Origin of the sequence: Pelagicoccus sp. SDUM812003 (assembly GCF_031127815.1) — a bacterium.
Classification (GTDB): Bacteria; Verrucomicrobiota; Verrucomicrobiia; order Opitutales; family Opitutaceae; genus Pelagicoccus.
In genome coordinates, this window is record NZ_JARXHY010000017.1 from 1 (window position 1) to 115343 (window position 115343).

A 115343-nucleotide genomic window follows, 5' to 3' on the forward strand; every position below is an offset into this window, starting at 1 on the left:
GAGCGAAGCGGCGATGCGTGAAACGCATCGGGACGGAGTCCTGAGCGCAGCGAATCAATCCCTGCCGGGCTGCCAAAGGCGAAGTCCTTTGGCGAACGCAGGTAATCGCAGCGAATCACCCTAATCCGGGGCAGCTGCTTCTGTATCGATTCCAAAAGAGAGCAGGAACAGTGCGGCGTGTCTCGGTTACTCTTGAGGCAGGAGAGAGTTTCCTTTGAAGAGGATTGATTTGGCGCGGTCTATGATCTGAGGCTTACGAGAAAGTCGTAGAAGCTGGCGTTGCAGGACTTGGGGAGAATCTTCCCTGGGAGGGCTGGTCATCGCTGAGCGGAAGTTAAAAACGAAAAACCGCCGATCCATCGGATGCGGCGGTTTTGAAACTCTAAGTGACTTCGAAACGCTAGAAGCGAACAGTCAGCGCTTCGAGACTTCTGTCTCTGCGTGAGGCTTGAGTGCTGATCGCTTCATCGAGCTGCGAAAAGCTCACGTGGTCCACTGTCCCGTTGATGCGGGGAAAGGAATTGGATTGGGTGCCTAGCGTTCCGCTTAGCGGATCGGCGTATTTGCCGAGCAGGTAGGCCTGTTCGAAACTCCAAATGTCCTGATTGCTCGAGTCGTCTTGCAAGGTGTATTCGTTGTCGAAAAAGGATTGCACGCTCGCGAGGTCGAATGCGCTGGGCTCGCTGCTGACCCGGTTTCCGCGAATCGTTTCCTCAAGCTGGGCTATGGTTTCGATGGCGGTCGCGACCTGCTGAGGGGTCGACTTGCTTTGAGCGACAGTGGAAACAGGGGCTACCACCACCTTGGGCGCGGCGGATTGGGCCAAGGTCGAAAACTCCTGCAAGCCGATGGGCGCCTTTTTCACCGATTCTCGAGCGGTGGCGACGGTGAAGGTGGGAGTGGCTGTCTTAGCCACCAGCTGCTGCTCGCTTTCCACGTCCTTCTGCGCGGTGTCCAAATTGAGATAAACCGCGAATGCCGCGGCGCCGCAAGTCGCAGCGAACGCTCCAAACCGAAAGAGATAGGCTGCGGATGGTCCTTTGCGGCGGGTTTCGTGCACGAGCTGCTTCTGGATCAGCAAGCGTTGCTTGCTTTTTAGCTCGCGGTCGAAGCTCGCCCAGAATTCAGGCGAGGGGCGCTCTTGGCGCTTTGCTCTTAAGAGCTCATCTAAGCTGTATTTGCCTTGGTTGTCTGGCATCGGTGAATTTAGACGCGTTTAATCCTAAAGCATTCAAAAGTTTTTATACTTTTGTTAACCTTCGAGCGTACATGTTCGAAAGCTTGCTGGCTTGAATCAAGACTTGCTTTGAAATTTGTCGGGGAGCTTCCTCTCCTCCAAGGCTTTGAGAGTGCTTAGCAAATCGAAAAGTTCCGTCGCTCGCGGCGGTTTTTGCAGGAGCAAGTCCACCCAGCCTCTGCGCAGCTTCCGTCGCAGGTGAGGGTCTTTCGCCGAGCGGGTTGCGGCGATGATGAGCGGTTTCGGAGATCGTTTCGCCCAGGTTTCCACCAATTCCTGCTTAGGCGTTCGCGAGGCGTCCCAATCGAAGATTAAGATGTCTATCGACTCGATGTCTTGCGATCCTTCCACCGTGGGGCAAACCTGGCGATCGTCCTCCCTAAGAACTTGGTATCCTTTGCTGGAGAGGAGTTTGGCGAGAAAATCCGCTTCTTCGTCGTCGAACCAGAGCACTAGGGCGGCCACATCGCGATCGTCCCCTCTGGACGAAAAGGTGTAGTGGGTCTCTTCCTTGCCCTGGGGCCTGACTGCGTCGGCTGAAGGCGGATCCACCAGCTTGAGCAGAGCCACTGAGAACGAAAACACGGCGAGCAGGGCGACGGCGAGACTGAGCCAGAGGAAATCCAAACGCCCGTCCTGCAGGGAAATGATCTGGGCGATGGAGCAGATCAGGAGCACGGCGGCGGCAAGTCCATGGACGGCGGAGCAGCGTTTCAGCCCCGCTAAACCTGCCAGCAGAGCGTTGTGGCCAAGCCAGGCGAAAGCGATGAGAGCCGACGCTGCGATGCCGACGGCCGCTCCGGTAAGGGGAAAGCCCGCCTCCCCGATCGGTAGATTCTCTTGAGGGAGGGGAAGTTGGGAGAGCAGCAAGCTCTTGTCCTGCAATAGGCTCCAGGCGATGAATCCGCAAGCCGACGCTGCGGAAATAAAAGCGAGGGGACGTTGCCTGAGGGATTCTCCGCGATAGCTCAGCCAGGGAGTCAGGCCGAAGACGAGCAGGCTGAACGTAATGCTGGAGGTCGCGAAGCTCAGGCTTTGCTCCGCGTCCTCGGGGGCGCTGTTCAAGCCGATCAAACTCAGGAAGAAGCCGGCGCAGGCGAGCCCCATGATGCCTGCGATGCTGGCTTGGACGGGTTGTGGAAAACGCTTCGAGTTGAGCAGGAACCAACCGCCGCCGAACAGGCTGACGACAGAGGCGAGGGATAAGGCGAAAAACTCCTGATTGCTCATGACAGGTTGGTTCCAGAGTGAACGTAAGCGATTGCGGGCAGCCGCCGCAAGCGGCACGGCGTTATTTTACACAGTTTGGACCAGTTGGAATGAGACCGGTGTCCGCTTCGCGTGGCCTTGGCGAAGTCGGTTTCGGTCTACGCCCTGCTCGGCTGGGCCGCTAGGCGACGCCTTTTTTCGAAAAAGGCAGTTCAGCTCGCCGCAAGTAGACGATTGCGAGGCAGCTCAGCAGCACGATGACCGCTAGAGAAGCGAGCTGACCGCGCTCTCCCTCGAATCCCAACTGGGCGAGGTGCCCGAGGATGGCGCCTGCCATCACCCCGGCTCCGAGTATAGCTCCCCAGATCGCCGTTCGCGGCGCTAGAAGCAGCAGGCAAGCCAGGACTTCGATAATACCCGTCGTGTAGCGCCCCCAAGGTTCGACGCCGAGCTCGCTAAAAATGGCGATGGAATCCGGGTGCCCGCTAAATTTGAAGAATAAGGTCTGGCCCATGATGGCCGCGGCAAGGATCTGAGCGATCCAGGCGATGAGTTTGGGTTTTGTGGAGGGCATGCTGGACTGTGGGTGAAGGGCTTGCTTGGCAGTGTCGGCTAGTGTCCGCTTTTGTGGATACGACTTGCGAACGAAGATTGCCGGAGCGGGCCAAGGAGCCGCTACGGCCTGGCGCTCACCACGCTTGCAATAAGAACGAGCAACGCCAGGCAAAGACTGACCACGAAGGAGCCATATGCGATACGGAGCCAGCGAAACTTTGGGATCAGCACGTCGTGGCTGAGGTGGTAGAGGTCTTTCGCCACCTCGCGCGCCAGCAGGCTGGTGTCGCTGATGGCGTCCGCCATGTCGCGTAGATAGCTGTCACGCTCCTGTCGGCTGATGTACGAGAAGTGGAAGAGGAACCGATCGTCCTCCTTGATGCGACGGTATCGCTTGGGGTTCAGGCAAAGCGAGGCGCTGATGATGGTGACGACGGCGCCGAGGAGGAAGACGACCACCGCGGGGAAATAGGTCGGTGAACCGATTCGCGAAATGGCGATGGGAGAAAGCACGGCTGAAATGGTAAGCAGCCCTTGGGCCCGCCGGTCCGCCATGGAGACGTATTGGGTGTGCTTGTTTTCGATGCCGGAGAGGATGGAAGCCCGGGCGATGGCCTGGAACTTGGGATCGCTGCTGTCGCTGTCTTGCATGAATGCTGATTGTTCTGAACGTCTGCTGATCCTGTACCTTTTCCACCAAATAGTTGCGAGAACGAAATCGACGTCTAATAACTAGGATGTCGCGCGTCGCGTCTAAAACTATGAGTCGCTACAATTTGGATTGGAAAGTCGGATACAGCTCGGATCCGAGCGTAAGACCCGAGCGTTTTGTGCCTGCGTCGGTTCCAGGCGCGGTCCAGCTGGACTGGGCCCGCGCCGAAGGTTGGCCTCACTATTGGCAGGACAGCAGCATCGAGCGCTACCGATGGATGGAGGACATGTATTGGATCTACGAAGCAGAGCTGTCTTTCGAGGATCTAGGAGAAAACAAGAGGCTGTTTTTCGTTTCGCGAGGCATCGACTATCGCTTCCTGGTTCGGGTCGACGGGAAGACCGTTTATGGCCAGGAGGGCATGTTCACACCGGTGGAAATCGATCTAACCGAAGACGCGGACGACGGAAGCCTGCTTCAGGTAATCGTTTTTCCAATACCGGTTTTCGGTGATGGGAAAGGGAGGTCCGAAGCTCGAGCGTCGGTGAAGCCCGCAGTGAGCTACGGGTGGGATTTTCATCCACGGCTCGTCCCTTCGGGCATCTGGCGCGAAACGTATCTGGAGATTCGAAGCGACCGGCACATCCGCGAGCTCTCCTTCAACTACACTATCGACGAAGACCTGTCGCGCGTCTTGCTGGATTTGTGTGTAGAGCTTAATCAGGCGTGCTCCGGGCTGCTGGAGTGGAACTTGCTGCATCCGTCCGGCGAGGTGGTGGACGGTCAATCGATTTCGCTTGGCAGCGATGCGATCGTGGATGGGACTTGCGAAGTGCATGATCCGGACCTGTGGTGGCCCCGTGAATACGGAGATCAGCCGCTGTATCTGCTCCACGTTTCTCTGCATGACGAGGCGGGGCGCCTGATTGACGAACGAAAGCAGAATATCGGATTTCGTCGAAGTCGCCTAGTTATGAACGAAGGGGCGTGGGACGAACCGCAAAGCATGCCGCTCACGCGAAACGCCCCGCCGATGACGCTGGAACTAAATGGCCGTCGAATTTTCGTGAAGGGGTCGAACTGGGTCGCTCCGGATGTCTTTCCAGGCGTATCAGGCGAAGATGCTTATCGTCCTCTGATCGAGAAAGCGGTGGGGGCCCACTTGAATCTGCTGCGGTGCTGGGGCGGCTCGGCGGTGAACAAGCCTTCGTTCTACGATCTTTGCGATCAGATGGGCATCATGGTCTGGCAGGACTTTCCGCTGGCCTGCAACGATTACGTAGAGAGTCCTGAGTATTTGGATACGCTGGATCAGGAGTCGCTATCGATCATCAAGCAGCTCAAGCCGCACCCTTCGGTGGTGATCTGGTGCGGAGGCAATGAATTGTTTAACAAATGGTCAGGGATGACCGATCAGTCCAAGGCGATTCGCATGCTCAATCGAAATTGCTTCACCCATGATCCGGACACTCCGTTTCTGCCCACTACGCCGATCATGGGCGTGGGGCATGGCGGTTACTTGTTTCGCGACGTGGACGGTGTGGAGTGTTTCGAACTCTTTCGCCGCGCTCGCAGGAGCGCTTATGTGGAGTTCGGCGTCCCCGGGCCTGCGTCCGTGGATCGACTCAGCAGCCTGATGGAGGAGTCGGAACTTTTTCCGCCGCGCGAGTCGGGAGTCTGGAAGCTGCGTCATGGCTTCGGAGCTTGGGAAGGAGATCCGGAAAGCTGGCTTTGCGTATCCACAATCGAATACTACTTCGGACGATCCGAATCGATCGAGGAGTTGGTGGAATGGGCGCAGCTGCTTCAGTCGGAAGGGTATAAGGCTCTTTTTGAGGAGGCCCGCCGCCAAAAGCCGTATTGCTCGATGGCGATCAATTGGTGCTTCAACGAACCATGGCCCGCGGTGGCCAACAATAGCATCATCGCCTGGCCATGCGATCCGAAACCATCCTATCGCGCCGTGAAGCAGAGCTGTCGCCCGACGCTTGCTTCGGCTCGAGTGAAGAAGTTCTCCTGGAGCCAAGGCGAGATGTTCGAAGCGGAGCTTTGGATGCTGAACGACGCCCTGCACTCGATAAAGGGGGATCGTATCGAGGCGTATTTGCAGTTGGACGACGAAGAGACTTTCGTGCTTGGCTGGTATTTCGACTCGCTCGAGGCGGATGAAAACCGCATGGGGCCGGTGCTGAGGTTTAAAATACCGGAAATGCTTTCTCAGTCCTTCCGGCTTGTTCTCAGAGTTGAGGCTCGTCCGGATTGGAATTCTGAATACACGTTTTGCTATCGCTAAGCCAGAAAGCCGAAAGCGCGGTCCTTGGCTAGGCCTCGCTTTTTTTCCAAGGCTCGACCACGCAGAATGCTTTTGCGTCCATGAGCAGAGAATACACCTGGTTGAGCTGCTCGGGGATTTGGATGACGTCATCGGTGAAGCTGTACTTCTGCATGAGGAAAGTGCGCTGCTGCATCGGTAGATCGAACAGGTCGACAAGCCGCATCGACCAGTCCTCGAAATAGCGATTGGCGATCTGCTCGTAGCTCACGAGCGTCACGTCGTGATGCCGATCGTCGGCTACGATCTTCCCGTAGAGTTGGTTCACCTTGTCGCTGGGACCCTCGAGGACTTGCAAAAACTGATCTCCAGAAAGGACCAGCATGCCTGTGATGCCGTCGCGGTTGTTGTTGTCTACGCAGGTGTCGAGCAGCGAGGCTAGTCCCTCGTTGTCCAAGGCGTCTTCGTTTGCGATGCTGCGGTAGATGAGTCGGCAAGTTGTCATGGCGTCAGGTGCGGGGTTGGTGAGGATGTTCAGGTCAGTTTGGCGATGCGGATAGGATTGGCAAGAAAACTGGTTTTTCGCTGCCGAGATTCAACGCAAGGCGTCGCGCAGGACCTCCACTGGATGGCGCGCGGCGCGCTTCAGTCCGTCGGAAATCTGGTGCCGGCAGCTGGTCCCGTTGGCGGACACGATCGTGGTGGCGGTGGTTTGGCGAAGCTCGGGGAAAAGGGCCAGCTCCGCGATCTGCTGGGAGACGGAATAGGTGTCTCGATCGTATCCGAAGGATCCCGCCATGCCGCAGCAGCCAGTGGGAAGGATGCGGGCGGAGTAGTTGCGGGGGAGCTCGAGCAGTCGCTTGCTGCTCTCCTGCGAGGAGAGCGCTTTCTGGTGACAATGGCCGTGGAAGACGATCTGGCGCTTCTCTTCGGTGAATGACTCCGGTCTAATCCTCTCGGCTAAAATTTCGTCGGAAAGAAACTCGTCGATCAGCACGGCGTGGTTCGCTAGCTCGCGGGCCTTCGTCCGCAGCTCGCTGGAAACCAGATCGGGATACTCGTCCCGGAAACCCAGGATCGCGGATGGTTCGATGCCGATCAGCGGCAGGTCATTATTGATAAATGGATACAGCGACTCCACGTTTTTGTCCGCCACCTTGCGGGCGCGCTCGAGCATGCCTTTGGACAGGAAGGCTCTCCCGCTCTCCGCATGGTCCGGGCATTCCACGCGATAGCCGAGCGAGGTGAGCAGCTCGATGGCGGCGATGCCGATGTGGGCATCGGTGGCGTTGGTGTATTCGTCGATGAAAAGGGCGACGCGTCGTACCGCTGATCCGACGGGCGGATTGATGGAAGGCAAATTCCGTTTGATCCATCGGCGTAGAGAGAGAGGCGAGAACGTGGGGATCGATCGCTTTCTGGCGATGCCAAGGGCTCGTTTTCCGCACTCGAGCAGGAAGGGCACCCGCATCATAGCGTTCGCTAGACGAGGCGTGTAGGACGCAGCTGAATACAGGCTGGCCACGTTCCCGATCGCCCGATCTGCGAAAGGAATGCCGTTGAGCCGATGGTATTGATAGGTCGCTTCCGCCTTCAAACGAGCCACGTCGACATTGGACGGACACTCGCTTTTGCATCCTTTGCAGGAGAGGCAAAGTTTCATGACCTCCATGATTTCCTCGTGGTCGAAAGGATTCGCGCGTTGCGAACGAGTCAGGTATTCGCGCAAGGCGTTGGCTCGCGATCGGGTGGTATCCTTTTCGTTGCGCGTCGCCATGTAGCTGGGGCACATGACGCCTCCGATGCGCTCGGTCTTGCGGCAGGCCGCGGTTCCGTTGCACTTTTCCGCCATGCGAAGGATCCCTTGCGTTGCGGAAAAGTCGAAAATCGTATCGAAATCCCGAGTACGCTGGTCAGCTTCGTAGCGCAGTTCCGTATCGATCGGTGGAGCGTCCACTATCTTGCCCGGATTGAAGATGCCATTCGGGTCGAAAGCGGCTTTGACGTCCCGGCAGAGCTGGTAGCAGCGCTCGCCAATCATTTTCCGTATGAACTCGGCGCGAGCTCTCCCGTCTCCATGTTCTCCGCTCAGCGAACCTTGAAATCGCTTCACCAGGTCGGCCACGTCCTCCGCGATCTCCCGATAGAGCTTGCGGTCTGTTCCGAGTTTCAAGTCGAGCATCGGGCGGAAGTGGATTTCGCCGTCCCCGATGTGCGCATACGCCACGCTGTCCACCCCGCGCTTGCTCATGATCTCGAGAAAGGCGTCCACGTACTCCGGCAGATCCTCCGGGAGAACTGCGGTGTCCTCGATCCCTGCAATGGGCTTGCGGTCACTGGGGACATTGGTGAGCACGCCTAGGCCCGCGTTGCGCAGGGACCAGACGGCGTCGATTTCCTTGTTTCGGATGATGGGAGCATGGCTGCCGAGTCCAGCTGACCTCAGCGCCGCTAGCAGATTTTGAATACGAAGATCGACCTGCTCGCGCGTCGCTTCTGCGAACTCTACCACGAGCAGGGCGCCTGGCGTTCCCTGGATAAAGGCGCTGTTGGCGGTTTGCTCGGGATTGGTGCGGGCGCATTCGATGATGACCCGATCGATCAGCTCGATGGCTCTCGGCTGAAATCTTCTAGCGACGAGGGTGGCACGAGCGGCTTGAGGGATGGAGTCTAGGTGCGCCGCCACTACCGCTTGCTCCGCGGGCGGCGTCGGTACCAGCTTGAGTTTCAATTCCGTGAAATGGGCGAGGGTGCCTTCGGAACCGCAAAGCAGCGGCACCAGAGAGAATGGGCGCTCAAGGGTTGCGCATGGAGCGACAAGGTCCAAGGCGTAGCCGGTATTTCGCCGATGGATGCGCGGATGGGGAAAGTTGTCTAAAAAGGCCGATCGATTGTCGGCATCGCTCACCATGTGGTGGATTTTCCGATACACCTGACCCTCCAGGTTGGCGAGGGCGCGTTTCTCTTCCAGTTGTTCCGCGTTCAGGGGCCCAAAGCGAGCGAGGCTGCCATCGCTGAGCACCGCTTCGATCTCCAGCACGTGGTCGCGAGTGGAGCCGTAGACCAGCGAATGGGTGCCGCAGGAGTTGTTTCCCGCCATGCCACCGATCATGCAGCGAGTGGAGGTGGAGGTTTCCGGAGCGAACATCAATCCGTGCGGTTTGAGAAACTGATTCAGCTCGTCGCGCACCACGCCAGGCTGCACCCGCGCCCAGCGCTCGTTGACGTTGAGCTCCAGAATGCGATTCCAGCGTTTCGAGATGTCGACGACCATGCCTTCGCCCACGACCTGTCCAGCGAGCGAAGTGCCTGCGGCGCGAGGAATCAAAGGGCAGGATCGCTCGCGGGCGAACGCCACCAGATTTTGGATGTCCTGCACCGTTTCCGGCAGGCAGACCGCAAGGGGCAGCTTGCGGTACACCGAAGCGTCGGTGGCATAGATCACCCTCATGGCTTCGTCCCAATGGAGCTCGCCGGTCAGTTTCTGGGCGAGCTTGATGAAATCAGTGGAGGAGATCGAGGGACTGACGGACATTCGGAGGGCTATTAGAAGGCTGGCTGGCCTAGGGTTCGAGCCCATTTTCCATCGCTCAATGCCCCAGGCCGTTGAGATCCCTCAGGAATGCGCTAAAAACTGAGCTTCGTTTCCACGAATCTCTCGACACTCCATTACGATTTTGGTTGAAGCACTGCCTCTACTTCGTAGAGTGATCAGGAAATCTACTTGAACGTAGAAGAAAAATTAGAACATCTAATCAAAAATAGACATGCCAGTCGCAACACCTAAGCAGTACGCAGCGATGTTGGATGCCGCCCAAAAGGGAGGCTACGCTTACCCAGCAGTGAATGTTACTTCGATCACCACGATCAACGCAGCCCTGAAGGCTTTCGCTGATTCCAAGTCCGATGGTATCATTCAGGTATCTACTGGAGGCGGTCAGTTCGCTTCCGGGCTAAACGTATCGGATGCGGCGTTCGGAGCGATCGTCCTCGCGGAAGCCACGCACATCCTCGCTGAGAAGTACGACGTGCTCGTTGCTCTTCACACCGACCACTGCCACCCAGAGAAGGTGGACAGCTTCCTCAAGCCGCTGCTCGAGGCCTCCCGCAAGCGCGTTGCAGAAGGCAAGGGACCGCTTTTCCAGTCGCACATGTTCGACGGTTCCGTGGTACCGCTAGAGGAGAACCTCAAGATTTCCAAGGAGCTCCTCAAGGAGTGCGCCGAGCTCGACATCATTCTCGAAGTGGAGGCAGGCTGCGTTGGCGGTGAAGAAGACGGTCACGACACCTCTGGCCTGCCCATCGACAAGCTCTACACCACCCCGGGCGACATGGTCGACGTCTACGAAGCGTTGCAGCCGATCGGACGTTTCCTCTTCGCAGCCACTTTCGGCAACGTGCACGGCGCGTACAAGCCAGGCGCGGTCAAGCTCAAGCCAACCATCTTGCGCGACGGCCAGAAGGCGGTCACCGACAAGTACGGCGCGGAAGCTGAAATGGACCTCGTTTTCCACGGCGGTTCCGGTTCCGAGCTGAGCGAAATCCGCGAAACGCTCGACTATGGCGTGGTCAAGATGAACATCGATACCGACACCCAGTACGCGTTCACTCGTCCGGTGGTGACTCACATCTGCGAAAACATCGAAGGCGTGCTTAAGATCGACGGCGAAGTCGGCAACAAGAAGACTTACGACCCACGCGCCTACCTCAAGAAGGCTGAAGCCAGCATGGCCAAGCGCCTGCAGGTCGCCGCTTCCGACCTTCTTTCCGAAGGCAAGACCATCTTCGGCACCGTCTAAGACACGGTTCCAAACGGACTTTTCGAAAGCCGATCCTTCTGCGAGGGTCGGCTTTTTTGCGCATACCCAAGCAGAAAGGACCGTCCCACGACCGGGCCGGGGCCGTGAGGGGAGGGAACTGGGCAACTCGTTTTTGCAACGTTGCAAAAACGAGTTGCCCAACCGCGGGAGCAGGCGGCGTGTCGCGCGTCGCTGCTTGATTCCGGCTGAGGTGGCGGTGGCGATGGGGATTTTTGAGGTGGGATTTCGCTCGAAGGGCTTGGCCTTGGGAATAGGCTTTGCGGCATGAGACGAGAATCGATCGCGTTCATCGGAGCTGGAGTGATGGGACGAAGCATGGCCGAACACCTGCTTTCAGCCGGATATCCTCTTTTTCTATACAGTCGCACTCGATCCAAGGCAGAGCCGCTGCTGGCGAAAGGCGCTGTTTGGCGTGACTCGCCTGCGGAGGCGGCGTCCGAGGCGGATGTGGCGATTTCGATGGTCGGCTACCCGCAAGATGTGGAAACGGTTTACCTGGGAGAGAGCGGGATCTTAAAATCGCTGCGCAAAGGCGCTTTGGCGATCGATATGACGACTTCCAGTCCGCTGCTAGCCAAGCGCATCGCTGAAGCGGGAGCGGCGAACGGTATCGGGATTCTGGATGCGCCGGTGTCGGGAGGCGACTCGGGGGCTCGCGAGGCGCGTTTGTCTATCATGGTGGGCGGCGAGCGCGAACATTTCGATCGGGCCCTTCCGATTTTAGAGATCATGGGCAAAAACATCGTTTACCAAGGAGCCGCCGGAGCCGGGCAGCATACTAAGATGTGCAACCAGATCGCCATCGCGGGCGGAATGGTGGCGATCGCGGAGTCTCTGGCCTACGCCAAGTCGGCTGGCTTGGATCCGGAAACCGTCTTGAAAAGCATCTCCGCGGGCGCAGCGGGCAGCTGGTCTATGAGCAACCTAGTGCCGCGGGCCTTGCAGGGGGATTTCGAACCCGGGTTTTATGTGAAGCATTTCATCAAGGACATGGGCATTGCCATCGAGTCTGCGTCGGAAATGGGACTGGAGTTGCCCGGACTGGCGATGGCGAAGCGACTGTATGACGAGCTGGCGGAGAAGGGTAATGGAAATTTGGGTACACAGGCCTTGTTTCAAAGGTGTCTAAGCGATGGGTAGGCTGGTTCGGAGATGTGAAACTTCGATGATGGCGCAGCGAGCACCGTTGAATTTGGCGCGACGAAAGAGGGGAGCGATGAAACAAAAAGGAAATCGATCGCTCTTAACGTCGGCGCAAACTCCCCGAAGCAAGCGATCGCCCCGAAGGTCCTCTCTATGAAAACGCTGACACTTACCCTAATTAGCCTGATGGCTCTCGCCTATCCCGTGAAGGCGAAGGAAACGATGATGCCCGAGTGGATGACGGAGGGGCCTGTCTTGAGCGATGGCGCGGCCTCCATCGAGGCGCCGCTGGAAGTCGTGGCTTCCAAGCTTTACGTCGAGGTCGAAGTGGGCGGGAAACCGAGGCGCTTCGTCGTCGACACTGGATCTCCCTCTATGATCGATGCCGCGCTGGTCAGAGAGTTAGGGCTAGAGGTCGTCGGGAGCAGCCAGGGCAGGGATGCCCATGGAGCCCTTATCACCAGCGATATCGTACAAACCACCGTGAGCCTCGGAGGAGTGGCATTTCACAAGGTGCCAATGTTTGTCGCGGATTTTTCGGCTTCCGAAGCCACCCGGACCTTCATCGGTGACGGAGTGCTCGGTTCGGAGTTGCTCCCGCTCGGGGCCTGGCAGTTTGACCTGAAGAGCGCTAGGCTGCGCTTCGACACGGACGCCACCAATCTGCCGCGCACGGCGAGGGCTGTGAGGACACGCTTGTACGGATTCGGCTATCCTCATGCCCCGATATTGGATGTTCGCTTCGCCAAAAAGGCTCGGAGCAAAGCGATGTTCGACACCGGATCGCCTACTTTCTTCGCCCTTTCGCCAGCCGATCTCGCGGGGGCCAGCGAGGCCGGCGGGATCGGAAAACGCCAGTCCGGCTACGGATCGCCCGGGGGGTCGCTGGGAGGTCAAGCGCCCGATAGCGAACAGCTCCAGGTGGAGCTGAAATCGTTGTCGATCGGCAAGATTGAGCTCGGGCGAGTGGCTTCCGCGACAAGGGAATCGTCGCCCAGTCTGATCGGAGCCCGCATCCTAGAACGCTTTGTCGTGACCTTCGACTCGCAGTCCGAAACCGCCTACTTCGATCGGTATTCAGAAGATTCCTACGATCGACCGTCATTCGGGTTCACTCTCGCTTTCTTTGACGGTATATCCGTCGCAGTCGTCTGGGACGACTCGCCGGCCCAAGCGGCCGGTCTTCGCCCCGGCATGCCGCTTACCTCGATCAACGGGGAGGCGACCGAGCTGACGAGCGAAGGAATTCTGCGAGCCCTCGCTGCCATGGAGGGGCAAGAGATCAGCCTCTCTTGGGAAGGCGGTTCGGCCAAACTCACCAGCAAGTCTCGCTTTCTTCACGAGTAGGGCGACGACGTTTCCAACCGTGTCCTGCGAACGGCCACCAGAGCGTCTTGTTTTTGTCCGCTTGATTAGATGAATCTGACACCCGCTCAAAGTCGTATGGGTTCGACGCAGCTGTTTTTGGAAAACGAATGACTGTACTTGTAGTAGGAGCCAGTGGAGAGACCGGCAAGTTGCTGGTAGGAGAATTGCTAGACCGCGGTTTATCGGTGAAGGCGATCGTCCGTCCGGAGCGGAGCTTGCCCGATGGCTTTCCGACTAGCGAGTCCCTGACGATCATACGAGGCACGCTTCTCGAGCTCAGCGATGCGGAGATGCGCCAGCACGTGAAAGGGTGTCGCGCGGTGGCTTCCTGCCTCGGGCACAATCTGAGTTTTAAGGGGATCTATGGAAAGCCCCGCAGGCTTGTTGTCGACGCTACGCGGCGCCTCTGCCAAGCCATCAAAGCGAACGCGTCGGACGACCCGACCAGGTTTGTCCTTATGAACACGGCGGGAAACAGCAATCGGGACCTCCAAGAGCCTCTTTCGTTTGGGCATAGATGCATGATCGGTCTTGTCCGTTTCCTGCTGCCTCCCCATGCGGACAACGAGCAAGCGGCCGACTTTCTTCGACGGGAGATCGGTCAGCTCGATCGGCAGGTCGAATGGGTGGTCGTTCGTCCGGACTCGTTGATCGATTCCGATCGCGTGACAGAGCACGAGCAGTATCCCTCGCCCACTCGGAGCGCCCTTTTCAACGCCGGCAAGACCAGCCGTATCAACGTGGCCCACTTCATGGCGGACCTGATTTCGAGCGACGAAAGCTGGAAGCGATGGAAGGGACAGATGCCCGTGATCTACAACAAGGGCTTCTCTTAGCGAGCGTTCCCGGTAGTGAGCCGGCCGCGAGCGGGGCGGCTTGCGACGGCACGCAGGCCCTGTTTCGAGCGGCTTTGCAGAAAAAGTGAAAAAGCCTGTCACCCGCTTCTGAGATCTGGGCACTTGAGAGGTACAAAGCTAAACCCAATACCGTTATGTCTGAAAAAACCAATACTCTCAAAGCCCTCGTCGGAATCTCTGCTATCATCGGAGGCGTAAGCATCGTCGTAGTGACCTTTTTTGCCATCTTCGCACCGCAGCAGATCGCTGCGTCGGCTTGGATCGTGGGAGCGCTTTGCGCTATGGGAAGCGCTCTTGGCTACCTGTCGGCTCGTCGTGAGGGCTAGAGGGCTTGCTTGGAATGGTGGGCGGCGCGCCCGGCGGTCACGCCCTACCGATGGCCCTTAGCGAGGGATGACCCGGCTCAGGCTTTGGGCGATGGCTTGGAAGCGCTCTGGGCTCATGCCGATCGAGGCCAGGTAGCCGAGTCGTTTCTCCTCGTCCATTTTCATGCCGATGGCGCAGGCGAGCAGCGGATGCTGCCCGGTGGCCAAGGCTTGATGCAAGGACTGGCTCATGGGGATGGGGTCGCTTTCGGGGTCGGCCAGTAGGAGGGCGGCCAAGCACGAGGAGGCTTCGATGCCGCTCGACTGAAACTGCTCGTTCCACAAGGCGACCGCGTCCGCCTTGCGCCCGATGTTCCAAAATGCGATCCCGCGGATGAAGTCCAGGCGAGCGTCGTTCATGGGCACGGACTCGGCCTCGAGCGCTAGCGATTTCCAGAAATCCTCGTCGATGGGAAGCTCGCCCGTTGCGGCCAAGTTGTATTGAGAAATGACCTTCAGGCGCCTGGCGTCGTTTCGTTGAGGATCGATGTCCAGTGCGTAGTTCGCCCATCGGACGGCTGTATCATCCTGGCCCACGCGAGCGGCCGCGTCGGCCAGCAGCATGGCGTCCTGGATGTAGGTGGCTCGAGAGTTGATGGGTCCGAAGGGTGAAAAGGCCGCCAGCGCGGCCAGACCTGAGGCCAGCAGGGTGCGCCGTTTCAGGGCGATCGAGGAGTTTCGGAAGGCTCCCCAGGCGAAGGGAGCTCCGCCGGCCAGTACTGCGAGAAAGGGAGCGAGTGGCAGTCGAAAACGGGCGCTCGCCATGTAGAGAAGCAGTCCTGCGGAGAAGAAGAGGAAAACCAGAATCGCCGCCCAGGCTTCCGAGCGTTTCTGTCGCCAAAGAGTGGTTACGCTGAAAACCGCCAGCACGAGCAGGACGCCCCAGCTGATCGGATTGTATCGAAGCCATGGAGACAGATCCTTGTGAAAGGCGAAGGTCTTGTTGTTGTACTGCTCGAAATTGTTGACGATCGCGTAGAGCTTGAAGAGCTCGAGTTTGATCCAGTCGATCGGTTCGCTGACGATGCGGTCGAGCGTCTTGCTGCGCCAGTAGGCTGACTGATCGGCGATGCTTCCCTCGGAGCCGGTTTCCTGGCGGTAGAGGGTTTCCGATTCCAAGCGGGCCGGGTTTCGGTGCTCGTCGAGATAGTGGAAGGAAAGGGTTTGGGTGAAGTAGAGACCGTTGGCCTTGGCGTTGTTGCTGACCCAGAGGTTGTAGGCTCCTTGCCAGGGGAGGATTTGAAACTGGCCGCTGCGCAGCTTCTGAAAGCCGCCGAAGGCCAGCAGGGGAATCAAGGCCGCTAGGGCGAAAGCGAGGCAGCGCTTCCACTCGAGACGCTGCAGGGCGGCCGCTCCCAGGGCGAGCGAGGCGACGGGTAGCAGGACCGCCATGAAATGAGGCCGAGCTAGGGTGGCGAGGGCCAGCAGCAGTCCCGACAGCGCGGTGTAGCCGACTGCGGCGCCATCGCGCTGCGGAAGCTTCAGCCCGTGATGGAGGGAAAGAAGGCAGCCGAGAAACAGGGTGATGGCCAAGGTGATGTCCAAGGGATCGAAGGCGAAGTGCAGCAGCACCGGGTTCAGGCCGACCAGAGCTCCGGAGAGCAGGGCTCCGGTTTCGCTTTGCCAGATTCGGTAGGAGAGTCGCAGGCTCAGCCAGGTGTTTGCCAGGTGGCAAAGCAGCCCCAGAATCCCGTGGCCGAATGGAAGAACCGCCAGCAGGGCGGGATAGAGCATGGCTCGGTAGAAGGGCTCGTCCGGCAAGGTCCCCGCTGCGATCTGGCGGGCGAGCATTAGATTTTCCTGTCCGTCCAGCACCGGGCTCTGGCCCAGCGGAGTGCCAAGGTACCAGGTGAAATGGGCTACGGAGTAGAGGGCGACGATGGCGAGCAGCCAGAAGGAGGATTTGGATTGGGGCATAGGTGGCGAAAGGATGGTTGCTGAGGAGGGAATTGTGAAGAGGATTGAGCCCCGGCGGTCGGTTTCCCCTTGATCGGCCTGCGGACGCGTTTCTGTAGGGAGCTGGCGGAGGAAGAGGACTTTGGCGGGCGGGGGAAAAAGTTGATTTGCTTTGAGTTACAGGGTTTTGCCAGCATACCGATTCTTGGGTAGCAGCGCGCACAATTCGCCCCCATGGCAGCCGATTTCTCACAAACGCCTCATCTGATCCCCACTTGGATCTTCGAACAGGATTACCTGGTTTTTCTTTCCTTTTTCGGATGGATGCTGATGGGGCTGCTGGCATGGACCAAGCCGCTGTCGCAAAACGAAGGCCGGCAGCTGCCTTGGCTTTGGATCGGCTTCTACGCCTTTTCGCAAGCCCTGTCAGATTTTCTGCGCACCTTGTCCTTCTCGGATCCCTTCTTTCGCGACTTCAATCTGGAGATCGGCTTCGAGATGCTGGGGTACGGTCTTTTGGTGGAGATGGCCATGCGTTCCGCCCGGCTAAAGGGAGGGAAGCAGACGGTGCCCTACGCGGCCATAGGAGGCTTGTTTCTGGGGCTTTCCATCGAAATCGGAGACCTGCTCTACACTTTGGTCGTTTCGTTCCTGGTCTCTGTGGTGGCGGTGGTTTGGGCGGCTCGGCAATTCGTGCTGACTGCTCGGAAGGAGAAGCGGCTGGAGCTTTACGTGCTGGTCGCGGGCTTGATTCTGGTGCTGCCGACCTGGTTTCTGGTGCCGGATCGACTGTCGTTTGTGGGCGAAGCTCAGCCGGTCAGCTACGAGGACTTTCCCTACTACGGCTTCGATCTGCTCTTCTTGCGCATCGCCTCCGGCTGGCTGATGCTGATCGGGCTTTGGGTTTATCGTCTGCAGTGGCGAATCGAGGACGTGGCGCCGAAGATAGCCGAGCGGCTGCGCTTCTGGGGCTATCGGGTTCTGCCCGGGGCCTTGAGCGCCATCATCTTGGCCAGCTACCTGATCACCTCCTGGAACGGGCAACGCACCAAGGATCGCATGGGGCAGGACTACCTCTCGCGTTCGCAGACCGCCGCCCTCGCCATGAGCTCGGTGGACCTTTCGGATTTCGATTGGGATTCCGCGGAGAGCCAGCGCCTGGAAGGGAGCCTTGCGGGCCAACTGATGGCGATCAAGCGGGTCGGTCTGGACGTGCGCTCGGTCTATCTCTGGAGAGCCATCCCCGGGGAGGGCCTGAAAACGGTGAGCTTCGAGAGCGAGCAAAACCGCGAGCCGCTCATCGGCAGCATCCATTCCTTGCCATCAGGCGTGGAAAAGCGCTCCCTTGGGGCATCTTTTTTGGAAGGCCCGTTCCTGTTGAGAGGCGAGTCGTTCATTCACGTCAGCTCGCCGCTCATCGATCGAACGGACACCGGTTTCCACCACTGGCTTGGAATCGACCTAGCTGGCGAGACCTGGTTTCAGAACGTCTCGTTGACGCGCTTGCAAAGCATCATCATCGCCGGGCTGATTCTCGCGCTGGTCATCTTCTTTCTCTACTATCAGATCGATCACGAGAGCGAGGCGGATCTGGTGCTGGCCAAGGAGAGGGCGGAGGCGGCGGACCGGGCCAAGAGCGAATTTCTGGCGGTGATCAGCCACGAGATCAGAACCCCGTTGCAAAGCGTGCTCGGGTACAGCGATCTGCTGCGCGGCACGCGTCTCGACGAAAAGCAGTTGAGCTGCTTGGACACCATCCAGTCGGAAGGAAAGATTCTGCTGCGCATCGTGCAGGACATTTTGGATTTCAGCAACCTGCGCAAGGCGAGCTTCGAGCTTCAGAATGGAGCGGTGCAGCTTCACCGCCTGATCGAAGAGACCTATCGCACCATCCAGCCCATGGCCAGACGGCGCGGCTTGCAGGCGCACCTCGAGATCGAGAGCGATGTCCCGACGTCCGTCTTGGCGGATGGCGTGCGCCTGCGCCAGGTGTTGCTCAACCTCTTTGGCAATTCGGTCAAGTACACGGAGGAAGGAGACGTGTGGCTGCGGGCATTCGTGGATCGGGAGCGTGAGTCGCGCGACGGGTTTTCGGCGGTACGTTTCGAGATTCTGGATACAGGAGTCGGTATCAAGAAGGAGGATCTAGGCCGCCTCTTCGAGCCGTTCATCCAATTGGAGCACAGCACGCGCTTCCCTCGCGAAGGGGCCGGACTGGGCCTGGCTATCGTGAGTCGCATCATCGAGCTCATGGGCGGATCGATCGCGGTGGAGAGCGAGTTCGGGGTTGGCTCGACCTTTACGGTTTCCTTCGAATTCAAGGTGTTGGAAGATGAATACGCTGCTCGGGAAGCGGCCCGCGAGCGCGAGAGCTCGGTGGGCGAAGACGATACCGAGCTCGGCAAGCGCTTCCCGTTGAAGCTGCTGGTGGTCGACGACAACCATATGGTGCGCCGGTTGATGCTGCAGTATCTGGATTCGCTCGGCTACGAAGCGGAGGAGTTCGATGGCGGGCGAGAAGCGGCTGAGAAAGGGCACGGCTACGACGTAGTGATTATGGACCTACGCATGCCGGGAGTTGACGGCCCGCAGGCTGCCTCGGCCATCCGTGAGCGTAGCGGAAACCAGGAGCGTCCTTGGATCGTAGCGGTGTCGGCATCCTTGCAGGAAGAGGAAGTGCGGCGAGCTCGCGACGCGGGGGTGAACGATTTTCTGGGCAAGCCGTTTTACGCGGGGCAGCTCGCGGAGCGCTTTCGGGCCATCCCTTGGTTCTGGGAGAAGGAAGTCGATGTGTCAGAGATCGTGGATACGTCCTTGACGGAGGAACCGCCGCGCTCTCAGGAGCATGTGCCGTTGTTCATCGGCCCGGCTTCGCAGGACGACCCGGACTCTTCGGCGCTCGCCAAGCCGAAGGAACAAGAGGAGGAGAAGGCGGCGGGGGCGGCTCCGTCGAGCGTGTTCGCGGGAATCGACTCCTACCCGGAGGAAGCCGTGAAGGCGGCCATCGCCGAAGTGTACTCAAAGCATCAGGAGATGGTGGACGCTGCTCAGGCGGACGATTGGGAGTTGGTGCGAGAAGTGGCCCATTATCTCGCCAATACGGCCATGGCGCTGGGGATCGATCAGCTTTACTTGGATTCGAAGGCGGTGGAGTCGGCCGCTTTGCGCGAGGAGCCCGATAAGGTGGCCAAGAATCTTGAGGAGCTGAGGCTCAACTTCGAAGCTTGGGAAAGCGACGAGTGATTTCCAGGCGATAGCGCCCGCGGAGCGGTTTACCCTCCCTTGGGTCGGAAGGCTTGCATTACCGCTTCATTGGTCTCGAGGCGCGCTCCTCCGATGAGGTCGATGCAGTAGGGAATGGCGGGGAAAACCGCTTCCAGGTTCTCGCGGATGGCTTTGGGTTTGCCGGGCAGATTCACAATGAGGCACGATTCCCGGGTGCCGGCGGTCTGGCGTGAAAGGATGGCGGTCGGCACGTACTTCAAGGACGCGGCCCGCATCAATTCCCCGAAGCCCGGCAGCATGCGATCGCACACCGCTTCAGTCGCTTCCGGGGTGACATCGCGGGGATCAGGCCCCGTGCCGCCTGTAGTGACGATGAGACTACAGCCATCCTCGTCGGCGAACTGCTTGAGCTTCGCTTTGATCTTGGCTTGGTCGTCGGGGACGATGGCGTAGGATACTTCGAAAGGCGTGGCGAGCCACTCCTTTAGCAATTCGACGCAGGATTTTCCGGGAGTGTCCTCGTATACGCCTTGGGAAGCGCGGTCGCTGACGTTGATGACGCCGATACGGGCGGTGTTTTTAGACATTTTCTGAGCTTCGTTTTCTGGCAGGATGGTATAGGGCGCGTGTCGCGGCCTAACCTTTGCGCTTTATGAAGCCCTTGATCTTGTCTTCGCAAGCCAGAAGCGACGGAGTGAGCACTAAGGTCAGCACCGTGGCGAACGCCAATCCGAAGGCGACGGAGGTCGCCAGCTGCGACCACCATTGAGTGGAGGGCGCCCCGATGGAGACGTGCGGGGTGAAAAAGTCTAGATTGATGCCGAAGACCATGGGAATGAGTCCGAGAATGGTGGTCACGGTGGTGAGCAGCACTGGCCGCAAGCGCTGGGCGGCTGTGAGCAAGGCGGCTTGATAGGGGTCCGCGATGTTCTTTCGGTGGTGATTGAAGGTATCGATGAGCACGATGTTGTTGTTCACCACGATGCCCGCTAGCGAAATGACGCCGATGCCGTTCATCACGATGCCGAAGGGCTGGTTCATCACCAGCAGTCCGATGAAGACCCCGAAGGTGGAAAAGACCACCGCGGTGAGGATCAGTCCTGCTTGGTAGACGCTGTTGAACTGGGTGATGAGGATGATGGCGATGGCGAAGACCGCGATGACGAAGGCCTTGCCAAGGAAGGCTTCCGCTTCCTTCTGCTCCTCGTCCTCGCCACGGTAGGCCACCTTGATATGGTTGAAGTTGAGTCCCGAGTTGGGCAACCACTCGCGCAGCTCCTCGAAGACCTCCGCCGGTTGAACGCCTTCCTCCACTTCCGCCGCCACGGTGTACACGCGGCGCTGCTCCACGCGGTCGATCTTCTGCACGCGGGGAGCTGGGGTTTGTGTGATGAAGTTGGATACGGGAGCTAGCCCGGCCTCGGTCACGATCTTCAGTCCGTTGAGCTCGTCGAGGTTTCGTTCGTTGAACGGATAGCGAGCTCGGATCTCCACTTCGTCATCCGCGTCGAGGGGACGATACTCGCCGATCTCCACTCCATTGGTGAGCATCTGTATCTCGTTTCCAATGACAGTGATATCCGCGCCGTAGCGGGCGGCCTCGGTGCGGTCTACCTGAACCTCCCACTCGAAGCCTTCCACGCCGCGGGTGTCGGTGATGTCTATCAAGCCGTCGATGCTCTCGAATTTTTCGACCACCACCTGGGTGGCCGCCTTCAGCTCTTCCGGGTAGGCCGAGCTGAGCTGGAGCTGCACCGGTTTGCCTACCGGTGGGCCGGCGTCCGGCTTGGCGAATTCGATGTGGATGCCGGCGAGATCAGCCGTGCGCTCGCGAATGATGTCGAAAATCTCGCTGGCCTTCGGGCGCGATTCCCAATGGGTGAACTCGAACTGGATCACGCCCACGGTGTCCTCCGGCACGTTCTGAGCTCGAAGGTTGGGGTCGGCTCGGGTGTAGAGGTATTTCAGCCCCTCCACGTCTTGGATACGGCTTTCCACCTGACGCACGAGAGCGTCGGCCTCGTCGACCGAGAGGTTTCCTCGAGCTCGGATGTTCATGCTGGCGAACTCGGGTTCCACGTCAGGAAAGAATTCGATGCCATGTCCCCAAACGCTATAGGCGACCTGCACGACGATGAAAATGGCCACCAGGGAAACCAGCTGCAGAAACGGATGGCGAATCAGGCGATCGAGCAAGCGAGCGTAGGAGCCGGTGAAGCCTTCGATGGTTGTGAGGTCCACGTGCTTGGAGCCGTCGAGCGCTTCGAGGCTGTCCTTCCCCAGATCGTTGGGCTTGCCGAAGCTCGCTCCCAAGGTGGGAACGAAAATCAGGGCCATGGCCAAGGAGGCGCTCAAGGTGGCGATCAAGGTGATCGGCAGGTACTTCATGAACTCTCCTACGATGCCCGGCCAGAAGAGCAGGGGAGCGAAGGCGGCCAGGGTGGTCAAGGTCGACGCGATGATGGGCAAGGCCATGCGTTTGGACGCTTCGGCGTAGGCTTTGGAGCGATCCAGCCCCTCGGCCATTTTGCGGTCGGCGAACTCCGTCACCACGATGGCTCCGTCCACTAGCATGCCCACTGCCATGATGAGGGAGAAAAGCACCACGATGTTCACGGTGAGTCCGATGGCGAAGAGGAAAAGCACTCCTGCGAGAAAGGAGCCCGGGATGGCGATGCCGACCAGCAGGGAGCTGCGCACGCCTAGGGCGATGATCACCACGATCATCACCAGGATGATGGCGGAAAGCACGTTGTTCTGCAGGTCCAGCAGCATGTCGCGGATGTTGGTGGACTTGTCCTGCGAGTAGGTGACGGAGAGGTTCTCCGGCCATATCGGGCGCAGTTCCTCCACCTTGGCCTTCACGCCTGCGATGGTATCGAGCACGTTCTCGCCGGCGCGTTTGGAGACTTCGATGCCGATGGCGTATTCGCCGTTGAGCCGAGCGTAGGCGGAACGGTCCTTGAAGGTGCGGCGAACGGTAGCCACGTCTGCGAGGCGGATGACCTTGTCGCCGTCGCGCTTCACGGGAATGTCCATGACCTCCTGAGCGGTCTTGAAGAGACCAGGCACCTTGACCGCGAAGCGGCCGTTGCCCTTGTCCATGTTTCCCGCGGCCACGATCTTGTTGTTGCGGGAAACGAAGCCGATGATTTCGCCCTGCGAGAGGTTGTAGGACCGCAGAACCGTCGGATCGATGATGACCTCCACCACTTCCTCGCGGTCGCCGATGACGCGGGCCTCCAGCACCTGGCTTATTCCCTCCAGCTCGTCGCCCAGGTCCTTCGCGATCTTGGTGAGGGCCCGTTCCGGCACGTCGCCCGACAAGGTGATGACGATGACGGGAAACTGGGAGAGGTTCACCTCGTGCACGGTCGGTTCCTCCGCGGCCTGAGGCAGCTCCGCCCCGGCGAGGTCCACTTTTTCCCGCACGTCGGCCAAGGCCGCGTCGGGGTCGAAGCCCGCTTCGAACTCCAGGGTGACCGAAGCGGAGTTTTGCGAAGCGGTGGCGGTCATTTCCTTGACTCCCTCCACGTTGGCCAGCTCCTGTTCCATGGGGCGGACCAGCAGCCGCTCAGCGTCCTCCGGCGAAACGCCCTCCATGTACATGGAGACGTAGATGGTGGGGATGGTGATATCCGGGTCGGACTCCTTCGGGATCTGGATGTAGGCGAAAAGGCCGGCTGCCAGAATGAAGATGAGGGCCAGGTTTACGGTGCGCTTGCGGCTGAGAATGAGTTCGATCATCGGGTGCGTCTTCTCGAATGGAAGGTTTTGACGGGCGGACTTGGAGGGAAGTCGGCTAGTTGATGGTCGATTCCTCTACGGCCTTCACTTTGGCGCCTGGCAGCACGAAACCTTGACCGACGGTGATCAGTTTGACCGCCTCCGGCAGACCGTTCACCCAGACTCCATCCGAGGCGCTGCCGATGATCTCGGTCTTGTAGAAATGCACGCGTTGATCCCCGTCCACCGTCTTCAAGCCGAGCTCGCCATCGGTATCGGCGCTCAAGAAGAGGATCGCCGGGGTGACCTTGTGGGCCATCTGGGTGGCGGTGGTGGCCACGATGTCGGCGGTGAGACCGGCCTGGTGCTTGTAGTCGGGATTGGCAAACTCCAGCTCCACGGTGTAGGTGCGCACCGCGGAGTCCGCCGCCATGGACAGGTAGCGGATCCTGCCTTCGATTTGGTGTCCGTTGAAACGAGCCACCGCCGGTGAGTCCTCGTCGATCTTCTGGATTTCGAGTTCGGTCGCCTCCGCCGTCACGATCATGGGGTCGAGGGCCAGGAAGCTTGCCACCGGGTCTCCCACGCCGACGAACTCCCCCACCTGCACGAGTCGTTCGTTGAAGACGCCGTCGTAGGGGGCGCGGATGATGGTGTTTTCCAAGGCGATTCGTGTGGAGGCGAGCTGGTTTTTTGCCTGGGCCAGCAAGGCGGCGGATTCGGCCAGGCGCGTCTCTGACTGGTAGCCGCTGGATTGCAGCTTCTGGGCGGCTTCGTGCTCCAGGGCCCGCTGGGAGACCAGCTTTTCGGCCGCTTCAAGCTGTTCGGGAAGATTCTGGGCGTCGAGCCTGACTAGCGGGGTGCCGGCCTTCACCGCGGTGCCGCGCTTGGCGGAGATTTCCATGATCTGAGCTCCGATCTCCGCTCGCAGGATGCTGGCCTTGGAGGGAGCCGTCTTTCCCCGCAGCACGATTTCCGCCGCGTAAGGCTCGGCTACTGAGTCCCTCACCCGGACCGTTGGCAAGGGTTTGGACTGCGCTCCCGAGGAGGCTGATTGGGAGGCGCTTTCGCCTTGCAGGCTGGAGCCCACGACCATCCAGGCCGTGAGCAAAATCACGATTGTAGCGGCGATAGTGACGTTTTTTTTCATCAGGATTCAGGAAAGGAGGCAGACCCGGGGAGACGGGTCGAGTAGCGATAAGTTCAGCAGGTGATACGCGAGTTGGAGCGAAGGGTTACTCAAAATGATTGCCGGACTTGCGGGCTCAACTTTCTTTTTGCGAGATTGACAGGGGAGGCGGGGATTTGTGGGCTCTGCGGTGACGAATTCGCGCCTGACGCGCGGGTCTGCAGCCACTGGTATGAAAGAGCACGATTTTAACGAGGTAGTGAGCCTGATAGTGAAGGAGGATCCACGCTATCAAAAGAGCGCCTACCTTTTTCTGCAGAAGGCCCTCAACTATACCATCGACAAGGAAAGGAAGCGTCAGGGCAAGGTGGTGACCAAGGTGGCGAAGCGTCACGTGTCCGGACAGGAGCTGCTGGAAGGCATTCGCGAGTACGCCTTGGACCAGTATGGGCCGATGACCTATTTCATCCTGACTTCCTGGGGCATCGAGCGCTGCGAGGACTTTGGCGAAATGGTCTTCAACCTCATCGAATACGGCGTGTTCAGCAAGAACGAGCAGGATTCGCGAGAGGACTTCGCTTCCACCTACAGCTTCAAGGACGCATTCGAAAAGCCGTTCACCCCCAAGGAGCGCCGGCTCAAGCGCCCCAGCTACCGGAAGCTAGAGTCGCTCTAGTTTCGCCTTCGCCGTGCGGCGGAGCGCTGGGAGCCAAGCGGGGCGGTGGTGGCCATTTGCGGCCGCGGGCAACGATTTTGCATTGCGGAGACGCGTATTCTCGTTCGTGCATAGGCCCCATCTATGACCGATTTTCCGCAAAACCGCTCTGTTGACGATAGCCGCTCCTTGATCGCCCCGCTTCTGAAGGAGCCGGTGGAACGCTACCTCTTGCCCAATGGCCTGACCGCCCTGCTGAAAACCGATCGCTCCTCGCCGGTCTGTTCGGTGCAGGTTTGGGTGAAGACCGGCAGCGTGCACGAGGACAGGCACCTCGGCTCCGGAATCTCGCATTTCGTGGAGCACATGCTTTTCAAGGGCGCCGAACGTCGCGTGGGCAAGGAGATCGCCCGCGAGGTGCACGAGTCGGGTGGCTACATCAATGCCTACACCACCTTCGATCGAACCGTCTACTACATCGACGTGCCTTCGGAAAACGTGGAGGTGGCTCTCGACGTGCTCAGCGATTCGGTGTTTTCCTCTTCTTTCCCCGAGGAGGAGGTGGACAAGGAGCGCGAGGTGATCAATCGGGAAATCGCCATGGGCGAGGACGATCCGGACGGCAAGGTCATGCACACGCTGTTCGAGACTGCCTTCAACAAGCACAACTATCGGTACCCGATTATCGGATACAAGGACGTCTTCAATCGCATCACCCGCCAGGATCTGCTCGACTACTACAACGCCCGCTACGCGCCGAACAATGCCGTGGTGGTGGTCACGGGCGATTTCGACTTGGCTGAGATGCGCCGCAGCGTCGAGAAGTGGTTCGGACCCTTCGCCCGCAAGCCTCTGCCCACCATCTATCTGCCGGACGAGCCTCTGCAGCTGGCGGAGCGACGTCGCGACCTTTACGAGGACGTGCAGATCTCTCGCGTGGCCATGGGATTTCAAGTGCCCGGTTTGACGCATGCGGACACGCCGGCCTTGGACGCTCTGTCGGTGGCTTTGGGGAGCGGCGACAGCTCCTTGCTCTACCAGCATCTGCGCGAGGAGACGCAGCTGGTCCACAATGTCGACGTCTCGAACTGGACGCCGGGTTCGGTTGGCGTTTTCTACGTTTCGCTCCTGTGCGACCCCGACAAGCGCGACGCGGCGTTGAAGGAGCTGCGTCGCTACGTCGAACGCCTCGATGTCGATTCCTTCTCCGAGGAAATCGTAGCGAAGGTTCGACGCCAGCTACTGGTCAACGAAGTGAATTCGCGCAAGACGGTCAGCGGTCAAGCGGCTCGTCTCGGCGCGGCCGAAGTGGTGGTGGGAGATCTTGGCTACGCCAAAAACTACCTGAAACGCATTGGAGAGGTCACTGCCGAGGACTTGGCTCGCGTGCTCAAGACTTGGATACGCTGGGATCGCCTGACTGTTGTGACGCTGAATCCCAAGAGCGAGCAGGCCAAGGAAGACGACGCTCTGCAAGCCGACAGCCCGGTTTGGGATTTCGAGGAAACGCGGTTTCCCAATGGATGCGCCTTGCTGACGCGAGAGAATCGCCGTCTGCCCAGCGTGCACATCCGGGTCGCCCTGCAGGCGGGATCGCTGTTCGAGCCGCGAGACAAGCAAGGCCTCTCCGCCTTGCTCTCCACCATGATGACCAAGGACACCGCCAAGCGCAGCGCCTTGGAGGTCGCGGAAGCGATCGAGGGAGCTGGCGGCACGTTTTACGAGTTTTCGGGAAACAACAGCTTCGGTTTCGCTCTGGAAGTCCTGTCTACGGACCTGCCGCTGGCGCTCGACCTCCTGGAGGAAGCGCTGCTGCGACCGAGCTTCGACGAGGAGGTCTTCGAGATCGAAAAGCAATCGCACCTTGCTGGGCTGAAGGAGAATCTGGACGACATCGTGACCTGCGGCCGCGAGGAGCTGCGTCGCCGTTTCTTCGGCGAGCATCCTTTGCGTATCGGGGGAAGTGGAAGTTTGGATACGGTGGCGTCCATAACCTTGGAAGACGTGAAGGCGTTTTGGCGTAGCGTCGTAGTGAGCGGAAATCTCTCCATAGCGGTTTCGGGCGACTTCACGACGGAGACATTGAAGCCTCAGATGGCTGCATTGATCGAGAAGTTCGCTGAAGGCAGCCTGGTCACGCCTCAATTCGTTTTCGAAAAGCCGGCCCAGCCGGGAGTCCACCGGGTTTCGATGGATCGCCAGCAAGCGATCGTTTTCCATGCCTACCCGGCCCCGGGACTCAAGGGAGTCGACTATTTCATCTCGGAGGTCGCGGACGAATTGTTCTCCGGGATGTCCAGCGAGCTGTTTGATCGAGTACGCGAAAAGCTAAGCCTAGCCTACTTCGTTCGCTCTTCGCGTATCGTTGGACTGAATACGACCATGTTCTATTTTTACGCAGGCACGGCCCCGGAACGCTACCAGGAGGTTATCGCGGAACTGGACCGAGAGGTGAAGCGCGTATCGGAAGGGCGGGTAGCGGAGGACGAGCTTGCCCGCTGCAAGAAGCGTCTCAAGGCGGCTAAGCGCATGAGCATGCAGACCAACTCCTCCTGCGCCAGCCAGGCGGTGCTGGACGCGGTCTACGGCCTGCCGATAAACGATTGGCGGAACTATGGGGATCGCATCGACGCTGTATCGATCGATTCCCTACAGGATTTCGCAAAGCGTTACTTCTCGGAGGAGAATCGGGTGGAGCTGGTGATCGGGCCAGTCGAATAGGCGGAGGGCGCCCTGTTTCCGTTCTCTGGAGTCGGGGGCGTCGAGCCTTTTTTTTGATCGGGCAGCGGCGGCGTGGCTCGGCGGCCACGCCCTGCCTTTTGCCTAGCGGATGGTCGCTTCGGAGGGAGCGGCGGGTGCTTCGTCAGCGTAGGCGAAGGCTTGTGGATCGTCCACCTTGGTCTGCCAGGAAGCGGTTCCGTTGGTGAGTTCGCTCGCCTGCACCTCGAGTGTCGGGAAGACGCTTTCGCCGAATACGTTTATGATCTCGAACGACATCTGCGGGTCCTGCTGCGTCATGTCGAAGGTCAGCAATCCGAAGTTCATGGTAGCGGAATAGGGCTCGTGAATGGTGATGGTGGACGGATCCTGAGCGTCGAAGCTGGCGGTAGGATCCTGCGCCAAGGGGCTGGAGACCAGTTCGTAGAGATCGTATCCACCGACGTCCGACATGGGTATGGCTTTCACTTCCGCCTGATCGTTGTCGCCGGAGATGAGCATCACGCCTGGTATTTCCTCGCTCTTGATGTAGCTCAGCAGCTCGTTTCGCTCCTGCGGAAAGGCCATCCAAGTGGAGGCGCTGCTCTCCTTGATGTCCGTCCAGCTGCTGCTGCTGAGCAGGACCTTGAAGGGGGCTTCGCTGCGTGAGAGCTCGTCCTTCACCCAATCGAGCTGCTCTTGGCCAAGCAACGTGGGGCGCTGGCCTTGCTTGCGGAAGCTGTAGGTATCGAGCACGAAGAAGTCCACGCCGCCGTAGCTGTGCTTGAAGAAGGAGCCCGGCGTTTCGCTGGTTCCATAGGAGGGGTTGGCCCAGTAGCGTCGGAAGACGTCGAGAGACTTCGGCTCGCTGCGACCGGCTCCGTCCCAGGTCGCCAGCTGCGGGATGGAGCGCAGAAGCGGCTGCAGGAAGGGGATGCCGCGCTGCTTTCGGTATTGCTCGGCCTGGAAGGCAGGGCTGAGGCCTTCGGCGGATTCATTGTCGCCGAGCCAGAAGAAGAGGTGCGGCCGAGCGTTTTGCACCTGGAGCCAGATGGCTTGCATGCCGTCGATCTCGGTTTTCGCTCCGGCGCCGAAGGCGATGGAAAAGCGAACCGGCATTTCCTCGGAAGGCGCCGTCAGAAAGGGGTATCCCTCCTTTTCGCGAGCCGAGCTCAGGGGCTGGCCGTCGACCAGAACTTGATAGTAGTAGAAGGAGCTAGGCTCGAGGTCCTCGATGATCGCTTCCACGCAAAAGTCGTTTTCTTCGCTGGCTCGCACCGGAGCGGTGGTCTTGGCGTTTTCGAAATTGGCGCTCTTGCTGTACTGCACGGTGAATTCCGCGTCGCCTGCCACGCGAGCCCAGATGCGCGCGGAGTCTGGAGTGACGTGACCGAGCATGGGACCCTGCATCAGCTGCGGGCCAGCGATCGCGGTGGAGATGAGGCTAGCGGCGAGGCCGAGAGCGAGGGTGGCGGTACGGATCGGTTTGGAGAACATGCGTCGATTGGGATGCGGGTTGCCGAGACTGTAAAAGTCTTGTGAATGTAAACGGATTGTTAAATCCGCCGTCGCCGAAGGGAAGCTTGAAAGCGGATCCGCGGCCTTGAGCGTGAGCTGGGGAAAAGGATTAGGGTCTGGCGCCGCTGCCCGTGAACGGCCCCGCGCCCGGGTGGCTTAGCGGGGAGATTTGGCGAACGCGATTCACCCTTGGAGGCAAGTGGCTCCATATGGCGGGATTGGGGAGAATTTGCGATCGGCGACGAAACGAGAGATTGATTCGAGCTTGGCTCACGCTATGTTTCTGGCCCATGGAACGAACTTTCGATCATCAATTGCTGCGCGAGCAACTGGGCCGCGTTTCGGACGAGACACGGTTTTTAACAGCGATTGGCGAGATCGACCTGCAGAACGACAATGATCGCAACCGGGCTACGCTGGGCGGGCGCAACGTGGGCTTCGAGCTCTATTTCAGCGTGCAGCTCACGCGCTGGGTGCTCACCCTCGATCCTGAGGCTTCGGAGACGCTCATGCTGGCGGCCCGCGGACAGCACATTTGCCGCTGGATGATCCCGCGCGAGGACTACCCGCGCGACCGGGCGGGCTACCTGAAGTGGCGCAGCGATCTCAAGAAGTTTCACGCTCGGAAGACCGCTTCCATCCTGGAGGAGGTCGGCTACGACCAGAAGACCATCCAGGCCGTCAGCGACCTGAATCTGAAGAAGAATCTCAAGAGCGATCCCGATTGCCAGACCATGGAGGACGCCCTCTGCCTAGTGTTTCTGGAAAAGCAGTTCGCCGCCTTCAAAACCAAGACCGACGAAGAGAAGATGATCGGCATCTTGAAGAAGAGCTGGGCCAAGATGAGCGACAAGGGGCGCGAAGCGGCCTTGGCTCTGGAACTGGGCGAAGCGGAGCGACGCCTGGTGGAGAAAGCCCTGGCGGACTAGCCGCAGGGTCCCGCCGCCGCGCGACCGAGCGCTCCTCTTAAGGGAGCGCTTTTTTGGGCCTGCATGAAACGCATGTTTTACGCTAAAACTCCGATGAATTAAGTTCTGGAGCATTTTGGGGATTTGCGCAGCGTCGTGAAGCCAAGTCCGAACGAAGCAACCTACACAACACAACCGTCTATGTCTGAAACGTTCTCTCTCGATGGAAACTGGACCCTCAAAGGGCCGAAGAAGATCGAAATCTCTGCCGTGGTCCCGGGCTGCGTTCATGCCGACCTGCGCCGCGAAAACCTGATTCCAGATCCCTATTTCCGGGACAACGAGACGCAAGTGCAGTGGGTGGGGGAGGAGAACTGGACCTACACGCGTAGCTTCGAGCTGTCGCCGGCGTTTTTGCGAAGCGAGCGTTTGGAGCTGGTTTGCCAGGGCTTGGACACCTTTGCGGAAATCCACATCAATGGCCGGAAGCTGGCGGAGACCGACAACATGTTTCGCCAGTGGGAGTTCGATGTGAAGGCCCTCTTGCGCGAGGGGGAGAATAGCATCAGCGTGACGCTGCGCTCGCCGATGCCCTACGGCCGGCGGAAGCAGGAGGAGCGCTTCCTCTGGCAGACCGGGATCGGCCATCATCGCCTCGAAGGAGGACAGTGGGTGCGCAAGGAGCAGAGCAACTACGGCTGGGACTGGGGACCCATGATCGTGACCATGGGAATCTGGCGTTCCATCGGTATCCGATCCGTAAATACGGCGAGGATCGAGGATACGCGCGTCTCGCAGACGCTTTCCCAAAGCTTCAAGAAGGCCACGGTATCGGTGGATGTTTCCTGCAGCGTGGTGAAGCGTTCGAAACTGTTGGCCCGGGTGGAGATTTCCAAGGATGGCGATGTCGTGGCCACTGCTCAGTCGTCGGTCGCTCGCAAGCGTGCGGCGCTCGAGATGACGATCAGGAATCCGCAGCTTTGGTGGCCCAACGGCTTGGGCGAGCAGCCGCTGTACACAGTTTCGGTCGAGCTGGTGGACGAATCCGGAGCGGTGCTCGATCGTGAGGTCAAGCGCATCGGTATCCGCGAACTAACCTTGGTGCGCGAAAAGGACCAGTGGGGAGAATCGTTCTGCTTTCAGGCCAATGGGCACCGCTTTTTCGCCAAGGGCGCCAATTGGATCCCATCCGACCAGTTCGACGTTTGGGGAACCGACGAGCGCAACCGCTCCTTGCTGGAGTCGGCCCGCGACGCGAACATGAACATGGTCCGCGTCTGGGGCGGCGGAAAGTACGAGCGCGACGCCTTCTACGACGATTGCGACGAGCTGGGCATCTGCGTGTGGCAGGACTTCATGTTCGCTTGCGCCGCGTATCCAGGATTCGACGACGATTGGGTGGCGAACGTGAAGGTGGAAATCGGCCAGCAGGTGCGTCGGCTTCGTCACCATGCCAGCGTCGCTCTCTGGTGCGGCAACAACGAGCTGGAGCACATCCCGCCCATTCTGGGGGACGAGCCAGGGCAAATGCCTTGGGACGAGTATATCAACCTTTTTGATCGCATCATCGGCAAGGTGGTGAAGCAGAACGACAACCAGCGGGCGTATTGGCCATCTAGCGAGCATTCTCCGGTGGGCGATCGAAAGTACTCGCAGAATCCAGATTGTGGAGACGCCCACCTTTGGAAGGTCTGGCACGGGCGTCGACCTTTCGAGTGGTATCGCACCGCGTTTCACCGCTTCTGCAGCGAGTTCGGATTTCAGAGCTTTCCCGAGCCCAGCACCATCGAGACCTATACGGAGCCGGAAGAGCGCAACGTCACCTCCTTCGTGATGGAGCATCACCAGCGCAGCCCGATCGGCAACAGCGCCATCATCGACTACATGCTTAGCTGGTTTCGCTTGCCGGTCGGCTTTGAAAACACGGTCTGGTTGACGCAGATTCTGCAGGGGTTGGCTATCAAGTACGCCGTTGAGCACTGGCGCATGAACAAGCCGCGCTGCATGGGCGCCTTGTATTGGCAGCTCAACGACTGCTGGCAGGTGGCGAGCTGGTCTTCGCTGGACTATTTCGGAAAATGGAAAGCCTTGCACTACGCCGCTCGCGATTTCTTCGCTCCGCTGCTGGTCACCGGTGTTGAGGATCTGGATACGAAGAATGTGGAGATCCATGTGGTCAGCGATCAGCTTCAGAGGGCCAAAGCCACCGTGGCATGGAAGGTGGTCGATCTCAGCGGCGACGAGCTGGAGTCGGGGTCCAAGGCGCTGCGGGTGCCCGCGAACGCCTCCAAAACGGTGAAAACGCTTTCGTTGGCGAAGCTGGTCAAGGAGCATGGCGAGCGCGGATTGCTGGTGAAGCTTTTCCTCAGCCAGGACGGTGAGGTGGTGAGCGAAAACCTCGTCACGCTGGCTCGGCCCAAGCACCTCAAGCTGCAGGACCCGAAGCTTTCCTGCAAAGTGAAGAAGTCAGATGGCGGTTCCTTCGAGGTGACGCTATCGGCCAGCAAGCCATCGCTTTGGACCTGGCTGGAGCTCAAGGGCATCGCCGCCCGCTACTCCGACAACTTCATCCATCTGCTGCCCGGCGAGACCCGATCGATACGCGTGTCGCCTCGTGACAAGACCAGCTTGAAAGCGGTCAAGGAGTCGATTCGAGCTAGGTCGCTCTTCGATACGTATCAGGAAATTTAGGACAAAAACGGGCGGCCTCCAATGGTCGTCCGTTTTTTTCTAGGATGAATCGATAGGGTAGCCGCCTTCCGCAGGAAAGCGGCTATCGGATCCGCAGTCGGCTAGACCGCTCCGCGTCGGGCTTCCAGCTGCTGGCGGATTTCTCGCATCTTTTCCCGGCTGAGCGGGAAGCTGACGATCATGATGAAGGACACGACGATGCCTGCGATGGGCACCGCGGCGAAAAGGAAGCGTATCCAGAAGATGGCGCTCGGGTCCTGGTCGCCGCCGAGTTCGGCGTCGAAACCGGTCCAGTCCAGCACGAAGCCGGTGATGAAGGTGCCCAGCACCATGCCGATTTTCATGACGTAGGTGCCGCAAGCGGTGAAGGCCCCTTCGCGACGTTTGCCGCTTTGCAGTTCGTCGTAGTCGATGACGTCCGCTCCGATGGAGCCGTACATCATCCAGAAGGCGGCCTGAGTGAAGGCGATGAGGCCGGAGGCGAAGAGCTGCAGCCACTTGACCTCGGGACTGTACAGCCACCAGGTAGCGGTGAAGACCGCCACGGCGCAGGCCTGGATGATGAGAATGGTGTTTCGCTTGTCGAGCCAACGGCCGATCAGGCCGCCGAAGATCACCGGGCCGAGGAAGCCGAAGAACATGTTCGAGAGACCCATGCGAAAGTTCCACAAGTTGCCTTCGGTCAGGTTGCCGGCGCTCACGTAGTAGACCGTGGCGTAGAGGCCGAGCGTGCCCACCATGCTCAGGCCGAGCGAGTAGGCGAGGCCCATGGAAAGCTGCACTCGAAAGGGCTTGCACTTGAGCACTTCGCCCAGGGTTTCGGTGATGCGGACCTTGCTGGGGGCGCTCTGTACAAGCTTGTCGTAGTAGCGCTCCTTCAATCCGAAGTAGAGCGCGCAGCCGATGACGATCATGATGCCGCCAAGGATGGAGGTGTAGACTTGGGCTCCCAGCACCACGTTCACGTTTTCCTCGCCGGTGCCGGAGCGCATGCCAAAGGGCATTTCAGCGAGTCTAAGCAGGGTGTCGCCGTTTCCGGAAAACAATGCGGCAAGCAGCTCGCCGGTCCATTGGAAGCCGCCGGAGATCAAGCCGCCCAGACGAGCGGGCACGTCGCTCAGGCGAGCGTTTTCCCAGGCCAGAGCGGTGGCGAAGGCTGGGGCCAGAAACATGCCCACCTCCATGATCTTCTGGATGCTGCCGCGAAACGCGTAGATGGAGGTGCGTTCCCTGTAGTCCGGGCTCAGCTCGTTGCCCAGGCTTTGATAAGGCACGTTGTAGCAGCTGACCATGGTCATAAAAAGCATGGACGATACGATCATCCAGGCGAAGTAGGCGGTGTCCGACCAGCCGTCTCCCACCGTGAAGAGCAGCGGGAAGGTGACGCCGGAGAGGATGGAGCCGATCAGGATGAAGGGTCGGCGCCGTCCGAAGCGCGTTCGAGTGTTGTCGGACCACCAACCGAAGAAGGGATCGGTGAAAATGTCCCAGACCAGACGCATGGTGAGGGCTAGGCTGACCATCTTGCCCGGAAGTCCGAGATACATGTTGAAGACGGTCCAGGCGAAGGTCGGGTAGAGCCAGTTCCCCCACATGTCGTTGCCGGATCCGAGTCCGTAGATGACTTTTGAGGAAAAGGACACGTTTTCGCTGCCCTTGGAGGACGGTGACGGGGTCTGCGGGGATGACATAGCGATTCTCTTAAGGGTGAGCTAAAAGGGGGTAGGCAAACTACGCGTAAGGGCGCTAGGCTAGTCAATCTCAAATCCCTTGAGATATATTCACAAGGTTTGAAGAATCGCTGCGATGCGCTGTCTTTTTTTCAACCTTGGCGACTGCCGCTCGTCTCTGCGGGCGGCGCAACGAAACCCCAAAAACCGAAGGACACCCCGACTATGATCGACAAACGCATTCTTGTTTTGGCGACAGCCTCACTCTGCGCGGCGACGACGCCCGCGTTTTCTCAGGACGACACGAAAGGCCAACCGCAAAACTATATCGAGACTCGGACCTATACCCAGGAGGAGAACGACGCGATCCTGCAGCTCTACCAAGGGCTGCGGGTGGCGGACGTTTCCGACGGCATGGATTTCGTGGGCTTGGCGGACACGGGGCTGGTGGATCCGGCCATCCACCCGGACTGGGTGGACCACGAAACCCTCAAGCATGTGTTTCGCGGCATCGCGGTGACCGCTCGCTATGTGCCCACGCAGCGGCGGGCCGGACCGGAGCCGGGCGAGGATTTCGATGCATGGGTGGGAAACTTCTACAACCAGTATTCCTCCGAGCCCTTCGCGGATCACCTGTTTCCCGGTTCGGTGGTGGTGCTGGACGATGTGGAAACCGCTGACGTGGGGTCGATCGGCTCCTACAACATCCTACTCTGGAAGTCGCTCGGCGCGGTCGGAGTGGTGACGGATGCGACCTCGCGTGACACCGACGAGATCGCCATGCAGGAAGTGCCGCTTTACTTGCGCAAGAAGGGGCGAGGCATTCGACCCGGGCGCAACGAAATCGAGTCCATCAACCGCCCCATCGTGGTCGGTGGCGTGCTCGTCATGCCGGGAGACGTGGTGGTGGCCGATGGCGACGGAGTGATCGTGGTGCCGCGCAAGGTGGCCAAGGACGTGGCCCAGTACGCTCACCGGATTCTGGAGGCGGACAAGGCGGGGCGCCGCGATATGTTCGAAAAGCTCGGCATGCCCATGGATCAGACGGTGGAGTAGCTTGGGGCGCTCTCTCCTTGCGGAGGCGTCATGCCCAAACAAAAAGCCCTCGGTCTGGCGATCGAGGGCTTCGTTTTGAAAGTGGGTGGCCGTCCGGCGGCGACGCTTTAGATGTGGGATTCGATCTTCGACTTGAGGTCGTCCTTGCCGACCATGCCTACGATCTGCTCAACCTGTTCGCCATCCTTGAAGAGGATCAAGGTCGGTATGGCGCGCACATTGAACTTGGCAGCGATGGCGCTGTTTTCATCGACGTTCACTTTGGTGATGGCCGCTTTGCCGTCCAGTTCGCCGGCTATTTCCTCGAGCAATGGGGCGATGGCCTTGCAGGGGCCGCACCAAGGAGCCCAGAAATCCACGAGGACAGGGCCGCTCGCCTTGGCGATCGCGTCGTTGAAGCTTTGTTCGTTCAGGTTGATGATGTCTGCCATGATTAGAGCGTTTTAAAATAGATTAGCGCCGCAAATGCAAGCGAAGCGGTGGCGCAGAAGAGGCTGAATGCTAATTCCGCCCTCACGGGTCGCTTGTTTCGCCTGGCGGCGTACTCCTCGAGCAAAGTCAACGAATTCCCCTCCGCGTCGGCTGCAATGAGCGTCTCGCCCCGTTTGCCGCCGTCGATCTCTGTCGCCTGACGTCCGTGGGCGTCCTCGATGGTGAGGCGCGACTGGCTAGGGGGACGATTGTCGGAGAGGCGGTTCATGCGGGGGGATGGGGCGGCGTGGGCGCCACCCGGGACTGCTAGTCCTTGGGACGGTTCTTTTCGATGAGCTCCGCGAGGTGCTTCTGCTCGATGTTGTTCAACTGTTTTCCTGCCCGTTTCATATCCTCGAAGGTCTTGACCACCGTCTCGGTCATTTTCTCGTGGGTTTCCTGTGAACCGCCAACGATGGAAAACTCCTCTGCTCTGGTGATGCGTTTGTGACCATCCTGATTGTCGAGGCCTATACCGAGCAAGTGCGCTTGTGTAGGTCTTTGGTCTCTCACTAGGCACTGAGCCTGACTCAACCCGGAAGCTGATCAAGAACCTTTTCGTCCTCGAAGCTGAGCGTCTCGCCCCCTTCCAGGCCGGTCACGATGAAGTCGCTGAAGGCCGCGTCCTGCTGCACCTTGAGGCGCTTCAGGCGAGTGAGCTCCAGGATGGCGATGAAGGTGACGACCAGGATCTTGAGGCTGATCGGTCCGTCGAAGAGGGAGGTGAAGGTGAACTCGCGGGTGGTTTTGATCTTTTCGATCAGCAATTCCATCTGGTCCACCACCGTGACCGCGTCGTCCTTGATCTCGCCGATGACCAGCTTTTCGGTGAGTCGGCGCAGCACGATGTTGTAGGAGTTCCAGACGGAGATCTTGTCCTCCGGCTTGAGTGGGCGAACTGGCGTCTCCTGCTTGTTGATCGAGGCGTAGTCGCGCTCCTTGAAGAGGGCGGCTCGGTCGGAAAGCTTGTCCAGAGTGTCGGCGGCTTCCTTGAACTTCTTGTATTCGAGAAGCTGGTGAACCAACTCCCAGCGCGGATCGATATCGTCGTCCTCGTCGTCTTCGGTGGAGGCGGCCCGTTTCTGTTTCGGCAGGAGCAGCCGGCTTTTGATCTCCATCAGGGTGGCGGCCATGACGAAGAAGTCGCCTGCCACCTCCAGCTTGACCTGCTGCATGCTGTTGATCACCGCCAGGTACTGGTCGAGCACCAGCTCGATGGGAATGTCGTAGACGTCGATCTCGTGCTTGCGGATAAGGAAAAGCAGAAGGTCCAGGGGGCCTTCGAAGACAGAGAGCTTTATTCTTGGGTCGGTATCCGCTTCCACGGGCTGAATTCACGTCTGGCGACGAGCCGCTGGCAATGCGAAATTGTTCACAAAGCGGCGCCTTGCGGCGAAAAGCGAGGCGGGCCTGGCTAGCGGACTCTCTTGAGGCAGGCGACGTAGAGGCCGTCGCCATTGAAGTCCTCGGGATACACGGTGATGCCGAGCCCGTGATCCTGCAGTCCGAACTGGCTGGGCAGGGGCTGGTGCTCGTACTCGGAGCTGGCTTTGAGAAACCGCTCCGTCACCGCCTCGTTTTCGAAACGACTGAGCGAGCAGGTGCAGTAGACCAGCAATCCGCCAGTTTTCACCAGGGGGGCATAGCTTTTTAGGATGGTGAACTGCTTTTCCGCGTAGTCGAAAACGTCGCGCTCGCGGGTTTGCCGCATGAGGTAGGGATGCCGGCGCCAAGTGCCCGAGCCGCTGCAGGGAGCGTCCACCAGAACGCCGTCGTACTGGCCGGAGCTGGGACGGCGATCGAGCAGCGTGATGTTGCTCAGCTCGGAGCGCTTCACCCGAGCCGACAGCTCTCGCACGGCGGAGGCTCTCGGCTCGTAGGCGTCCACTTTGCCGTAGGGTTTTAGCAGCTTGGCCAGCTGCAGGGTTTTGCCTCCGGCTCCGGCGCAGGCGTCGAGCCAATTCCCGCGAACGGGCGAGGGAATCAGGTTGAGCAGGATCTGGGAGCTGATGTCCTGGATCTCCACCATGCCGTTCAGGTAGACCGGTAGCTCGGTCAGTTTGAAGTCGGCGGGAGCGTGCAAGCAGTTAGGGACCTCCGGATGAGGGGCGATCTGCTGGGCGATTTCTGCGTTAGGAGGGGCTTTTCGCAGCTGGTCCAGCACGGTCTCCTCAGGATCGCGCTGGATGCGCAGCCAGAGCGGCGGACGAGAAATCAGCGGGAGCAAGGAGCGGATGGATACGTGCCGCTTGCAGTGGTTGGCAAACCAGTCCGGCAACAGCTCCATCAGCTGGTGGTCTTCGCGTTTCAAAACCTTGTGGCGTTTCCCTTCCGGGAGCTCGGGCGGCCTTTTGTCAGGAAGCGTTGGATACAGCGAGCTGACTTCCTCCGTAGGCGCGGCGAGACAGATCAGGGCGTTCATGAACGCGGACTGGTCCTTGTAGATCGGGTCGAGCCAAGGCAGGTAGCGCAGGTAGGTGTAGATGAGCTCGCGGTAGAGGCGACGATCCTTGGAGCCGAATTTCCCTTGGGAGCGGAAGAGCTCGTGGAGCTCGCGGCTGAAGGGTTTGCCTGGCGCCAGCAAGGTGCGGGCTCTCTCGATAAGCGAGTAGGTGATGCGTCGCTGGTTTTGCAGACGATGCATCCGGGCTTCCTTGTTCAAGGCGACTTCGCGCATGATGACTGAGACGGTGTGACTGGAGGTTTGGTGGGTTGCGTCGTGAGGCGCGAAGGAAGGATGCGGCTCAGAGTGGCGAAACTGCCAGCAGGATGTGTAGCAAAAACGAAACAGCTGTCGATCTTTGACAGCGTTTTTAAGCGAGCGGGCGGGAGAGCGATCTGCGGGCTGTTTCCCTTATTCGTCGAAGAGGTCGATGCCGAGGCTGATGCCGAAATCGTCCTCGCGGCGGTCGCCGTCGTAGAAGCGGATCTCGTACTTCAGTCCGTAGCGTTCCAGGGCTCGCTGCATGAGGCCGATGCGCTGCTCGTAGAAGACGCCGGACTGGTCGTCGTAGCGCGTGGTGGCGTAGAGTTTGAAGTTTTCGCTGAACTGGTACTCCAGGTGGGTGAAGTACTGCTCCATGCGCTCGTTGGTGTAGGTGGGGTAGCTATTGCCGTAGTTGGGCCAACCGAACCAATAGGTGCCCGGATCGTAGTGGTGGCCGTTGATGAAGGAGCCCGGGGCGGCCTGTTCAGCGGAGACGCCCTCCAGGAAGTGGGAGCCGAACACGATGCGCCAGTAGCCTTCGTCTCTAAATTCGATGCGGGTGTTGAGCTCCTGGTTGGAGAAGCCGTCCTCCGGATCGAGGCGAGAAAAGACGCCTACCGAGACCCAGGGCGCGGGCGTCAGCTCGAAGTCGAGATTGAGCAGCGAGTACTGTTCCTGGGCGAAATCCGATCCCTTCAGGTAGAAGTCGGTGGAGACGTCGAAACGGGCCAGGTCGCGCGATCCGCCGTCCCTGTGGCGGGTCTGTATCCGGTTTTTCACTGCAAGCCGGACCTTGTGATCTTCGGCGAGCAGGTCGGTATCGCGCCGGTTCTCGATATCGATGGATGGCAGGTAGCTGGCGAAGGCGCCGCGGTCCGCCCGAAGGATGCTTCGGCCGTAGATGGGCCCGTAGATGGCGGGATAAAAGGCGGGAAACGGTTCGCGGTCCAGGGCGTCGTCGCGCCAGAGCTCGGGCGTGTAGCGGTAGGAGATGCTGGGTTCGATGATGTGGCGGATGCCGTCGATGTTCCAGGTGCGGTTCTTGAAGTCGAAGACTCGGTAGGCCTTCATGCTCAGGTCGGCGCCGAAATCGCCGTAGGCTTTCATGCCGCTGACTTCGAAGGAATCGTAGATCGGCTCGTTTGTGTTGATATTGTAGCGAACGTAGCTCGCTTCCGCGTCTTCGTATCGGATGGCTCGGGCTCCGCCCTTGAGGCGGAAAACCACGCCGTCGCGCAGGACGTGATTCCACTCCATGCCGGAGTAGCCATCGAGCTTGGCGCCGGAGAGCTCGTCTCCGAAGGCGGTCTCGCTGCCCAGCTTGGCCGCGGAGAGAAATCCTTCCGCGGTGATACCGTGTCCGAGGGAAGTGGGGAAGACGGTGAAGCGCAGCTCCGGCAGGCGCTCGGTGTAGCTTTGAAAGTCGCCGAGGGCCGCTCGGGTGAAGAGGGAAAGCTGCCAGTTCGCTCCGTTGTAGTTGGCTTCCAGATACGAGTCCGGATCCTGCATGATGTCGAAGGAGTCCTCGTAGAAGTCGCGGGTGACTTCGGAATCGGACCAGTAGCGAGCGGCGGCTGAGAGGGAGAATCGGTTGTCCTGCCAGAACTCCTTGTGTCGCCATTCCGCGAAGTAGCGCTCGGAGTCGATCGGCATGCCGTTCAGGTCGTCGCCCGCATCGCCTTGATCGTCGATGTAGCCGGAGATGAAGGATCCGCTGAGCTGGTGGGATTCGCTTTCCGCGGTGTAGCGAGCGGCGGGGCCGAAGAGGACCCCGCGCTTGGAGGTGAGGGCCACGTTGCCGCCGAGGCGCAGGTTTCGGGTCACGGGGGCGAGGGCTTCGGCTCCGATGGACGCTCCGATGTGCCCGCTGTAGTCGAGCTTGGGCTTGAAGAGGTTGGTTTCCGCGTCCAGCGGCTGGGTGATGTTCGGGATCAGCAGAAAGGGGACCGGGCCGACCTTGAAGAAGAGGCGCTTGCCCTGCACTTCGTTCTGGTCGATCAGGGCCACTTCGCCAGCTCGGGCTTCGAAGAGGAAGGTGCCAGGCTCGCCCGGGTAGAAATTGATGTCGTGAAAGCGAAACTCGTCCGGATTTCCCTCAAGGAGGGAGCCGTCCACGTAGGCCCGGCCGTTGCCGGCGCGAAAATTCTCCACCCGGGCGTACTGCTGCTCGGGCTTGTAGATCAGGGAGTCCGCGATCAGGCGAAGGTCCTCGCGGCTGAACACCACGTTTCCCTCCGCGTTGGCCTCGCCGGTCTGCTGGTTGAAGCGGATGGAATCCGCCTGCAGCAGCCAGTCGCCAAAGATGATCTGCCCCCCGTCGGGAGCGACGATTTCCCCGGTGCGCTCGTCCAGGGAGACCGGGCCGTTGGGGTTGAGCTCCATCTCTTGGGCGAAGGAGGCGGAGGCCAGGCAAAGCAGGATCAGGGCGGCGAAGGATTTCAGGATTCGAGTAGGCGCGGACATGATTAAAGGCGAGTGCTAGCTCGGCTATCTCGCGGTGGCAAGGATCAAGACGGTTGCTCTGACGGGAAGAATGGGCTAGGGTGTTGAGTCGTCAAAATTCATGGGCTAATACCGTAGGTAGTCCGCCGAGGCTTGGTCCGAATGCTGCTGACTCCTGGCAGTCTCTATTTGCTTTTGCCTTGAGTCTGCATAGCAATAGTGGCACTGCCTTCGTAGCTCAGCTCTCTTCTAAAACCCGAATTCTCAAATGCTTATTTCGCAACAAGATCTGAAACGATTCCAAGACGCGAAAGTGGGTTCACCACACGATCTCCTAGGAATGCATCCTTACAACAAGGGCAACAAGCGCGGCATCGTCGTGCGAGCCTTTCTCAGTGGTGTCGAAACCTGCGAGGTTGTGGACGTTTCGCGAGAGAACGGACCGCGCTACCCGATGACCAAGGTGGATGACTTGGGCTTTTTCGAGACTTTGATCGAGGATAGGGACCAGGTGTTTCGCTACCGACTGCGCTCGCAAATGCGCAACAAGGAGATTCGCCAGTTCTTCGATCCGTACTCCTTTCTGCCCACCATCAGCGACTCGGATCTGTATCTTTTCAATCAGGGAAACGAGCACCGCGTCTACGAGAAGCTCGGCGCCCACCCGCGCGTGGTGGACGGCGTGCCGGGCGTGACCCTCGCGGTCTGGGCCCCCAACGCGGACCGCGTTTCCGTGGTCGGCGGCTTCAACGACTGGGACGGGCGCTATCACCCCATGCGCAGCCTAGGCGTCAGCGGCGTTTGGGAGCTTTTCATCCCTGGCATGGAAAAAGGAGAAGTCTACAAGTTCGAGATCAGGGCGAAGAACGGGGATGTCTTCCTCAAGACCGATCCCTACGGCAGCTATTTCGATGCTCCTCCGCACAACGCTTCCATCGTTTTCGACCACAACGACTATCAGTGGAACGACGGGCAATGGATGGAGGCCCGAGTCGATCGCCAGGCCCTCGACAAGCCCATGAGCGTCTACGAGGTTCATCTCGGCTCCTGGAAGCGTCGCTGGAACGAGGACAATCGCCCGCTTTCCTATCGCGAGCTGGCGGTCGAGCTGGCCGACTACGTGCTCGAGCACGGCTTCACGCACGTGGAGCTGATGCCGGTGGCGGAGCACCCGTTCACCGGATCCTGGGGGTATCAGATAACTGGATACTACGCCCCGACTCACCGCTACGGCGATCCCAACGATTTCAAGTTTTTCGTCGACTACCTGCATCAGAAGGGCATCGGCGTGCTGCTGGACTGGGTGCCGGCTCACTTCCCTCGTGACACCTTCGCCCTGCCGGGCTTCGACGGGACCTGTCTGTACGAGCACGAGGATCCTCGGCTGGGAGCCCACATGGACTGGGGAACCTTGATCTTCAACTACGGACGCCACGAGGTGCGTTGTTTTCTGGTCGCCAACGCCTTGGCCTGGCTGGAGCGCTATCACATCGACGGACTTCGCGTGGACGCGGTCGCTTCCATGCTGTATCTCGACTACTCTCGCGACGAGGGGCAATGGATCCCCAACAAGTACGGTGGCAACGAAAATCTGGAAGCGATCGATTTCCTCAAGGAAACCAACAGGCTGGTGCACAAGTACTATCCCGGCGTGCTGATGATCGCCGAGGAGTCGACCTCCTTCTCCGGGGTGACCAAGAAGCCTGAGGATGGCGGACTTGGTTTCGACTTGAAGTGGAACATGGGCTGGATGCACGACAACATGAGCTACTTCGAGAAGGACCCCATCTATCGCAAGCATCACCAGAACAACCTCACCTTCGGCATGCTCTACCAGTATGCGGAAAATTTCATCACCGTGTTCTCGCACGATGAAGTGACTCATGGAAAGGGCTCCATGCTCATGAAGATGGGCGCGGGCAGCATTCCGGAAAAGTCGCAGAACCTGCGCGCCCTGTACGGTCACATGTGGGGCTATCCTGGCAAGAAGCTGCTTTTCATGGGCAGCGAGTTCGGTCAGTCCGAGGAATGGAGCTATGATCGAAGCCTGCAGTGGCACCTCAACGACTACATCGACCACAGCGGCATCTCGGCCCTGGTGCGCGATCTCAACGCCCTTTATCGTTCCGAGCCGGCCTTGGCCTTTTCGGACTCCGATCCGCAGGCGTTCCGCTGGATTGCGTGCTGGGATGCGGACGCTAGCGTGATCAGCTACGTGCGCAGTTCGCCGGATGGACGCAGCAAGATCATGGTCATCGGCCACTTCACGCCTATCCTGCGCGAGTCCTATCGCATCGGTCTGCCGGCCGAGGGGCATTGGCGTGAGGTCTTGAATACGGACTCCGAATACTACGGGGGAGGCAACCGCGGAAACGTCAACGGAGTGAATTCCGAGCCGGGCGACTACGATGGGTTCTCCCAGTCCGGGCGTTTCGTGCTGCCGCCATTGTCCACCGTGATCTTCAAGTGGGAGGGCTAGGCAACGTCCGCGAACCGGCGACGGTCTATTTCGTGATGGGGATTTGCGGAAGCGGCAAATCCACCATCGCGGCCAGGCTCGCCGATGAGCTCGGTATCGAGTTTTTGGATGCAGACGACTTTCATCCGCCGGCCAACGTGGAGAAGATGCGTTCCGGCCAAGCGCTCGACGACGCGGATCGCGCTCCGTGGCTGGCTCGTTTGAACGAGGCTCTCACCGCTCGCGCCGGTGCCGGAGAGTCGGTTGCCCTGGCGTGCAGCGCCTTGAAGCGGCGCTACCGAGACGTCCTGCAGCGCGATCTGCGGCGCTACCGCTGGATTTACTTGAAGGGGGACCGCGACCTGATCCTCGATCGCATGTCGCAGCGCTCGGATCACTTCATGCCCTCGGAGCTCGTTGATTCTCAGCTCGCTGCCTTGGAGGAGCCGGACGATGCGGTGGTGGGAGACATACGACTCTCCAAGCGCGAATTGGTGGAAAAGCTGCTTAGCGAACTGGAAACCAAAAATCGACTATGAGAAAGTTCCTTATCGGTCTGATCGCCGCTTTCGCGGTCCTATTCCTTTTGACGGTGGCAATCGGTCTGTTTCTGCCAGGCGATTTCACGGTCCGTCGCAGCATCGAGGTGCAAGCGCCGGCGGAGCGGCTCTACGAGTTGGTGGGAGATCTGGAGCGCTGGCCCGATTGGGGGCCATGGAAGGAGGCGGACCCGACTCTGGTGATCGAGCTGGGCGAGAAGACTTCCGGAGTCGGAGCCTCGCAAACTTGGCATGGCAAGGACGGGAACGCTCGCTTGGAGTTTATCGAGGCCGATCCCGCGTCTGGGGTGACCTTCGATCTGTATTTCAACGACGACGCCTTCTACAACCTCTCCTCGATCCGCTACGCTCCGCTGCCAGGCGGTCAGGGCTACGAGGTGGTTTGGGAAATGAGCGGCGTGGTTGAAGTGCCGGTGCTGGGCGGCTACCTGGCCTTGGCGATGGACGACATGGTCGGCGCCATGTTCGAGGATGGTTTGGAGAAACTGAAGCGGGTGGCGGAAGACCCGACGGTGGAAGCGAAGACTCAGCTGTAGCTCATCCAGTAGCCGATCGCGGCATGGGCGGTCAGAAGCAGCGGCATGCCGTAGCGGAATCTCGGCTTGGAGGTCTTGTGGTTGAAAAGCACCATGGCGAGCAGGGCGCCTGGAGAGGCCGCGAGCGCGCTCGCAATGAGCAGCGTTTTTTCTGGAACGCGACGTGCTTTGACGGACTTCGATAGGAGTTTGTCCACTCCGAAAAGAACGAAGGAGAGCAGGTTGAGCACGATGAGAACGAAGGCTATGGTTTCGAGACTCGGCATTGGTAGAGGTATTCCAGCGCCGCGGAGCGGGATGTCGATAGCGGAGTCGGGAGCGAGCTGTCCCGGACAGGATGCGGACGGCTCTCTCTTGCTAGAAAGGCGTTTTTTTATCGATCAACGCAGAGCTTTCGCTTTTGCTGCGCCGCTTTTGCGATAAATGGCTATGGAAACGATCGAAGCTCAAACCGTTTGGCACAACGATTCCTGGAATGGCGAACCTGTCATACTCGCTGGGGATATCGGCGGCACCAATACCAATCTCGCTTTGGTTTCGGTCTTTGGCGGCCATTTCGAGATCATGCTTGAAATGGTGTTTCCCAGCAAGTCCATCCAGTCTATCGTGCCGGCTATCAGGGCTTTGCTGGACGCGGCTCGAGAGCGTTTTCCGGAAATCGAACCGGAGGGGGCGGGCATCAGCGGAGCGGGTCCCATCTCCCACAACTATTGCAGCCTTTCGAATCTGGACTGGGATGTGGACGGAGCGGAGATCGAGCGCGAGTTCGGCTTCACCACAACCATCATCAACGACTTTGAAGCCATCAGCTACGGCGTGCCGCTGCTCGACCTCGACGACGCTTCGCAGGTGACGCACGTCCCTCACACCGACGGGCACGATCCGGAGCCGATCGGGAACATGAGCCTGATCATCGGAGCGGGCACCGGCTTGGGAGTCGGCATGCTGGTGCGCGAGGGCGAGCGCTATCGGGCGATGCCGTCCGAGGGTGGGCACGCTTGCTTCGCCGCCTTCGATTTGGAGACGGAGGAGCTGCGCAGCTTCGTGCAGTCGGGCAGCAGCACCATCGTGGAGATCGAGGACCTGCTGTCTGGCAGAGGCCTCGCCAAGATACTGGATTTTTTCGTGCAGGTGCGCGGGGTCAGGCCGGACGATACGCTGTCGCTCATCTTGGGCCATGAAACTGAGAAGCGCCCAGCACTGATTTCCAAGCACGCTGAAACCCACCCGGTTTGCCGCGACGTGATACGCCTCTTCGTTAAGATCTACGGACGCGTGGCGGCGGATTTCTCCGCTACGGTACTGCCGCGTCATGGTTTGTTTCTCGCTGGTGGCATCGTTTCGAAAAACGAGCGCTACTTCCTCGATGGTAGCCAGTTCATCTACTTCTTCGAGCAGAACAGCCGCCCGCAAGTGAAGGAGATCCTGCGCAAGATCCCGGTCTACATCGTGAAAAACTACTCCATTTCGCTGGTCGGCGCCGCCCATGCGGCCTGGCTGCTGCAGGATTGATCCGCCGTAGGCGGACGGATACCGAATTTCGCGCGATTGGCGGGCTCGAAACGGGTCCGCTTTTTTTGCGGATCCGTATCTCCTAGGGAGTGGGGCCTAGAGCGGTTTCTAGATCCCTTCAGGTATTCCCTGATTGACTGTTCGTTTCGGGTCTCGAATTGACAGTTTTTTCAAGTTCTGTTGACGTTTTTTTTACGGAAAGACCCCTTAGGTCTACCTAGAAATTCGCACCGCCATGAGCATCTTCCTATACGCCTACACGCTTGCCGACGCTCCGCACGACCTCGAGGACTTGACGGGAGTCGACGAGCGAAACCTGTTCATGGTCAGCTACGGAAGGGTGTCGGCGGTGGTCAGCGCCTACGACGGGAAGAAGCTGAGTTTGAAGGGTCGCGACATTTTCGCCCACCAGCACTGCCAGCGCATGCTGATGACCCAAGCGAGCATCTTCCCGTTGCAGTACGGACTGACGCTGCAGAGCCTCGCCACTGTAGAAGAGGTGCTGAAGCGAAACGAAAAGGCGCTCTACCAGCAGCTGACCCGCTTGTACCGCAAGGTCGAGATGGAGGTCACGATGCGTTTCGATGTGCCGGACCTGTTCGACTACTTGATGGGCAAGTACCCTTACCTGCGCGACGAGAAGGCCAAGGTGCTCAACGGGCGCCTGCTCTATTATTTGGGAAATCGAGCCAAGAAGGGCGAAAAGTTCCAGAAGACGCTCGACAAGGAAAAGGCCATTTACATCAGCAAGGCTCAGGAAATCATCGGCCCGTGGTGCGCCGAAATCAAGGAGAGTCGCCTTCCGAAGACCGAAGAGGACGTGGTGACCTTCAACTGCTTGGTGAATCGCGAGCGGCTTCGCGTATTTGAAAAGTCGATATACGACGCCGGCGAACGTTTCGCTCCCGATTTCCACTTCACCTACAACGGTCCCTGGGCGCCGCAGAACTTTTGCGACCACTCGTTGGTGGACTATTAGCAGCGCAGCTGCGGTGCTGTGGCATCGGTTGCTACTTGGGCCAATCCGGAAGAGCTTCGCAGCGGATTCGGTTGATCGAAGGGTGAAGCTACTAAGTAGTTAAGAGGCTAATACACTATTTTTTAGCGTAGTTTCCCTTCACGTTTGTTACGATTGGCCACGTAACCTTTTTGTAACATAAGGACGTTTCATCTGCTTGGTAAAAAGACGTAGAAGAGGGCGCCAACGCCAGTTGAGGTCCTATGGGATGAACGGTGGCTGGCGCTCAATCCTTCTATGATCCCACCAGATGAGTCTACAGTTTCGCATTCTTCTCGGCTTTTTAGGAAGCGTCGTTCTTGTGACGGCGCTTGCGATCTTTTCGGTCGTCACGATCGACGGTCTTTCGCGTCAGATGGGCGAAAGCAAAACCAGCGTGGTCAGCTCGGTAGCGAACGACGCCCGATTGCTTGAAAAGGCAAATGAGGTGATTTCGCTCTCTCGACGGATCGCCTCCATGAAGACGGCCTCAGCCTTGCAGCGCTTTTCGATCGATCAAGAGATCGACGGCATTCTTGGGGAGTCGAGCGGATCGGTCGGCTTGCCCGAAAATCTGGGCACTGAAATCAGCCAGGTCTACCTCGCTCGCAAAAACTACCTGGAGTTGCGGGAGTCGTTGCCGGAGGAGTTGTCCTCCCTGGAAAACCGAGCCGATGCCCTTTACGAGAAATTCGAGCGCGAGCTCTCGGGTAAGTTGGCGGCGACGAGCGAGTCCGAGGATCTGTCCAAGGAGATCGAGATAGCGAGACGCTCGTTGACCGAATTGTCGCTCGCCACCTCGAAAATCATTTCAGGGGCGCAGCGCACGGTCGCCTTCGATCAGGACGACAAGGCCTTCGGGCGCTTCGAGGAGCGGGTGATGAAATCGATCGCCGCGGCCCAGGCTTCCTTCGCGTCCCTGGGGGAAAGCCTGGCTGCAGTGCCTGGCGGAGAGGCCTTGGCCGAGAAGCTGATGGAGCGCTACGGGGAGATTCTAATCGGTTTCGTCGATGAAGACGGACTCTCGCTCCAGCTGGAGCAGCTTTCCATCAAATCGAATTCCGTGGAAGCGGCTCAGGCGAACCTGTTCGCATCCATTCGTTCGATACAGGAGGAGAGCATCGCTCGGTCGCATGCCATCGTAGACGGTTTGGAGAGCAATTTGGGTGGAGTCGTCGAGCGATCGAAACGGGCCAGTCGAACCATCATTTGGATTTGCGTCGGAGCGGTGATCCTCTCCGTTGTAGTAGGCGTATGGATACCCAAGGTCGTGACCAGGCAGTTGGCCGCGACTTCGGATCGAATGAACGACGTGACCCTAGCTCTCTCCTCCGCGGCGGAGCAGGTTGCGGCCGCTAGCGGCGTTCTAGCGGTAGGTTCGGATCAGCAAAGCTCATCCCTGCAGGAGACGTTCACTTCGCTGCAGGACATCGCTCGCCGCTCGGAAGAGAATACGCAAAGCGTATCCAAGACGGTGACTGCGACGCGTTCGGCTCGCGAAGAGGCCGAATCCGGGGTCAATGAAATGCTCGAGCTCGAGGAAGCGATGAAGAGCATCCAGAAAAGCAGCGCGGAAACGGTAGACATCATTGGCACGATCGAGGAAATCGCGTTTCAGACCAACATTCTCGCTTTGAACGCGGCTGTGGAAGCGGCTCGCGCTGGAACGGCAGGAGCGGGATTCGCTGTGGTGGCGGACGAGGTTCGAAACTTGGCCCAGCGGGCTTCGAAGGCGGCCCAGGAAACGGGTTCCAAGATTGAGCTCGCCATCGAAAGCTCCGAGCGAGGCGTTTCCATCTCCTATCAGGCGAAGGAGCGCTTGGCGAGCATTGTCAGCCGTATCCAGGAAGCGGATAGCTATGTGGATGTCATCAACGCTGCGGCTCGCGAGCAGACCACCGGAATCGCCCAGACGACTGGGGCGATGCGGGAGATGGAGCAGGTGACCCTCAATACGGCTTCCAGCGCCAAGCAAACCGCGGAGGCGGCGACAAGCCTGGAGGATCAGTCCACTCGCTTGAGATCCGCCGTGGACGACCTGCAGGCCTTGCTGCGCGGGAGGCGTTCGCGCCGCGAAAGCGCTGCCGTCACCAAGCCTTCACTCGATAAGCCCCAGAAGCGCTCCGACTTCGATCTTTGGTCGGAGCCGAAGCGGGAAAAGGTAGGCTTGTCCTAGTTTGGCGAGGCTGGCGGAAACACGTTTCGCCTCCGCCGATGGCCCTTAGCTGTCTTCTGTCGCGGGTTTGTCTTCCGGCCGCCATCGGCGGTGATACCAGAAGTACTGCTCGGGGCGGGTCTTGACGATGGCGCCCATTTCCTCGTTGTAGCGTCGCACGATTTCGGTTTTCGGATCCTTGGATTCGGAGGGTCCGGAAGGGCGCAAGGGAAAGATCTCGACCTGATGTCGGTCGTTTTCCTCCCTGAAGCCATGCATGACGAAGACCGGCACATCGTATTTGACCGCGAAGGAGCCCGGGAGCGCGAGGGTGGGCGTCTCCTCGCCGAGGAAGGGAACCATGATGCCCGCCTTTCCGGCGTGCTGATCCGCGACCATCACCACGGCTCGTCCTTCATTGAGCTTGCTGAGGATCTTCTTGATGGCGAGGCGGCCCTTGGAGATGAACTCGACGCGGTCGCCGGGGATTCGGTGAATGAACGCGTCGACCTTCTGGTTGTGCTGCTTGCCCACCAGGAGGGAAAGGGGGATGCCTTCGAAGGCGATGGCGGCGAAGTAGATGGCCCAGGAGCCTTGGTGGCCGGTTAGCAGGATGGCTCCTTTCCCGTCGGCCAGGGCTTGGCGAAGCGGTTCCAGTCCGCGGATCTTCACCAGCTCGGGAATCCTGTGGCGATCCTTGATGCCGAGACGGATGAATTCGGTGATGGTGCGGCCGAAGTTTCGAGCGGCCAAAGCGGCCACGCGCCGGCGTTCGGGTTGCGAAGCGTCCGGCATGGCTCGGGCGAGATTCTCCAGCACCAGCCTCTTGCGAACGCCCAGGGCCCAGCCCAGACGCCCGATGGCGCTGCCGACGCCCAGGGCCCAGCGGTAGGGCAGGCGGCAGAGCAGCCATGTGAATGCGATGAGGGAGCAGTACTGAATCCGATGGGAGAAACGCATGACGAAGTGTAGCGGAACTTTGGCCCGTCTCGGGCCGAGAGCAAGTCCTCAGCTCGATTCGGGAATTGGACCGAGGGTCGCTAGCGAACGGGCGTGCCTGTCCTGCGGACGAGAGCGCTACTGTGTCTCTTCGCTGTCTTCGGAGTCGCCCTGAAGCTCTCTTTTCTGAAACAAGTAGCGGTTTACGGCTTCCGCGATGTCCGTAACCTTGGCGGGCTTGGCGAGGTAGTCGTTCATGCCAGCTCGTTCGATTTCCAGCAAGGCGGCCGGGTCGTGGTTCGCAGTGAAGCCTACGATCCACGGCTGCTGCGCCTGTGGACCGAGAGCGCGAATGGCACGCGTGGCTTCCATGCCGTCCATGACGGGCATTCGAATGTCCATGAAGATGACGTCGTAGGGCTTTTCAGCAGCTAGCGCCACCGCCGAACGACCATCGGTGGCGGTATCGATCTCTAGCCCCATCAGCTTCATATGGTGGACGAAAACGTGCTGCGAGAGCTCGTTGTCTTCCGCGAGCAGAACGCGAAGCCCTTTCGTTTCCTCAAGGGGGAAGGCGGAAATGGGATCTTGCTCGATCTCGTCATTGGATGCGGCGTTTCCAAGCAGGTTGACAATCGGAATGCGTAGGTCGCGCATGCGAACGGGAATGGTCAGCACAAGCGCGTTGCTGCACTGCTTGATGGCTACCGCATGGTCGAAATGGCAGAGCAGGAGGACCTTTGGCAGCTCCGCGAATTTTCGGGCCCGTTCCACCGCCTCGCGTTCGGTAGGAGCGAGAGCGGAGGCGATCGTCACGTCCGCGGGCCGGTCAGGCTTGGCGGAACCCGTACCGATTTCGCATCCCCATGCTTCCAGGTAGCGGGTGAAGGCCGAATTCATGAAGTCTGGGAGGTCGATCAGGGACACGAGCGGGGTCCTGTCGATGTTGAGAGGCTTGCCGATGGCGCGAGAGCTATCGTCTTCTACCCGACTCAGGGGAATGGTCAGAATGAACGTCGATCCTTTGCCGGATTCGCTATCGACGCGAATGGTGCCGCCCATTGCGAGGGCCAGATTGTGACTGATCGCCAAGCCCAGTCCCGTGCCGCCGAACCTGCGGGACGTCGAGGTATCCACTTGGGTAAAGGAGTCGAAAATGCTGCTCAGGCGCTCCGGAGGTATTCCGATCCCGGAATCGCGCACCAGAATCTGGATACGCTCGGCATGGTGGTCATCGGGTTTCAGGTAGATCGCCTCCAGGTGGACGGAACCCTCTTCGGTAAACTTGAAGGCGTTGCTGAGGAGATTGATAAGTATCTGGCGCAAGCGGGTCGTATCGCCATTCACTCGGGAAGGCAGTAGCGGATCGATGGATACGCCTGCCACTATGCTATGGTTTCGCGAGGTCGCTGCGGTGATATCCATGGACTCCTCGATGCAGGCGACCAAGTCGAAGGGCTTGCTCTCGAGCTCCAGGCGATTGGCTTCGATTTTCGAATAGTCGAGAATGTCGTTGATCAGCAGCAGCAGATTGTTGGCGCTTTTTCGAATGATCTCGATCTGGCGGGCATGTTCCGGATCGCGTCCTTCCGATTGGATGACGCTGCTCATGCCGATGATGGCATTCATCGGCGTTCGGAGCTCATGGCTCATTCGAGCCAGAAATTCGCTTTTGGCGTCGAGCGCCGCCTCGGCCTTCTCGCGCGCTTCCACCAGACGGGCGGTTCGATCCGCCACGAGCTTTTCCAGATTGCGATTGGCTTCTCTGATTTCCTGGTCTCGTTGTCGCACCGTGGAGAGCATGAAGTTGATGCTTTCCACCAGCTGGCCGATTTCGTCGTCGTGGCGCTTCTTGGCTCTGAGCTTGTAGTTGCGTTCCTTGGACACGCGAAGGGCCACGCGTACCAGCTCCTCGACCGGATCGGTGATGACTGGAAGGATTCGCTTGGCGAGAAGGATGGAAAGGGCCAGGGCCAGAGCCAGCACGCCTGCATTGATGCCGATGCTGGTCAGCAGATTGGTCCAGACTTCGCGGCGATCGGAGACCAGCAGCAGGGAACCGAGCTGGCGGCCGGACAAGGTGACGCGGATCGAATAGCTGAAGGTTTTGGTCGACGTTTCGAAGCCGTAGGATTCGGGGAAGGCTTGCGGCGGGCAGTTTTTCTCTCGGTGGTATTCGGCGAAGATCTTTCGCTCCATGTCGAAGAGGATGGCGCAGCTGATGTCGGGCTCGGTCCGCAGCGAGTTCAGGTATTCGGAAGCGGTTTCCGGATCGTTGAAGCGGAGCGAAGCGGTGGAATTGCTAGCGAGGATGCCTGCGATGGAGCTCAATTGCTCCTGCTTCTGGCGCGCCACGACCCGATAGTCTCGAAGGACGCTAGCCGCGCTGATGATGGACAGGGCGAGCAAGCTGCAGAGCGAGACGATGACGAGAATCTTGTTGGAGATGCTCGCGGCTTTGAAGCGGCGCTTTTGTCTGTCTAGGAATCGTGGCATCGCTATTGCCTGCCTCCTTTTCCTACCACTCTGGATCGCGGGACCGGCGCTGAGATCTGGATCAGTTTCGAGCTGAAGTGAACGCCGTACTCGGAGGATTGGTCCACGTTGAGGGCGAAGCGAAGCCGGTTGCGGACATGGAGGAACTGGATGAGCCCGCCGGCTTCGATGAATTTGGGTTTGGAAGACACGGTGATGGTCGAACTCCTCTTCGCTTCGACAAGGATTTCCTGCATGCGATCCGCGTAGCCAGCTCCGATATAGAGAAAGCCGACGCCTTCGAGGGATTGGCCAAGGCTCCACTCCGTCGCGATGATTTCCTGTGGAGCTCCGTTTTCCGATTCTCTCCGGCTCAGATCCCTCAGCTCCTGCAGCAGGCTTGGATTTCCCAATACGGCGATGGTCTGAGGGAGCTGGCCGGTTGCGCCGACTCCTTCCCAGCGCACGAAGTCACCGAAACCGGAAAGGTAGTTGGCGATGAGACGATTCTCCTGAAAGACTTGGGCGCAGGCGGTGCTGGCCAGCGTCAGCGCGATCGCCATCAGGAAGCCAAGTGGAGCCATCGATCGTCTGCGAGCCATAGCCAAGGCTAGAATTCCTTGCGGAAATCGAGCAGGAACTCCCTTTGTATTTCCGTCGGTATGACAAGCGTGTCCTTCAGCAGTCCCTCGCTCGTCTGGGAATCGAAGAGGTTTCTGGCCAGGAAGGAAACGCTGAAGCTATGGCGAAACTCCTTCGTGAGGCGAAGGTCGCCTTGGAAGATCTCTGGCTGCTTCCCAGTCGGGTTTTCGAAGGAGCTAGCGTAGCGGAGGCCCAAGTCGAGCCGCAGCGATTCGCTCAGAGGAGCGTTCAGCCAGAGCGACGCTTGGTGCATCGGCGCGTTGTTGTCCAAAATGGCCGCGCCGCGGGCTGCGAGAGCCGAGCTGGGGGATCCGTCCTGCGGTTCGAGCGTGAGAAATCGATCCTCGAGGTAGGCGTAGTTGAGCGTGGATCCGAGCCTATGGCCAAGGCGCCAGTTGAAGCTCGCTTCGAAGCCTTTGGAGTAGCCGAAAGCGGTATTGGTGATGTAGAGGCGCGGGCCGTCGTAGCTAGGATCCGAGCTCGCCTCGGCGTCGATCAGGATGCGGTTTCCGAAGAGCTGATCGTAGTGGTAGTAGAAGGCGCTGAGGTCGAGGCTGCAGTGTTCGCCCAGGAGCCGGCGATACCCGATCTCGTAGGCGTCGAGTTCCTCAGGCATGACCTCTCCGAGGCGGGAGTCCTTCAGGAAGCCGAAGGAGAGGGAGAGCTCGTTTGGGTTTTCCTGGAGCAGGATGGATCGCAGGCTTTCCGCGAAGAGGATGGTCTTGGAGTTCGCCACGCTGGGGGCGATGGGCCGCTTGGCGCTGCTTCCGGAGATCCAGAACCGATCGGATTCGGAAGGGTGAAACACCAGGCTGGCGTTGGGCAGGGAGCAGGTCAGGTCCTGGTAGGAGTCGTAGCTGGTGTTGATGCCGAGAGAGAGCTGCAGCTCCTCCGGTACCAGCCAGTGGGAAAGCGTCGCTCCGAAGCTGGCTCGCTCGGTGGTGGTTTCGTAGTCGTCTTCGAACTGAATGACGTGGTTGCCAGCCAGATCGTCGAGACTCAGTCCGGCGCTCGCTCTCAAGGTGACTTCGGAGCGCTCGCCGAGTTGCTGGCGCAGTTTCACTTGAGCGCCCATCGACCCTCGATCGCCCACGACATAGGCGGTATCGAGGCGCGTGTATCCAGCCCAGGCGGACAGGTCGAAGGCCGTTCCGGTTACGGTTTCCTTGGCCCACTTCGCTTGCATGCTCGCTCCATATTGCTCCTCGGGGCGGCGGCGGGCGAACAGGCCATCGTTTTCCAGATCCGGATGAAAGACGGCGTATCCAAGTTTTGAGGAAAAGAGCTCTGCGGAAACGGTGAACAAACTGCTGGCGCTTCGCAGGTGGTCGAGCTGGAAGCCGATGCGGCCAGTTGTCCAATCGTCCTTGTAGTAGGCAGAGGCGCTTGGCTCCCGGTGAAGGGCCTTCCCGTAGACGCGGGCCGAGGTCTTGTTGTCGAGTTTCCATCCGTAGCGCCCCTGCACGCCGCGATTTTCGCTGCCGCCCTGTATCCGAAAGACGGATCCCTCGGTCTCGAAGGCGGACTTCATGTTCACGTTTACCATGCCATTCACGGCGTTGGCGCTCCAAAGGCTGCCGCCGGGGCCATAGACGATTTCGATGGAAGCGATGTCGTCCTTGAGAAGATCGTGCTCGTTGGCGAAGAAACCGGAGTAGAGGTTTCCGTAGAGATTGCGCTCGTCCACGGTGAAGAGCACGCGGTTGGTGAAGCGCGAGTTCATGCCTCTGATGCCGATGCCCCAAATGCCGTTGGAGGGTCGCATGATGTGCACCCCGGGAGCGTAGCGCAGCATTTCCGGTATGGAGTCGACCGGCAGGTTTTCCATGGCCTCGGCATCGAAGATATAGGAGCCGGTGGCGGTGTCGAAGATGCGGCTAGGCAACTTGTCGGTGCGCACCACGGGCACTTCGGCCAATTCCTCCAGGCTCATGGAGTCGATGGCTAGCTCCTGAGCCAGGGCAGGGCCCGCGCATAGGCAGATCCAAGCGATGTGGAAGAATCGAAGGAAATGTCGGCGACAAAGGCGTCTAGGTCTGGAATCGAGAGGAGGAAACATGAGGGGATCCGGATGAGGTCCGCAGATCGCCTGATAGGGAAAAAGGCAGGTCTTTGGGGTGTTGTAAGGATCCAATGCAAAGGCGAGAAGTTTTTCTTCGGCGAGCCGATGTTGATACGAAAAACCCGAAGGTCGAGACAACCTTCGGGCTCTTGGGAAAACGTTTTTCGAAGACGCTACGCCATGATGAGGAACTTGGCCTCGTGCCAGGCGGCCCCATCGATCTTGGAGATGCCGGCCTTGGCGTTGGCCGCCATGTGAAGGGCGATCTTGTAGACCAGCTCGGTGGACTCCGGTTTGCCCAGCTTTTCCGCGATGGCGGGAGCGTCCAGCGAGGAGCCCTTGTTGGCCTCGAGGGTGGCGACGATGCCCTTGGCCAGCTCGATGGCGGCTCCGGCCGCCTTCTTGCCCGCTTCCACGCCCGGCTGGTGGTAGGCGTTGATGTTGGTCAAGGTCGCGTAGTAGCCGACGGCCCGCTCGTAGAGAGCGATGAGATTCGCTACGCTGCCTTCGTTGATCTCGGCGGTGGTGAGGGTGATGGACTGGCGTCCGGTTTCGCCGAGGGCTTCGCGGGTACCCAGCAGGAAGCCTTGCAGGTAGTCGCCCGCGGTGACGCCTGGCTCGACTTCGATGGAGGGACCGTTGCGGTCTTTTAGGACCTCGATGAAAGTGGCGAAGAAGTTAGGCACGCCCTCGCGCAGCTGCTGCACGTAGGCGTGCTGGTCGGTGGAGCCTTTGTTTCCGTAGACCGCGATGCCTTGGTTGACCACGTTTCCGTCGAGGTCGAACTCCTTGCCCAGCGACTCCATGATGAGCTGCTGCAGGTAGCGGGAGAAGAGCAGGAGGCGATCCTTGTAGGGGAGGATGACCATGTCCTTCTCGCCCTTGCCATTGGTGGCGAAGAACCATGCCAACGCCAGCAAGGCGGCGGGGTTCTTTTCGATCTCCTTGGCGCGAGTGACCTTGTCCATGGCGGCCGCTCCATCGAGCAAGGCCTGGATGTCGATGCCCTGAAGAGCGGCGGCTACGAGGCCTACGGCGCAAAGCACGGAGGTACGTCCGCCGACCCAGTCCCACATTTCGAAGCGCTCCAGCCAGCCCTCGGAGACGGCGACCTTGTCCAGCTTGGAGTCGACGCCGGTGATGGCCACGGCGTGCTTGGCAAAATCCAGTCCCATGTCGGCGTAGGCCTTCTGGGCTTCCAGCATGCCGTTGCGCGTTTCCGCGGTGCCGCCGGATTTTGAGATGACGAGGGAGAGGGTGCTTCCGAGGCGATCGCCGATGGCGTTGAGGGCCAGGTCCATGCCGTCCGGATCGGTGTTGTCGAAGAAGTGCACCTGAGCCTTGTCCTCGCTGGGCACGCCGAGGGCGTGGGCGATGAACTGAGGACCGAGGGCGGAGCCGCCAATGCCGATGACCAGGATGTCAGTGAACGGGCCGTTGGCTCCCTTCAGGGCGCCGGAGTGGACCTTTGCGGCGAAGGCTTTGATCTTATCCACGCTGGATGAGATGGTTTCCTTAAGCTCGTCAGTGGGGGCCAGAGCGGCGTCGCGCAGCCAGTAGTGACCGACCATGCGGCCTTCGTCCGGATTGGCGATGGCCCCGGATTCGAGCTCGTCCATGGCAGCGAAGGCCTTGGCGAAAGCGTCGCGTTGGGAGTCGATGTAGCCCTCGGGCAGGCCAAGTCGGCTGAGATCAAGTGAGAGAGACACTTCGGGAAAATCGAAGGTCAGCGCTTTGTAGGTATCCCAAGACATAATGTGTGGATTTCTGGTTAAGGATGAAAGATTTTGATGGTTGATAAACGAAAAGAGCCCGGGACGGCGCCCGGGCTCTACCTCGAAAAGGAGTGTGGTAGGGTTCGGGGGCTGTCCCGAACGGATGAGTCTGTTATAGGTTTTTATCGGTCACCGCGCCTTCGGAGGCGGAAGCGGCCAACTTGGCGAACTTGCCCAGCACGCCTCGCGTTTCGCCGGGTCCTTTGGGCACGAAGGCCGCCATGCGGCGATCGTATTCGTCCTGAGGAATGTTCAGGGAAATGGTGTTTTTGACCGCGTCGATTTCGATCTCGTCGCCGTTTTGCACGATGCCGATCGGACCGCCGCAAGCGGCTTCCGGGGTGATGTGGCCCACGTCGAAGCCGTGCGAGCCTCCGGAGAAGCGACCGTCGGTGATGAGGGCCACTTCCTTGATCAGGCCGCGTCCGGCCACCGCGGACGTGGGCGAAAGCATTTCGCGCATGCCAGGGCCGCCGACTGGACCTTCGTTGCGAATGACCACGATGTCGCCCGCCACTACGTCTCCACGCAGGATGCCTTGAAGGGAGTCTTCCTCGTTTTCGTAGACCTTGGCGGTGCCCTTGAAGTAGAGGCCTTCCTTGCCGGTGATCTTGCCCACGGCTCCCGTGGGGGCGAGGTTGCCGCGCAGGATGCGCAGGTGAGCGGTTTCCTTGATTGGCTGATCCCAGGGACGAATGATGTCCTGCTGGTCTGGATACGCGGGGTAGGGCTGCACGTTGGCCAGGTTTTCCGCGATGGTTTTTCCGGTGACCGTCATGCAGGATCCGTCGAGCAATCCACGGTCCAGCAGGATGCGCATCATGGGCTGGATGCCGCCGATGCGGATGAGGTGGGACATGTTGTACTTGCCGAAGGGCTTCACGTCGGCGAGCAGGGGAATCTGCTCGGCGAGGCGTTCGAAGTCGTCGATGGTCAGATCGACGTCGGCTGCGTGGGCGATGGCCAGCAAGTGGAGAATGATGTTGGTGGAGCCGCCTAGGGCCAAGCAGGTCTTGATGGCGTTTTCGAAGGCCGGCTTGGTCATGATGTCGCTCGGCTTGAGATCGAGCTCGATGAGCTTGGCGACTTGTTTGCCCGCGTTGAAGCAGTCGTCGCGCTTCTCCTTTCCGACCGCCAGCTGAGCGGAGGAGCCGGGCAGGGACATGCCGAGGGCCTCGATGGCGGTGGCCATGGAGTTCGCGGTGTACATGCCGCCGCAGGAGCCGGCTCCCGGGATGGCGCAGGATTCGATTTCCTTCAGCTCCGCGTCGTCGATCTCGCCCTTGGCGTGGCGACCGACCGCTTCGAAGACGGAGACGATGTCCACTGGCTTGTCCTTATGGATACCAGGCAGGATGGAGCCGCCATAGACGAAGACCGCGGGGCGGTTGAGCCGAGCGATAGCGATCATGCAGCCCGGCATGTTCTTGTCGCACCCACCGATGGCCACAAGACCGTCCATGCTTTCGCCCGCCATGACGGTTTCGATGGAGTCGGCGATGACTTCTCGGGAAACCAGGCTGTAGCGCATGCCCTTGGTTCCCATGGAAATGCCGTCGGAAATGGTGATGGTGGAGAAGTTCACCGGCTTGGCTCCGCCGGCGTCGGCGCCCTTGGTCGCATGTTCGGCGAGCTCGTCGATGTGCATGTTGCAGGGCGTGAGGTCGCTGCCGGTGGAAGCGATGCCGACTTGAGGTTTCTTGAAATCCTCGTCCGTGAAGCCCACGGCTCGTAGCATGGAGCGCGCGGGGGCGCGGTCGTTCCCGTCAACCAGAGTGGCGGAGTGAGGACGTTTGCAGGGGGTCTGTTCGCTCAAGGTAGTACGAAGGTTAAAAAGTTTGATTTGCCTTCTTCTCTGCAGGCCGTAGCGGTCTCTGCAGAAAAAAGAGAACCTTTACATCAGAGCTTTGGATTGCGATCAAGTTATACTTTGTCGCTTTTCCGCACCCAATTTCCCTCCGTATTCATCCATGGCATTCAGCTTAGACCGTGTTTTAAAAGCCCTACTTTTCGGCGCGTCCGGCCCCTTGAGCGTCAAGGACATACAAGCTGTATTCACCAAATTCCACGCGGCGATCGAGGAGCCGGAGGAAGAGGAGGCGTCGCCGGACTACGAGGAGCCCGAGCAGCCCTTTCTGCCAGGCGACGGCATGCCGACCACCGAGGTGCCTTCGCTAGTGACATCCGCTCAGATCCGGGAGTGCATGGACAGAATCGCGGAGGAGCTGGTGGAGAAGGACGAAGTGTACCGTCTCATCGAGCGCCACAGCGGCTTCGTGCTGGTGACCTCGCCCACGGTGGGCGAGTGGATCCGGCTGCTGCGCGACGAGCCGCGACCGATCAAGCTCAACCAATCCGCATTGGAGACGCTGGCGGTGATCGCCTACCGGCAGCCGGTGGTTCGGGCAGAGGTGGAAAAGATCCGCGGCGTGTCCATCGACTCGCCGCTGAGCAAGCTGCTCGAGCGCGATTTCGTTCAGGTGGTCGGACGAGCGGACCTGCCCGGACGGCCCATTCAATACGGTACTACCGAAGCCTTTCTGGAGTTTGTGGGAATACGCTCTATCGAGGAGCTGCCGGCCTCCGACGTATTGTCGCCGCGCCAGATCGACGAGTGGCTACACGAGGTTTCCAACCAGCATGAGGTAACGGAGAGGGAGATGGGTCTGCCTGAGGGCGAGCGTTCGACCAAGGGCGACGAGGATGAGCAGACGCAGTCCTTGAACTTCGAGGAGGAAAGCGAGCCCAAGGCGGAAGAATCGCCAGAGGTGGCCCAGGGATCGAGCTCCGCGGCTCAGGAAGACGTCGAGAGCGAGGAGCCCTCCGATCAAAGCGAAGAGCCAGATTCGGAAGACAGCGAGGAAAAGGTTTAGTCGTATGGATTTGGATACATTGAGGAAGAAGATCGACGAGATCGATCTGCAGGTTCTGGAGCTGCTGAACGAACGCGTTCGCACTGCCGCTGAGATCGGGCATGTGAAGCGGCTCGAGGGCTCTCCCATCTATGTGGCCAGTCGGGAGGAACAAGTGCTCAGCAAGCTGGGCAAGCTGAACAAAGGGCCGCTGAAGGACGAGGCGATTCGGGCCATCTATCGCGAGATCATGTCGGCTGCCATCGCGTTGGAAAAACCCATGCGCATCGCCTACCTGGGTCCCGAGGCCACCTATACGCACCAGGCTGCCAACAAGAAGTTCGGAGCGAGCATCGAGTACATTCCCGCTCCGGCCATTCCGGACGTGTTTCATATGGTTTCCAAGGGCGAAGCGGATCACGGCGTGATCCCGATCGAAAACTCCACCGAAGGGGCCGTTTCGCACTCCATGGACATGTTCTTCGAATCGGATTTGAAGATCTGCGCCCAGATTTTCATGCCGATCTCGCACTGCTTGATTTCGCAGTCGCCGGTGGAGGCGATTGAGCGCGTGTACTCCAAGGATCAGGCCATCGGCCAATGCCGCAAGTGGCTTCACGCCCACCTGAGCAACGCGTCGCTGCATACCTGCGACAGCACCACCCAAGCGGTGCAGGTCGCCAAGAAGGATCCGAAAGCGGCCGCCATCGCTTCCGTACTGGCTTCCGATCTGTACGGTGTGCCTGTAGTTAAGGAAGGGATACAGGACAGATCGGACAACACGACCCGCTTCCTCGTCATCGCCAAGGAGTCGAGCGGCTACGTGGAAGGGGTGGCTTTCAAGAGCAGTTTCCTGCTGTCCATCGACGACAGCGTAGGCGCCTTGGAGCGAGCCTTGCATGTGTTCTCGTCGCGCAATCTCAACCTGAGCAAGATCGAGTCGCGCCCCAATGGAAAGACGGCCTGGGAGTACAGCTTTTTCGTGGACGTGATCGGCCACTACGAGCAGGACACCATAGCCGAAGCGATCGAGGAGCTGCGCGGCTTCTGCCCCTTCGTGAAATGGCTGGGCAGCTATCCCAACGTCAAGTAGGTCAGGACCCCGTGCATCGCGGATCGCGGTTTGCGGCGCAGGCGTACAAAATCATTGTAGTCCGGGCCGGAATACACCAGTCTAGTCCTTATGGATACGCTTAGAGTCGGGGTGATTGGGGCCGGAGCGAACACTCGTTTGCGGCATATACCAGGGTTTCAGGAAATCGAAGGAGTGAGCGTGGAGGTGGTCTGCAATCGCAGCGAATCCTCTTCTCGATCCGTGGCGGAAGCCTTCGGCATCGAACGCATCGCCAAAACGTGGCAGGAGGTGGTCGAGGATCCCGAGATCGACGCCATCTGCATCGGCACCTGGCCGTACCTGCACGCTCCCATCACCATAGCCGCTCTCGAAGCTGGCAAGCACGTGCTGACCGAGGCGCGCATGGCGATGAACGCAGCGGAGGCGGAGGAGATGCTGGCCGCTTCCAAGGCCCATCCCGATCTAGTCGCTCAGATCGTGCCGTCGCCGTTCACTCTCAAGTGGGACAAGACCATTGCGAAGATCCTGGAAGCGGAGGAGCTAGGGACTCTGAGGGAAGTTCGCTTTCAGAAGTCGCTCGGTTTGAATGTGGATGCGAACGCGGCTCTGAACTGGCGACAGGACAAGGAGCTCAGTGGAAACAACACCTTGATGCTTGGCATCTACTACGAAGTGGTGAAGCGCTGGCTGAAGGCCGACCCGAAGCGGCTTCTGGCGAACGGCTCTGTATTCACAAAGGAAAGACGCGTGCCGAATGGTTCGAGCAAGCCCATCGAGATCCCGGAAACCATCACCACCATCGCGGAGTACGATTCGGGACTGCGCCTGGTCGGGCAGATGTCGGGCGTGGAACTGGGAGCCTCGACCGACGAATACGTGATCGCAGGAAGCAAGGGCAGCTTGCGCATGGACCTGAGGGTGGGGAAGCTTTTCAAAACGCTTCTCGGCTCGAAGGAGGATGTGGTGAATCCGCTGCCGGAGGACATGGCGGATTGGCGAGTGGAGGCGGACTTCGTGGAGAGCATTCGTAGTGGAAAACCGGTGACGCTCACCAATTTCGAAGACGGACTGGCGTATATGCGCTTTACCGATGCCGCGATCGAATCGCTTGCCAAGGACTCCGCTTGGGTGGAGCTGTAGCGAGAAGGGACTTCTGGAAGGTGACGGGCTGGGCGGCCCGCCCTTCGAGAGGAAAAGCGCAAGGGAAACGCCCTGCCGAAAAGCGGTGATTCAGCGCCCGGCGCCGCCGAATGCTTCCCCAGCTCGTGTCGAGATGGGCTATTCGTCGTCGCGAATGTAGGGATTGTCCTCGACTTGCTCCACGCCGAGGTTGTCGGGCGTCGCGTTGAAGTCGAAGCGAATGATATCCACCTTGCTGGAGCTCAGCGACGGGCTTTTCAGCACGAGCGATAGGCGAATCTCCTCCAGCAGTTTCTTTTGTCGCCGAGCATAGTCCAGATCCTCCACCGGTCCGTAAAGGTAGGTCAGCAGTTCGTGCTGGTAGCGCACGTACCAGCCCTCGTCGGTCAGTCCGAATTGGGTGGCGTCGATGCCGGGGTAGCGCTCGAAGAAGTCTTCTTTGTCGAGCTTGGCCCCGTCGGCGATAGCCTCGACGGGAAAGACGATGACGCGTTCCTGCTGGGCGTGAACGGTGGTTGCGGCGAGACTGAAAAGGGCGAAAAGCAGAATCGATGGTTTCATAGGAGAACCGATGGCATGCATCTAGATGTTTGACGGGACGGGCACGTCGTCCACGGTGCCGGTTCCGCGCTTGGAGCCGGAGGAGCCGCCGATGTCTTCCGGCATTTCCTGGCCGTCGCTGCCCGACTCGGTGTTTTGCGAGCTTTGCTGGGCTCCTTTGCGGCTGGATTTCTTGCCTTTCTGGGAAGACGATTCGCTGCTGCTGCCGCTCGATGCCATTTCGCCGTCCTCGTCTCCGGATTCCTGAGAAAGCTCTCCGTTGGGATCGATTTGAGCGGACCGGTCTCCGATGGATTGCTCGTCGGGAGCGGGTGGCATTTGAGCGCTGATGGATCCCTGCGAGCCGGATTGAGCTCCGGATTGCCCCTGCTGCTGCCGCTGCTGTTCCAGGGCTTCGCCTAGGCCATCCTGCTGGGGACTGCGGTTTCCCCTTTGAGACATCTGCCCTTGCTGGCCTTGTTGTCCCTGCTGACCCTGTTGCCCTTGCTGCCCTTGCTGCATCTGTCCTTGCTGCCCCTGTTGTCCCTGCTGCCCGCCTTGCATTTGTCCTTGCTGCTGCTGGCCTTGCTGGGATTGGGAACTGGAGGATTGGGATTGCTGAGGGAAGGGGCTTTGCTGGCTGGATTGCTGTCCGCCGCCGGAGCTGCCGCCCATCGGGATGCCCATGGATCCGCTTGAGCCGCCCATGGGGCTACCGCCTTGCTGGCCCCCCATGCTGGGCATTTGCGGTCCGTTTACCTGGATCTGGGGCATGCCGGAATCCAAGGGTGGCAGGTTGGCCTCGTTGACCACGGAAATGGAGCCTCCCAGCGGCGAGTTGCTGACGGAGGAGTTTGGGCGGATGCTGCCGTTTTGGGAGCTGGCTCCGTTCTTGGTAGCGTCATAGATGCCGGGATCGGGGTCGAACTGGGCGTGAGCGCACAGAGCGATGCTGGCGCTCGCGGCGAGCGCGAGACCTCTGCGCGAAAGGGTGTGGGGGCAGGCGCGTTTCATGTGGCGTGCGGGGGTTGGATCGTGACGGAGTTAGAAGTTGGTTTTCGTATCGCAAATCACGGTGAGCGGCTCTTGTGGAACGCCGCCGCGGATTTGGAGGCCGAATCGGACGTCCTGATGGCCTTTCTTTCGGCCGATCACGAAATACTTTCCGGGGAGCAGGCTGATCTGCATGTCGTCAAATTTTTCGGGCTTTCGCATGGTGGGCCCTTGCACGCTGACCCAGGTCGATCCATCGGAGATGAATTGCACCGGCACGGGCTGGCTTTGCAGTTGGAGAAAGTTTCGCAGCCGTTCGCCTTCCTCGGTCAGAGCGAGGTAGGTGGGCTTGCTTTTCATCGCTTCGTCGAAGGTGCGGATGGCCTGCTGGAATTCGGAGCGTTGAGCCTCGGTCTTGGCCACCTCGATGAGGCGTTTGTAGCGCAGGATGCTGCGGATCATGCGACCGGTGCGCAGCAGTCCGTCCTTCGCCTCCTGCAGGTCGGGCTCCATGTTGACCAGTTCCTGATAGAGGTCGCGGGCATTCTCCCATTGGTATTCGCGCTCGTAGTTGTAGGCCCGAGTGATCCGGGTGACGATGTCGTTCTGGCGCTTTTCCGAACGGGCTTTCTCGATGGCGTTTTCGATGTCGCTGCGATTGGGGAAGATGCCCAAGGCAGCTTGATAGTTGTCGATCGCCTCCTCGTATCGGGCGTTGGCGATGGCGGTTTGAGCGGCTTGGTAGTAGGCGGTGAAGTCGCGCTCCGCGATCTTACGTTTGACCCGCGAGACGCCGGACTGGGCCTTGGCGGAACCCTTGTCGATGGAGAAGGCCTTTTCGAAGGAGGCCAGCGCTTCTTCCAGGCGTCCTTCTTCCTCGCTCGCGTTGGCGGCTTGCAGCGCCGCGTAGACCCGATCGGAAATGCGGGCCCGTTCGAGCTGCTTGAGGGCTTCCTCGTTTTCGGGATCGACTTCCAGCACCCGCATGAAGGCCTCGGTCGCTTCCTCGCTTTTTCCCTGCGAGATGAAACGGTGTCCCAACGCGGCGTTGGATCGGATGAATTCGTTTATGGAATTTTCGACGGCGTCCAAGTCGTCGGTTGCCTGCTGCAGCCGCTGCAGAGCGGCGGTGAAGCTGCCTGTATCGAGAAAGGCCTTACCTTCAGAAGCGTTGTCGAAGGCGCTGGAGAAGGCCTCCTCGTTGAGCTGTTTGCCGATTTCCAGCTCGCCGGAGCGCACCAGGAAGTTGTCGTAAAGCTGCCGCGCGGTCTGCTTGTTCTCCACCTCGGTGGTGAACTCCTCGATCAAGGCGTCCACCCGTCGGTACTGATCGATGGCCTTCGCGTAGGAGGAGCGCCGCATGAAGTCGTCGGCGTCCGCCATTTCCTTTTCGATATTGATGAGCATGCGGGTCAGCACCTCGTTTCCGGTAGTGGGCATTTGCCGGGCCGCGTCGAGCTTGCGCGTGGTGATGTCCTTGATCCCTTGAGCTCGGGAAACGCTTTCGAACGCTCGGCGCGTATTGTCCGCCGCCGCTTGCTCCGCGGTTTGCTGAGCGATCGGCTGAACAGGCTCTTCATAGAAGAACAGGAAGTAGGCGCCCACGCAGAAGAGGACCACGATGAGAGCGCCGATCGCTCCGCCGAGATAGGCCGTGATGCCGGCGGGCTTGTTCTGGTTGGCGTCGTCGAGCTCCGGGTTCCAATGGATGACCTTGTGCTTTTTCGATTTCTGCGGGTTGTTCTGTGATTCGGCCATAGTCTTCTCGCCTCTAGGAAGATCGCTGCGCATCGGGCTTTATGAAGTTGGAAGGATTTATTGGTGTATGTGGGAAAACTGGGCAAGCGTATGCCATAATGCCCCGCTTGGAAAGCGAGTTATTGTTAATTACGAAAAGCTTAAGCTTTCGGTTTCATGCGAGTGGGCTTGTTTAAGCGTTTCGGGGTGGGAATCTTAGAGAGAGGGGCCGCTTGCGGAGGGCTATTATCAGTTGCATTGAAGCGCGGGGTGGATATCTGTTTGAATTGAATCCAGTCGGTTCGCTGGCTCGTAAACGATTTTAGCGCTCAAGTGAAACGATCTACACCCAACCGCACATGAAGCCTTCACTACTTTGTATCGTCGCGATCGCCCTTTCACCGTTGCTGCTCGTTTCGTGCAGCACCACTCCGGTGACAGGTCGGTCCCAGCTCAATCTGACATCGGACGCCAAGGTGGCCGAAATGACCATCGTCGCCTTCGAGCAGATGAAGTCGCAGATGCCTATTTCGAAGGACCCCATCTACAACGAGATGTTGCAGACCGTCGGCGAGCGCATCAGCCAGCAGGTCTTTTGGGACATGCCGATGGCCGAGTGGGAGTTCGTGGTTTTCGATCAGCCGGAAATCAACGCCTTCGCCATGCCCGGGGGCAAGGTCGGGGTGTTCGAAGGATTGTTTCAGATCGCGAAGACGGAAGACGAGCTGGCGTCGGTGGTAGCCCATGAGATCGCCCACGTCACGGCTCGCCACACTCATGAGCGGCTTTCGCAGCAGATGCTGCTGAATACCGGCGGACAGGTGGTGGGCATCGCCGCCGCGATCGCTGGACCGACTTCCCTCGGCAACGGAGCGTACGTCAACATGACCGGCGCCATCATGGGAATCTATGGCATGGGAGCCCAGGGAGCGGCAGTGGCTTGGGACCGAGGCAAGGAAGCGGAAGCCGACCAGATCGGCATCATGTACATGGCCAAAGCCGGCTACGACCCGAGCGCGGCCATCACGGTGATGGAGCGCATGGTGGAGATGGAGGCCATGCGTGGCGGAAACACCTACAACTCCACCCACCCGTCGTCGGCCGATCGCCTTGACCTGTTGCACAGCTATCTCGAAGAGGCCATGCAGGAATACGAAAAGGCCAAGGAGTTCCTCTACTAGCAAGAAGCGCCCATCGACGCCTCCCCATTTCAGCCCGAGCCGCTGCGGTTCGGGCTTTTTCATTAGAAGCGGAAGTGGCTAGGATTAGGCTTGGCGCTAAGCCCGAGCTTTTGGGGTGAAATAGGAGGCGCCGCGTCGGAGTTGGTTTGCTAATTGCTGGCGTGAAAGCTCGAACTACGGTCCCTGTTCGGGCCCGAATCGCGCCATGGAATATTCATACAACGACGGCAAGGTCTCCTATCGATTCGCTTCCCTCAAGGAGCTGATGGCTAAGGCGACGCCTCTGCGTTCAGGCGATGTTCTGGCGGGGGTTGCGGCCGCTTCGGAGGAGGAGCGGGTGGTGGCTCAGCGGACGCTGGCAGAGGTGCCGCTGACCCGGTTTCTCGAGGAGCCGCTGATTCCCTACGAAGAGGACGAAGTGACGCGGCTGATACTTGATACGCATGATTTAGAGGCCTTCGAGGCGGTGTCCGGTCTCAGCGTGGGCGGGTTCAGGGATTGGCTTCTGAGCAAAGCCAGCGCGGACGCGAGCATGGAGCGTATCAGCCCTGGCATTACGCCGGAGATGGCGGCAGCGGTTTCCAAGCTCATGCGCCTGCAGGATTTGGTCCTTGTCGCCTCTAGGCTTCCCGTCGTCAGTTCCTTTCGAACCACCATTGGTCTGCCAGGTCGCTTTTCGTCTCGGCTTCAGCCGAACCATCCGACTGACGACCTCCAGGGCATCGCAGCCTCGACCCTGGACGGATTGCTCTACGGGTGTGGCGACGCCGTGATCGGAATCAATCCAGCTACGGACAACGTGGAAAACATCGTTCGTCTGCTCGAAATGTTGGATACGGTCAGGTCCCGCTACGAGATACCCACGCAAAGCTGCGTGCTGACGCATATCACCAGCACCTTGCGAGCGATCGAAAGGGGAGCTCCGGTTGACTTGGCGTTCCAATCCATCGCGGGCTCTGAAGCTGCGAACCGAAGCTTCGGAGTCGATCTGGCGTTGTTGCAGGAGGCCTGGCAAGCGACGCTGGAGTTGAAACGAGGCACGGTCGGTCGAAACGTGATGTATTTCGAGACCGGGCAAGGAAGCGCGCTTTCAGCGAACGCCCATCATGGCGTGGATCAGCAAACCATGGAGGCGAGGGCGTACGCTGTGGCCCGACGCTTCTGTCCTTTGCTGGTGAATACGGTGGTAGGGTTCATCGGTCCGGAGTACCTCTACGACGGCAAGCAGATTATCCGAGCAGGTTTGGAGGATCACTTTTGCGGAAAACTGCTCGGCCTGCCCATGGGCGTGGACGTGTGCTACACCAACCATGCGGAGGCGGATCAGGATGATATGGATACGCTGCTCACCTTGCTCGGGGTCGCAAATTGCAACTTCGTCATGGGAGTGCCCGGGGCCGACGACATCATGCTCAACTACCAGAGCACGTCCTTTCACGATATCGCCTACCTGCGAAAGACGCTTGGCAAGCGCCCGGCGCCGGAATTTGAAGCTTGGCTGGAGTCGATGGGTGTGACGGATGGCGAGGGAGGATTGAAGCCCATTTCGCGCAAGAACCGATTGCTGGAGTCGCCAATCGGCTTCGATGACCAAAGCGTGCTTTCCCAATGAGCGATAGTATCGAAAAAGTGGAGACGAAGGATCCCTGGGAGGACCTCAAGGCGTTCACCGACGCTCGCATCGCCTTAGGGCGTTGTGGTGTGGCACCGCCGTTGGCGTCCACCTTGGACTTCCGTTTCGCCCACGCCCAAGCCCGGGATGCGGTGCATCAGATTTTCGAGTGGGAAAGGATCGCCCGCGAGATCGAGCCCATGAAGCGAACGCTGGTGGTGGCGTCGCAGGCCGGCGATCGCTTCGAATACCTGACCCGCCCGGACAAGGGCCGCTTGCTGGACGCGGATTCGAGGCAGCGGTTGAGCGATTGCTCGCAGGCGGAGAAAGGGGCGGACCTTTGCATCGTGGTGGCCGATGGGCTTTCCGCCCGAGCGATTCATGAAAACGCGGTACCATTCCTCGAGCGTTTCCTCAAGCAGCTGGCCGGCGTATCGATTTCCGTTTCACCAGTGTGCGTCGCTCGCAACGCCCGCGTCGCCCTCTCGGATCCTATCGGCGCGGCGCTGCGAGCCAAGCTGGTGTGCATGCTGGTTGGCGAGCGGCCCGGTTTGAGTTCCCCGAACTCGATGGGCATCTACCTCACCTACGATCCGCTCCCCGGAAAGACGGACGAAGCCAGAAACTGCATTTCCAACGTGCGCCAAGGCGGGCTGAGCATCGAGCGGGCGGCGCAGAAAACGAGCTACCTGATCGAAAACGCCTTGAGGCTGAAGCGAAGCGGCGTGGCGCTGAAGGACGAGATGCCGAGCAACTACCTGCCCTTCATCGATACGCCGCGCTTGGCCTGATCCCCATGCTCAAAAAGTCGCGTGGCGTCCGTCTCGAATAGGTGGATACACGTGCAAATTGAAGCAGCTAAGGGTAAACGTATAAGGCGCAATCCGGGTGTTTATAAGTTCGAACTAACGTCGTGTGAAACCTGTCCTAATAGAGTGGGTACATTGCTGGCTATTAGGGCTGGATTGCGAGCTGTGGCATGACGGGTGCTGAAGTCGACCGGTCGCTAGTTAACGTTTCTTTCTCTCTGGAGTTCTCTGTTTGGGAGGCTCTGCCTTGTTCCTGTTATGCGCTAGCGAGACCCTCCTCATTATTCGTTTATGGATAAAAGAACCTTCCTTAAATCTGCAGCGATCGGTTCCACTGCAGTCCTCGCCGCTCCGATGATTCGGGCTCAGAAGAAGTCGACCATTCGGTGGCGTTTGCAAACCTACGCTGGCCCGGCCCTGGGTGAGCACGTGATCAAGCCCGCTATCGACGCGTTCAACAAGATCGCTGGTAGCGAGATGCAGATCGAGCTCTACTACGCGGACCAGCTCATCCCGACGCCCGAGCTTTTCAGAGCGATGCAGCGAGGCACTATCGATGCCGTGCAGAGCGACGACGACTCCATGAGCTCGCCAGCGGACGTGTCGGTGTTTGGTGGATACTTTCCCTTCGCCACGCGCTACAGCTTGGACGTGCCGACGCTGTTCTACAAGTTCGGTCTGGATAAGATCTGGAAGGAGGCCTACGACGAGATCGAAGGCGTGACCTGGCTGAGCGCTGGGGCGTGGGATCCCTGCAATTTCGCCACCAAGGATCCGATCAATAGCTTGGAAGACCTGAAGGGGAAGCGTGTCTTCACCTTCCCGACAGCGGGCAAGTTCCTGTCGCGCTTCGGTGTGGTGCCGGTAACCCTACCGTGGGAGGATATCGAGGTCGCGGTTCGAACGGGCGAGCTCGATGGCATCGCTTGGTCCGGAATAACCGAAGACTATACCGTTGGATGGGCGGATGTGACGAACTACTTCCTGACCAACAATATTTCTGGAGCGTGGTGTGGATCCTTCTTCGCGAACTCCGATGCTTGGGAGAGCTTGCCGGAGCACCTGCAGCAGCTCTTCAAGGTATGCATGGATAGCTCGCACTACTATCGCTTGCATTGGTACTGGGGAGGAGAAGCTTACCTGCGCACCACTGGCACGAAGATGAAGCTCACTTCGATTCCAGACAGCGAATGGGCGACTGTCGAAGCGGAGGCCTTGAAGTTCTGGGATGAGATCGCGACCACGAGTCCGCGGGCTGCGAAAGTGGTGCAGATCTTCAAGGACTACAATGCCATGATGCAGAAGGCTGGTAAGCCCTATCGCTACTAGACGTTTCTGACGTGTAAAGAGTCGGGCTTGGTTCGAGCGATTTGGTCGAGCCAAGCCCCATTTTTAGCCTGCAGCTGAAAGCCTGTCCTCTGGCAGGAAGGCGTTTGCTGCGTGACTTCATATCGCTCAATGGGTCTTTTAAAATCTGTATTGAAAAATTACGTACGATGGGTCGACCGCATCAACAAGTGGCTGGGGCTAGCGGTGATGTATCTGGTGTTCGTCATGATGGGGATCCTCATCTTCGCCGCCATATCCCGGACCGCCTTCGACAAGCCGTACCTCTGGGTTATGGAAATGGCCCAGTTCACCATGGCGGCCTACTACTTGCTCGGAGGCGGGTTCTCGCTGCAGGAAGGAGCTCACGTGAGGATGGATGTCTTCTATGAAAAATGGTCTCCGCGTACCAAGGCGAAGGTGGACTCCGTCACCGCCTTGGCCCTGATCTCCTATTTGGTGATCCTTCTTTGGGGCGGCTATTCGAGCAGCCTCTACGCTCTCGAGTATGGGCAGAAGAACTACACCGCATGGGCGCCTCCTCTGGCTCCGATCAAGATTATCATGACCATAGGAATCCTGCTCATGCTGCTGCAGGCGATTTCGATCTTCATCAAAGACCTGTATTTTCTATTCAGCGGTCGACGGATCGGGGGTGAGGCATGAGTCACGAAATGATCATCCTGCTGATGTTCGTCTCGCTCATGCTGATGCTGTCCACGGGGCAGCGGGTCTTTGGAGCGATCGGATTCGTGGGCGTGATGTCGGCCCTCTTGCTGTGGGGAGATGGTGGATACGAGATGGGGTACACGGCGAGCATCAAGCTGCTGAACTGGTATCCGCTGCTCACGCTGCCGCTTTTCATCTTCATGGGCTACATGCTTTCGGAGTCGGGAATCGCCGGAGACTTGTATCACATGCTTCATGTTTGGACTGGCTCGTTGAGGGGCGGTCTGGCCATTGGCACAATCGTGTTGATGGTGGCGATTTCCGCTATGAACGGACTGAGCGTAGCGGGCATGGCGATCGGCAGCAGCATCGCGTTGCCGGAGATGCTGAAGCGCAACTACGACAAGCGCATGGTGACCGGCGTCATTCAGGCTGGGAGTTCGCTTGGCATTTTGGTGCCGCCCAGCGTGGTGCTGGTGCTGTACGGCATGATCGCTCGCCAGCCGGTGAGCGCCCTGTGGCTTGCTGGGGTGGTGCCAGGGCTGATGATGGCCGGGCTATTTGTATTGTACATTGTGATACGGTGCAAGCTGCAGCCCGAGCTCGGTCCGGTCCTGCCTCGGGAGGAAGTCGAGATGGAGCATGCGGAGCGATTCCGGGTGCTGGCGGCTGGGGTGCTGCCGTTGTTTATCATCTTTTCGGTGATCGGCTTGTTCCTGCTCGGTTTCACGAGCTTGGTGGAGAGTTCCGCAGTGGGGGCGTTGGCGGCCATGATCGCGGCCATGATCAAGCGCCGGATGAGCTTCAAGGTGCTTCACGCTACCCTGCGGCAGACTCTCAATGTGAGCGCCATGTTCATGTGGATCATTTTAGCGGCCCTTTGCTACGCCTCGGTTTTCGATGGTCTGGGTGCGGTACGGGCCATCGAGGGACTGTTTCTTGAAACCTGGGGGCTGTCGCCGTGGGGCGTGCTGATTCTCATGCAGTTGTCCTACATCGTGATGGGCATGTTTCTCGATGATACCGCGATGCTGGTCATCGTGGCGCCGCTCTATATCCCGCTGATCACGTCGCTTGGGTTCAATCCAGTGTGGTATGGCGTTATGTATACAGTGACCTGTCAGATCGCCTACATGACGCCTCCGTTCGGCTACAATCTGTTTCTGATGAAGGCTATGGCTCCGAAGGAGATCACGCTGCAGGACATCTACGCTTCCATCGTGCCGTTCGTGCTGATCATGGCCCTATCCATCGCCTTGATCATGGTCTTCCCGCAGATCGCTCTCTGGCTGCCGGAAGCGGTGCTGGGAAACTAGCTGCATTACGACCCGGTTACGCGGGTGACAGGCGGGTGAAAACACCGTCTGCCGCTCGCGCGAAACTTGACTTGTGGCGGGCTGCGCAGATGGCTTGTACGGACAGCATCAGTCCTCTAGCGTCCTTATTCGTCAATCTTGTATGCCCAGCCCTGGAATCCAACGCCGCGAGCGCGTGGAGCGCTTTATCCCACCATCTCCGACCTCGGCGTATCGCGTTCGCATCGCGCGCTCGGACGAGGATGTCGCCGCGGCCCAGCGCCTGCGTTTTCGCGTTTTCAATCTGGAGCTCGGGGAAGGCTTAAGCGAATCCGAGGTGACAGGGAGGGACGAGGATCCCTTTGACGCGGTGTGCGATCATTTGCTGGTGGAATACGTAAACGAGCAGCAGATCATCGGGACATACCGATTGCAGCCTGGCGATACCGCGGCGGCGAACATTGGCTACTACAGCGAGCAGGAGTTTCACTTCGAGGTGTTCGAGTCCATCCGGCACGAGACGATCGAGCTAGGGCGGGCCTGCATCGCCAAAGAGCATCGCAACATGGTGGTGCTTGGGCTGCTCTGGAAGGGCATCGCCCAGTACGCGAAGCTGTCGCAAGCTCGCTACCTGATCGGCTGCAGCTCTCTCACTTCCACCGATCCCGCCGAAGGGCAGGCGGCCTATCGGAACCTGGTTCGCTACCTGGCAGCGGAACCCTTTATCACTCGTCCCACGCAGCGCTACGATTGCTCGGTGCCGCGACATGAGTCGGCCCGTGTCGAAGAGGCGAAACGGACGGTGCAGATCCCGCGTCTGATGCGAGCTTACTTGACGCTGGGAGCCCGCATCTGCGGGGAGCCGGCGTTGGACCGCGAGTTCAAGACCATCGATTTCCTGACCTTGCTCGATCTGCGCAGCCTGGGGCCTCGGGCCATGCAGAAGTTTCTCGGATAGGTTCCAAGCCGGCGAATCGGATACGTTTTGCCGCGGGCTGCTGGCTTGTCATTGTCGCTCCGCTGAGCTTGAAATGGCGAATGGAGTTTCTAAACCGGCACGCGCGTCTGGTCCTGCGGCTGCTTTGGCTGGCGGGGATTTTCGTTTTTGCCGGCATTGACCATTTTCTCAAAGGGGGAAAGCGCTGGTCGTCGCGCCAGCGCTCGCTTTGGCAGCAGCGCTGGAGCGGGCGTCTGCTTCGCGGTCTCGGATTCGAGGTGACTGTGCGCGGCGCGGTTCCGGAAAGAGGCTTCATCGCCCCGAACCACCTCAGCTATATGGACATCGTGGTGCTTGCTTCGGTGACGCCTCAAGTCTTTCTATCCAAGAGCGAAGTTGGCGATTGGCCGGTGGTCGGCTATTTCACGCGAATCGCCGGCACGCTTTTCATCGATCGAGCTCGCCGTGCGGACGTGGCGAACAAGGAACAGAGCTTCGCTCGCGTGATCGAGGCGGACCTTTGCATGACGTTTTTTCTGGAAGGCACCTCCACTGATGGGCGGACGGTGCTGCCGTTTCGATCCTCGCTGCTCGATCCGGTGGTGCGAAATCGATGGCCGATCACGCCAGCGTATTTGAAATATGAATGCGAGGGAGGGGACCCCGCAAACGATGTGTGCTGGTGGGGAGATATGGGCTTTGGCGAACACCTGCTGCGCTTGTGCAAGGTCAGACGGGTGAAGGCCGAAATCGTCTTCGGCGAGAAGCGGGAGCCTGGAGACGATCGCAAGCAGCTTGCTCTGGACCTATTCGCGGACGTGCAGGGATTGTCGGAGCGGGCGATGAAGCGTGAAGCGACGGAGGCGCCTTCTGTCGCTCAGTAGCCGGTGGCCAGGTGGCGCAGCGTTTCTTCCGCTTGCAGGCGCTTCTGCCCAGCCGCGACTGCCATCACTTTCGCGAGCGTCGACTGTATTTGCTCTTTCGGTACGCCAGCGGTTTTGCAGCGCTTCAGGTAGTAGGCGGTGCAAGGTTGACAGTTCATTGCCATGGCTGCGGCCAGGCCGACGAGGAGCTCGGTGCGGGAGTCGAGCACGCCATCGTCGATGGTGGTTTCGTAGAAGCGATCGTACGCTTCCTGTTGCTTTTGATTGAGTTTCATGGGGACCATGATCCTGAAAAACCCAGCTCGATCAGGCAAAGGAAAATCGCCGTCGAGGAGCTGGGTTTCGTTTTGGCGCAGCGTAGCCGAGCGTGTTGAACTCGGCCGGCGAACAGCGAAAGCGACCGCGATTAATCCGCGTCGCTTCGCGGTGTCTCGTCGTTCTCGCCGCTTGAGTCTGCTGCGTCGACTTCCGTCTCGGGTTCGTCCTCTAGAAGAGAATCCAAGCTTTGCGGCACATTCGAGAAGAGGTAGCTTGCGACTTCGAATGCGGTCTCGTCCATGTATTCATTGATCGGATCGCTCCCGTCGCTGGACTCGATCTTGATGATGACCGGACCCGCCGGCGTTTCCACCTCCTCCTGGGTCTCGGTCACGGTCTCGCCGTTCTCGTTTTCCGTCTCGACTTCCTTGGTCGTTTTGACTTCGGGGCGGCGCCCGATGGAGATCGAATAGCTCTTCTCGTCATCCATGGTGATTTCGAAGGAGGCGCTGTTTGCCGCGGCGTCGGACACTACGTCGGAGTCGAGCTCCGCCAGTTGGGTGAAGCTGACGTTTGCGAAGCGATTGAGAGCGCGGGTGATGGCCCCTTGGTCAAGGCGCTTGCCTTCCGGCAGGGAATCATCGGTAGTCCAGTCGGCTTCCGCGGAATCACGCGCTACGGACAAGGACTCGCCGTTTGGCAACTCGATACGTGCGGAGCGAATGGCGTCTCGATCGATCGTCAGCAGCGATTTGTCGAGCCACGAAAGGGGGTCGCTGTTGAGGGAGAACTGGTCGTCAGCGATGAAGGCCAGATCCTCGTCGCCGTATTTGACGATCTGCTTGCCGGTGTCGGTTTCTCGTCCCAGCTTCACGGATACAAGCACGGATCCATTCTCATCCTTGAATGCGACGGACTTGGAGCCGAAACCAAGCTCGGCGATGCGCTCCGGCTTGCGACTGGCGATGCGTTCGAGGCGTGCGTCGGTGAGACGAGTCACGAAACGTCCCAGGGTGTCCATGTTCACCGGCAGCGAATGGAGATCCGGCATGATCCAGCTCGATTCCTTGGAGCTCATCACGAGTTCGAACTGATTGTCGTCGGCTTTGATTTCAATGCTCTTGGTTTTGGGAAGCGTATCGAGGTCGACCAGGCCTTGCCCGATGCGAGGGTCCTCCGGCATGGAGGTGTCCCCGTTTTTAACGAAGTAGGTGACGATGGCAAGAATCGCCAGCACGCAGGTGGAAAGGGAGAGTTTCTTGAGATTCATCGTATTTGAAATTTGGATGTTTTCTCTGCGGAGGAGGGATTAGCCTTTGCGGGAGCGGAAGAAGTAGAGTCCGAAAAGGGCGAGAGCGATGGGGGCCCAAAGCAGATTGATGGCTCCGACCACGTTGCCCAGGGTTTCTATGCCTTGGCGAAGATCGCGGCGGATCAATCGGCGCTCCGCTTTGGCGGCCGCTTGGCGCTCCTTGAACTCGTCGATGGCTTCCTGCATTTCCGGAGTGGCGTAGATCACGCCTGTATCCGTTTGCTCGGATACAAGTTGGCTGAGCTTGGAGTTGATTTCCTCGATCTCGGCCTCCACGGCTTCCAGCTTGGCCTGATAGGCCTTTTGAGCTTCCGCCTCCATGGCTTGCACCACGTCGAAACTGCGATCCTTGTCGCCTTTGCCTCGCAGACCGATCAGGTCGCGGCTACCGCCTAGGTATTCGATGAAGTTGGCGGCCAGACCGAGATTGTCGTTCATCTTCTGGATCTGCTGCATGCCTAGGAAGTTGACCTTCTGGATGGAGAAGCGGTCAAGCAGCCAATCGGTATCGCCGATGACGAAGACGTTGATGGAACCCTCTTGCAGCTGGTCGGTCTGCTTTGCGTCTTCGCTCTCTTCGGCGGAGTCTTGCTCCTCGGCGCTTGGCGGACCGCCGGGAAACGCGGTCTTCGCGGGTCCGCGAAGCAACCCGGCGACGGCCACGGCTCGCTCGAGCGAGGTGGCGTTTTCCCATAGGGCGTTGCCTTGCTGGAACTGAAGCATCATTCCCTCTACGGTGGCAGCTTCGTCGGTTGTGGTAAGCACGGGCTCCCATTCGGTGGTAGCGTCTTCGCGGTGTATCAGCGGAGCGGATTCCAGGGTGAGCACGCCTTCGAGTTCGGAAGAGGGGAGTAGCTCGCGATTTGTGTATTCGTCCTGGAATACAATCCAAGCGGGTTGCACGAAGTTAGCTTGGGCGATGGAATTGTTCGGCTCGATCAGTACCTTGCGTCGATCGTACTCGATGCCCCATGCGTCGAGCAGCTTAGGCAGATCGCTGGAGGTGTCCTGGTTCATCTGTCCGCCCATCATTTGCATTTGGCGGCTCTGTTCCTTCTCTTGGATTGAGGATGGGTCCACCGCTAGGAAGATCGGCTTGCCGGTGAGGGCGAACTGGTCGATGGCGTACTGCAGCTCTTCGTTCAGGTTTTTCGGGTGTACGATGGCGAGCATATCGATGTCGCTGGGCAGCTCGGTGGCGGTCGGTTCGATGGATTCGAACGCGAACTGGGACTCTAGCTGAGTGATGAAGAACTGATCCTCCTGCTGCTGGGGTTGACCTGGCATGGTTGGGTAGGGGGGAGCGATCAGTGGAAGTGTAGTGATCAGCCCGATACGCGGTTTAGTGAGCAGCTGAGTTTCGTAGATGGTGCGCGAGATGTCGTATTCGAGAAAGTTCTCGCGATTCCAATTGAAGAAGGGATGCGTCTTTTCGGTGTCGCCCTGCGCCACGACCATGCCGAGGAATACGCGGTCGCCGGTGGCGATCTCCTGTCCGTGCAAGCCGGCCGCGATGGCGCGTTCCTCTTCTTCGGTGTCTGGTTTCGGGTCGATGACGTTGAGTGTGACGAGGCCGCCTGACGCCCGCTCGTACTGCTCGAGCATTTGCTCGACGCGGTCGGCGAAGGTCTTGAACCAGGCGGGTAGCTCTTCCACGGAGCGTGAGCTGTAGAAGTCGACGGTGACCGGCTCTTCGATTTTATCCAGCATGGACTTGGTGCTGTCGGAGAGCGTGTAGATGTTCTCTTCGGTCAGATCGAATCGTAGTGGAATGGATGATACGATATAGTGGAGAAAAATGAAATTCGCGAGGATGAGAAGCGACGCGACGAGTTTTCGTGACAGTTTCATTTTAAGAAAGGGTTAAGGCCTTGGGGATGGAGTCTATAGGTCTGGCTCTAGCGTTCGATGGCGATGATGTTGATACCGAGGCAAGCGATGGTGAGCGTAATGTAGAACGAGAGGGCGCTGATATCGATCAGCCCCTTGGCCATGCTTTGAAAATGCTGCTCGAAACTCATGAGCCTAAGGAAGTCGTGCATGCCCACGGGGATGGCGTCGCCTAGGAAACGAGCCAACCAATCAGAGCCCGCTAGCGTGGCGAACAAGCAGATCATAACGCTGATCACGAATGCGATGACTTGGTTCTTTGTCATCGCGGAGCAGACCGAGGTGATGGCGAGGAAAGCCGATGCGGTCAGGATCCCGCCGATGTATCCGGAAAAAATGACACCCCAATCGGGGTTGCCGAGGTAGCCGGTGGTGATGGCGAGCGAGAAGGTGAGGGCCAGTCCGATGCAGATGAAGCAAAGCGCTGCCAGATACTTCGCCAGAACTGCGGTGCGTGGCGAGATGGGCAAGGTGAAGAGCAATTCGATGCTGCCGGACCGCTTTTCCTCCGACCAGAGGCGCATGCCGGTGGCGGGGATGAAGACGATCAGGATCCATGGCAGGGTGCTGAAGATGGAGTCCAGCGTGGCCTGGTTGTTTCGGTAGTAGCCGGTGTAGAGGGCGAGACCGATCACCATCAGATGGAAGACCGCCAGTATGACGTAGCCCACGGGTGAACGGAAATAGCCGAGGAATTCCTTTTTGAAGATGGGGAGAATGTGATTCATGCGAAAATCGGATAATGTATGCTGTAGTTGGCGTTTGGATTCGCGACAACGGCGGCTCTTGCCTTAGGCGAGCACGTTCTTGTTGGTGAGCTCGCGAAACACTTCGTCGATGGTCGCTCCCGGCTTGCGGGCCTTGAACTGCTCTGGCGTCTCGTCGACCAGCACTTTGCCCTGGTCGATGATGATGACCCGGTTGCAGATCGCTTCGACCTCTTCCAGAATGTGGGTGGAGAGCACGATGGCCTTGTCGGCCGCCATGGCCTTGATGAGCTTGCGCACCTCGTGCTTCTGGTTGGGATCGAGGCCGTCGGTCGGCTCGTCGAGGATGAGCACTTCCGGGTCGTGGATGATGGCCTGGGCCACGCCCACGCGCTGCCGGTAGCCTTTGGAAAGCGTTTCGATGGTGCGGAACTTCACCGAATCGAGGTGGCACTTCACGATCACGTCGGCCAGACGGTTCGCGATTTCCTCCTTGTCTCTGAAGCCGCGGGCCTCGGCGACGTAGGTGAGGAACTCCACCACGGTCATTTCCGGGTAGGCAGCGCTGCTTTCGGGCAGGTAGCCGATGCGTTTCTTGACCTCGATAGGGTTCTTCGCGACGTCGTATCCGCAGACTGAGGCGGTGCCCGAAGTCGGGGACAGGAAGCCGGTGATCATTTTCATGGTCGTCGACTTTCCGGCGCCATTGGGACCGAGGAATCCGAGGATGTCGCCTTTGTTGATGGTGAAGGAGACGCTGTCGACTGCTCGCAGCGCTCCATAGTCCTTAACGAGCTTATCTACTGTAACCATGGGATTTTCAGTGATTTTTTTCGGAAACGGAAAAGGGCATGGGTTGATCGCGGCCAAGGGCTCGCGAATGAGCAAGGGCAAGGCGTTTAGAAGACCGCGTGAACAATTTCAAGTTTCCGATAAACATTCGAGGGGTGTTCGCGGCAGGTAGTTGTTTTTCAATGTCGGCTTGGGCACGTGTGGGGTCTAAGGGGGGGGCCGGGCTAGTCGGTATTCGAAACTCGGACACAGGCGAGGAGAAACGGATCGGCTCGCGATGGTTGGGAGGGACGGAAGGCTAATCCAGATCCAGCGTGTCCTGCGTCAGCTCGTCCTCGAGGTCGACGACCTCGGGATCGTCCTTCAAGTGGCGCGGGGGGCCGGCCATGTTCTGGCGCAGATAGACTTCCCGGTCGCTGACGATGCGCTGGCAGATCTTGTGCACGTGCATGCGCAGCCACATGGAGGTGTTGCTGTCGCTGCTGTAGCGGGCCGGACCGTAGGCGTGGATGCGTCCGGTCTGCAGCAGCTGGTCGTTTTGCTCGAACTCCTTGTCGTTGCCCGGCTTGTACACGGCGTAGGCCTTGCCGCCGAACTTGCGGATCACCGAGAAGCTCGGCACGTCGCTGGGCCCGTCGGCGATGTAGATCATGTTTTGAAACGGGATGCGCCGATCCTCCGCGGGCATCTTGGCGTTCACGTCGATGGTTTCGTTCTTGTTGGAGCCTTTGTTGATCTCGAACAGAGCCCGCGTCTTGGTGGTGTTGTCGATCATGGTGCCGATCTGGCTGATGATGTCTTCCGATTCGATGGGGAAGTCCTCCTGGTCGAGGTAGCCGGGCTGAAGCGGATTTTCGATGAACTCGCTGCCCCAGATGCCGTCGACGTAGGGGGCGATGGCGGAGCCGCGGATCATCTCCGCCAGTCCGGTGGAGACGATGTAGTGTTCGAGCTGGATGTCGTGGCGGGCGTATTCGGGTTTGGAGCGAGTGATGGCTCGCAGCTCCTCGAAGAATCCAGGCAGGCCTTCGTAGAACACGATCTCCTTGCCCAGCTTGCGCAGCAGCTTGTTGTTCAGGCCCGGCATGCGGCCCGCCTTGGCGTAGGTGAGGATGTGGTTGAGGTAGACGCTTTCGCCCGAGACGGTGTAGCCGCGTTCCTTGTAGCGAGCGGCCATGGTGTTGACCTCGTTCCAGAAATTGTATTCGTCGACCTCGAACCTTTCGAAAATCGGCTGCTGCATGTATCCGGGGATCAGGGTCTTATCAAAATCCCAGATGATCGCGATCTTGTTTTGGGTGGAGAATACTTGGGACATTTGGCGAAAGGGAGCTGATCGGTCGAAGGGGCCGATTCGGGTTGGCTGTTTGAAGGATAAAGCTCGGCAAAACGCAAACGGATAGCTGGCGCTGCGGCGGTTTTCTCGCGATAGCTTGCCAAGCAAGAGAGATATGCTATCGGATGGTCCCCTTTTTCAACCAATCGGCGTACAAGCCGCCCGTCATTTGCAGTTTATGGCCATCAAGCTTCCAGAAATTTCTCCCTTCAAGGCGCGGGTCGAAGAGATCGACCGGATGATGAACGCCCCGGATTTCTACAGCGACGCTCGACGCTCCGCGACGCTCGCTCGCGAGCACATGAAGCTGCGTCAGCTCCTCGACAACTATGCCGCCCTCGAGAAGGCGAAGAAGCAGTTGGCCGAAAACGAGGAGATGCTGGAGGATCCAAACGGCGATGACGAGCTGCGCGAGCTGGCGGAGCTGGAGATTCCCGAGCTGGGCGACAAGATCGAAGCGTTGGAAAAGAAGATCCTCGCCGCCATGATTCCTCCCGACGAAACGGACTCGCGCAATACCATTATGGAAATCCGAGCCGGCGCGGGCGGCGACGAGGCGTCCCTCTTCGCCGCGGATCTCTACCGCATGTATTCTCGCCTGGCGGAGCGGCGCGGCTGGCGGGTGGAGCAGATGAGCGCCAGCGAAAGCGGCATCGACGGCTTCAAGGAAGTGGTTTTTTCCATCAGCGGCGAGGACGTCTACAAGGCCCTCAAGCTGGAGAGCGGGGTGCATCGCGTGCAGCGGGTGCCGGAAACGGAGTCTCAGGGCCGCATCCATACCTCGACTGTCACTGTCGCGGTGCTGCCGGAAGCGGAGGAAGTGGATGTGCAGATCAACCCGAACGATCTGGAAATCACCGCCACGCGGGCCAGCGGGGCGGGCGGACAGCACGTCAACACTACCGACTCCGCCATCAACATCGTGCACAAGCCTACCGGCATCACGGTCTATTGCGCCGATGAACGCTCTCAGATCAAGAACCGGGCCAAGGCCATGAAGGTCCTCTACGCCCGCATCCTCCAGGTGAAGCAGGACGAAGAGCGGGCCAAGTACGCCGAAAACCGCAAGAAGCAGGTCGGCACCGGCGATCGCAGCGAACGCATCCGCACCTATAATTTCCCGCAAAGCCGCCTCACGGACCATCGAATCGGCCTGACCATCCACAGCTTGACCGCGGTGATGGAAGGCGAGCTCGATGAGGTGCTCGAAGCGCTGCAAGCCGAGGATCAGCGCCTCAAGATCGAGGCCTTGATGACCAGCACCAAGTCCTAGAGACGCCCGCCAATCGGAAAAACGGTATGGCCGAGATGCTCACAGTGCTGGAAGTGATCCAGCGAAGCAGCGCCTTTCTGGAGGGCAAAGGGGTGGAAAGCCCGCGCCTCAACGCCGAATGGCTCATCGCCTCGGCTCTGGGAATGGATCGCATGAAGCTCTACATGCAGTTCGACCGACCGCTGCGCGAGCGGGAGCTGGCCGATATGCGCTCGCTGGTGGCCAGGCGAGCCAAGCGCGAGCCTTTGCAGTACATCCTAGGCTCCACGCCGTTCCACGAGCTTGACCTCAAGGTGGACGCTCGGGCTCTCATCCCGCGTCCCGAAACGGAGCAGCTGGTGGAAAAGATCGTCGATTTCGTGGGCGGAAGCGACCATCCGCTGCGTATCCTCGATCTGGGCACAGGTACCGGAGCGATCGCCCTGGCGTTGGCCTACTCCCTGCCGCACGCTGAGATTCTGGCGGTCGACGAGAGCGCCGAAGCCTTGCAGCTGGCTGAGGAGAACGCCTTGCGAAACGGTTTGCAGAATCGAGTCCGCTTTTTGCAGAGCGATTGGTTCGAAGCGATCCCGATCGAGCTGCGCTTCGAGCTGATCGTTTCCAATCCCCCCTACCTGACGCTAGAGGAGCTGCATAGCGCCCAGCCCGAGGTGAAGGACCACGAACCGCGCGCCGCCCTGGTGGCGGACGACGCTGGTCTGGCCGACCTGCGCCTCATCGTGCAGGGAGCCGGGGAACGCCTCGCCGGCCCCGGAAGCAGCTTGTGGATGGAGACCGGCATCGCCCATCGGGAAGCGCTTAGCGAACTGTGCTTGGCCAGCGGCTTTTTGGCGGTCGAAGGGCTGGATGACTGGAGCGGACGCCCTCGTTTCATCAAAGCGATTAAGTAGTTGCTGGTAGGCGCGGCGCGTGCTTGCTGATGTTGCCGACTCCTGCTTGCAAAGCCTACGCGCGTGAGTACCTATGCGTAGTCCGTATTGGGATAAATATGTAGACATCGCGAGGCTGGTGGGTATGAATCGGACTACCTTAACACTTGCTTAAGGCGTGCCTGTCGAAGCCTTCCTCTGCGTGCGAACGTCGTGTTCCCAGGGGCGAGATTTGGTCGGGTCGTCCAACCAATTTCCGTGTCCACACTCTTGAATAGCCAGAATAGTAAACGCAGCCGTTCCGCTGCCGCCCGCGACCTCATGTCCCGGTCGTTCCCTATTGTCGAGGGAAACGAGCCGCGCTCGTGGGAGGAACTGGAGGAGCGCATCCAATCGATCTGCGGAGCGGAAAGCGCCGCGATCTGTCTGCTCCCGGACTTCGTTCGGTCGGAGTCGGTGTCTTCCCTCGGGAAGACTGCGATCACGCAAATGGAGCGCGATTCCTTGCTGATCGAGGTCTCGGTCGGCTATCGGGTTCGGCTGGCCATTCATTTGACGCGTGGCGCGGAGGCTGCGGCCTGGCCTCCGGTCGGCCAATATGACGCCATCGCGAGCTGGGCTCGCCGCATTCACGCCAGCGTGGTGAGCGACCGGCTGGTTTCCCTGATGTCGCTGAAAGCCTCCAGTCAAGTCGCCTGGCTCTACCTCAACGACGCGGGGGAAATCGAGTCCGCCTCCTCCAGCGCCAAACGCTTCTGCCAGCGCTTCTGCTCGGCAAGCTGTCATGAGAACACCTACCTGCCGGCATCCTTGAGCCGATACATCGACGAGTTGCTGAGAATGCAGCTGCTGGAGAATCCGTCGCTTCTGGACAACGAAGGCATCACCTTTTCCTGTTCGGTGAACGCTGAGATCGTGCACTGCCTGCTGCGCCGCGTGGCAGGCGACAGTTTTCTGCTCTCGCTTTCAGTCGACGAGGACTGACGTTTTCGATCAGCAATCCGACGGATTCCAGGGAGGGCGGGTCGACGCGCGTGTGGCCGGCGGGTGAATCGCGCCGCGGGCACCGTGATTCAGTCCTGCCACCTAAACCGTTCTCCCCAAGTTCAGGTCTAGATTTATCGATAAAACTGGGCTTGAGGTTTCGCGTTGCGGGTATTGGATGAGAGCATTCGCCGTGTTTGGCGACCTTACCCTCGATTTCTATGAAACCCTGCGTTGCCCTGCTTATCTGCATCCTCACCGCCCTTGCGGCGAACGCTCAGGCCGAGCTGAAACTCGCCAGTCCTTTCGGGGATCACATGGTTCTTCAGCGCGGTCGCTCGATTCCCGTCTGGGGCTGGGCCCTTCCGGAGCAGAGGGTAGAGGTGGCGTTTGCGGCGATTCGAGCCGAGACCCGAGCCGATCGCCAGGGGAGCTGGAGCATTGATTTGCCAGCTCTCGAGGCCTCTTCCGAACCAAGGCACCTCACGGTCTCGATCCCGGCTACGGGAGAGTCGATACGGATTTCCGACGTCTTGGTGGGCGAGGTTTGGCTTTGCGGCGGGCAGTCCAACATGGAGCGTCAGCTAGGTCCGCGCGAGGGGCAGAAGGAGATCGTGGGGTGGCGCTCCGAAGCGGCGAGCGCCGATCTGCCTTTGATCCGAGAGCTCTATGTCGAGCAGAGTCTCTCCCTGGCGCCGAGGAAGCAAGTCGAAGCGCGCTGGCGCGTCTGCGCACCGGAAACGGTCAAGGATTTCACTGCGGTCGGTTTCTTTTTCGCCCGCTCCTTGAGCGAAAGCGCCTTGGCCGGCGTCCCGATCGGCATCATCCACAGCTCCTGGGGAGGCACTCCTGCTGAAGCTTGGACCAGTCGCGAAGGATTGCAGGGATTTGCGTCGATGCGCAGCGATTTGGACTTGATCGACTTGCGAGCCAGAGATCCCGAAGCAGCCGCTCGGCGCTACGAGGCGCAGCTCGAGGCTTGGTTCGAAACCATCGATCCCTCCGCTCCCGGCGCGAAGCGGGCGAGCTTGGATTTGGAAGACGATACTTGGGAGGCGATAAGGCTGCCTGTGATGTGGGAGAACGCTGGCCATGAGGGGTACGATGGGGTCGCATGGATGCGCAAGCGGTTCCATGTGCCGCCCAGTTGGCTTGGCCAGCCTTTGACGCTGCGACTGGGGGCGATCGACGATTTGGATACGACTTTCCTAAATGGGAAAAAGCTCGGCACCACCAGCGGATGGACGACCGAACGCGTTTACGAAATCCCCTCCGAGCTGGTCCGGGCAGGGGAGAATGTAGTCGCCATTCGGATACTGGATACCGGAGGAGGTGGAGGCGTCTGGAACGAGTCGCTGCCTTTGGAGATCGGTCCCTCGAGCGGCGAGTATGATGCCGTGTCGCTGGCAGGAGAGTGGAGAGTCCGCTTTGGTCCGCCGCTCGATTGGAGCGTCCCGCCGCCGATGGATGTGGCGGAAAGCCCTTCGGCGCCGACCGCGCTTTTCAACGCCATGATCGCTCCGCTGGTTCCGTACGCCATGCGCGGCTGCGTTTTCTATCAGGGCGAAGCCAACGCAGGCCGGGCCGAGCAGTACGCGCGATTGCTGCCAGCTTTGATCGAGGATTGGCGGAGTCGCTGGGGCCAGGGATCGTTTCCGTTTCTGTACGTTCAGATCGCGCCCTTCAGCGGCATGCCGCCGGAGATCAGGGAGGCCCAACTGCAGGCTTTGAAGGGCACGAGCAATACCGCCATGGCGGTCACTATCGACGTCGGAGACGCGCGCGATATCCACCCGGCCCTCAAAAAGCCGGTGGGCGAGAGATTGGCCCTCGCGGCCCGAGCCTTGGCCTATGGGGAAGGCGTCGAATACTCTGGACCGCTTTTCGAGCAGTGCCGCCTTCAAGGGACGAGCGTCGCGGTGGAGTTCAGCCGTCTTGGCGGCGGTCTTGTCGCTCCCGACGGAGAGCTGATAGGATTTGAGATTGCGGACGGGGCGGGAGCGTTTCGCCCGGCGGTCGCCAGAATCGTGGGCGATCAGGTACTGGTTTCCCATCCGGCTATCGCAGCGCCGAAATCGGTCCGCTACGCCTGGGCGAACGTGGCCCGAGGAAACCTCTACAACAAAGCCGGACTACCTGCTTCGCCTTTTCGCTGCGCGGTGGAATAGGTTCTCAAGGCGAGACCGATCCCGAAAACGAAAAAGACCGCGCGAGGGCGGTCTTTTTTTCAAATGGTGCCCAGGACAGGAGTCGAACCTGCACATCTCTCGATACTAGAGCCTAAATCTAGCGCGTCTGCCAATTCCGCCACCTGGGCAGTGTGGAAGGGGGTGAAAAAGACGCGCATCCAGCGGGAAATCAACTCTAATTTTTCCCGCCTATCGGCTTTGTCCGAAGTAGGTGGTTCTCCCGATATTAGTGTTGATCCAGATATTCAGTTCTCACAGAACCGACAGTCCCAGCCGCTGTCTTGGGTGGTCCCGGCGATTTTTCCCTCGCTAAGACGGCGCGTCGCGACCCTTTGTTTGATTCCGTTGCTTTGCCACATGCGTTTTTTTCGCCTTTTCATCATCAGCTCCCTCCTTTTCGCGTCTTCGGTGTCGGCCCAGTTCCAGTCTCTGGCTCCGGAGGCCTTGATGCCGGGCTTGCGGGAAGTGATCGATGTCGCTCTCAAAGAGTCGGAGGACATGCAGCTTCGGGAGTTGAGCGAAGGCATCGTCAAGGGGCGGCGCATCGCCTCCAGCTCTGCAGTGCTGCCGAGCTTCACCACGAATTTTTCGCTGCGGCAGGAGGAGGATCAGGGCGTGCGCAAGGAGCTGGGCTTTCAGGAGCGGGCGGTTTATAACATTCGCTTTCGCCAGCCGCTCTATCACTGGGGGGCGAAGCAGGCGGAGAAGCAGATTGGAAAAACCACCTACCAGGCGGAGCTGCTCAGCACGGAGTACGCGAAGCAGCAGCTGGTGCGGGAAATCAGGCGGGGCTACATGAACCTGGTGGTGCAGCGACAGGAGCTGGAGATGCGTCGCCAGGCCTTGGAGCTGACGAAGCAGGAACTGACGTTTCTGCGCGAGCAGAAGGAGGCGGGAACCGCCAGCTCGGCTCAGGTCGGTTCGAAGGAGCTGGATCTGGAGCGGGCAGAACTGGTTTATCTGAGGGAGTCCTACCAATGGGACGACCAGATTTCGCGCTTCGCCACTTTGGTGGGAATGGAGCCGGAGCGCATCGAATCGCTGCTTATCGAAGAGATCCCGGAAATCGAAGCGGTAGAAACGGAGATGGTGCAAGCCTTGACTTCTCAGTTCGATGCCGCGGTGGCGGCCGATGAGACGGTTCGCAGAAGCGCCTTGGACATCGAGGTGGCGGAGAAGCGGCTCAAGATCGAAAGGACCTCGCTCAAACCGAAGATCGATGTGGAGCTAGGCATGTCGTCCAACGCGCTCGACTCCGATGGTACCCGCCGCGAGCAGGAGTACGTTTTTTTCGGCCTATCGGTAGGTTGGAATATCTTCGATGGCTTTCGCACCAAGGGGGATAAGATGGCTCGTTCCTACGAGCTCTCGCGGGCGGAGTATCAGCTCAATAGCCGGGTGCGCTCGCTGCTGCTCGGCTACGAAAAGCAGTTGCGCGAGGTGGAGCTCGCTCGACGGGCCCTCGAGATCGAAGAGCGCGTCCTGACCATGAACGAAGGGTTCCTGAAGCGACTGGTGGAGGAGATCGAGCGAAAGAACGCCTCCCAATCCGAATACGACGAATTCGAACAGAAGTACCTTGCGGCTAAGATCCGGGCCCAGCGGGCGCGCGCCACTTATCTGGATACGCTCGGCTACTTGCTTATGCAGCTCAAGGTCGACTCGATTTCCGAACGATGAAAGGGACTCCCGATAGCCCTGAAGACGACACTTTAAGATGAAGACAGGTTTGCTAGTTAAGATTTTCGTAGCCTTGGCGGTGATCGCGGGAGGAAGCATTTATTTCGTCTCCTCGCTGAAGCCCACTGCGGTGGTATCGACCGCTCGTCGCAGCGTGGCGGTGCGCTCGGTCCCTGGCACCGTTCAGGTGGTCGCGGCCAAGGAGATGTTCGTGCGCAACGAGCTTGGCGGGCGCGTGGTGGAGTCTCGCCTCGATCTCGGCAAGGAGGTTGCGGAAGGGGATCTGCTCGTCGCCATGGACTTGGGCGACCTGGAGATCGGCATCGAGAAAGTGAAGATCGAGATCGAGGCAGCCAAGCTTTCGGTGGAGCAGGGCTCCACCAAGCAGTTCGACTTGGTGAGCGCTCAGGAGCGCTTGACCGAGGCCAAGCGGAGATTCGACATCGGTGGGGCCAGTCAATCGGAGCTGGATCGTCGCGAGCGGGAAATCCAAGGCATCGAGCAAGCGATCGACGCCGAGATGAGCGCAAAGGAAGTGCGTTTGGCCCAGTTGGAAAACGAGCTGAAGCTCCTCGAGCGAAACCGTGAAAAGATGTTTATCCGGGCTCCGATCGATGGCGTGATCTCCGAAGTGTATGCGTTTCGTGGGGACCTGCTGCGCGGAGGCGAGCAGATCGCCCGTCTGATCTCGCTCGATCGCATCGTGGAAGTGCGGGTGAGCGAAGAGAATTTCGCAGGGGTCGAGGTCGGCCAGATCGCTCGTGTGAAGTTTCTTGGATACAGCGACCAAACCTTCGACGGAACCGTTTCGAAAACCTTGCCCGTGGCCGATCCGGAAACGCAGCGCTACACGGTGCATCTGGATCTGGACATCGATCGGGAGCGCCTCTTTCCAGGGTTGACCGGAGAGGCGACCATCACGCTCGACGAGCGGGAAGACGCCTTGATCATTCCCGGTTCCGCGATCCTAGGCGACCGCGTGTTTCTGGTGGAGGATGGCGTGGTCGAGATGCGCGAGATCGAGAAAGGCTTCGGCAGCATGACCAACGTGGAGATCCGCTCTGGCTTGGAGGCGGGCGATCAAGTGATCGTGGAGGAGCTGGAGCTCTTCAAGGTCGGTGACAAGGTAAAGACCGAGGAAAAGACCTTTTAGCCGATCGTGGCATAGCGGGGCGCGAGGCGAGCTCGGAACCGAGCCGGACCACCCGTGCTCAGTTCCGTTTGCGGCTTCTATTGGGAGGTGATTTCCGCGATAGCGGCTCGCACCGCTGGCAAGTCTTCCCGGTGGGTGACCCCTAGCCAGCGAGCGCTGCAGGGCAGCACCACAGCTCGGGCTTGGCCGGTTTTGATCAGGCTGTCCACTGCGGCGGGCAGATAGAACTCCGACTTCGCTTCGCTGCCGCGAGCTTTGAGGAAATCGGCGAACAGCTGTTCCAGCTTCTTGGCCCAGCCAGCGGGGAAGCCCCAGCAGTTGAGGGAAACGAGCGTGTCGGGAGGCAGTGTGACCGTTTCGCCTCGAGCGTTTTTCGCACGAATTTCCGTGGCCGAAGCTGCGGCGATATCGGTGTGTTCCTCGATGGAAACGAGTTCCGCATTTTCGTTGGTGGCGCATACGCCACGCGAAACGGAACCATGCTCCGAAAGCGTATTGCTCAGCTGGTAGCCTACCAGGGCGTAGGTTTCGCCAGCGGACTGGTTCGCCGCGTCGGAGAGAAAATGGGCCAGTTCGCGAAAGGCGGCGGCGCCATAGAAGTCGTCCGCGTTGATAACCGCGAAGGGAGCGTCGAGGTGCTCGCGAGCCGCGTAGACGGCGTGCCCGGTGCCCCATGGCTTGCTGCGCTGTCCGCCGTGGGGGACTTCGATGGGAGTGTCGGTCGTCTCCTGGAACGCGTAGGCGATCTGGAGCTGGTCGCGGTATTTGGCTTCGGTCAAGGCTCGGAATTCGGTTTCCATTTCCTTGCGGATCACGAAGACCACCTTCTCGAAACCAGCCGCCGCGGCATCGCGAACGGAGTAGTCGAGGATCCACTCTCCCTTTGGACCCACCGGTTCCATTTGCTTCAAGCCGCCGAAACGGCTTCCCATGCCTGCTGCGAGAACGAGCAACGTCGGTTTCATGGGGCGGAAGCGTCTGGTGCAGAGACGCTTCTGGCAACAGGGAATTTCGCAAAAAGGAGGCGTGAGGTGAGGGGTGGGCCGCTCCAGACGAAAGATGATCCCCAAAAAAAACGCGACCCGTTTCCGAGTCGCGTTTCTGCAAAGTGAGGCCGTCTCGCAGGATCAGCCTTTTTCGTTGAAAACGAAGGGGACGATCACGGATGAGGAAACCTCTTCGCCGTCGCGTACGGCTGGTTTGAAGGTCCAGCTTTTAGCCGCTTCGATGGTCGGCTGCACCAGTTCGTCGTGCGAGGACTTGGTGCTGGAAGCGTTGACCACGCGTCCTTGGGCGTCGAGGTCCAGGCGCACCTTCACGTAGCCCATCACGCCGTTCAGCTGCTCCGGAAGCTTAGGGGAAACGGAGCGCTTCACCACTGGCATGCTGTCGACAGGCAGATCCGCCATCAGGAGGCCGCCGTTGAGGCTGAACGGTTGAACCACCTTGGAAGCGATGGCCTGGCCGTTTTCGACGGCTGGCTTGAATTTCCACTGCAGGGCCGCTGCGGTGGCCGCGGCGCTGAGGGCCTCGTTGCTCGACTCGAGAACTTCCACATCGGCGACGTAGCCGTTTTCGTCCACGGTGAGCTTTAGCTTCGCTTCGCCGCGCTCGCTGCGCAGCTCGCGGGGAAGCTCGGGACTGACTTGGCGAATCGCTACCGGAGCCTTGTCGAGGCTGGAGGAGTCCTTTGCCTTGGCCACGATGTCACGTGTGCCTTTGCCTTCGAAGTGGAAAGGGATGATGATCTGCGAGGCGATGGCCTGGCCGGCCTTGACGGCTGGCTTGAAGGACCACTGCTCGAGAGCCGCGGCGGCGGCTGGTTCCAGCTCGCTGTGCGTGGAGCTCTTGACCTGCACGGATTCGACCTTGCCGGAGGCGTTCACGCTGGCTTGCAGCACCACTTCTCCGGTGATAGCGCGAAGCTCGTCGCCCAACTCCGGACTTACGGAGTTCTTGACCGAAGGGTGCTTGTCCTCGGGAGTGGCCTTTTCCGCCAGAACGATGGACCCGTGGTTAAAGGAGAACGGTTGGATGGCCTTGGAGGCGATCGGCTGACCGTCTTCCATGGCGGGGGTGAACACCCATTCCTGGATAGCGGAAAGGGAGGCCTGATCGAGAGCGCTGTTGGTCGATTCCGCGACCTGAGCGTCGGTGACGAAGCCGTACTCGTTGATCTCGACCAGAAGTCGAACTTCGCCCGAGGCGTCGCGAAGAGCGCTGCTGAGATGAGGCGCTACGGTTTTCTTTGGCGTGGGAACGGTTTGGCCGGCGGAGGCGAGCATCGGTAGAGCGAGCGCGGCGACCAGTGAGATGATTCCCAGTTTTGCGGAGTGAGTTGAGCTTTTCATATGATGTTAGTGCCCGCTGGAGATCGGTGCCTTGCGGGGAGCACTTAACATCCGTCATCCCTCATTTCGAGGCATGCGACCTCCTCAGGAGCCTGAACGCCTTTCCTTAGGCTCGGTTGGGATTTTCGCCTCGCTCGAGCGCTCGCATCGAGCCGCGAGGCTATGGGCCTTAGAGCGAATCGCCGCCCAAAGGCCCGTAGATAAGGGTATCCGCGGGCCATCATGGGGGTTCGCCCGCATCGGAAAGGCGAGGGGGTGAACCCCTTAACCTACCTAGGGGCCGCGAAGCCGACCTGCTGGCGCCAAACGGTAGCGAGCCCTACTGTCTTTTTATCGATTCGGCCGCCACGAGCAGGGAAAGGTAGCGGTCAGGGGCGCCTTCGGCCTGCGATGGAAGGGAGCTCAGATGGCTTTTGAGTTCGGAAAGGTAGCTCTGGTCGCCGGTTTTCGATGCCAGTTTTGATAGATTGCGCAGGTGAACGCTCGCGACTGCGGGGCGGGAGGAATCGATATAGCTGCCGAGAGGGAGTTTGGTGTCCATCCCGCTCACAGCTAGCGTCAATCGATTTTGAGGGTCGAAGCGGGCATCGTTTCGCCAGGCCGCGTCGATGGCTTTGGCGTTTTCAAGATAGACATCTTGCCCGGTGAGCTCCAGCAACGCGAGGCTGGCGGAGATGAGGCGCGCGTAGGCGGCGCTGCTGGCAGGCGAGGCGTCTTGCAGATCGGAATTGGCCAGAGTGGCGTCCGCAGCCCGCCAAGTCGTTTTCAATAGGGAAGCGTAGAGTTCGATGGCTTGCGTCCGAAGCGAGCTTTCATCGGTGGCTGCAGCGGCTGCCGCGAGTCCTTCCACGAGAAGGGCATTGGTGGATACGAACGCGGTTGCTTCCTTGCGAGGAGCTTTCTTCTCCGCCCGGATCGCTTGCAAGGCCTCGCGCGCCGCGTCGAGGCTGGGGGAAAGGGCTGTCGGTTCGGGCGAGTAGGCGATGTTCAGGCCCTGATACAATCCTAGGATGTCGATGTCGGCGCTTAGGTTTCCGCCGGAGGCGAGTCCGAAGGCTCCGAGCTGGTCTGGGCTCAGGTCGCTGATATCGTCGTCTTCGAGCAGGTAGTAGCTGCCCTCGATCATGTCCGGCGTTTCACCGGGAGCGAAGCTGTCGAGGTACTCGTGGGCAAGGCCGTTCTTTTTTTTCAGTTCGCGATCCACGAACATGGCGGTCAGCCTTATCAGGTTTTTGTATTCATCTTTTGGATCGGTTTCGTAAAGTCTCGCGAGGGCGCTGAGCATCAAGGCCTGATCCGCTGCGGACTTTTGGAACAGGGGAAGGCGCCAGGACGGATCGTTGGCGCCGATGAAAAAGCCGCCGGAGATCGGATCGAAGCCGGCTCCCGCGTAGATCGTTTCGATCAAGCTGGCGATTTCCGAGCTTTGGCGATCGGCCGCGGGATCAGGCAGGAGTGGCAGGGCTTGGGTCGCGGATGCGAGGGCCCCGGAAGACAAGGCAGGGGCGTCGGCAGTCGGGACGATGGCGTAGTCTAGCGCTTGGGTCAGATCGATCGTGGCGTCGGTGAGGTCCAAGGTCGCGAGGCTGCTTTCAAGGTGTTGCTTCGCCTGGGAAACGAACTCGTCCCGCTGCGTGTTCCATTTTTCGGATACATTGCGTGCGAGGGTCAGAAAGCCTTGGCTGCCCCAGTCGTCGGTGGGCGGGAAATAGCCGCCGCCCTCGAGGGGGGCGAGGGCGCTGGTGGTCCAGATGCAGACCGGCCATCCGCTCGTCTGAAAGTGTTCGGAGGCCAGGCCCAGCAAAGCTGCTGCCAGCTCGGGGGTTTGCGTGGAGTCGACAAGCACGGGGATGGTGGTTTCGTTCACCAGCTTCGCGATGGTCTGGTTCTGAAAGGTCTCATGGCCCATGGCGTTGGCGAGACTGTTGCCGAAGTGGGCGACGAAGAAGAAGAGGGGCTTGCTCTCCTGTTCTGCTCGGGTCAGCAGATCCTCGGACCAGGGCTGCCAGTTTACGGGATCTCCCTCCCTAAGCTCGATGAAGGAGGTCTGGGCCTGGACGAGGCTTGAGGCGCCAAGGCAGAGGGTAGTGAATGTCAGGATTAGAAAGCGGGTTAGGGTAGTCATTTCTAGGAGCCAGTGAAACGGCTTCGTCGACTTCCCGCAAGGGAACGTTTTTTGCGCGTTTTCATAGGCGTCGGCTTCTGGGCGATGCGGGCAATGCAAAGCTTGATGTTCGGGGGAGCTCTCTCGATAGTCGTCTGCGATCGATCAGTTTATGGAGTCTAAATATTTAGGAAAGCAAGTCAGGCAGCCCATTGACGAACTGGACACCTTCGATGCTCCGAAGGGGGTTTCCGAAGTGACCATGACCTCGGACGAGGTGATGAGCTCCTGTCCCATCACCGGTCAGCCTGACCTCTACACGGTGAGCATCGAGTATGTTCCGCATCGACTCTGCATCGAGAGCAAGAGCCTGAAGCTCTACCTTTGGGGGTTTCGCGAAAAAAGCATGTTCGCTGAGAAGATGACCGCCGAGATTTGCGATCGCGTGGTCGAGGATATCCAACCGAAACGATGTCAAGTCACCTGCGTGCAGAAGGCGCGAGGCGGCATCACTATCCAGACCGTGGCCCGTTTCCCGAACGAGGGACAGAATTCGTAGATCATGGCGTTTCTAGACAAGCTTGAAAAGCGGTTCGGCTCGCTAGCCATTCAGAACCTCACGATCTACATCATCGTCGGCCAAGTGCTGACCTACGCCATGATGGCGTTGAGAAACGACCAGATGGGCATCCTGCAGTACATGGTCTTTCGTTTCGACCTCTTCATGTCGGGCGAGGTGTGGCGCATCCTTTCCTTCATGCTGATCCCGCCGCCGGCCCACTGGATCTGGATCGCTTTCGCATGGATCGTCTTCTACCTGATGGGGACTTCTCTGGAGGCGAAGTGGGGAGCGTTTCGCTACAATCTCTACTTGCTCACCAGCGTGGTGTGCGTGGCTCTGGTAGGGGCGCTGTATCCGCGTCTGCCGATCTCCAACTACTACGTCGCCTATTCGGTCACCTTCGGGTTCGCCTACTTGTATCCAAATTTCGAATTGCGGCTCTACTTCATTCTTCCGGTCAAAATGAAGTGGCTGGGGCTGTTCATCGCTGGTTTGCTGATCTTCGAGTTCTTCTCCTCGCCCGCTCCCATTCGTTGGATGATGATCGGGTCGCTGATCAATTTCCCGCTCTTTTTCGGACTGGATTTCTTTCGCGGGTTGAAGGCGAAGCAGCGCGTCACGGAGATGAAGCAGGCCAAGGAGAAATTCGAGTCGGAGCCTTTCCACACCTGCTCCGTTTGCGGGGCAACCGATGTGAGCCATCCCGAACGCAGCTTTCGCTACACCAAAGACGGCGCGATATGCTCCGAATGCTCCGAGCAGGAGCAGCAGTAGCGATAGAACCTCTCCGCCGGCTCGCGAATGAGCTGGATCAGAGACGATGGCTAGGGAAGTCCCCAAATATTAGAAAATCTGCTTCCTCGGGTTGGAATTAGGATAATTCCCGATATACGTACTCTGGAATATATCCACTGTTGACTAAGGATTGATAGTGGTCCTAAGTAAAAAGCCTGTAAACAGAGTAAGCCTAACTACTAGCTTCGGTGGTCAAGAAAGATTCAGAGATGCATGATGTGCGACGGAAAAGCCTGCGATCGGTTCTCTCGGAGCCGACTTCGAGCTAGCAGAACGAATCCAGCGGAACAAAAGCCTTCTGGAAGCTTCTGAAACCTTCGAGCCCTCCCCTAAGCTAAACCGGAAACCAAATCGTGAATTCAAATCAAATACCCGCTGATAGAGCCAAGAAACTGCATGGCGATGTGCCCGGAGCCGAGCAACTGGACAGGTTGACGCGTCGGGAGAAACAGGTCCTGTTCTGGATCGTTGAAGGCAAGACCAATGGCGACATTGGTCGGATCTTGGAAATCAGTCCACGCACGGTCGAGAAGCACTGCGAGAGCATCTTCCGCAAGCTTGGCATAGAGAATCGCTACTCTGCCATCGTCTGCGCCTTGACCAACCATTGGGATTTGCGGGTGGAGTAGCGGCGACCGGCTGCGGTTGCCGACGATGGGGCAGGATCCAGATTTACTATCGTAGCCGCCGAACCCCAAGTGGCGACGAGAGAAAAGCAAAAGCCGTTCGACCAAAAAATCGAACGGCTTTTCCTGTTTTGAAATGGCTTTTGTTTGTCCGCCCGCTGGGTCGGTCTGCGAGTGGCCGGGGAAGGGCGCTTTAGTTGAGCAGGCGCTCGAAGCGGGACTTCGCCGCGATAGGCAGGGCGGGCTGGGTCCACTCGGCGGGGTCGGGAGAGATGTCGATGACGTCCGCCATGATGCGAAGGGTCTCGCGTAGCTGGATGTCGAAGTCGGGCACGTCCTCTTCTTCCTCTTCCTCCTTGGCTTCGCTCGCTTCGTCCATCGCGTCCGCGATGACCTCGTCGACCGAGCCCTTCACCTCTTGGTCTTCGCTGACGGCGACGTCCGTCTCCTCAGCCACCGCGTCCTCCGCTTCGGACTGGGTGCTCGCCTCCCATTCGGCTTCCTCCTCCGCCCGCTGGGCCTCTTCGCGCAGCACGCTGTCGAGCTTGATCTCTTTGAAGGTGTAGTTCTTCTCGGCCAGCAGGCGTTGCTCGTCCTTCATCTCGTCGAGAAAGGTCTCTTCCTGCTTCATCATGATCTTGCGTTGCTCGAGGTTGAGCGAAATTTCCTTGCGATCCTCCAGCTTGCGGAACCAGTCGAGGCGTCGACGCTGGAAGGCAAACTCCTCCATGGAGTCGATGCGCTCCTTGCTCGCGTTGATGATGCTCTCGAGGAGGTTGGTCTTGAGGGTCATTTCCACGAAGCGAGCGACCGGCTTGATGTAGTCCCAAGCCAGGGCGTTCGGGAGATCGGCTTCGCCCACGGCGGTGACTTCTTCCACCGATTCGAGCTGGATGTCAGGCACCACGCCTTTTCGTTGAGTGGAAAAGCCGTTCGGCAGGTAGAATTTGCGGATGGTCAGCTTGGCCGCGCCCGCCTTGTCGTTGGCCAGATCCTTGCGAAGCACATAGTCGTCGAGTGAAAAAACCTGTTGCACGGTGCCTTTGCCGTGGGTGCTCGAGTTTCCGATGGTGATGGAGCGTCCATAGTTCTGCAGGGCCCCAGCCAAAATCTCTGAGGCGGAGGCGCTGTAGCGGGAGGTCAGCACCGCCAGCGGTCCGTCGTAAACCACCTTGGGGTCGCGGTCCATGTGAGGCATGACGTAGCCGCTCTTTTCCCGCACTTGCACCACTGGGCCGCGGCGGATGAAGAGACCGGTCATGCGGATGGCTTCGTCGAGAAGGCCGCCTCCGTTGTGGCGCAGGTCGAGCACCACGCCTTGCACGCCTTCGTCCATCATCTTGACCAGCAGCTCCTCCACGTCGTTGGTGACGCTGGTGATGTAGCGTTGGCCGTTCTCGAAATACTCGTCGCCACCGTAGAAGGAGGGGATTTCGATCACGCCGATCTTCTCCGTACCGCCTTTGGGATCGGGAATGTCGTAGATTTTGCCGCCGGCTCGGCTGGAGTTGATGTGCACTTCGTCCCGTACGATCACCACATCCTCGCGGATGGACTCGTCGGTCGCGTCGCTGGGGATGATGGTGAGCGTAACCTTGGTGCCTTTTTCGCCGCGGATCTGATCCACGATCTTACGCAGGCCCATGCCGATGATGTCGACCGGCTCCTCTCCCTCCTGAGCCACCGCCACGATGCGGTCGTTCGGCTGGAGTTTCTTGCTGCGCATGGCAGGAGCGCCGGGCACCAGCTCGCGGATCACGCAGTAGCCATCCTCCTCGCTGAGCATGGCTCCGATGCCGATCAGCTTGAGGCGCATCTGGATGTGAAAGTCTTCCAAAGTGTCTGAGGAGAGGAAGCTGGAGTGGGGGTCGAACATCTTGGTCAGGCTGGTCAGGAAAACCTCCTGCACGTTCTTCGAGCCGAATTCGTAGATGTTGCGCAGCACGCGCTTGTACCGCTTGGCGATGCGCTCCTTGGCTTCCTCCTGAGTCTTGTCGTTGAGGATCTCCTGCAGCAGCTCGTATTTGATGCGCAGGCGCCAAAGCTCGTCGGCCTCCTCTTCGGTGGCTGGCCATTCGCTCTCGCTGCGATCGTAGACGAAGTACTCGTCCGTATCGAAGGACCAGTCCTTCTCGAGCTGCTTCAGCACCCACTCGATACGGGCGATGGCCCGGTCGCGGTAGAGGGTGTAGATCTCGAAGGCGGCTTCCATTTCGCCTTGGTAGCGCAGCTTGAATCCCAGGGTGGGACCGTACTTTTCCTGGAATCCCTTTTCCTGGGTGGAGAGGAAGTAGAGCTTGTTGTAGTCGAGGTCCTCCATGTAGTGAGTGATGAGCTCGACGAAGGTCTCGTCCGAAATCTCCGAACTCTCGAAGTGCATGGTCTCCAGCATTTCCACGATGAGCCGGGCCTCGTTTTGCATCAGCGGCGTGCTGCGCAGCTCGGGCAGTTCGGTCGTGCCCTCGTCGGGGGCCAGAACGGCGAAAAGGCTAGGGGTTAGGGCCAGGCAGGCGAAGGCCAGAAGGTGTGCCAAACGTTTGGTCATTGGTTTCTAGTTGTTCGAGTTAGAGTGGTTTCGCCGGACGCTCGGTAGAGCTCGAGGCTATGAAAGTGCAGGGTGAGGGGGGCAGAAGCGTCTCTATGGAAAAGGACGAATGGAAAGCGTTCCAGACTGAAATGAGCCTGCTTGGTCGCGTCGCCATTCCAGTCTAGCGTCTGCGAAGCAAATCCCGGGCCTCGTCTAGCGTCTTTTTCTCTTCCGCGTCGAGCGAACCGAAGCCCTTGCTGTTGATTTTGTCCAGAATCCGGTCGACTTCCCTCTTGAGATCCCGCTGCTTGCTGGAGACGTTCACCTTGTAGTTGAAGGTGGTTTTACTCTTTTTTGCAGATGGCTTCTTGAAGAAGCGGGCCAGCGATAGGTTAAGATTGCCGGAGTTGTCGTAAGGATTTGCCGTGTACACGTATTTGAAAAACAGGTAGCCGGTGAGCATGCCTCCGAGGTGGGCGGAGTGGGCCACGCGATAGCCGCCGGTGGAGAATAGCTCCTGAAACAGCAGGCCCAGGATCGAAATGCCCAGCATCACGTAGGCCAGCACTTTCGGCTTCACGCGAATGGGCAGCACGAAGAAGAGCAGCATTTGGATTTCTCGGTCCGGGTAGACGCAGGCGAAGAAGGTGAGCAGTCCGAAGACCGCTGCCGAGGCGCCCACCACCGAGCCGGCTCCCGAGATGAAGGTCAGGGCGAACCAGAGCAAGCCGCCCACCAGCACCGAAGCGAAGTAGAGCTGCAGAAAGCGCTTCTGCCCCAGCACCGGCAGAATGACGCGGCCGATGAAGAAGATGCCCAGCATGTTTCCGATGATGTGCAGCCAATTGCCGACGCCATGCAGAAAGGAGTAGGTGAGCGGGGTCCAGATGAAGCCCTTGGCCAGAGAATCGTAGCTGAAGGCGAAGTAGTGCCCCATGAACTGAGGAGCGCCCGCCGCGTTGAGCACGTTTTGCAAAAAGAATACGCCGACGTTAATCCCGATGATCCAGAACAGGGTCTTTTTCGCTTTCTCGTCGAAGCTGGTCGTCATGTAGGGACGGTCGTACATCATTGGTGCAAGTCTACAAAGGTCGCTGTTTTCAGCGGGATTATCAAGAAAGACGTTTTCAATTAATCGCTATATTGCGCCCGACCCTAAGGAAAAAGAACGAAACGGGGGATTTCGCAACCGCGCTCGGCTCGAAGGTGGACCGCCGCCTCGCGGGTTGGTTCAGTTAGCGAAACGGAAAACCGCCACATCGCCGTCCTTGAAGAGATATTCCTTCCCCTCGAGGCGATACTTGCCGGCGTCGCGAGCCGCGGAAACGCTGCCCAGCGAGGAAAGGTCCTCGTAGGCCACGATCTCAGCCTTGATGAATCCCTTTTCGAAATCGGTATGGATCACTCCCGCGCACTGAGGGGCGGTCATGCCCTCCTCGAAGGTCCATGCCCGCACTTCCTTTTCGCCCGCCGTGAAGTAGGTTTTCAGCCCCAGCAGGGCGTAGGTTTCTTGGATCAGCAGCGAAACGCCGGAGTCATCCACCCCAAGGTCGGAGAGGAACTCCTTCGCGTCCTCAGCGGAAAGGTCGATCAGCTCCGATTCGATCTGGGCGCTGATGACCACGCAGCCAGCGTCGTGAGCCTCCTTGGCGTAGCTGCGGACTTTGGCGACGTACGGATTCGCGTTCGCGTCCGCTAGGTCATCCTCCATCACGTTGGCCGCGTAGATGACGGGCTTGGAGGAGAGCAGATGAAGTCCGCGCAGGATGACGAGCTCCTCGTCGCTCATTTCCAAGGTGTTGGCTGGCTTGCCGTCGTTGAAGTGGGGAATCAGCCGGTCGATCAGCTCCACCGCCGCTGCGGCTTCCTTGTCTCCGGAACGGACTTTCTTGACCAGCTTCTCCTTCTGACGCTCGACCGATTCCAGATCGGCGAGGATGAGCTCGGTATTGATCACCTCGATATCGCGAATGGGATCGACCGAGCCCATGCTATGCACGATGTCGTCGTTTTCGAAGCAGCGCACCACCTGCACGATGGCGTCGGTCTCGCGAATGTTGGCCAGAAACTTGTTCCCCAGTCCCTCGCCTTTGCTGGCGCCGGCGACGAGCCCCGCGATGTCCACGAACTCGATGGCCGCTGGAATCACCACGTTCGTTTTGGCGATGTCCTGCAGCGTTTGCAGACGACTGTCGGGCACCGTGACCACGCCCACATTGGGGTCGATGGTGCAGAAGGGATAGTTTGCAGACTCCGCTTTGCGCGTGCGCGTCAAAGCATTGAACAAAGTAGACTTGCCAACGTTCGGCAGACCGACGATACCAGCTTTCAACATAAGGGCGGAAACATCATTGCATTGGATGTTGCTTGACAAGATCCATTTTTGATTAATCTTCGCTCCCTTTTCCAATTTCTAGGAGACTCAACGATGGCACTAAAGATCAAACTCCAACGCGCAGGCGCAACACACGAACCAGTTTACCGCGTAGTAGTCGCGGAAGCTCGCGGACGCCGCGACGGCCGCTTCGTAGAAAAGCTCGGCACCTACCTTCCCAAGCAGAAGGACGCTGGCAAGCAGCTCGAGCTCGACGTGGAGCGCGCCGAGTACTGGATGTCCGTTGGCGCCAAGCCGACCGAGACTTCGGTTTCTCTCATCAAGCGCGCTCGCAAGGAAGCTGAAGCGAGCGCCTAAGCTCCTCGGCGAAACCGACGCGTCCTCGTAGTCACTTTCACCAGCCCGGCTTCTTCGGAACCGCCGGGCTTTTCGTTTATCCGTAGGGCGAATGCCCGGATCGCTCCCCGTGCGATCCGCTTCCCATATAATAGTGTAGCGAAAACCGGCCGAAACTCGACGACCGCATGAAAATCGACGTACTCACTCTCTTTCCGCAGATGCTCGACGGATTTCTGTCCGAGAGCATGATGGGGCGTGGAGTGAAAAGCGGCATCGTGGAAATCGCGGTGCACAACCTGCGCGACTGGGCCAAGGGAAAGCACAAGCAAGTGGACGATCGACCGTTTGGCGGAGGAGCGGGCATGGTGTTGATGCCGGAGCCGCTTTTCGATGCCATCGAGGAGCTGCAGTCGCCGAACACGCATCGCGTTTACCTGGCCCCGGACGGCGATCCGCTCACGCCCAAACTCGCTCAGGAGCTGGCTAGCAAGGAGAACCTGCTTTTGGTCAGCGGTCACTACGAAGGGATCGACGATCGGGTGCGGGAGAATCTCATCGATCAAGAGGTGAGCATCGGCGATTACGTTTTGACCAATGGCACCCTCGCCGCAGCGGTTTTGATCGACTGTCTGAGCCGCTTTTTGCCCGGTTTTTTAGGGGAGGAAAAATCATTGACTAACGAAAGCTTCCAAGACAACTTGCTCGACTTTCCTCAATTCACGCGTCCCGCAGTGTTCCGAAACATGCCGATTCCCGAGGTTTTGCTCTCCGGAAACCATGCCGAAATCGACAAGTGGCGACTGCAGCAACGCGAGGAAAGAACCCGCAAGCGGAGACCAGATTTACTAGAGGATTCACAATGAACGCAGTTATCAACGAACTAACCCAAGAGCAGCTCAAGAAGGACGTGGTGCCTTTCAAGATTGGCGATGGCGTCAAGGTCCACACCCGCGTGGTCGAGGGCGGCAAGGAGCGTATCCAGATTTTCGCTGGCATCGTCATCGCTCGCCGCGGCTCTGGCATCAACGAAACCTTCACGGTTCGTCGCATCTCCTACGGTGAAGGCGTTGAGAAGGTCTTTCCGGTTCACAGCCCACTGATCGCCAACATCGAAGTCGACAAGGAATCCAAGACCATGCGCGCTCGCATGTACTACCTCCGCGGCCTGGTTGGCAAGAAGGCGATGCAGGTTAAGGAAAAGCGTCTCGCCAAGGGCAAGCACTAGTCCAAGACCGTTCGAATAAACGATTTTGAAAACCGCGTCTCTCGCAAGAGGACGCGGTTTTTTGGGTGCCGAAGCGACAAGCCCTGACGGGTTGGCGCCCCGTCCTACTCGAGTGCGCAAAAGGTGGCGCTCGACGTCCCCGGCGAGCGTTTGAAATGGGGACAAACCGCTACCGAGCGTAGCGACATGATCACGAGTACCGAGGCATTGAGCCGTCACTGGTGCGAAGCGAACACATCCGAGAACGCGAAGGTCGCTTTGTGGATTGAAGATTCGTATCGTGATGCCGCTCAAGCAACCCGATCCACCATGGGCTTTCTCATCCCGCTGCCGCCAGACATCCTGCTCGCATAGCGATCATCGTGCGCAATCCTCTCGGCATGTAGGTCGCCGCGCCGAAGCGACATGCTCTGACGGGTCGGCGCCCCGTCCGACATAAGTACGAAAAGGTGGCGCTCGAGGTCCCCGGCGAGCGTTTGAAGGGATACTAATGAAGGATGATCCGGCTTCGTCGGAACACGGTTGGACTGCCGCCAGCATGACGGTGCTGCGTTCATGAGAACGCGCCCAGCCGAAGCGAAACCTGCTGTCGCGCAGCGTCACCTACTGGGCCGCAGGCCAACCCGATAAAAATCGTACGAAATGGCACGAGTCAGCCAATAGCGATTCGAGATTCGGGACGCCTCGCGCCACCTGATGGTGGATCGTGGCCTCCGGACGCGATCCTAGCCGAGGCGACGCTAGAATGTCGTGTCCGGGTTACGCCGCCCGTGCCCTGTCCCGCACGAGCGCCAGGAAGATTGCGCCCGCCGCTGCGTTCGCGGGCTCAGCGGAGATCGTTTCTCGCAGATAGCCATGCCGCTTTTCTGTAAAGCCCTTTGCGCGGTTGTCTGCGAGACGGGCTTGGTCTCTATAGGCGAGCGTGATCTATCGTTTTTCTCCCGGGGGATTAATTCCATTCAGCGATGGCGTGAGCGGGATTTATCAGCCGGAGAATAAACGCGGATCGCTTGAGAATAGTTCAACGTTTCCGCTACTCCGACTAGCCTTGAGACTTGAAACCCTGGACGAGGCGCGGATGCTCTGGACTTTTCATTTTTCAAAACGATTCACACGAAATCTAATATGAATACCGAAATACTCCAAAAAGCCGCCAATCAAGCGCGCGGGCTTGCTATCGACGCGGTCCACGCCTGTTCCTCGGGCCACCTTGGCCTTCCCTTGGGCGCCGCTGAAATCGGCGCCACCTTGTTCGGCGATGCTTTGAATGTGAATCCGGACGAGCCTCGTTGGGTGAATCGCGACCGCTTCATCCTATCCGCGGGCCATGGCAGCATGTTTATCTATACTTGGCTGCACCTGGCCGGTTTCGATCTCCCGATCGAGGAGCTCAAGAATTTCCGCCAGCTTCACTCCAAGACACCCGGTCACCCGGAGTTCAATGAAACGCCAGGCGTGGAGTGCACCACGGGTCCCCTCGGACAAGGCGTGGGCAATGGCGTCGGTTTCGCCATCTCCAGCAAGATGGCGGCGGCTCGCTTCAACACGGACGAGCACACCATCATCAATAACAAAGTGGTCGTGCTCGCGGGCGATGGCTGCTTGCAGGAAGGCGTCGCTCAGGAAGCCTCGGCATTGGCGGGCCACCTCAAGCTGGATAACCTGATCCTTTTCTACGACAGCAACGACGTCACCCTCGACGCCATGGCGGAAAAGACTCAGAGCGAGGACACCGCCAAGCGCTACGAGGCCATGGGCTGGGATGTGGTGACCATCGACGGGCACGACTTTTCGGCGATCGCTTCCGCCTACGCCGCCGCTAAAGGGGCTAAAGGCAAGCCGCAGATGATTATCTGCAAGACCGAGATCGGTCGCGGCATCCCGGAAGTCGCTGGCACCAGCGGCGGGCATGGCGAAGGAGGAGCGAAGTATGCCGAAGGCGCTCGCAAGGGATTGGGGCTTCCTGAGGAAACCTTCTACGTGTCGCAGGACGTCAAGGACTACTTCGCCGCGGTGAAACAGGAGCGCAAGGTGGCTTACGATTCCTGGCTGGACACCTACAACGCATGGAAGGCTGCCAATTCGGACCTCGCCGCCCAGCTCGAAGCGGGAGCGGCTGCCCCGGTCGATGTTGACGAACTCTTCGCCGCTATCCCCGTTTCCGCGGACGACACCAAGGCCGCCACCCGCGGTTCCGGTTCCTCCGTGCTGCAGCCGATCGCCAAGGCTCGTCCGGAGCTGATCAGCGGGTCGGCCGACTTGCATGGTTCGACCAAGAACTACATCAAGGACGGAGGAGACTTCCTTCCCGGCAACGAGACTGGACGCAATCTGCTTTTCGGCATTCGCGAACACGCCATGTGCGCCTTGATGAACGGCATCGCTTACGATGGCATCTTCCGCGCTTCCGGGGCGACGTTTATGGTCTTCGCCGACTACTGCCGCCCATCGATTCGTTTGGCTGCGCTCGCTGGCCTGCCGACCATCTACATTTTCACGCACGACTCCGTGGGTGTCGGCGAGGATGGCCCGACTCACCAGCCGGTGGAAACGGTATCCGGACTTCGCGTGATTCCGAATCTCGACGTGATCCGTCCTTGTGACGCGGAAGAAACCGCGGGCGCCTTCGTGGCAGCCATGGAGCGCATGAGCGGTCCGACCATGCTATCGCTGACGCGCCAGAACATCCCTAACATCAATACCGCGTCGGCAGACGAGCGTCGCAAGGGAGTTCTCAAAGGCGGTTACATCATAAAGAAGGAAACCGCGGAGTTGGAAACGATCATCATCTCCAGCGGTTCCGAAGTGCAGCACGCCATCGAGGCCGCGGAAAAGCTCGGCGCTGGCACCCGCGTGGTTTCGATGCCTTCCATGTACCGCTTCGACGCCCAGAGCGACGATTACAAGGAGTCGGTCCTGCCCAAGGCCTGCGCAAAGCGCATCGCTATCGAAGCAGGTGTATCCGCTCTCTGGTACAAGTATGTTGGCTCCGAAGGCAAAGTCATTGGCATCGACCGTTTTGGCATCAGCGCTCCCGGCAACACCGTGATGGCCGAGCTGGGCATGACGCCCGACTCCATCGTTGCGGCCGCTAAGTAGGCGCCCGATCGCTAAATACCGTCTTTCAAAGCCTCGTCGCCCGCAAGCGACGGGGCTTTTTGCTGGTCAAAGAGCGGCCTTGCTCGCGAAGTTCCAAGTAGCGAAGCTCTCGAGAGCTTCGATCGGATGTCGTGCAGCTTTCGCTACGTTCTCGCGATTTCCGACCGCCGGACGTGGACCGGGGTAGGGGCGAAAGCGATCGAACCGTGGGGCGCCCCTTTCTTCTTGAGTGGGAAGTTTAAGTTACTTCAGATTGGGCCGTTCCCTTACCAACTCATTTTCATAAAATTATGACTCTGTCCAAATCCACTCGCCGAGCTTCGGTTTCGGGCCTAACCGCTAGCCGCTTTTCTCTCTTCGCCATTCTCGCTCTGGCATTGGCGTCGTTCACGACCAACTCCCTCGCTCAGGCTCAAGAGAACGAGGAGGCCTTTATTCTACAGGCTGAAGATCTTCTACGCATTTCGTTCCCCGGCGCTCCAGAATTGGATACTGAGCTTCAAGTTCGGCGCGATGGAGTGATTTCCGTGCCGATCATCGGTGAAGTGAAAGCTGCCGGGAAGACGCCAAAGGAGCTGGAAACCTTCCTCGAAGACGCCATGGAGTCCCAACTGGTGTCCAACGAAGTTCTGGTGACCGTTGTCGAATCGCATTTCACCTACTACATGGAAGGCGAGGTCAATGCGCCCGGGATCATCACTTCCTTCCGACAGCTTTCCGTATTGGAAGCCATCATCGCGGCGGGAGGCATAAATAAAACCTCGGGGAAACTGAACTCCGTGGTCGTGATGCGACGCAAAGGTGATACCTACCAGCGCTTCGAACTCGATCTGAAAGCGGTTTTGGATGGCAAGAAAAGCGAAGCCTTTGTCCTTCAGTCCTACGATGTGGTTTCAGTGCCGCAGCGCGTTTGGTAGCTTGTCCTTTCCCTCTCGTATAATCCTGAAATAAATCGAAAATGATCGTCCTCGTCGGTTCAACTGGATACGTCGGTACCTCCTTCAAAGCCCTGCTCGAAGCCAAAGGTGTCGCTTTCAAAACGCTAAGCGGTCGCGATCTCGCGAACGGTTCCAAAAAAGCCTTCGCTGATTCGCTCAAGGATCTGGGCGCCAGCTTCCTGATCAATTGCGCGGGTTACACTGGCAAGCCGAATGTCGACGCTTGCGAGCTCGACAAAGGCAATTGCCTGGACGGAAACGCTGTATTGCCTGGCGTGATACGCGAAGTGTGTTCCGACCTCTCCATTGGGTGGGGCCATGTTTCCAGTGGCTGCATCTTCGCCGACGAACGCCCTGGCGGGGGAGGGTGGAGAGAGGACGATGCTCCGAACTTCTGCTTCCGCAAGCCGCCGTGCTCTTTCTACAGCGGAACCAAGGCACTCGGCGAAGAGGTACTCGGGTGGCGTGAGGTTGAACGTGAAGGCGAGTGGCCAGCCTGGCAGCACGAGTCCGACGCGGAAGGCTATGTATGGCGTTTGCGGATACCCTTCAACGAAATCGATAACCCTCGCAATTACCTGACCAAGGTGCAGAGCTACGCCACGTTGCTCGAAGCGCGAAATTCGCTTAGCCAACTGGAAGACTTCGTGGCAGCCTGTTTCGCCTGCGTGGAGAAAAAAGCGCCCTACGGAATTTACAACGTAACCAATCCCGGCTCCGTCACCACCTCCCAAGTGGTTGGCATCATCAAGGATCTGGGAGTGAATGAGAAGGACTTCAAATTCTTCGAGGATGTGGAGGACTTCATGTCCAAAGCCGCTAAGACGCCGCGATCGAACTGCGTTCTGGATTCCTCAAAACTGGAGTCGGTTGGCATCGCAATGCGTCCGGTCGAGGAAGCCCTCGAATGGTCGCTCAAGAACTGGAAGAAGGCGTAGTCCTTAACCGCGAAAAAACGCCAAATTTCGCTAAAGCAAGTCCACTCAAATCTCAGATTCGCTCTTTCGCGTCCTTTCGCGAATTTAGCGGTTCACTAAAATTCTCCTCACATGAACTCTATCCTTGTCACTGGCGGCTGTGGTTTTATCGGCTCCAACTTCGTTCGTATTCTGCTTCGCGATGACGCTAAGCTGCTCAAGGCCTCCGGCTTCGATCGTATCGTAAATGTGGATGCGCTCACTTACGCCGGCAATCCGGCCAATCTGACCGACCTCGAATCGTCGGAGGCGTATTTGTTTTCCCATACCAGCATTCTGGATCAAGGAAAGATCGCTTCCTTGATAAAGGAAAATAGCGTTTCCGCCATCGTTCATTTTGCAGCGGAAAGCCATGTGGATCGATCGATCGACACGCCTGAGCCGTTCGTGGAAACCAACGTTACCGGCACCTTGTGCATGCTGGAAGCGGCCCGTCACCACTGGGCTGGGCTAGAGGGGGATGCCAAAGCTGACTTCCGCTTTCTGCACGTTTCCACTGACGAGGTGTTCGGCACCTTGAAGCCGGAGGATCCCGCGTTTTGCGAGACCACGCCTTACGCCCCAAATAGCCCTTATTCGGCCTCCAAGGCGTCTAGCGATTTTTTGGTTCGCGCCTACTATCACACCTACGGTTTTCCGGTGGTGACCACGAATTGCTCCAACAACTACGGGCCATATCAGTTCCCGGAGAAGCTGATTCCACTGGTCACGCTGAACGCTCTCGAGGGAAAGCCGCTACCCATCTACGGCGACGGCAAGCAGATTCGCGATTGGCTTTTTGTGGAGGATCATTGCACCGGAATCCTAGCAGCATTGCAGAAGGGAGATCTTGGTGAGACCTATTGCATCGGCGGCCGCAGCGAGATGGAAAACATCCAAATCGTGAAGCGTATTTGCGCCTTGCTGGACGAGCTCGCTCCCGTTGCGGAAAACGAAAACGCTCAGAAGGCGGGCATCGCTAAGTACGAGGATCTGATCACCTATGTTAAGGATCGTCCAGGGCACGACCGTCGCTACGCCATCAACTGCGATCGCATCGCCGCGGAATGCGACTGGAAACCCGCGGAAACCTTCGATACCGGTATCCGAAAAACCATACAATGGTATCTAGAGAACTTGGCTTGGTGCCAAGATATCGCCGAAAAGAAATACGCCCGCGAACGCCTCGGTAACGCTTGATGTCTTTCTAACCGCTAAAGTCGCTAAAGATCGCTAAAATGGCTGAGCTCATATTCAAAGAGGAATGCTATCAGGTGATCGGAGCTTGCTTTGAGGTTTACAAGGAAAAGGGAAGCGGGTTTCACGAGAGCGTTTATCAAGAATGCTTAGAAATGGAATTCGCTTTATCTGGCATTCCTTCCAAGCCTCAGAACCCACTAAGTTTGTCATATAAAGGTCGTCCATTGTCTCAAAAATACATACCGGACTTTCTGTGCTTTGACCTAATCATTTTAGAAATCAAGGCAGTCAAAAAGCTAACGGACGAACATCGAGCACAAGTTCTGAACTATCTTCGAGCGACTGGGAAACCACTTGGTTTGCTAGTGAATTTTTGCTCACATCCGAAATTAGAGTGGGAGAGGATAGCCAACACACAAACTCGATCAGTTTAGCGATATTTAGCGCTTTTCGCGGTTATCCATTCCACAACCCATTTTACTCATGTCTACAAAACATCGCAAAGGAATCATTCTCGCCGGTGGCTCAGGCACCCGTCTTTATCCCTGCACGATCGCTGTATCCAAACAGTTGATGCCGATCTATGACAAGCCGATGATCTACTACCCGATCTCTCTGCTCATGCTCTCCGGCATACGAGAGATCCTGATCATCTCCACCCCGCAGGACACGCCGCTCTTTCAACGTCTGCTGGGCGATGGTTCCGCATTTGGTGTGACGTTTGAATACGCCGTGCAGCCATCGCCGGACGGCTTGGCCCAAGCGTTTCTAATTGGCGAAGCGTTTTTGGATGGAGCTCCAGCCGCGTTGGTTCTCGGTGATAACCTTTTTTACGGCCACGATCTCGTGCGCACCTTGAAGGAAGCGGATGCTCGGCGTGAAGGGGCTACGATTTTCGGATACCAAGTCTCCGACCCTAAGGCCTACGGGGTGGTTGAATTCGCCAAGGATGGCAAGGTGCTCTCTATCGAGGAAAAACCAGCCGAACCGAAATCCAACTACGCCGTACCGGGATTGTATTTTTACGATGAGCGCGTCTGCGCGTTTGCCAAGCAGATCAAGCCGTCGCCACGAGGGGAGCTCGAAATCACGGATCTGAATCGCATCTACCTGGAGAATGACCAGTTGCATGTCGGCCTGCTGGGCCGCGGTACCGCTTGGCTGGATACAGGAACCCACGACTCCTTGATCGATGCTAGCGAATTCGTTCAGGTGATCGAAAAACGCCAAGGGCTCAAAATGGCCTGTCTGGAAGGCATCGGTTTCGAAAAGGGATGGCTGTCCCGAGAAGCCCTCGAAGAGCGAATTCTTTTCCTCGGCAAGACCGGCTACGCTACCTACCTAAAGCAAATGCTGAAGTAGCGGTTTGACCGCGAAAGTTGCCAAGGGCGAAGAGTCCATTCTCTGCGTTCAGTGCTAAGCCTGCCGTCGCGCCGCGTCACCTGCTTGGCCGCAGGCCAACTTCCTGTAGGTCGCCGCGCCGAGGCGACAAATGGACGACGGGTCACCGCCCCGTCCTACATGATTGGCTTGAGGGTGGCGCTCGACGTCCCCGGCGAGCGTTTCAAAGAGATGGCAAACCGCAAAGAGCGCGAAGGTCTCTAAGAACAGTGGAATGGAGAAAGAAAGTCGGACGAAAGTGGTGCTAACTTTTTTGGGGGGCTGGGACCGCGAAAAACGCTAAGGCTCGCTAAAAGGTGGCGCTCGACGTCCTCGGCGAGCGTTCAAAGGCTTTTTCCAACCGCAAAGGACGCGAAGACCGCAAAGTTGTGTCGGGAAACTACCGTGTTCATTAGAATGTGCTCAAGAGAGGAATGGTTTTGCCACCAAAAGGCACGAAAAGTCGTATTTGATGTAGGTCGCCGCGCCGAGGCGACAGCAACTGACGGGTCTCCGCCCCGTCCTACATGATTGGCTTTAGGGTGGCGCTCGACGTCCCCGGCGAGCGTTTCGAAAGAGGGCAAACCGCAAAGAACGCGAAGGTCACTAAGCTGAATGAAGATGAAGCCACGTTCGTGAGAGCGCTCCCAGCCAAAGGCTAAGCCTGCCGTCGCGCCGCGACACCTACTTGGCCGCAGGCCAACCTGACCCAGAACGGGAAAAATAAGTTTCAGATTAGGCTTCCAGCGATTCGCGAGTCGGGACGCCTCGCGCCACCCAGTATCGTGAGTGAAGGTGGATCGTGGCCTCCGGACGCGATCTTGTCGCCAAAAGGCGCCAAAACACCACGCTTCCTGTAGGTCGCCGCGCCGAGGCGACAAATGGACGACGGGTCAACGCCCCGTCCTACATGATTGGCTTGAGGGTAGCGGCTGCCGACCGGTACGACGTGACGTCGATCGCAGTCGCTTTCGCGAATTTTAGCGACTTTCGCGGTTGATTTCTACTCCACTGTCACGCTCTTGGCCAAGTTGCGTGGTTTGTCGACGTCGCGTCCGAGTTCCAGAGCGATGTAGTAGCTAAGCAGCTGGAGCGGGATGGTCATCAGGACCGGACGCACGCAATCATGAGCCTTGGGCACGATGATAAGCTCGTCGGCTAGGCTTGAAGGGATTTCGTTCGAATCGGTGATGATGATCACCTTGCCATTTCGAGCTCTGACCTCCTGCACGCTGGACAGGTTCTTCTTAAGGGTCTCGTCGTCGGGCACGATGACGATGCTGGGGCATTTTTCCGAAATAAGAGCGATGGGGCCGTGCTTCATCTCGGCTGCAGGATAGCCTTCGGCGTGGATGTAGCTGATTTCCTTCAGCTTCAAGGCGCCCTCCAGAGCGATGGGAAACATTTCGAGGCGACCGAGGAAAAGGAAGTCGTCGTAGTGGGCAAATTTCTTGGCGATGCCTTTTATGGAGTCGGCGAGCTGAAGCGTCTGTTTCACCAAATTCGGCAGTTCCATCACCGCTTTGATCGCTTGGCAGCCGTCGGTGTAGGAGAGGTCGCGGGTGCGTCCGAGGTAGATCGAAAGCATCGCCAGAATCAGCAGCTGCGAGGTGAAGGCCTTGGTCGAGGCGACTCCGATTTCCGGTCCGGAGTGCTGATAGATGCCTCCGTCGTTTTCGCGAGCGATGGTGGAGCCGACGTTGTTGACGATGCCGATGACGTGGTAGCCCTTTCGCTGAGCCTCGCGCTGGGCTTCCAGGGTATCGATCGTTTCGCCGCTTTGACTGATTACGATGACCAGGGTGTTCTTGTCCATCGGCGTATTGCGGTAGCGAAATTCGCTGGCGTACTCCACCTCCACCGGGATGCGGGAGTACTTTTCGATCAGGTACTCGCCGACTAGGCCCGCATGCCAGGCGGTGCCGCAGGCCACGATTGTGATGCGGTCGATGCGTCGGATGTCTTGGCGAGAGAGATTGAGCCCGCCGAACTTGCTGATGCCTTCTCCCATGTCGAGGCGACCGCGAAACGCGTTTTCCAAGGCCGCAGGCTGATCGTAGATCTCCTTTAGCATGAAGTGCTCGAAGCCCTGCAGCTCCGCGTCCTCGTCCTTCCAGGATATGGTGCTGATCTCCGGCACCACTTCCGCCTCCTCGATGGTGGTGATGCTGAAGTTGTCTTCAGTGAGCGTCACGATCTGGTTGTCGTCGAGGTAGACGACCTCGTTGGTACGGGCTCGGATGGCGCTGGCGTCGCTGGCCAGCATCATTTCGTTCTTACCAACGCCCAAGATAAGCGGGCTGCCTTTGCGGGCCCCGAAAAGGGTGCCGGGAAGGGAGGCGCACATGATGGCGAGGCCATAAGTGCCTTCGACGTTGGTCAGGCTGGTGAGGATGGCCTTGTAGACCGTTTTCGTGGTGATTTCCCCATCGAGCTGCTGGAGATTGTAGGCGATCAGGTTGGCGAGGATTTCCGAATCGGTCTCGCTGTAGAAGGTGACGCCCTTGGATTCGAGCGAGTTCTTCAAGGTCTGGTAGTTCTCGATCACGCCGTTGTGAACGAGATGGATCTGCTGGTCCCAGGAAACGTGCGGGTGGGTGTTGGCCTCGGTGACGCCGCCGTGAGTGGCCCAACGGGTATGGCTGATGCCGACGCCGGCGTCTTCCTTGTCGATGGAGATGCAGGCCGCGAGATTGCTCACCTTGCCGGTTCGCTTGATCAGCTTGATGGTCCGGTCCTTCTGCCAGACGGCCATGCCTGCGGAATCGTAACCGCGATATTCAAGACGTTTCAGCCCATTGAGAAGGATGGGAGCTGCGTTATCGTTTCCGATGTAACCGACTATTCCGCACATAGTTGTGAAAATTCAAAAACTGGAAATAAGGAGCGTGGTCCGACAGGTCGTTCGCGTATCGGACTCTAGCGAAAATCCGCTTCCGCTCGTCGGGGGATCGAGCACGAAAGCGACCGACGAAGTCAACGGAAATAACGCGCAATCGCCTATCTCTAGCGCTTGATGCCAAGCCGGTCCAGTAGTTCGTAGAATGTGGGGCGGCTGATGCCAAGCTCTGCCGAGGCTGCGGTGATTTTGCCTTTGTGCTTGGCTAGAGCGGCTTCCACCAGCTCCTTTTCGAGGGCTTCGCGCGCTTCCTTGAGCGTTGTGCCTGCAGGGATGCGATTGGAGGAAGGAATCTGCAGGTCTTCCGGGGATACGCGGTTGCCATCGCACATGATGGCGGCTCGTCGCACGCGGTTTTGCAGTTCCCGCACGTTGCCCGACCAGGCGTAGGAGCGAATCGATTTCAGGGCCGCGGCGCTGAACGAGAGGTTTCCGTTGCCCGCTTCGGCAGCGAAGCGTTTGAGAAAGGTGGTGGCGAGGTATTCGATGTCTTCCCCACGCTCGCGCAGTGGCGGCACGTTGAGCTCCACCACCGCCAGTCTGAAGTAGAAGTCCTCGCGAAAGGATCCGTCCGCCATTCCTTTTTTCAGGTCGGCGTTGGTAGCGGCTACGATGCGAGCGTCGACCTTGATCGCCTCGCGTCCGCCGACGCGCTCGATGTAGCCCTCTTGCAGAAAGCGGAGCAACTTGACCTGAACGGAGAGGGGAACCTCGCCGATTTCGTCGAGAAACAAGGTACCGCCCTGAGCCTGCTCGATTTTTCCAATCCGGGTGCTGTCAGCCCCGGTGAATGAGCCTTTTTCATGCCCGAAAAGCTCGCTCTCCAGAAGCGATTCCGGGATGGCGCTGCAATTGATCGGCACAAAGGGTCCGTCCGCCCGCGAGGAACGCTTGTGAATGGCGGAAGCGATCATTTCCTTTCCCGTGCCGCTTTCTCCCAAAACCATCACCGGAGCGTCGCTCGTGGCGACTTTGCGGACCAAGCCGAAAACCTTCTGCATGGGCTCGCTATTTCCCAGCATGCCCTCGAAGGCGTCTTCGTTGAGCTGCCGCTGCATTTTCACGTAGTCGCGCTCCAGCTCGGCGACATAGAAGCAGCGTTTGAGCAAAAGCTGAAGCTCGTCGGTATCGACGGGTTTGGAGAGAAAGTCGTAAGCCCCGCGTCCGATGGCTTCCAAGGCGTTCTCGCGCTCTCCTTGGCCGGAGATAATGATCACCTTGGTCTTGGGAGCGCTTTGCACGATCTCCGCCAGCGTATTCATGCCTTCGTCGGTGAGATTCGGGCGTGGCGGCAGTCCCAGGTCGAGAAGGACCACCGAAGGCTGATGCTCTTTGAATTGTTGAAGGGCGCCTTCGCGGTTGCCCGCTTGCAGGATTTCGTAGTCGGAGCTGAGCGACCAGCGCATTTGGGTGCGGATTTCGTCGTCGTCGTCGACGATGAGTAGCTTTGCTTTGTCAGGAGAGGCCACAGGAGGAATTGGGTTGTCGGATTTTCTTACACTATCGTCCCAAGAAATCGGAAAATGAAGCCTTTTCTGAAAGGAAATTTAGGGAGTTTTACGCTAAAGCTGCGGGTAAAGGAAAACGAGAATTCGAGTGGAGCTATTGGCACAAGCTGCGCGCGAGTCGAGACGCCTCGCGCCACCGTCAAAGGTGGATTGTGGCCTCGGGACGCGATCAAACGCTCCCCTGAACACAGATCGCTAGGCCTGTTGGTAATGGCGTATCTGAGGGTAGCTAATAATACCAAGAGGATAGGCAAAAATACGGTTAACCGATTGACCTAGGGTGATTTCCTCCTACGGTGCGCGTTTATCAGCACTGCTTTTCTTGAGTGAGTTCAAATCTGTTACCCTTGCTCTTAAACCTGAAGCGCCTCGAGGACTCCAACCCGCGAGGCACTTCTTTTCTCCAGCAACCTCGAATCCTGTAATCCCCATGAACCCAACTCTTCCGCGAATAACTCTCTTCTTCGTCATTTTCGCATCCTTCGTAGGTCTCTCGCATGCAGTCCCATATTCAACATCTGACATTTGGATAAACGAGTTCCACTATGATAACATCGGCGGTGATACGTACGAATTCGTCGAAATAGCTTACAAGAACGATCTCGTTTTCACGGATGATCATGATTCACTTTCCCTCGAGCTTATAAACGGCGACGATAGTGACCGGTATGGTAGAATGAAGCTTGGGCACGCTTATGAAGAGTCCGAAGAGGATGGCTTCAAGTTTCTCGCTTTCAGGAGGAGCTCGTCGATACAGAACGGACCAGATGGCGTAGCGCTCGTCGTTGGCGGTGAGCTAGTACAGTTCCTGAGTTATGGTGGAATTATCCATTCGAACGATTGGAATGTGGATAGCTCTGATATTGGTCTGCAGGAGAGTAACGATTCGACCCAAGAAAAGTATTCCCTGCAGTTAGCGGGCTCAGGCTATTCCTACGAAGATTTTTCTTGGATTGGCCCAGCCATCGCCTCTCCAGGAGGGCTCAATGCAGGACAGGAGCTTCTATCAGTTGACCATAGCGAGGAAGAAGATGATGATACGTCCCAAGGTCCGGTCGGAACGATCGGAGCCCCCGACTCTGGCATCACGCTCTTGCTCCTAGGTGGAGGCATGCTTCCGCTGATTTTCCTCCGACGGATTCTAAGGTCCTAGGTGGCGCTCGACGTCCCCGGCGAGCGTTTTTGAGAGCGCGCTTCGGAATGGAGCGAGATGGAATTGCTACGATCCTGGCGCCAAAAGGCGCAAAACATCGCGCTTCCTGTAGGTCGCCGCGCCGAGGCGACATCACCGGACGGGTCACCGCCCCGTCCTACATGAATCAGCATGAAGGTGGCGCTCGACGTCCCCGGCGAGCGTTTGGAAAGAGGGCAAACCGCAAAGAGCGCGAAGGTCTCTAAGAACAGTGCAATGGAGAAAGAAAGTCGGACGAAAGTGGTGCTAACTTTTGGGGGGCTGGGACCGCGAAAAACGCCAAAGTCCGCTAAAAGGTGGCGCTCGACGTCCTCGGCGAGCGTTCAAAGGCTTTTTCCAACCGCAAAGGTCGCGAAGCTGAATGAAAGTGAAGCCACGTTCGTGAGAACGCTCTCAGCCAAAGGCTAAACCTGCCGTCGCGCCGCGACACCTAC

At 59.0% G+C, this 115343-nt stretch carries 90 protein-coding genes, 1 tRNA gene and 1 pseudogene; 49 read left to right on the top strand and 43 right to left on the bottom strand.

Features of this window, described 5'->3' with window-relative positions; genetic code table 11:
- Positions 1–400: 400 nt before the first annotated feature.
- The 4 genes from QEH54_RS18985 to QEH54_RS19000 all read right to left on the bottom strand — a co-directional run bounded on the left by QEH54_RS18985 (position 401) and on the right by QEH54_RS19000 (position 3652).
- Positions 401–1198: a hypothetical protein gene (locus tag QEH54_RS18985; RefSeq protein WP_309020287.1), complete on the bottom strand. Its 798-nt coding sequence runs from the start codon at positions 1196–1198 to the stop codon at positions 401–403.
- A gap of 96 nt (positions 1199–1294) precedes the next feature.
- Positions 1295–2467: a hypothetical protein gene (locus QEH54_RS18990; RefSeq protein ID WP_309020288.1), complete on the bottom strand. Its 1173-nt coding sequence runs from the start codon at positions 2465–2467 to the stop codon at positions 1295–1297.
- A gap of 160 nt (positions 2468–2627) precedes the next feature.
- Entirely contained in the window at positions 2628–3020 is a 393-nt protein-coding gene (locus QEH54_RS18995) for a DoxX family protein (protein WP_309020289.1), read from the bottom strand.
- Between the two features lie 101 nt (positions 3021–3121).
- Positions 3122–3652, bottom strand: a complete 531-nt coding sequence (locus QEH54_RS19000) for a Pycsar system effector family protein (RefSeq protein ID WP_309020290.1) — start codon at positions 3650–3652, stop codon at positions 3122–3124.
- 110 nt (positions 3653–3762) lie between these two features.
- Between QEH54_RS19000 and QEH54_RS19005 the strand changes: the two genes are divergently transcribed.
- Entirely contained in the window at positions 3763–5946 is a 2184-nt protein-coding gene (locus QEH54_RS19005; protein ID WP_309020291.1) for a hypothetical protein, read from the top strand.
- A gap of 28 nt (positions 5947–5974) precedes the next feature.
- Here QEH54_RS19005 and QEH54_RS19010 read toward each other — a convergent pair whose 3' ends face one another.
- On the bottom strand, positions 5975–6430 hold the full coding sequence (locus QEH54_RS19010) for a BLUF domain-containing protein (RefSeq protein ID WP_309020292.1): 456 nt from the start codon (positions 6428–6430) through the stop codon (positions 5975–5977).
- 90 nt (positions 6431–6520) lie between these two features.
- Entirely contained in the window at positions 6521–9460 is a 2940-nt protein-coding gene (locus QEH54_RS19015) for an FAD-linked oxidase C-terminal domain-containing protein (RefSeq protein ID WP_309020293.1), read from the bottom strand.
- A gap of 232 nt (positions 9461–9692) precedes the next feature.
- Here QEH54_RS19015 and fbaA point away from each other — a divergent pair, with 232 nt between their 5' ends.
- From fbaA to QEH54_RS19040, 5 genes are all read left to right on the top strand, one after another.
- Positions 9693–10724: a class II fructose-bisphosphate aldolase gene (fbaA, locus tag QEH54_RS19020; RefSeq protein WP_309020294.1), complete on the top strand. Its 1032-nt coding sequence runs from the start codon at positions 9693–9695 to the stop codon at positions 10722–10724.
- A gap of 285 nt (positions 10725–11009) precedes the next feature.
- Entirely contained in the window at positions 11010–11885 is an 876-nt protein-coding gene (locus QEH54_RS19025; protein WP_309020295.1) for an NAD(P)-dependent oxidoreductase, read from the top strand.
- A 156-nt stretch (positions 11886–12041) separates the two neighbouring features.
- Positions 12042–13235 carry an aspartyl protease family protein gene (locus QEH54_RS19030; protein WP_309020296.1) on the top strand — a complete coding sequence of 398 codons (1194 nt, stop codon included), beginning with the start codon at positions 12042–12044 and terminating at the stop codon, positions 13233–13235.
- Positions 13236–13363: 128 nt separating this feature from the next.
- On the top strand, positions 13364–14092 hold the full coding sequence (locus QEH54_RS19035) for an SDR family oxidoreductase (protein WP_309020297.1): 729 nt from the start codon (positions 13364–13366) through the stop codon (positions 14090–14092).
- Positions 14093–14247: 155 nt separating this feature from the next.
- A complete protein-coding gene (locus QEH54_RS19040; RefSeq protein ID WP_309020298.1) occupies positions 14248–14439 on the top strand; it encodes a hypothetical protein in 192 nt (63 codons plus the stop codon).
- A 57-nt stretch (positions 14440–14496) separates the two neighbouring features.
- Here the strand turns inward: QEH54_RS19040 and QEH54_RS19045 are convergent, their stop codons facing one another.
- A complete protein-coding gene (locus QEH54_RS19045; protein ID WP_309020299.1) occupies positions 14497–16395 on the bottom strand; it encodes a hypothetical protein in 1899 nt (632 codons plus the stop codon).
- Positions 16396–16608: 213 nt separating this feature from the next.
- Between QEH54_RS19045 and QEH54_RS19050 the strand changes: the two genes are divergently transcribed.
- Positions 16609–19617, top strand: coding sequence for an ATP-binding protein (locus QEH54_RS19050; protein ID WP_309020300.1), 3009 nt, complete (start codon positions 16609–16611; stop codon positions 19615–19617).
- Positions 19618–19646: 29 nt separating this feature from the next.
- On the opposite strand, the gene mog is transcribed toward QEH54_RS19050, so the two are convergent.
- Genes mog through QEH54_RS19065 form a run of 3 tightly spaced genes read right to left on the bottom strand, consistent with a single transcriptional unit; the run spans position 19647 to position 24475 of the window.
- The gene (mog, locus tag QEH54_RS19055; protein WP_309020301.1) at positions 19647–20186 is read right to left on the bottom strand and encodes a molybdopterin adenylyltransferase; all 540 of its coding nucleotides are present in this window, start codon (positions 20184–20186) and stop codon (positions 19647–19649) included.
- Between the two features lie 49 nt (positions 20187–20235).
- The gene (locus tag QEH54_RS19060; RefSeq protein WP_309020302.1) at positions 20236–23346 is read right to left on the bottom strand and encodes an efflux RND transporter permease subunit; all 3111 of its coding nucleotides are present in this window, start codon (positions 23344–23346) and stop codon (positions 20236–20238) included.
- Positions 23347–23401: 55 nt separating this feature from the next.
- Complete coding sequence (locus QEH54_RS19065) at positions 23402–24475, bottom strand: efflux RND transporter periplasmic adaptor subunit (protein ID WP_309020303.1); 1074 nt, start codon at positions 24473–24475, stop codon at positions 23402–23404.
- A 211-nt stretch (positions 24476–24686) separates the two neighbouring features.
- Here QEH54_RS19065 and QEH54_RS19070 point away from each other — a divergent pair, with 211 nt between their 5' ends.
- Together QEH54_RS19070 and QEH54_RS19075 are read left to right on the top strand one after the other, a co-directional pair.
- Positions 24687–25130 carry a Minf_1886 family protein gene (locus QEH54_RS19070; protein WP_309020304.1) on the top strand — a complete coding sequence of 148 codons (444 nt, stop codon included), beginning with the start codon at positions 24687–24689 and terminating at the stop codon, positions 25128–25130.
- Positions 25131–25253: 123 nt separating this feature from the next.
- Complete coding sequence (locus QEH54_RS19075; RefSeq protein WP_309020305.1) at positions 25254–27830, top strand: pitrilysin family protein; 2577 nt, start codon at positions 25254–25256, stop codon at positions 27828–27830.
- Positions 27831–27932: 102 nt separating this feature from the next.
- Here QEH54_RS19075 and QEH54_RS19080 read toward each other — a convergent pair whose 3' ends face one another.
- Entirely contained in the window at positions 27933–29303 is a 1371-nt protein-coding gene (locus QEH54_RS19080) for an alkaline phosphatase D family protein (protein WP_309020306.1), read from the bottom strand.
- Between the two features lie 311 nt (positions 29304–29614).
- On the opposite strand from QEH54_RS19080, the gene QEH54_RS19085 reads away from it, so the two are divergent.
- A complete protein-coding gene (locus QEH54_RS19085) occupies positions 29615–30253 on the top strand; it encodes a DUF4202 domain-containing protein (protein ID WP_309020307.1) in 639 nt (212 codons plus the stop codon).
- Between the two features lie 180 nt (positions 30254–30433).
- Positions 30434–32923, top strand: coding sequence for a glycoside hydrolase family 2 protein (locus QEH54_RS19090; RefSeq protein ID WP_309020308.1), 2490 nt, complete (start codon positions 30434–30436; stop codon positions 32921–32923).
- Positions 32924–33024: 101 nt separating this feature from the next.
- Here the strand turns inward: QEH54_RS19090 and QEH54_RS19095 are convergent, their stop codons facing one another.
- Positions 33025–34614 (bottom strand): MFS transporter, encoded by a 1590-nt coding sequence (locus QEH54_RS19095; protein ID WP_309020309.1) that lies wholly within the window; start codon positions 34612–34614, stop codon positions 33025–33027.
- A 204-nt stretch (positions 34615–34818) separates the two neighbouring features.
- Between QEH54_RS19095 and QEH54_RS19100 the strand changes: the two genes are divergently transcribed.
- Positions 34819–35649, top strand: coding sequence for a hypothetical protein (locus QEH54_RS19100; RefSeq protein ID WP_309020310.1), 831 nt, complete (start codon positions 34819–34821; stop codon positions 35647–35649).
- Between the two features lie 107 nt (positions 35650–35756).
- Here QEH54_RS19100 and trxA read toward each other — a convergent pair whose 3' ends face one another.
- The 6 genes from trxA to QEH54_RS19130 all read right to left on the bottom strand — a co-directional run bounded on the left by trxA (position 35757) and on the right by QEH54_RS19130 (position 41290).
- Entirely contained in the window at positions 35757–36080 is a 324-nt protein-coding gene (trxA, locus tag QEH54_RS19105; RefSeq protein WP_309020311.1) for a thioredoxin, read from the bottom strand.
- Between the two features lie 2 nt (positions 36081–36082).
- Positions 36083–36349, bottom strand: a complete 267-nt coding sequence (locus QEH54_RS19110) for a hypothetical protein (protein ID WP_309020312.1) — start codon at positions 36347–36349, stop codon at positions 36083–36085.
- A gap of 38 nt (positions 36350–36387) precedes the next feature.
- Entirely contained in the window at positions 36388–36603 is a 216-nt protein-coding gene (locus QEH54_RS19115; RefSeq protein WP_309020313.1) for a hypothetical protein, read from the bottom strand.
- Positions 36604–36650: 47 nt separating this feature from the next.
- Positions 36651–37445: a segregation/condensation protein A gene (locus tag QEH54_RS19120; protein ID WP_309020314.1), complete on the bottom strand. Its 795-nt coding sequence runs from the start codon at positions 37443–37445 to the stop codon at positions 36651–36653.
- 89 nt (positions 37446–37534) lie between these two features.
- Positions 37535–38797 (bottom strand): RsmB/NOP family class I SAM-dependent RNA methyltransferase, encoded by a 1263-nt coding sequence (locus QEH54_RS19125; RefSeq protein ID WP_309020315.1) that lies wholly within the window; start codon positions 38795–38797, stop codon positions 37535–37537.
- A gap of 177 nt (positions 38798–38974) precedes the next feature.
- Positions 38975–41290: a putative LPS assembly protein LptD gene (locus QEH54_RS19130; RefSeq protein ID WP_309020316.1), complete on the bottom strand. Its 2316-nt coding sequence runs from the start codon at positions 41288–41290 to the stop codon at positions 38975–38977.
- Positions 41291–41609: 319 nt separating this feature from the next.
- On the opposite strand from QEH54_RS19130, the gene glgB reads away from it, so the two are divergent.
- The 3 genes from glgB to QEH54_RS19145 are packed head-to-tail and all read left to right on the top strand — an operon-like array spanning position 41610 to position 44823.
- Positions 41610–43748 carry a 1,4-alpha-glucan branching protein GlgB gene (gene glgB / locus QEH54_RS19135; RefSeq protein ID WP_309020317.1) on the top strand — a complete coding sequence of 713 codons (2139 nt, stop codon included), beginning with the start codon at positions 41610–41612 and terminating at the stop codon, positions 43746–43748.
- Positions 43736–44266 (top strand): gluconokinase, encoded by a 531-nt coding sequence (locus tag QEH54_RS19140; RefSeq protein ID WP_309020318.1) that lies wholly within the window; start codon positions 43736–43738, stop codon positions 44264–44266. Before glgB ends, QEH54_RS19140 begins: the two co-directional genes overlap by 13 nt.
- The gene (locus QEH54_RS19145) at positions 44263–44823 is read left to right on the top strand and encodes an SRPBCC family protein (protein ID WP_309020319.1); all 561 of its coding nucleotides are present in this window, start codon (positions 44263–44265) and stop codon (positions 44821–44823) included. The genes QEH54_RS19140 and QEH54_RS19145 overlap by 4 nt, the downstream gene beginning before the upstream one ends.
- Here QEH54_RS19145 and QEH54_RS19150 read toward each other — a convergent pair.
- Positions 44814–45089 carry a DUF1294 domain-containing protein gene (locus QEH54_RS19150; protein WP_309020320.1) on the bottom strand — a complete coding sequence of 92 codons (276 nt, stop codon included), beginning with the start codon at positions 45087–45089 and terminating at the stop codon, positions 44814–44816. The two genes, QEH54_RS19145 and QEH54_RS19150, sit on opposite strands and share 10 nt — an antisense overlap.
- 163 nt (positions 45090–45252) lie before the next feature.
- Between QEH54_RS19150 and QEH54_RS19155 the strand changes: the two genes are divergently transcribed.
- From QEH54_RS19155 to QEH54_RS19165, 3 genes are all read left to right on the top strand, one after another.
- Positions 45253–46335 (top strand): glucokinase, encoded by a 1083-nt coding sequence (locus QEH54_RS19155; RefSeq protein ID WP_309020321.1) that lies wholly within the window; start codon positions 45253–45255, stop codon positions 46333–46335.
- A 235-nt stretch (positions 46336–46570) separates the two neighbouring features.
- Complete coding sequence (locus tag QEH54_RS19160; protein WP_309020322.1) at positions 46571–47314, top strand: GvpL/GvpF family gas vesicle protein; 744 nt, start codon at positions 46571–46573, stop codon at positions 47312–47314.
- Between the two features lie 289 nt (positions 47315–47603).
- Positions 47604–49508, top strand: coding sequence for a methyl-accepting chemotaxis protein (locus QEH54_RS19165; RefSeq protein ID WP_309020323.1), 1905 nt, complete (start codon positions 47604–47606; stop codon positions 49506–49508).
- Between the two features lie 45 nt (positions 49509–49553).
- On the opposite strand, the gene QEH54_RS19170 is transcribed toward QEH54_RS19165, so the two are convergent.
- From QEH54_RS19170 to ilvD, 6 genes are all read right to left on the bottom strand, one after another.
- Positions 49554–50447 carry a hypothetical protein gene (locus QEH54_RS19170; protein ID WP_309020324.1) on the bottom strand — a complete coding sequence of 298 codons (894 nt, stop codon included), beginning with the start codon at positions 50445–50447 and terminating at the stop codon, positions 49554–49556.
- A gap of 117 nt (positions 50448–50564) precedes the next feature.
- Positions 50565–52922, bottom strand: a complete 2358-nt coding sequence (locus tag QEH54_RS19175) for an ATP-binding protein (RefSeq protein WP_309020325.1) — start codon at positions 52920–52922, stop codon at positions 50565–50567.
- A gap of 2 nt (positions 52923–52924) precedes the next feature.
- Positions 52925–53503: a YfiR family protein gene (locus QEH54_RS19180; protein ID WP_309020326.1), complete on the bottom strand. Its 579-nt coding sequence runs from the start codon at positions 53501–53503 to the stop codon at positions 52925–52927.
- Positions 53504–53511: 8 nt separating this feature from the next.
- Entirely contained in the window at positions 53512–55602 is a 2091-nt protein-coding gene (locus QEH54_RS19185; protein ID WP_309020327.1) for a TonB-dependent receptor plug domain-containing protein, read from the bottom strand.
- A gap of 176 nt (positions 55603–55778) precedes the next feature.
- Complete coding sequence (locus QEH54_RS19190) at positions 55779–57359, bottom strand: glucose-6-phosphate isomerase (RefSeq protein WP_309020328.1); 1581 nt, start codon at positions 57357–57359, stop codon at positions 55779–55781.
- Between the two features lie 133 nt (positions 57360–57492).
- Entirely contained in the window at positions 57493–59196 is a 1704-nt protein-coding gene (gene ilvD / locus QEH54_RS19195; RefSeq protein ID WP_309020329.1) for a dihydroxy-acid dehydratase, read from the bottom strand.
- Between the two features lie 154 nt (positions 59197–59350).
- Here ilvD and scpB point away from each other — a divergent pair, with 154 nt between their 5' ends.
- From scpB to QEH54_RS19210, 3 genes are all read left to right on the top strand, one after another.
- Positions 59351–60253 carry an SMC-Scp complex subunit ScpB gene (gene scpB / locus QEH54_RS19200; protein ID WP_309020330.1) on the top strand — a complete coding sequence of 301 codons (903 nt, stop codon included), beginning with the start codon at positions 59351–59353 and terminating at the stop codon, positions 60251–60253.
- Positions 60254–60257: 4 nt separating this feature from the next.
- On the top strand, positions 60258–61325 hold the full coding sequence (pheA, locus tag QEH54_RS19205) for a prephenate dehydratase (RefSeq protein ID WP_309020331.1): 1068 nt from the start codon (positions 60258–60260) through the stop codon (positions 61323–61325).
- A 90-nt stretch (positions 61326–61415) separates the two neighbouring features.
- Positions 61416–62447 carry a Gfo/Idh/MocA family oxidoreductase gene (locus QEH54_RS19210; RefSeq protein ID WP_309020332.1) on the top strand — a complete coding sequence of 344 codons (1032 nt, stop codon included), beginning with the start codon at positions 61416–61418 and terminating at the stop codon, positions 62445–62447.
- Positions 62448–62585: 138 nt separating this feature from the next.
- On the opposite strand, the gene QEH54_RS19215 is transcribed toward QEH54_RS19210, so the two are convergent.
- From QEH54_RS19215 to QEH54_RS19225, 3 genes are read right to left on the bottom strand one after another with little or no spacing between them, the layout of a single operon-like run.
- On the bottom strand, positions 62586–63008 hold the full coding sequence (locus QEH54_RS19215; RefSeq protein ID WP_309020333.1) for a hypothetical protein: 423 nt from the start codon (positions 63006–63008) through the stop codon (positions 62586–62588).
- Between the two features lie 21 nt (positions 63009–63029).
- Positions 63030–64001, bottom strand: a complete 972-nt coding sequence (locus tag QEH54_RS19220; protein ID WP_309020334.1) for a hypothetical protein — start codon at positions 63999–64001, stop codon at positions 63030–63032.
- Positions 64002–64031: 30 nt separating this feature from the next.
- On the bottom strand, positions 64032–65738 hold the full coding sequence (locus QEH54_RS19225; RefSeq protein WP_309020335.1) for a hypothetical protein: 1707 nt from the start codon (positions 65736–65738) through the stop codon (positions 64032–64034).
- Positions 65739–66076: 338 nt separating this feature from the next.
- On the opposite strand from QEH54_RS19225, the gene QEH54_RS19230 reads away from it, so the two are divergent.
- From QEH54_RS19230 to QEH54_RS19265, 8 genes are all read left to right on the top strand, one after another.
- Positions 66077–66898 (top strand): M48 family metallopeptidase, encoded by an 822-nt coding sequence (locus QEH54_RS19230; RefSeq protein WP_309020336.1) that lies wholly within the window; start codon positions 66077–66079, stop codon positions 66896–66898.
- 205 nt (positions 66899–67103) lie between these two features.
- The gene (locus QEH54_RS19235) at positions 67104–68510 is read left to right on the top strand and encodes an ethanolamine ammonia-lyase subunit EutB (protein ID WP_309020337.1); all 1407 of its coding nucleotides are present in this window, start codon (positions 67104–67106) and stop codon (positions 68508–68510) included.
- Entirely contained in the window at positions 68507–69301 is a 795-nt protein-coding gene (eutC, locus tag QEH54_RS19240) for an ethanolamine ammonia-lyase subunit EutC (RefSeq protein WP_309020338.1), read from the top strand. Before QEH54_RS19235 ends, eutC begins: the two co-directional genes overlap by 4 nt.
- Before the next feature lie 309 nt (positions 69302–69610).
- A complete protein-coding gene (locus QEH54_RS19245; RefSeq protein WP_309020339.1) occupies positions 69611–70648 on the top strand; it encodes a TRAP transporter substrate-binding protein in 1038 nt (345 codons plus the stop codon).
- A 129-nt stretch (positions 70649–70777) separates the two neighbouring features.
- Entirely contained in the window at positions 70778–71311 is a 534-nt protein-coding gene (locus QEH54_RS19250; protein WP_345785680.1) for a TRAP transporter small permease subunit, read from the top strand.
- Positions 71308–72630, top strand: coding sequence for a TRAP transporter large permease subunit (locus tag QEH54_RS19255; RefSeq protein WP_309020341.1), 1323 nt, complete (start codon positions 71308–71310; stop codon positions 72628–72630). The genes QEH54_RS19250 and QEH54_RS19255 overlap by 4 nt, the downstream gene beginning before the upstream one ends.
- Before the next feature lie 142 nt (positions 72631–72772).
- On the top strand, positions 72773–73567 hold the full coding sequence (locus tag QEH54_RS19260; protein WP_309020342.1) for a GNAT family N-acyltransferase: 795 nt from the start codon (positions 72773–72775) through the stop codon (positions 73565–73567).
- 80 nt (positions 73568–73647) lie between these two features.
- Positions 73648–74430, top strand: coding sequence for a lysophospholipid acyltransferase family protein (locus QEH54_RS19265; protein ID WP_309020343.1), 783 nt, complete (start codon positions 73648–73650; stop codon positions 74428–74430).
- Here the strand turns inward: QEH54_RS19265 and QEH54_RS19270 are convergent.
- From QEH54_RS19270 to QEH54_RS19295, 6 genes are all read right to left on the bottom strand, one after another.
- Complete coding sequence (locus QEH54_RS19270; protein ID WP_309020344.1) at positions 74424–74705, bottom strand: carboxymuconolactone decarboxylase family protein; 282 nt, start codon at positions 74703–74705, stop codon at positions 74424–74426. The two genes, QEH54_RS19265 and QEH54_RS19270, sit on opposite strands and share 7 nt — an antisense overlap.
- Before the next feature lie 131 nt (positions 74706–74836).
- On the bottom strand, positions 74837–75958 hold the full coding sequence (locus QEH54_RS19275) for a DUF4340 domain-containing protein (RefSeq protein ID WP_309020345.1): 1122 nt from the start codon (positions 75956–75958) through the stop codon (positions 74837–74839).
- A gap of 39 nt (positions 75959–75997) precedes the next feature.
- A complete protein-coding gene (locus QEH54_RS19280) occupies positions 75998–77851 on the bottom strand; it encodes a GldG family protein (protein ID WP_309020346.1) in 1854 nt (617 codons plus the stop codon).
- A gap of 47 nt (positions 77852–77898) precedes the next feature.
- On the bottom strand, positions 77899–78618 hold the full coding sequence (locus QEH54_RS19285; RefSeq protein ID WP_309020347.1) for an ABC transporter permease subunit: 720 nt from the start codon (positions 78616–78618) through the stop codon (positions 77899–77901).
- Between the two features lie 63 nt (positions 78619–78681).
- Positions 78682–79410, bottom strand: coding sequence for an ATP-binding cassette domain-containing protein (locus tag QEH54_RS19290; RefSeq protein WP_309020348.1), 729 nt, complete (start codon positions 79408–79410; stop codon positions 78682–78684).
- A gap of 277 nt (positions 79411–79687) precedes the next feature.
- Positions 79688–80707, bottom strand: coding sequence for an HAD family hydrolase (locus QEH54_RS19295; protein WP_309020349.1), 1020 nt, complete (start codon positions 80705–80707; stop codon positions 79688–79690).
- Positions 80708–80903: 196 nt separating this feature from the next.
- Here QEH54_RS19295 and prfA point away from each other — a divergent pair, with 196 nt between their 5' ends.
- From prfA to QEH54_RS19315, 4 genes are all read left to right on the top strand, one after another.
- Complete coding sequence (gene prfA / locus QEH54_RS19300) at positions 80904–81998, top strand: peptide chain release factor 1 (protein WP_309020350.1); 1095 nt, start codon at positions 80904–80906, stop codon at positions 81996–81998.
- A gap of 26 nt (positions 81999–82024) precedes the next feature.
- Positions 82025–82888: a peptide chain release factor N(5)-glutamine methyltransferase gene (prmC, locus tag QEH54_RS19305; protein WP_309020351.1), complete on the top strand. Its 864-nt coding sequence runs from the start codon at positions 82025–82027 to the stop codon at positions 82886–82888.
- A 237-nt stretch (positions 82889–83125) separates the two neighbouring features.
- Positions 83126–83851, top strand: a complete 726-nt coding sequence (locus tag QEH54_RS19310; RefSeq protein WP_309020352.1) for a hypothetical protein — start codon at positions 83126–83128, stop codon at positions 83849–83851.
- Between the two features lie 221 nt (positions 83852–84072).
- Entirely contained in the window at positions 84073–86019 is a 1947-nt protein-coding gene (locus QEH54_RS19315; RefSeq protein WP_309020353.1) for a sialate O-acetylesterase, read from the top strand.
- Positions 86020–86083: 64 nt separating this feature from the next.
- On the opposite strand, the gene QEH54_RS19320 is transcribed toward QEH54_RS19315, so the two are convergent.
- Positions 86084–86168, bottom strand: a tRNA-Leu gene (locus tag QEH54_RS19320).
- Between the two features lie 229 nt (positions 86169–86397).
- Between QEH54_RS19320 and QEH54_RS19325 the strand changes: the two genes are divergently transcribed.
- Positions 86398–87720, top strand: a complete 1323-nt coding sequence (locus QEH54_RS19325) for a TolC family protein (RefSeq protein WP_309020354.1) — start codon at positions 86398–86400, stop codon at positions 87718–87720.
- Positions 87721–87757: 37 nt separating this feature from the next.
- Positions 87758–88873 (top strand): efflux RND transporter periplasmic adaptor subunit, encoded by a 1116-nt coding sequence (locus QEH54_RS19330; protein ID WP_309020355.1) that lies wholly within the window; start codon positions 87758–87760, stop codon positions 88871–88873.
- A 77-nt stretch (positions 88874–88950) separates the two neighbouring features.
- Here QEH54_RS19330 and QEH54_RS19335 read toward each other — a convergent pair whose 3' ends face one another.
- The 3 genes from QEH54_RS19335 to QEH54_RS19345 form a co-directional block, all read right to left on the bottom strand.
- Positions 88951–89838 (bottom strand): sugar phosphate nucleotidyltransferase, encoded by an 888-nt coding sequence (locus tag QEH54_RS19335; RefSeq protein ID WP_309020356.1) that lies wholly within the window; start codon positions 89836–89838, stop codon positions 88951–88953.
- 162 nt (positions 89839–90000) lie between these two features.
- Entirely contained in the window at positions 90001–91224 is a 1224-nt protein-coding gene (locus QEH54_RS19340; RefSeq protein WP_309020357.1) for a TonB family protein, read from the bottom strand.
- A 319-nt stretch (positions 91225–91543) separates the two neighbouring features.
- Entirely contained in the window at positions 91544–93349 is a 1806-nt protein-coding gene (locus QEH54_RS19345) for a DUF255 domain-containing protein (protein ID WP_309020358.1), read from the bottom strand.
- A 151-nt stretch (positions 93350–93500) separates the two neighbouring features.
- Between QEH54_RS19345 and queF the strand changes: the two genes are divergently transcribed.
- The 3 genes and pseudogenes from queF to QEH54_RS19360 all read left to right on the top strand — a co-directional run.
- The gene (gene queF / locus QEH54_RS19350; protein WP_309020359.1) at positions 93501–93887 is read left to right on the top strand and encodes a preQ(1) synthase; all 387 of its coding nucleotides are present in this window, start codon (positions 93501–93503) and stop codon (positions 93885–93887) included.
- Between the two features lie 3 nt (positions 93888–93890).
- Positions 93891–94664, top strand: a complete 774-nt coding sequence (locus QEH54_RS19355) for a hypothetical protein (protein WP_309020360.1) — start codon at positions 93891–93893, stop codon at positions 94662–94664.
- Between the two features lie 449 nt (positions 94665–95113).
- Positions 95114–95314 (top strand): annotated as a pseudogene (locus QEH54_RS19360) (helix-turn-helix transcriptional regulator); the annotation flags it as partial.
- A 190-nt stretch (positions 95315–95504) separates the two neighbouring features.
- Here QEH54_RS19360 and QEH54_RS19365 read toward each other — a convergent pair.
- From QEH54_RS19365 to ychF, 3 genes are all read right to left on the bottom strand, one after another.
- Positions 95505–97856 carry a carboxy terminal-processing peptidase gene (locus QEH54_RS19365; RefSeq protein WP_309020362.1) on the bottom strand — a complete coding sequence of 784 codons (2352 nt, stop codon included), beginning with the start codon at positions 97854–97856 and terminating at the stop codon, positions 95505–95507.
- 163 nt (positions 97857–98019) lie between these two features.
- Positions 98020–98910 (bottom strand): rhomboid family intramembrane serine protease, encoded by an 891-nt coding sequence (locus tag QEH54_RS19370; protein WP_309020363.1) that lies wholly within the window; start codon positions 98908–98910, stop codon positions 98020–98022.
- A gap of 159 nt (positions 98911–99069) precedes the next feature.
- Entirely contained in the window at positions 99070–100173 is a 1104-nt protein-coding gene (gene ychF, locus QEH54_RS19375; protein WP_309020364.1) for a redox-regulated ATPase YchF, read from the bottom strand.
- A 93-nt stretch (positions 100174–100266) separates the two neighbouring features.
- Here ychF and rpsP point away from each other — a divergent pair, with 93 nt between their 5' ends.
- The 10 genes from rpsP to rfbA all read left to right on the top strand — a co-directional run bounded on the left by rpsP (position 100267) and on the right by rfbA (position 109292).
- The gene (gene rpsP / locus QEH54_RS19380; protein ID WP_309020365.1) at positions 100267–100530 is read left to right on the top strand and encodes a 30S ribosomal protein S16; all 264 of its coding nucleotides are present in this window, start codon (positions 100267–100269) and stop codon (positions 100528–100530) included.
- Between the two features lie 167 nt (positions 100531–100697).
- Entirely contained in the window at positions 100698–101375 is a 678-nt protein-coding gene (gene trmD, locus QEH54_RS19385) for a tRNA (guanosine(37)-N1)-methyltransferase TrmD (RefSeq protein WP_309020366.1), read from the top strand.
- Positions 101372–101737 (top strand): 50S ribosomal protein L19, encoded by a 366-nt coding sequence (gene rplS / locus QEH54_RS19390; RefSeq protein WP_309020367.1) that lies wholly within the window; start codon positions 101372–101374, stop codon positions 101735–101737. Before trmD ends, rplS begins: the two co-directional genes overlap by 4 nt.
- 186 nt (positions 101738–101923) lie before the next feature.
- The gene (locus QEH54_RS19395) at positions 101924–102091 is read left to right on the top strand and encodes a hypothetical protein (RefSeq protein WP_309020368.1); all 168 of its coding nucleotides are present in this window, start codon (positions 101924–101926) and stop codon (positions 102089–102091) included.
- 771 nt (positions 102092–102862) lie between these two features.
- Positions 102863–104836, top strand: coding sequence for a transketolase (gene tkt, locus QEH54_RS19400; protein ID WP_309020369.1), 1974 nt, complete (start codon positions 102863–102865; stop codon positions 104834–104836).
- Between the two features lie 290 nt (positions 104837–105126).
- Positions 105127–105753 carry a polysaccharide biosynthesis/export family protein gene (locus QEH54_RS19405; RefSeq protein ID WP_309020370.1) on the top strand — a complete coding sequence of 209 codons (627 nt, stop codon included), beginning with the start codon at positions 105127–105129 and terminating at the stop codon, positions 105751–105753.
- Positions 105754–105794: 41 nt separating this feature from the next.
- Positions 105795–106712, top strand: coding sequence for a sugar nucleotide-binding protein (locus QEH54_RS19410; RefSeq protein ID WP_309020371.1), 918 nt, complete (start codon positions 105795–105797; stop codon positions 106710–106712).
- 111 nt (positions 106713–106823) lie between these two features.
- The gene (rfbB, locus tag QEH54_RS19415; RefSeq protein WP_309020372.1) at positions 106824–107930 is read left to right on the top strand and encodes a dTDP-glucose 4,6-dehydratase; all 1107 of its coding nucleotides are present in this window, start codon (positions 106824–106826) and stop codon (positions 107928–107930) included.
- A 38-nt stretch (positions 107931–107968) separates the two neighbouring features.
- A complete protein-coding gene (locus tag QEH54_RS19420) occupies positions 107969–108364 on the top strand; it encodes a GxxExxY protein (RefSeq protein ID WP_309020373.1) in 396 nt (131 codons plus the stop codon).
- Positions 108365–108413: 49 nt separating this feature from the next.
- Complete coding sequence (gene rfbA, locus QEH54_RS19425) at positions 108414–109292, top strand: glucose-1-phosphate thymidylyltransferase RfbA (protein WP_309020374.1); 879 nt, start codon at positions 108414–108416, stop codon at positions 109290–109292.
- A 1021-nt stretch (positions 109293–110313) separates the two neighbouring features.
- Here the strand turns inward: rfbA and glmS are convergent.
- Positions 110314–112164: a glutamine--fructose-6-phosphate transaminase (isomerizing) gene (gene glmS / locus QEH54_RS19430; RefSeq protein ID WP_309020375.1), complete on the bottom strand. Its 1851-nt coding sequence runs from the start codon at positions 112162–112164 to the stop codon at positions 110314–110316.
- A gap of 152 nt (positions 112165–112316) precedes the next feature.
- On the bottom strand, positions 112317–113678 hold the full coding sequence (gene prsR / locus QEH54_RS19435) for a PEP-CTERM-box response regulator transcription factor (protein ID WP_309020376.1): 1362 nt from the start codon (positions 113676–113678) through the stop codon (positions 112317–112319).
- Positions 113679–114147: 469 nt separating this feature from the next.
- On the opposite strand from prsR, the gene QEH54_RS19440 reads away from it, so the two are divergent.
- On the top strand, positions 114148–114870 hold the full coding sequence (locus tag QEH54_RS19440) for a hypothetical protein (protein ID WP_309020377.1): 723 nt from the start codon (positions 114148–114150) through the stop codon (positions 114868–114870).
- The last annotated feature ends 473 nt before the right edge of the window (positions 114871–115343 follow it).

What these genes read in the sequence shown, in the direction of transcription:
- QEH54_RS18985 (WP_309020287.1), bottom strand. Translation starts at nt 1,198, where the DNA reads ATGCCAGACAACCAAGGCAAATACAGCTTAGATGAGCTCTTAAGAGCA.
- QEH54_RS18990 (WP_309020288.1), bottom strand. Translation starts at nt 2,467, where the DNA reads ATGAGCAATCAGGAGTTTTTCGCCTTATCCCTCGCCTCTGTCGTCAGC.
- QEH54_RS18995 (WP_309020289.1), bottom strand. Translation starts at nt 3,020, where the DNA reads ATGCCCTCCACAAAACCCAAACTCATCGCCTGGATCGCTCAGATCCTT.
- QEH54_RS19000 (WP_309020290.1), bottom strand. Translation starts at nt 3,652, where the DNA reads ATGCAAGACAGCGACAGCAGCGATCCCAAGTTCCAGGCCATCGCCCGG.
- QEH54_RS19005 (WP_309020291.1), top strand. Translation starts at nt 3,763, where the DNA reads ATGAGTCGCTACAATTTGGATTGGAAAGTCGGATACAGCTCGGATCCG.
- QEH54_RS19010 (WP_309020292.1), bottom strand. Translation starts at nt 6,430, where the DNA reads ATGACAACTTGCCGACTCATCTACCGCAGCATCGCAAACGAAGACGCC.
- QEH54_RS19015 (WP_309020293.1), bottom strand. Translation starts at nt 9,460, where the DNA reads ATGTCCGTCAGTCCCTCGATCTCCTCCACTGATTTCATCAAGCTCGCC.
- fbaA (WP_309020294.1), top strand. Translation starts at nt 9,693, where the DNA reads ATGCCAGTCGCAACACCTAAGCAGTACGCAGCGATGTTGGATGCCGCC.
- QEH54_RS19025 (WP_309020295.1), top strand. Translation starts at nt 11,010, where the DNA reads ATGAGACGAGAATCGATCGCGTTCATCGGAGCTGGAGTGATGGGACGA.
- QEH54_RS19030 (WP_309020296.1), top strand. Translation starts at nt 12,042, where the DNA reads ATGAAAACGCTGACACTTACCCTAATTAGCCTGATGGCTCTCGCCTAT.
- QEH54_RS19035 (WP_309020297.1), top strand. Translation starts at nt 13,364, where the DNA reads ATGACTGTACTTGTAGTAGGAGCCAGTGGAGAGACCGGCAAGTTGCTG.
- QEH54_RS19040 (WP_309020298.1), top strand. Translation starts at nt 14,248, where the DNA reads ATGTCTGAAAAAACCAATACTCTCAAAGCCCTCGTCGGAATCTCTGCT.
- QEH54_RS19045 (WP_309020299.1), bottom strand. Translation starts at nt 16,395, where the DNA reads ATGCCCCAATCCAAATCCTCCTTCTGGCTGCTCGCCATCGTCGCCCTC.
- QEH54_RS19050 (WP_309020300.1), top strand. Translation starts at nt 16,609, where the DNA reads ATGGCAGCCGATTTCTCACAAACGCCTCATCTGATCCCCACTTGGATC.
- mog (WP_309020301.1), bottom strand. Translation starts at nt 20,186, where the DNA reads ATGTCTAAAAACACCGCCCGTATCGGCGTCATCAACGTCAGCGACCGC.
- QEH54_RS19060 (WP_309020302.1), bottom strand. Translation starts at nt 23,346, where the DNA reads ATGATCGAACTCATTCTCAGCCGCAAGCGCACCGTAAACCTGGCCCTC.
- QEH54_RS19065 (WP_309020303.1), bottom strand. Translation starts at nt 24,475, where the DNA reads ATGAAAAAAAACGTCACTATCGCCGCTACAATCGTGATTTTGCTCACG.
- QEH54_RS19070 (WP_309020304.1), top strand. Translation starts at nt 24,687, where the DNA reads ATGAAAGAGCACGATTTTAACGAGGTAGTGAGCCTGATAGTGAAGGAG.
- QEH54_RS19075 (WP_309020305.1), top strand. Translation starts at nt 25,254, where the DNA reads ATGACCGATTTTCCGCAAAACCGCTCTGTTGACGATAGCCGCTCCTTG.
- QEH54_RS19080 (WP_309020306.1), bottom strand. Translation starts at nt 29,303, where the DNA reads ATGTTCTCCAAACCGATCCGTACCGCCACCCTCGCTCTCGGCCTCGCC.
- QEH54_RS19085 (WP_309020307.1), top strand. Translation starts at nt 29,615, where the DNA reads ATGGAACGAACTTTCGATCATCAATTGCTGCGCGAGCAACTGGGCCGC.
- QEH54_RS19090 (WP_309020308.1), top strand. Translation starts at nt 30,434, where the DNA reads ATGTCTGAAACGTTCTCTCTCGATGGAAACTGGACCCTCAAAGGGCCG.
- QEH54_RS19095 (WP_309020309.1), bottom strand. Translation starts at nt 34,614, where the DNA reads ATGTCATCCCCGCAGACCCCGTCACCGTCCTCCAAGGGCAGCGAAAAC.
- QEH54_RS19100 (WP_309020310.1), top strand. Translation starts at nt 34,819, where the DNA reads ATGATCGACAAACGCATTCTTGTTTTGGCGACAGCCTCACTCTGCGCG.
- trxA (WP_309020311.1), bottom strand. Translation starts at nt 36,080, where the DNA reads ATGGCAGACATCATCAACCTGAACGAACAAAGCTTCAACGACGCGATC.
- QEH54_RS19110 (WP_309020312.1), bottom strand. Translation starts at nt 36,349, where the DNA reads ATGAACCGCCTCTCCGACAATCGTCCCCCTAGCCAGTCGCGCCTCACC.
- QEH54_RS19125 (WP_309020315.1), bottom strand. Translation starts at nt 38,797, where the DNA reads ATGCGCGAAGTCGCCTTGAACAAGGAAGCCCGGATGCATCGTCTGCAA.
- QEH54_RS19130 (WP_309020316.1), bottom strand. Translation starts at nt 41,290, where the DNA reads ATGTCCGCGCCTACTCGAATCCTGAAATCCTTCGCCGCCCTGATCCTG.
- glgB (WP_309020317.1), top strand. Translation starts at nt 41,610, where the DNA reads ATGCATCCTTACAACAAGGGCAACAAGCGCGGCATCGTCGTGCGAGCC.
- QEH54_RS19145 (WP_309020319.1), top strand. Translation starts at nt 44,263, where the DNA reads ATGAGAAAGTTCCTTATCGGTCTGATCGCCGCTTTCGCGGTCCTATTC.
- QEH54_RS19150 (WP_309020320.1), bottom strand. Translation starts at nt 45,089, where the DNA reads ATGCCGAGTCTCGAAACCATAGCCTTCGTTCTCATCGTGCTCAACCTG.
- QEH54_RS19155 (WP_309020321.1), top strand. Translation starts at nt 45,253, where the DNA reads ATGGAAACGATCGAAGCTCAAACCGTTTGGCACAACGATTCCTGGAAT.
- QEH54_RS19160 (WP_309020322.1), top strand. Translation starts at nt 46,571, where the DNA reads ATGAGCATCTTCCTATACGCCTACACGCTTGCCGACGCTCCGCACGAC.
- QEH54_RS19165 (WP_309020323.1), top strand. Translation starts at nt 47,604, where the DNA reads ATGAGTCTACAGTTTCGCATTCTTCTCGGCTTTTTAGGAAGCGTCGTT.
- QEH54_RS19170 (WP_309020324.1), bottom strand. Translation starts at nt 50,447, where the DNA reads ATGCGTTTCTCCCATCGGATTCAGTACTGCTCCCTCATCGCATTCACA.
- QEH54_RS19175 (WP_309020325.1), bottom strand. Translation starts at nt 52,922, where the DNA reads ATGCCACGATTCCTAGACAGACAAAAGCGCCGCTTCAAAGCCGCGAGC.
- QEH54_RS19180 (WP_309020326.1), bottom strand. Translation starts at nt 53,503, where the DNA reads ATGGCTCGCAGACGATCGATGGCTCCACTTGGCTTCCTGATGGCGATC.
- QEH54_RS19185 (WP_309020327.1), bottom strand. Translation starts at nt 55,602, where the DNA reads ATGTTTCCTCCTCTCGATTCCAGACCTAGACGCCTTTGTCGCCGACAT.
- QEH54_RS19190 (WP_309020328.1), bottom strand. Translation starts at nt 57,359, where the DNA reads ATGTCTTGGGATACCTACAAAGCGCTGACCTTCGATTTTCCCGAAGTG.
- scpB (WP_309020330.1), top strand. Translation starts at nt 59,351, where the DNA reads ATGGCATTCAGCTTAGACCGTGTTTTAAAAGCCCTACTTTTCGGCGCG.
- pheA (WP_309020331.1), top strand. Translation starts at nt 60,258, where the DNA reads ATGGATTTGGATACATTGAGGAAGAAGATCGACGAGATCGATCTGCAG.
- QEH54_RS19210 (WP_309020332.1), top strand. Translation starts at nt 61,416, where the DNA reads ATGGATACGCTTAGAGTCGGGGTGATTGGGGCCGGAGCGAACACTCGT.
- QEH54_RS19215 (WP_309020333.1), bottom strand. Translation starts at nt 63,008, where the DNA reads ATGAAACCATCGATTCTGCTTTTCGCCCTTTTCAGTCTCGCCGCAACC.
- QEH54_RS19220 (WP_309020334.1), bottom strand. Translation starts at nt 64,001, where the DNA reads ATGAAACGCGCCTGCCCCCACACCCTTTCGCGCAGAGGTCTCGCGCTC.
- QEH54_RS19225 (WP_309020335.1), bottom strand. Translation starts at nt 65,738, where the DNA reads ATGGCCGAATCACAGAACAACCCGCAGAAATCGAAAAAGCACAAGGTC.
- QEH54_RS19230 (WP_309020336.1), top strand. Translation starts at nt 66,077, where the DNA reads ATGAAGCCTTCACTACTTTGTATCGTCGCGATCGCCCTTTCACCGTTG.
- QEH54_RS19235 (WP_309020337.1), top strand. Translation starts at nt 67,104, where the DNA reads ATGGAATATTCATACAACGACGGCAAGGTCTCCTATCGATTCGCTTCC.
- eutC (WP_309020338.1), top strand. Translation starts at nt 68,507, where the DNA reads ATGAGCGATAGTATCGAAAAAGTGGAGACGAAGGATCCCTGGGAGGAC.
- QEH54_RS19245 (WP_309020339.1), top strand. Translation starts at nt 69,611, where the DNA reads ATGGATAAAAGAACCTTCCTTAAATCTGCAGCGATCGGTTCCACTGCA.
- QEH54_RS19250 (WP_345785680.1), top strand. Translation starts at nt 70,778, where the DNA reads ATGGGTCTTTTAAAATCTGTATTGAAAAATTACGTACGATGGGTCGAC.
- QEH54_RS19255 (WP_309020341.1), top strand. Translation starts at nt 71,308, where the DNA reads ATGAGTCACGAAATGATCATCCTGCTGATGTTCGTCTCGCTCATGCTG.
- QEH54_RS19260 (WP_309020342.1), top strand. Translation starts at nt 72,773, where the DNA reads ATGCCCAGCCCTGGAATCCAACGCCGCGAGCGCGTGGAGCGCTTTATC.
- QEH54_RS19265 (WP_309020343.1), top strand. Translation starts at nt 73,648, where the DNA reads ATGGAGTTTCTAAACCGGCACGCGCGTCTGGTCCTGCGGCTGCTTTGG.
- QEH54_RS19270 (WP_309020344.1), bottom strand. Translation starts at nt 74,705, where the DNA reads ATGAAACTCAATCAAAAGCAACAGGAAGCGTACGATCGCTTCTACGAA.
- QEH54_RS19275 (WP_309020345.1), bottom strand. Translation starts at nt 75,958, where the DNA reads ATGAATCTCAAGAAACTCTCCCTTTCCACCTGCGTGCTGGCGATTCTT.
- QEH54_RS19280 (WP_309020346.1), bottom strand. Translation starts at nt 77,851, where the DNA reads ATGAAACTGTCACGAAAACTCGTCGCGTCGCTTCTCATCCTCGCGAAT.
- QEH54_RS19285 (WP_309020347.1), bottom strand. Translation starts at nt 78,618, where the DNA reads ATGAATCACATTCTCCCCATCTTCAAAAAGGAATTCCTCGGCTATTTC.
- QEH54_RS19290 (WP_309020348.1), bottom strand. Translation starts at nt 79,410, where the DNA reads ATGGTTACAGTAGATAAGCTCGTTAAGGACTATGGAGCGCTGCGAGCA.
- QEH54_RS19295 (WP_309020349.1), bottom strand. Translation starts at nt 80,707, where the DNA reads ATGTCCCAAGTATTCTCCACCCAAAACAAGATCGCGATCATCTGGGAT.
- prfA (WP_309020350.1), top strand. Translation starts at nt 80,904, where the DNA reads ATGGCCATCAAGCTTCCAGAAATTTCTCCCTTCAAGGCGCGGGTCGAA.
- prmC (WP_309020351.1), top strand. Translation starts at nt 82,025, where the DNA reads ATGGCCGAGATGCTCACAGTGCTGGAAGTGATCCAGCGAAGCAGCGCC.
- QEH54_RS19315 (WP_309020353.1), top strand. Translation starts at nt 84,073, where the DNA reads ATGAAACCCTGCGTTGCCCTGCTTATCTGCATCCTCACCGCCCTTGCG.
- QEH54_RS19325 (WP_309020354.1), top strand. Translation starts at nt 86,398, where the DNA reads ATGCGTTTTTTTCGCCTTTTCATCATCAGCTCCCTCCTTTTCGCGTCT.
- QEH54_RS19330 (WP_309020355.1), top strand. Translation starts at nt 87,758, where the DNA reads ATGAAGACAGGTTTGCTAGTTAAGATTTTCGTAGCCTTGGCGGTGATC.
- QEH54_RS19335 (WP_309020356.1), bottom strand. Translation starts at nt 89,838, where the DNA reads ATGAAACCGACGTTGCTCGTTCTCGCAGCAGGCATGGGAAGCCGTTTC.
- QEH54_RS19340 (WP_309020357.1), bottom strand. Translation starts at nt 91,224, where the DNA reads ATGAAAAGCTCAACTCACTCCGCAAAACTGGGAATCATCTCACTGGTC.
- QEH54_RS19345 (WP_309020358.1), bottom strand. Translation starts at nt 93,349, where the DNA reads ATGACTACCCTAACCCGCTTTCTAATCCTGACATTCACTACCCTCTGC.
- queF (WP_309020359.1), top strand. Translation starts at nt 93,501, where the DNA reads ATGGAGTCTAAATATTTAGGAAAGCAAGTCAGGCAGCCCATTGACGAA.
- QEH54_RS19355 (WP_309020360.1), top strand. Translation starts at nt 93,891, where the DNA reads ATGGCGTTTCTAGACAAGCTTGAAAAGCGGTTCGGCTCGCTAGCCATT.
- QEH54_RS19365 (WP_309020362.1), bottom strand. Translation starts at nt 97,856, where the DNA reads ATGACCAAACGTTTGGCACACCTTCTGGCCTTCGCCTGCCTGGCCCTA.
- QEH54_RS19370 (WP_309020363.1), bottom strand. Translation starts at nt 98,910, where the DNA reads ATGATGTACGACCGTCCCTACATGACGACCAGCTTCGACGAGAAAGCG.
- ychF (WP_309020364.1), bottom strand. Translation starts at nt 100,173, where the DNA reads ATGTTGAAAGCTGGTATCGTCGGTCTGCCGAACGTTGGCAAGTCTACT.
- rpsP (WP_309020365.1), top strand. Translation starts at nt 100,267, where the DNA reads ATGGCACTAAAGATCAAACTCCAACGCGCAGGCGCAACACACGAACCA.
- trmD (WP_309020366.1), top strand. Translation starts at nt 100,698, where the DNA reads ATGAAAATCGACGTACTCACTCTCTTTCCGCAGATGCTCGACGGATTT.
- rplS (WP_309020367.1), top strand. Translation starts at nt 101,372, where the DNA reads ATGAACGCAGTTATCAACGAACTAACCCAAGAGCAGCTCAAGAAGGAC.
- QEH54_RS19395 (WP_309020368.1), top strand. Translation starts at nt 101,924, where the DNA reads ATGATCACGAGTACCGAGGCATTGAGCCGTCACTGGTGCGAAGCGAAC.
- tkt (WP_309020369.1), top strand. Translation starts at nt 102,863, where the DNA reads ATGAATACCGAAATACTCCAAAAAGCCGCCAATCAAGCGCGCGGGCTT.
- QEH54_RS19405 (WP_309020370.1), top strand. Translation starts at nt 105,127, where the DNA reads ATGACTCTGTCCAAATCCACTCGCCGAGCTTCGGTTTCGGGCCTAACC.
- QEH54_RS19410 (WP_309020371.1), top strand. Translation starts at nt 105,795, where the DNA reads ATGATCGTCCTCGTCGGTTCAACTGGATACGTCGGTACCTCCTTCAAA.
- rfbB (WP_309020372.1), top strand. Translation starts at nt 106,824, where the DNA reads ATGAACTCTATCCTTGTCACTGGCGGCTGTGGTTTTATCGGCTCCAAC.
- QEH54_RS19420 (WP_309020373.1), top strand. Translation starts at nt 107,969, where the DNA reads ATGGCTGAGCTCATATTCAAAGAGGAATGCTATCAGGTGATCGGAGCT.
- rfbA (WP_309020374.1), top strand. Translation starts at nt 108,414, where the DNA reads ATGTCTACAAAACATCGCAAAGGAATCATTCTCGCCGGTGGCTCAGGC.
- glmS (WP_309020375.1), bottom strand. Translation starts at nt 112,164, where the DNA reads ATGTGCGGAATAGTCGGTTACATCGGAAACGATAACGCAGCTCCCATC.
- QEH54_RS19440 (WP_309020377.1), top strand. Translation starts at nt 114,148, where the DNA reads ATGAACCCAACTCTTCCGCGAATAACTCTCTTCTTCGTCATTTTCGCA.